Origin of the sequence: Granulicella cerasi (assembly GCF_025685575.1) — a bacterium.
Lineage (GTDB): Bacteria > Acidobacteriota > Terriglobia > Terriglobales > Acidobacteriaceae > Granulicella > Granulicella cerasi.
The window spans coordinates 459,369-574,711 of sequence record NZ_JAGSYD010000002.1 but is presented as its reverse complement, the minus strand read 5'-3'; the positions used below and the strand labels follow the sequence as shown (position 1 = coordinate 574,711).

At 56.9% G+C, this 115,343-nt stretch carries 89 protein-coding genes and 6 pseudogenes (2 of these 95 cut by a window edge); 55 read left to right on the top strand and 40 right to left on the bottom strand.

Translation table 11 applies throughout. The features are described 5' to 3' along the window. Positions 1–1,432: the 5' portion of a hypothetical protein gene (locus tag OHL11_RS07915; protein ID WP_263370950.1), read on the bottom strand. It extends 122 nt beyond the left edge of the window; only the first 1,432 of its 1,554 coding nucleotides appear in the window; its start codon is at positions 1,430–1,432; its stop codon lies off the left edge, out of view. A 714-nt stretch (positions 1,433–2,146) separates the two neighbouring features. Between OHL11_RS07915 and OHL11_RS07910 the strand changes: the two are divergent. Then, positions 2,147–3,351: pseudogene (locus OHL11_RS07910) on the top strand (IS3 family transposase). A gap of 482 nt (positions 3,352–3,833) precedes the next feature. After that, positions 3,834–4,007 carry a hypothetical protein gene (locus tag OHL11_RS07905; RefSeq protein WP_263370949.1) on the top strand — a complete coding sequence of 58 codons (174 nt, stop codon included), beginning with the start codon at positions 3,834–3,836 and terminating at the stop codon, positions 4,005–4,007. Between the two features lie 153 nt (positions 4,008–4,160). Here OHL11_RS07905 and OHL11_RS07900 read toward each other — a convergent pair whose 3' ends face one another. The 4 genes from OHL11_RS07900 to OHL11_RS07880 form a co-directional block, all read right to left on the bottom strand. Then, entirely contained in the window at positions 4,161–4,739 is a 579-nt protein-coding gene (locus tag OHL11_RS07900) for a hypothetical protein (protein ID WP_263370948.1), read from the bottom strand. Positions 4,740–6,214: 1,475 nt separating this feature from the next. After that, positions 6,215–6,559: a hypothetical protein gene (locus tag OHL11_RS07895; RefSeq protein WP_263370947.1), complete on the bottom strand. Its 345-nt coding sequence runs from the start codon at positions 6,557–6,559 to the stop codon at positions 6,215–6,217. Between the two features lie 68 nt (positions 6,560–6,627). Next, positions 6,628–6,924, bottom strand: a complete 297-nt coding sequence (locus tag OHL11_RS07890) for a hypothetical protein (protein ID WP_263370946.1) — start codon at positions 6,922–6,924, stop codon at positions 6,628–6,630. 1,260 nt (positions 6,925–8,184) lie between these two features. Then, entirely contained in the window at positions 8,185–8,403 is a 219-nt protein-coding gene (locus tag OHL11_RS07880; RefSeq protein WP_390236013.1) for an SDR family NAD(P)-dependent oxidoreductase, read from the bottom strand. A gap of 805 nt (positions 8,404–9,208) precedes the next feature. Between OHL11_RS07880 and OHL11_RS17320 the strand changes: the two genes are divergently transcribed. Next, the gene (locus tag OHL11_RS17320; RefSeq protein WP_390236016.1) at positions 9,209–9,352 is read left to right on the top strand and encodes a DUF6908 domain-containing protein; all 144 of its coding nucleotides are present in this window, start codon (positions 9,209–9,211) and stop codon (positions 9,350–9,352) included. A 29-nt stretch (positions 9,353–9,381) separates the two neighbouring features. Continuing rightward, on the top strand, positions 9,382–9,630 hold the full coding sequence (locus OHL11_RS17315; RefSeq protein WP_390236019.1) for a hypothetical protein: 249 nt from the start codon (positions 9,382–9,384) through the stop codon (positions 9,628–9,630). Positions 9,631–9,749: 119 nt separating this feature from the next. Here the strand turns inward: OHL11_RS17315 and OHL11_RS07870 are convergent, their stop codons facing one another. From OHL11_RS07870 to OHL11_RS07860, 3 genes are all read right to left on the bottom strand, one after another. Then, positions 9,750–10,208, bottom strand: a complete 459-nt coding sequence (locus OHL11_RS07870; RefSeq protein WP_263370945.1) for an IS30 family transposase — start codon at positions 10,206–10,208, stop codon at positions 9,750–9,752. A gap of 714 nt (positions 10,209–10,922) precedes the next feature. After that, positions 10,923–13,115: a putative bifunctional diguanylate cyclase/phosphodiesterase gene (locus OHL11_RS07865; protein WP_263370944.1), complete on the bottom strand. Its 2,193-nt coding sequence runs from the start codon at positions 13,113–13,115 to the stop codon at positions 10,923–10,925. A 910-nt stretch (positions 13,116–14,025) separates the two neighbouring features. Next, positions 14,026–14,343 (bottom strand): hypothetical protein, encoded by a 318-nt coding sequence (locus tag OHL11_RS07860; RefSeq protein ID WP_263370943.1) that lies wholly within the window; start codon positions 14,341–14,343, stop codon positions 14,026–14,028. A 1,503-nt stretch (positions 14,344–15,846) separates the two neighbouring features. Between OHL11_RS07860 and OHL11_RS07855 the strand changes: the two genes are divergently transcribed. After that, positions 15,847–16,341 (top strand): YciE/YciF ferroxidase family protein, encoded by a 495-nt coding sequence (locus OHL11_RS07855; protein ID WP_263370942.1) that lies wholly within the window; start codon positions 15,847–15,849, stop codon positions 16,339–16,341. Between the two features lie 170 nt (positions 16,342–16,511). Beyond that, a pseudogene (locus OHL11_RS07850) lies at positions 16,512–16,868 on the top strand (low affinity iron permease family protein); the annotation flags it as partial. A 34-nt stretch (positions 16,869–16,902) separates the two neighbouring features. On the opposite strand, the pseudogene OHL11_RS07845 reads toward OHL11_RS07850, so the two are convergent. Beyond that, positions 16,903–17,498 (bottom strand): annotated as a pseudogene (locus tag OHL11_RS07845) (glycoside hydrolase family 1 protein). Positions 17,499–17,584: 86 nt separating this feature from the next. Then, positions 17,585–18,973, bottom strand: coding sequence for an Ig-like domain repeat protein (locus tag OHL11_RS07840; RefSeq protein ID WP_263371266.1), 1,389 nt, complete (start codon positions 18,971–18,973; stop codon positions 17,585–17,587). Between the two features lie 440 nt (positions 18,974–19,413). On the opposite strand from OHL11_RS07840, the pseudogene OHL11_RS17310 reads away from it, so the two are divergent. Further along, positions 19,414–19,588, top strand: a pseudogene (locus OHL11_RS17310) (DUF1738 domain-containing protein); the annotation flags it as partial. 292 nt (positions 19,589–19,880) lie between these two features. Here the strand turns inward: OHL11_RS17310 and OHL11_RS07830 are convergent. After that, on the bottom strand, positions 19,881–21,941 hold the full coding sequence (locus tag OHL11_RS07830) for a winged helix-turn-helix domain-containing protein (RefSeq protein ID WP_263370941.1): 2,061 nt from the start codon (positions 21,939–21,941) through the stop codon (positions 19,881–19,883). Between the two features lie 305 nt (positions 21,942–22,246). Here OHL11_RS07830 and OHL11_RS07825 point away from each other — a divergent pair, with 305 nt between their 5' ends. Continuing rightward, positions 22,247–25,819 carry an Ig-like domain repeat protein gene (locus OHL11_RS07825; RefSeq protein WP_263370940.1) on the top strand — a complete coding sequence of 1,191 codons (3,573 nt, stop codon included), beginning with the start codon at positions 22,247–22,249 and terminating at the stop codon, positions 25,817–25,819. Between the two features lie 119 nt (positions 25,820–25,938). After that, on the top strand, positions 25,939–29,313 hold the full coding sequence (locus tag OHL11_RS07820) for an FG-GAP-like repeat-containing protein (protein WP_263370939.1): 3,375 nt from the start codon (positions 25,939–25,941) through the stop codon (positions 29,311–29,313). Positions 29,314–29,786: 473 nt separating this feature from the next. On the opposite strand, the gene OHL11_RS07815 is transcribed toward OHL11_RS07820, so the two are convergent. From OHL11_RS07815 to OHL11_RS07800, 4 genes are all read right to left on the bottom strand, one after another. Next, entirely contained in the window at positions 29,787–29,948 is a 162-nt protein-coding gene (locus OHL11_RS07815; protein WP_263370938.1) for a hypothetical protein, read from the bottom strand. 166 nt (positions 29,949–30,114) lie between these two features. Next, positions 30,115–30,405 carry a site-specific integrase gene (locus OHL11_RS07810; RefSeq protein ID WP_263370937.1) on the bottom strand — a complete coding sequence of 97 codons (291 nt, stop codon included), beginning with the start codon at positions 30,403–30,405 and terminating at the stop codon, positions 30,115–30,117. Between the two features lie 292 nt (positions 30,406–30,697). Further along, on the bottom strand, positions 30,698–30,970 hold the full coding sequence (locus tag OHL11_RS07805) for a Rax2 family protein (protein ID WP_263370936.1): 273 nt from the start codon (positions 30,968–30,970) through the stop codon (positions 30,698–30,700). A 119-nt stretch (positions 30,971–31,089) separates the two neighbouring features. After that, the gene (locus OHL11_RS07800; RefSeq protein ID WP_263370935.1) at positions 31,090–31,308 is read right to left on the bottom strand and encodes a hypothetical protein; all 219 of its coding nucleotides are present in this window, start codon (positions 31,306–31,308) and stop codon (positions 31,090–31,092) included. A 935-nt stretch (positions 31,309–32,243) separates the two neighbouring features. Between OHL11_RS07800 and OHL11_RS07795 the strand changes: the two genes are divergently transcribed. The 8 genes from OHL11_RS07795 to OHL11_RS17290 all read left to right on the top strand — a co-directional run bounded on the left by OHL11_RS07795 (position 32,244) and on the right by OHL11_RS17290 (position 37,753). After that, positions 32,244–32,795 (top strand): tetratricopeptide repeat protein, encoded by a 552-nt coding sequence (locus tag OHL11_RS07795; RefSeq protein ID WP_263370934.1) that lies wholly within the window; start codon positions 32,244–32,246, stop codon positions 32,793–32,795. Positions 32,796–32,999: 204 nt separating this feature from the next. Continuing rightward, on the top strand, positions 33,000–33,443 hold the full coding sequence (locus OHL11_RS17305) for a PAS domain-containing protein (protein WP_390236030.1): 444 nt from the start codon (positions 33,000–33,002) through the stop codon (positions 33,441–33,443). Positions 33,444–33,465: 22 nt separating this feature from the next. Beyond that, complete coding sequence (locus OHL11_RS07785) at positions 33,466–33,783, top strand: histidine kinase dimerization/phospho-acceptor domain-containing protein (RefSeq protein ID WP_263370932.1); 318 nt, start codon at positions 33,466–33,468, stop codon at positions 33,781–33,783. Then, a complete protein-coding gene (locus tag OHL11_RS17300; protein ID WP_390236033.1) occupies positions 33,767–34,102 on the top strand; it encodes a sensor histidine kinase in 336 nt (111 codons plus the stop codon). Before OHL11_RS07785 ends, OHL11_RS17300 begins: the two co-directional genes overlap by 17 nt. 64 nt (positions 34,103–34,166) lie before the next feature. Next, entirely contained in the window at positions 34,167–34,529 is a 363-nt protein-coding gene (locus tag OHL11_RS17295) for a DUF3761 domain-containing protein (protein ID WP_390236035.1), read from the top strand. A 550-nt stretch (positions 34,530–35,079) separates the two neighbouring features. Next, positions 35,080–35,469 carry a LysM peptidoglycan-binding domain-containing protein gene (locus OHL11_RS07780; RefSeq protein WP_263370931.1) on the top strand — a complete coding sequence of 130 codons (390 nt, stop codon included), beginning with the start codon at positions 35,080–35,082 and terminating at the stop codon, positions 35,467–35,469. 228 nt (positions 35,470–35,697) lie between these two features. Further along, entirely contained in the window at positions 35,698–36,339 is a 642-nt protein-coding gene (locus tag OHL11_RS07775) for a hypothetical protein (RefSeq protein WP_263370930.1), read from the top strand. A 922-nt stretch (positions 36,340–37,261) separates the two neighbouring features. Continuing rightward, positions 37,262–37,753, top strand: coding sequence for a serine hydrolase (locus OHL11_RS17290; protein ID WP_396269478.1), 492 nt, complete (start codon positions 37,262–37,264; stop codon positions 37,751–37,753). Positions 37,754–38,003: 250 nt separating this feature from the next. Here the strand turns inward: OHL11_RS17290 and OHL11_RS07770 are convergent, their stop codons facing one another. After that, positions 38,004–38,543 (bottom strand): site-specific integrase, encoded by a 540-nt coding sequence (locus OHL11_RS07770; protein WP_263370929.1) that lies wholly within the window; start codon positions 38,541–38,543, stop codon positions 38,004–38,006. 386 nt (positions 38,544–38,929) lie between these two features. Continuing rightward, positions 38,930–39,835 (bottom strand): LysR family transcriptional regulator, encoded by a 906-nt coding sequence (locus OHL11_RS07765; RefSeq protein WP_263370928.1) that lies wholly within the window; start codon positions 39,833–39,835, stop codon positions 38,930–38,932. 163 nt (positions 39,836–39,998) lie between these two features. Here OHL11_RS07765 and OHL11_RS07760 point away from each other — a divergent pair, with 163 nt between their 5' ends. Beyond that, complete coding sequence (locus OHL11_RS07760) at positions 39,999–41,018, top strand: DUF1852 domain-containing protein (protein WP_263370927.1); 1,020 nt, start codon at positions 39,999–40,001, stop codon at positions 41,016–41,018. Between the two features lie 2 nt (positions 41,019–41,020). After that, complete coding sequence (locus OHL11_RS07755; RefSeq protein ID WP_263370926.1) at positions 41,021–42,049, top strand: methionine synthase; 1,029 nt, start codon at positions 41,021–41,023, stop codon at positions 42,047–42,049. 361 nt (positions 42,050–42,410) lie between these two features. Here OHL11_RS07755 and OHL11_RS07750 read toward each other — a convergent pair whose 3' ends face one another. Then, a complete protein-coding gene (locus tag OHL11_RS07750) occupies positions 42,411–42,983 on the bottom strand; it encodes a TonB-dependent receptor (RefSeq protein WP_263370925.1) in 573 nt (190 codons plus the stop codon). Between the two features lie 434 nt (positions 42,984–43,417). On the opposite strand from OHL11_RS07750, the gene OHL11_RS07745 reads away from it, so the two are divergent. Then, positions 43,418–43,849 (top strand): hypothetical protein, encoded by a 432-nt coding sequence (locus OHL11_RS07745; RefSeq protein ID WP_263370924.1) that lies wholly within the window; start codon positions 43,418–43,420, stop codon positions 43,847–43,849. On the opposite strand, the gene OHL11_RS07740 is transcribed toward OHL11_RS07745, so the two are convergent. Beyond that, positions 43,821–44,105 carry a hypothetical protein gene (locus tag OHL11_RS07740; protein WP_263370923.1) on the bottom strand — a complete coding sequence of 95 codons (285 nt, stop codon included), beginning with the start codon at positions 44,103–44,105 and terminating at the stop codon, positions 43,821–43,823. The genes OHL11_RS07745 and OHL11_RS07740 overlap by 29 nt on opposite strands. Continuing rightward, positions 44,102–44,293, bottom strand: a pseudogene (locus OHL11_RS07735) (TonB-dependent receptor plug domain-containing protein); the annotation flags it as partial. The pseudogene OHL11_RS07735 and the gene OHL11_RS07740, both read right to left, overlap by 4 nt. A 765-nt stretch (positions 44,294–45,058) precedes the next feature. On the opposite strand from OHL11_RS07735, the gene OHL11_RS07730 reads away from it, so the two are divergent. Both OHL11_RS07730 and OHL11_RS07725 read left to right on the top strand, forming a co-directional pair. Then, positions 45,059–45,349, top strand: coding sequence for a hypothetical protein (locus tag OHL11_RS07730; RefSeq protein ID WP_263370922.1), 291 nt, complete (start codon positions 45,059–45,061; stop codon positions 45,347–45,349). A gap of 285 nt (positions 45,350–45,634) precedes the next feature. Next, positions 45,635–46,093, top strand: coding sequence for a hypothetical protein (locus OHL11_RS07725; protein ID WP_263370921.1), 459 nt, complete (start codon positions 45,635–45,637; stop codon positions 46,091–46,093). Between the two features lie 633 nt (positions 46,094–46,726). Here OHL11_RS07725 and OHL11_RS07720 read toward each other — a convergent pair. Beyond that, positions 46,727–47,017: a KH domain-containing protein gene (locus tag OHL11_RS07720; RefSeq protein ID WP_263370920.1), complete on the bottom strand. Its 291-nt coding sequence runs from the start codon at positions 47,015–47,017 to the stop codon at positions 46,727–46,729. Further along, positions 47,014–47,541, bottom strand: a pseudogene (locus OHL11_RS07715) (HD-GYP domain-containing protein); the annotation flags it as partial. The gene OHL11_RS07720 and the pseudogene OHL11_RS07715, both read right to left, overlap by 4 nt. 614 nt (positions 47,542–48,155) lie before the next feature. Here OHL11_RS07715 and OHL11_RS07710 point away from each other — a divergent pair. From OHL11_RS07710 to OHL11_RS07695, 4 genes are all read left to right on the top strand, one after another. Continuing rightward, the gene (locus OHL11_RS07710) at positions 48,156–48,890 is read left to right on the top strand and encodes a YoaK family protein (RefSeq protein ID WP_263370919.1); all 735 of its coding nucleotides are present in this window, start codon (positions 48,156–48,158) and stop codon (positions 48,888–48,890) included. A gap of 361 nt (positions 48,891–49,251) precedes the next feature. Beyond that, positions 49,252–49,635, top strand: coding sequence for a sensor histidine kinase (locus OHL11_RS07705; protein WP_263370918.1), 384 nt, complete (start codon positions 49,252–49,254; stop codon positions 49,633–49,635). Continuing rightward, on the top strand, positions 49,632–49,913 hold the full coding sequence (locus OHL11_RS07700) for a sensor histidine kinase (protein WP_263370917.1): 282 nt from the start codon (positions 49,632–49,634) through the stop codon (positions 49,911–49,913). Before OHL11_RS07705 ends, OHL11_RS07700 begins: the two co-directional genes overlap by 4 nt. Positions 49,914–50,036: 123 nt before the next feature. Then, complete coding sequence (locus OHL11_RS07695) at positions 50,037–50,303, top strand: GlsB/YeaQ/YmgE family stress response membrane protein (protein ID WP_263370916.1); 267 nt, start codon at positions 50,037–50,039, stop codon at positions 50,301–50,303. A gap of 93 nt (positions 50,304–50,396) precedes the next feature. Here the strand turns inward: OHL11_RS07695 and OHL11_RS07690 are convergent, their stop codons facing one another. From OHL11_RS07690 to OHL11_RS17425, 10 genes are all read right to left on the bottom strand, one after another. Next, positions 50,397–51,701 carry an Nramp family divalent metal transporter gene (locus OHL11_RS07690; RefSeq protein ID WP_263370915.1) on the bottom strand — a complete coding sequence of 435 codons (1,305 nt, stop codon included), beginning with the start codon at positions 51,699–51,701 and terminating at the stop codon, positions 50,397–50,399. A gap of 124 nt (positions 51,702–51,825) precedes the next feature. Beyond that, positions 51,826–52,191 carry an ATP-binding protein gene (locus tag OHL11_RS07685; protein ID WP_263370914.1) on the bottom strand — a complete coding sequence of 122 codons (366 nt, stop codon included), beginning with the start codon at positions 52,189–52,191 and terminating at the stop codon, positions 51,826–51,828. A gap of 100 nt (positions 52,192–52,291) precedes the next feature. After that, entirely contained in the window at positions 52,292–52,834 is a 543-nt protein-coding gene (locus OHL11_RS07680) for a PAS domain-containing protein (RefSeq protein ID WP_263370913.1), read from the bottom strand. A gap of 536 nt (positions 52,835–53,370) precedes the next feature. After that, the gene (locus OHL11_RS17285) at positions 53,371–53,571 is read right to left on the bottom strand and encodes an acyl-CoA dehydrogenase family protein (protein ID WP_390236058.1); all 201 of its coding nucleotides are present in this window, start codon (positions 53,569–53,571) and stop codon (positions 53,371–53,373) included. Positions 53,572–54,320: 749 nt separating this feature from the next. Then, positions 54,321–54,545, bottom strand: coding sequence for an acyl-CoA dehydrogenase family protein (locus tag OHL11_RS07675; RefSeq protein ID WP_263370912.1), 225 nt, complete (start codon positions 54,543–54,545; stop codon positions 54,321–54,323). A gap of 93 nt (positions 54,546–54,638) precedes the next feature. After that, on the bottom strand, positions 54,639–55,058 hold the full coding sequence (locus OHL11_RS07670; protein WP_263370911.1) for a DUF3147 family protein: 420 nt from the start codon (positions 55,056–55,058) through the stop codon (positions 54,639–54,641). Then, on the bottom strand, positions 55,055–55,402 hold the full coding sequence (locus OHL11_RS07665; protein WP_263370910.1) for a DUF3147 family protein: 348 nt from the start codon (positions 55,400–55,402) through the stop codon (positions 55,055–55,057). The genes OHL11_RS07670 and OHL11_RS07665 overlap by 4 nt, the downstream gene beginning before the upstream one ends. A 9-nt stretch (positions 55,403–55,411) precedes the next feature. After that, positions 55,412–55,945 (bottom strand): inorganic diphosphatase, encoded by a 534-nt coding sequence (locus OHL11_RS07660; protein ID WP_263370909.1) that lies wholly within the window; start codon positions 55,943–55,945, stop codon positions 55,412–55,414. A gap of 394 nt (positions 55,946–56,339) precedes the next feature. Further along, a complete protein-coding gene (locus OHL11_RS07655; protein ID WP_263370908.1) occupies positions 56,340–56,765 on the bottom strand; it encodes a response regulator in 426 nt (141 codons plus the stop codon). Positions 56,766–57,375: 610 nt separating this feature from the next. Then, positions 57,376–57,660 carry an alpha/beta fold hydrolase gene (locus OHL11_RS17425; protein WP_263370907.1) on the bottom strand — a complete coding sequence of 95 codons (285 nt, stop codon included), beginning with the start codon at positions 57,658–57,660 and terminating at the stop codon, positions 57,376–57,378. Positions 57,661–58,620: 960 nt separating this feature from the next. Between OHL11_RS17425 and OHL11_RS07645 the strand changes: the two genes are divergently transcribed. The 4 genes from OHL11_RS07645 (at position 58,621) to OHL11_RS17275 (ending at position 63,175) form a co-directional block, all read left to right on the top strand. Continuing rightward, a complete protein-coding gene (locus tag OHL11_RS07645; RefSeq protein ID WP_263370906.1) occupies positions 58,621–59,529 on the top strand; it encodes an ArdC family protein in 909 nt (302 codons plus the stop codon). Then, a complete protein-coding gene (locus tag OHL11_RS07640; RefSeq protein ID WP_263370905.1) occupies positions 59,529–59,945 on the top strand; it encodes a DUF6908 domain-containing protein in 417 nt (138 codons plus the stop codon). The genes OHL11_RS07645 and OHL11_RS07640 overlap by 1 nt, the downstream gene beginning before the upstream one ends. Positions 59,946–60,027: 82 nt before the next feature. Further along, positions 60,028–61,713 carry a ParB/RepB/Spo0J family partition protein gene (locus OHL11_RS07635; RefSeq protein ID WP_263370904.1) on the top strand — a complete coding sequence of 562 codons (1,686 nt, stop codon included), beginning with the start codon at positions 60,028–60,030 and terminating at the stop codon, positions 61,711–61,713. Positions 61,714–62,374: 661 nt separating this feature from the next. Next, positions 62,375–63,175, top strand: coding sequence for a lamin tail domain-containing protein (locus OHL11_RS17275; RefSeq protein WP_396269468.1), 801 nt, complete (start codon positions 62,375–62,377; stop codon positions 63,173–63,175). Here OHL11_RS17275 and OHL11_RS07630 read toward each other — a convergent pair. Then, positions 63,167–64,371 (bottom strand): IS3 family transposase gene (locus OHL11_RS07630; RefSeq protein WP_263370903.1). Its coding sequence is split into 2 segments (ribosomal slippage): positions 63,167–64,104 and positions 64,104–64,371, totalling 1,206 coding nucleotides; the frame shifts between segments, so codons are not numbered across the junction. The two genes, OHL11_RS17275 and OHL11_RS07630, sit on opposite strands and share 9 nt — an antisense overlap. 1,457 nt (positions 64,372–65,828) lie before the next feature. On the opposite strand from OHL11_RS07630, the gene OHL11_RS07625 reads away from it, so the two are divergent. The 4 genes from OHL11_RS07625 to OHL11_RS07610 all read left to right on the top strand — a co-directional run bounded on the left by OHL11_RS07625 (position 65,829) and on the right by OHL11_RS07610 (position 75,008). After that, positions 65,829–68,939 carry a PSD1 and planctomycete cytochrome C domain-containing protein gene (locus tag OHL11_RS07625; protein WP_263370902.1) on the top strand — a complete coding sequence of 1,037 codons (3,111 nt, stop codon included), beginning with the start codon at positions 65,829–65,831 and terminating at the stop codon, positions 68,937–68,939. Between the two features lie 14 nt (positions 68,940–68,953). Continuing rightward, positions 68,954–70,333, top strand: coding sequence for a DUF1501 domain-containing protein (locus tag OHL11_RS07620; RefSeq protein ID WP_263370901.1), 1,380 nt, complete (start codon positions 68,954–68,956; stop codon positions 70,331–70,333). A gap of 201 nt (positions 70,334–70,534) precedes the next feature. Continuing rightward, positions 70,535–73,885 (top strand): TonB-dependent receptor, encoded by a 3,351-nt coding sequence (locus OHL11_RS07615; protein ID WP_263370900.1) that lies wholly within the window; start codon positions 70,535–70,537, stop codon positions 73,883–73,885. Between the two features lie 370 nt (positions 73,886–74,255). After that, positions 74,256–75,008, top strand: a complete 753-nt coding sequence (locus OHL11_RS07610; protein ID WP_263370899.1) for a sulfatase/phosphatase domain-containing protein — start codon at positions 74,256–74,258, stop codon at positions 75,006–75,008. Between the two features lie 783 nt (positions 75,009–75,791). Here OHL11_RS07610 and OHL11_RS07605 read toward each other — a convergent pair. Then, positions 75,792–77,198: a hypothetical protein gene (locus tag OHL11_RS07605; protein WP_263370898.1), complete on the bottom strand. Its 1,407-nt coding sequence runs from the start codon at positions 77,196–77,198 to the stop codon at positions 75,792–75,794. A 387-nt stretch (positions 77,199–77,585) separates the two neighbouring features. Between OHL11_RS07605 and OHL11_RS07600 the strand changes: the two genes are divergently transcribed. The 6 genes from OHL11_RS07600 to OHL11_RS07575 all read left to right on the top strand — a co-directional run bounded on the left by OHL11_RS07600 (position 77,586) and on the right by OHL11_RS07575 (position 89,161). Beyond that, positions 77,586–80,999, top strand: coding sequence for a carboxypeptidase regulatory-like domain-containing protein (locus tag OHL11_RS07600; protein ID WP_263370897.1), 3,414 nt, complete (start codon positions 77,586–77,588; stop codon positions 80,997–80,999). A 174-nt stretch (positions 81,000–81,173) separates the two neighbouring features. Further along, on the top strand, positions 81,174–82,433 hold the full coding sequence (locus OHL11_RS07595) for a glycoside hydrolase family 27 protein (RefSeq protein WP_263370896.1): 1,260 nt from the start codon (positions 81,174–81,176) through the stop codon (positions 82,431–82,433). 28 nt (positions 82,434–82,461) lie between these two features. Beyond that, positions 82,462–83,880 carry a glycoside hydrolase family 28 protein gene (locus OHL11_RS07590; protein ID WP_263370895.1) on the top strand — a complete coding sequence of 473 codons (1,419 nt, stop codon included), beginning with the start codon at positions 82,462–82,464 and terminating at the stop codon, positions 83,878–83,880. Positions 83,881–83,988: 108 nt separating this feature from the next. Beyond that, on the top strand, positions 83,989–85,098 hold the full coding sequence (locus OHL11_RS07585) for a glycoside hydrolase family 27 protein (protein WP_317890634.1): 1,110 nt from the start codon (positions 83,989–83,991) through the stop codon (positions 85,096–85,098). Between the two features lie 131 nt (positions 85,099–85,229). Continuing rightward, positions 85,230–87,455, top strand: a complete 2,226-nt coding sequence (locus OHL11_RS07580; RefSeq protein ID WP_263370893.1) for a GH92 family glycosyl hydrolase — start codon at positions 85,230–85,232, stop codon at positions 87,453–87,455. Positions 87,456–87,487: 32 nt separating this feature from the next. Further along, entirely contained in the window at positions 87,488–89,161 is a 1,674-nt protein-coding gene (locus OHL11_RS07575; protein ID WP_263370892.1) for a family 43 glycosylhydrolase, read from the top strand. A 178-nt stretch (positions 89,162–89,339) separates the two neighbouring features. On the opposite strand, the gene OHL11_RS07570 is transcribed toward OHL11_RS07575, so the two are convergent. Further along, positions 89,340–90,443 (bottom strand): SMP-30/gluconolactonase/LRE family protein, encoded by a 1,104-nt coding sequence (locus tag OHL11_RS07570; RefSeq protein WP_263370891.1) that lies wholly within the window; start codon positions 90,441–90,443, stop codon positions 89,340–89,342. A 177-nt stretch (positions 90,444–90,620) separates the two neighbouring features. On the opposite strand from OHL11_RS07570, the gene OHL11_RS07565 reads away from it, so the two are divergent. Then, positions 90,621–91,268, top strand: coding sequence for a GntR family transcriptional regulator (locus OHL11_RS07565; protein WP_263370890.1), 648 nt, complete (start codon positions 90,621–90,623; stop codon positions 91,266–91,268). Between the two features lie 39 nt (positions 91,269–91,307). Here OHL11_RS07565 and OHL11_RS07560 read toward each other — a convergent pair whose 3' ends face one another. Further along, positions 91,308–92,513, bottom strand: coding sequence for a Gfo/Idh/MocA family protein (locus tag OHL11_RS07560; RefSeq protein ID WP_263370889.1), 1,206 nt, complete (start codon positions 92,511–92,513; stop codon positions 91,308–91,310). Between the two features lie 145 nt (positions 92,514–92,658). Here OHL11_RS07560 and OHL11_RS07555 point away from each other — a divergent pair, with 145 nt between their 5' ends. The 6 genes from OHL11_RS07555 (at position 92,659) to OHL11_RS07530 (ending at position 98,496) form a co-directional block, all read left to right on the top strand. Next, a complete protein-coding gene (locus OHL11_RS07555) occupies positions 92,659–94,476 on the top strand; it encodes a glycoside hydrolase family 15 protein (protein WP_263370888.1) in 1,818 nt (605 codons plus the stop codon). Further along, positions 94,473–95,882 carry an amidohydrolase family protein gene (locus OHL11_RS07550; protein ID WP_263370887.1) on the top strand — a complete coding sequence of 470 codons (1,410 nt, stop codon included), beginning with the start codon at positions 94,473–94,475 and terminating at the stop codon, positions 95,880–95,882. Before OHL11_RS07555 ends, OHL11_RS07550 begins: the two co-directional genes overlap by 4 nt. Next, positions 95,879–96,331, top strand: coding sequence for a DMT family transporter (locus OHL11_RS07545; protein WP_263370886.1), 453 nt, complete (start codon positions 95,879–95,881; stop codon positions 96,329–96,331). The genes OHL11_RS07550 and OHL11_RS07545 overlap by 4 nt, the downstream gene beginning before the upstream one ends. A gap of 265 nt (positions 96,332–96,596) precedes the next feature. Then, positions 96,597–97,424, top strand: a complete 828-nt coding sequence (locus tag OHL11_RS07540) for an AraC family transcriptional regulator (protein ID WP_263370885.1) — start codon at positions 96,597–96,599, stop codon at positions 97,422–97,424. Between the two features lie 147 nt (positions 97,425–97,571). Beyond that, a complete protein-coding gene (locus tag OHL11_RS07535; RefSeq protein ID WP_263370884.1) occupies positions 97,572–98,003 on the top strand; it encodes an SgcJ/EcaC family oxidoreductase in 432 nt (143 codons plus the stop codon). A 124-nt stretch (positions 98,004–98,127) separates the two neighbouring features. Further along, positions 98,128–98,496 (top strand): nuclear transport factor 2 family protein, encoded by a 369-nt coding sequence (locus OHL11_RS07530; RefSeq protein WP_263370883.1) that lies wholly within the window; start codon positions 98,128–98,130, stop codon positions 98,494–98,496. Between the two features lie 101 nt (positions 98,497–98,597). On the opposite strand, the gene OHL11_RS07525 is transcribed toward OHL11_RS07530, so the two are convergent. Then, complete coding sequence (locus tag OHL11_RS07525) at positions 98,598–99,518, bottom strand: NADP-dependent oxidoreductase (protein ID WP_263370882.1); 921 nt, start codon at positions 99,516–99,518, stop codon at positions 98,598–98,600. 104 nt (positions 99,519–99,622) lie between these two features. Here OHL11_RS07525 and OHL11_RS07520 point away from each other — a divergent pair, with 104 nt between their 5' ends. The 4 genes from OHL11_RS07520 to OHL11_RS07505 all read left to right on the top strand — a co-directional run bounded on the left by OHL11_RS07520 (position 99,623) and on the right by OHL11_RS07505 (position 102,706). Next, on the top strand, positions 99,623–100,252 hold the full coding sequence (locus OHL11_RS07520) for a TetR/AcrR family transcriptional regulator (protein WP_263370881.1): 630 nt from the start codon (positions 99,623–99,625) through the stop codon (positions 100,250–100,252). A 403-nt stretch (positions 100,253–100,655) separates the two neighbouring features. Then, a complete protein-coding gene (locus tag OHL11_RS07515; protein WP_263370880.1) occupies positions 100,656–101,183 on the top strand; it encodes an RNA polymerase sigma factor in 528 nt (175 codons plus the stop codon). Further along, positions 101,170–101,835 carry a hypothetical protein gene (locus OHL11_RS07510; protein WP_263370879.1) on the top strand — a complete coding sequence of 222 codons (666 nt, stop codon included), beginning with the start codon at positions 101,170–101,172 and terminating at the stop codon, positions 101,833–101,835. The genes OHL11_RS07515 and OHL11_RS07510 overlap by 14 nt, the downstream gene beginning before the upstream one ends. Before the next feature lie 262 nt (positions 101,836–102,097). After that, positions 102,098–102,706 carry a TetR/AcrR family transcriptional regulator gene (locus OHL11_RS07505; protein WP_263370878.1) on the top strand — a complete coding sequence of 203 codons (609 nt, stop codon included), beginning with the start codon at positions 102,098–102,100 and terminating at the stop codon, positions 102,704–102,706. Between the two features lie 62 nt (positions 102,707–102,768). Here the strand turns inward: OHL11_RS07505 and OHL11_RS07500 are convergent, their stop codons facing one another. Beyond that, positions 102,769–103,539 carry an oxidoreductase gene (locus OHL11_RS07500; RefSeq protein WP_263370877.1) on the bottom strand — a complete coding sequence of 257 codons (771 nt, stop codon included), beginning with the start codon at positions 103,537–103,539 and terminating at the stop codon, positions 102,769–102,771. A 268-nt stretch (positions 103,540–103,807) separates the two neighbouring features. On the opposite strand from OHL11_RS07500, the gene OHL11_RS07495 reads away from it, so the two are divergent. Continuing rightward, entirely contained in the window at positions 103,808–104,677 is an 870-nt protein-coding gene (locus OHL11_RS07495) for an NmrA family NAD(P)-binding protein (protein ID WP_263370876.1), read from the top strand. Between the two features lie 178 nt (positions 104,678–104,855). Here OHL11_RS07495 and OHL11_RS07490 read toward each other — a convergent pair whose 3' ends face one another. Beyond that, a complete protein-coding gene (locus tag OHL11_RS07490) occupies positions 104,856–107,855 on the bottom strand; it encodes a diguanylate cyclase (protein WP_396269581.1) in 3,000 nt (999 codons plus the stop codon). A gap of 683 nt (positions 107,856–108,538) precedes the next feature. Between OHL11_RS07490 and OHL11_RS07480 the strand changes: the two genes are divergently transcribed. From OHL11_RS07480 to OHL11_RS07470, 3 genes are all read left to right on the top strand, one after another. Next, a complete protein-coding gene (locus OHL11_RS07480; RefSeq protein WP_263370875.1) occupies positions 108,539–109,249 on the top strand; it encodes a PGN_0703 family putative restriction endonuclease in 711 nt (236 codons plus the stop codon). A gap of 121 nt (positions 109,250–109,370) precedes the next feature. After that, the gene (locus OHL11_RS07475) at positions 109,371–110,378 is read left to right on the top strand and encodes a formylglycine-generating enzyme family protein (protein WP_263370874.1); all 1,008 of its coding nucleotides are present in this window, start codon (positions 109,371–109,373) and stop codon (positions 110,376–110,378) included. A gap of 173 nt (positions 110,379–110,551) precedes the next feature. Then, on the top strand, positions 110,552–113,875 hold the full coding sequence (locus tag OHL11_RS07470) for an Ig-like domain-containing protein (RefSeq protein ID WP_263370873.1): 3,324 nt from the start codon (positions 110,552–110,554) through the stop codon (positions 113,873–113,875). A 36-nt stretch (positions 113,876–113,911) separates the two neighbouring features. Here OHL11_RS07470 and OHL11_RS07465 read toward each other — a convergent pair whose 3' ends face one another. Then, positions 113,912–115,343, bottom strand: partial view of an ABC transporter substrate-binding protein gene (locus OHL11_RS07465; protein ID WP_263370872.1) — the 3' portion only. Its footprint extends 110 nt past the window's final position; only the last 1,432 of its 1,542 coding nucleotides appear in the window; the start codon falls outside the window, past its right edge; the stop codon is at positions 113,912–113,914.

The following is a 115,343-nucleotide window of genomic DNA, read 5'->3' as shown; positions in this document are numbered from 1 at the left end:
GTAGGTTGCCGCAAATCAGCCCCTTGCTCTGTTCGAGTACGTAGGTTTGCTCAGCGGAAGCGCGATACTTGGAATCCAAGAGCTGAATGACATTGGTCGGAGTGGGCTCTAAGGCTAACCACGATCCTGGTCGAATCGGGTTGGGGAGAGTGTCAGCGGCGTGAAGATGGCTCACGCGCATGACATCTTTTTGGAGCTCGCTTGGACGAGGGAATTTCAAGGCGAACAGTGATCCATACTCAAGCATCTCTCGCTGGCGTTCATGCCAAACCTCGGCAGGCTCCGGCATCTGAGCCCGCGTTCGGGATGCAGGCATTTCTGCGGCTGTTGATGCCGCTAGTAATTGCTCCAGAGATAGGCGGCCAGCATCGCGGAGGCCAGAAGCCCCGAGACGCAACAAGTCACTGAATCGAGCTAAGCTTTCGAGCGAGAGCTGGATGAGCCCATCCACATGAGGCTGTGAATCGGTCGGACGTCGATATCGTCGGCGGCTTCGATCACTTAGCGATCCTCGTAGCTGCTGGGCCAGCGCTTCTTGGATTCGTTTTTCCGTCTTACGATCACGCACGAACCTTCGATGTTTCGTTGACAGTAAACTCCAACGGGTCGCATGTTCCCACGGCAGAATCAGATCTGCTGTTCCTTGATAGGTCCATAGGCCACGAGGCGAATCCGTCTTTTGCGTCGGGAGTGCGACCGCGTAACTGCGAACGCGGCCAGCGATGCGAACTCCGCTTGGGTAGGAGAATATTTCCGGCCCACGATAGGGATGGTTGTCTCCTAGGAGCTGAAGACGTCCATGCGTTGCGACACATCGGCTAAAGCGGTAACCGTTAGCGAACTGGAGCAGATAGATGGCTCGAGGATTTGGCCGCAGTCGCTCTTGCTCGGTCGTCGGCTCCACGAGAGCGGTCGAGCCAGGAGGAAGGCTCGAGCCTAAACTGTCTTCTCTCCCCACACGCACGTAGAACGCTCCAACGTGGCGCCAGCCAGATCGATCTAGTGATCGAATCGGAATGTTGCGTTGCCAACGCAATACAAGCTTGTCGAGCATTGCATTCTTCTCGAATGCCTCAGCCGATGCAAGCACTAGCGGCAGTTCGACAGGTTGATCACGTTGGAACACGTAGGACTCGATCACGTGGGTCCTATCACCATTGATGGCGTCATCCACGTCGCGCAAGGAGTCAAGATCATAGCCGAATAGACGATAGACGCCGTCCTTCGTGAGAGGCATAATGGATCCCAGTTCATCCATCATCTGAACCATTGCGCGTCCATCGGTTCGGCGAAGATTACTAATGAGATCTTTGAGCTTCTGTTCGTTCCGCATCCACTGCTCGCTGGCACTCGATAGACGCTGTTCGCGTACAAACGAACGTACCTGTTCGATCCGCGCGATGATTTCCTCGGTTGTTGTCTGTGTGTACACAGAAAGAGATTCTCCTTGTGATCGCAACACGGAGGTACACCATTGGACATCGAGTGAACAGGGCGCAGGTCACGGATACCTGTTTTATATCGCGAGGCTATCAGAGCCGAGCATTGTTACGAAGATCGACGATTTGCTGAAACGATGCAACACGCTAAAACAACACCGGCCTCGTGCCCTGCGTCGGGGATATCACAAGTTCGCCTCTTTGCATCAGTCTCACACTCAGCGGGCTGCAATGGACGTTCGCGTTAGGTGTTGTGACCGCAATCTCGCTAACGTCTTATCGTGCACAGAGATTCCGAATTGTCGCTGAATCGAACAACCTGATTTCTCCATAGGCTTTCGCGCTGTACAGCGCCACGTCGGCGTGTCGCAGGATTTCATCGACACTGTCCTCCCCTTCTCTTACGAGTCGGCTGGTCATCAGGAACGGTCGCTGACGGGAAGAGCGTTTATCAGGACTGTAGGTCTGGGAGTGGCACAATGGTCGTTATGTCACCCGCTCATCTGCACCAAACCGTTTGGGGAGTGGTCGCTGCGCTAGCTCTGACAGCTCTTCTTTTTCATTGTAGACAGGCTATGCAAATTCTTAGGGCGGGACGAACCGTCAGAAGGTTCTGGTTCCCCGTTTACCTTTGCATCGCATTCGTGGTCTGCCCGGCGAAATTTGTACCAGGGTGAGTGATAGAGACTGGTTACAAGGAGCTGGACATGCCGAGGGGCAAGAAGCATAGTGCGGAGCAGGTGGTGAACCTTCTTCGGCAGATTGAGGTGGCTGTCGCGAACCGGAAGACGACGGTTCAGGCATGCAAAGAGGCGTCGATCACGGAGCAGACGTACTACCGTTGGCGCGAGGAGTACCGTGGGTTGCAGGTGGACCAGGCGAAGCGGCTGAAGGAGCTTGAGTCAGAGAACGCGAAGGAGAAGCGTCTGGTGGCGAATCTGAGCCTCGACAATCTTGTGTTGAAGGACTTCGCCTCGGAAAACTTCTAAGCCCGGCGCGTCGGCGTCAAGCCGTGGATCATGCACAGCAGATGCATGGTCTGGACGAACGGCGAGCGTGCCGGTTGGCGAAGCAGCCACGCGGCACGCAGCGCTATCGGCCGACGCAACGGGCGGAGGAAGACGAACTGACGCTTGCGATCGTCACACTGGCCGGCCAGTATGGCCGGTATGGGTATCGACGTATCACGGCGTTGCTGGTGCGAGCGGGCTGGAAGGTTGGCAAGGACCGCGTGGAGCGCATCTGGCGACGCGAGGGCCTGAAGGTTTCGCAGAAGCAGAAGTCGCGTGGCAGGTTGTGGCTCAACGATGGCTCGTGCAGGCGGCTTCGGCCGACGCATGCCAACCATGTATGGAGTTACGACTTCGTCAGCGTGCGCACGCATGACGGCCGCATGGCGCGTGCGTTGAACCTGATCGACGAGCACACGCGCGAGGCGCTGCTGGTGCGTGTGGAACGCAGGTAGTCGTGCGCGTTGGTCATCGCTGCGCTGGCCGATGTGATGGTCATGAAGGGAGTTCCCGAGCATCTACATTCAGACAATGGCCCTGAGTTCGTCGCGCACGACCTGCGCAAGTGGCTACGAGATTCAGGTGCGAAGACAGCCTACATCGAACCCGGTTCCCCATGGGAGAACGGCTACTGCGAGAGCTTCAACTCGAAGATGCGGGGTGAGTTCCTCAACGGGGAGATCTTCTACTCGATCAAGGAACTGCGCGTGCTTGCCGAACGCTGGCGCGAGCACTACAACACCGTCAGACCGCACTCCTCGCTGGGCTACAGACCGCCAGCGCCAGAGGCATGGCTGACTGAAAACGCTCGGCGGTTGGGGGAGCCGTTCGCTTCGCTCACGCCTCCCCCACTCGCCATATCCTGCATCGATCCGAACCCGGAGATCGGTGCGCTACACTAACAGTCCAACTGGTACAACACATCGGTCAGGCCACTAAGAGAGTTCTTCGCAATTCAGTCGGGAGTATTCCCGCATGTTCTCGATGTCCTTGCTGGAAGGCGGCTGAGTGCGACCTTGTCTTATCTGGGCTGACTTCCAATATCGGCACGATGCTGACGATAACCTTCTCACGCCGAAACAGGCGGGAGAGCCCACTTCCTATGCTCATGTGACCTCGCGCAGGCATACGGAAAACGCAGCGCGGCTGACGCTAGTCGCGCGCTGCGTATAACTTGCCTCCATTTTCTCATATTAGTCGCCCGTCGATCGGTACGGCAACAATAGGAACCTTTCTCCAGGAGGCCCCGTAGCCGTATCGACACCGAGCCCACCACGTGCCGCGTCCACGAGCGTAAGAGCGGCGTTCCCGCTCCGATTCCCAGCGAAGCATCTCGCTGATCGGTACACTGCGACGCTGCACAAGCACCAGCACCGTCGAAGACGTGGAGCTGCTGCTGCAGTGCAAGCGCGCAACCGTCTACAAGCAAATTAAGCAGGGAAAGATTCCGATCGTTGAGTCGGACTTTGACCTGCTCCGGATCGATCCCAAGGCATGGGTGCTGAAGCTCGAAGCGCCGAACAAGCACAATCCGCTCATCGTGAAGAAGGCCGCTTAGTGTCACTCTCGCCGCGCTTGAACAGGAGTGAAGAAGCAAACCGAGTCACCTCACGCGCAGCGGGAGAGTCATCGGCCGAGACGCATGAAAGCTTCACCGATCAATCTTCGAGTGCCGTGTCTCCGGAAAAAAAGCGATGACTTAGCGTCATCTTCAATCATGAACTGTTGGCACATCGGGAATCCTGCTGATCTCAGTCTGAAGCAAAGTCTCGAAATCTGGATCGAGACGCCATTGCTTCAATGTGTAGAGAATCAAGAGCGAGTCCGCTGGCCGGTCGCCGATCCATCGGAAGTCACCACTGACATGGAAGTCGCCCCGAACGGAGTGCTTCGTCGAGGGAGCTTCTACGAAGTAGTAGAGCATTGCACAGCGCCTCGTGGAGCGAGGATCAAGATAGGCGTGAAAACGGCACTCGACGCCGTCAACCGAAGCTTTTGCGCTAATGAATGGGCGACACCAGCGATGCAACACTGGTTCGGACAGTGTCTCAACGACCCAGTCATCTGGAAATTGTTTCTGGTGTCCGAAATCGATGACCTTCGCGCGCCCACCTCCCGGATCGTCGTTGACGTGTCGACGGTAGTCATACGCCGACATCGTCAGTTGCTTGCCCAGCTCACGTCCACTTCCAACCTTCCAACCGAACCGCTTACCTTCGCCCGTCGGTCGCGACAGTGCAACGTAGATGAACGCCAGGAATATGATCGTGTAGAGACCAAGCTCGATCATCGTTTAACGCTCGCCCCCCAGCAGACAAACATCATTATCGCCGCAATGGTCGCACCGCCGATCGCGATTGCGTAAGCGCCGATCGTTCGGCGGCGTATATGTAGTCGCAACTCCGGTTTCTCGGCTCAACGCAGTCCATCGTTTCCACCGCACGTCTGCGAGACCGATGTCCCGCGGCGAATTGCGGTTTTCCTGAAGAGGTATGCGCCTATCTTAGCCGCGCTGAGTGTTGTTCGCGCCGCTCCGTCGTCGATTAGCGACCGGCTTTGTGAACTAAATGCTGGGCGCTGGGGCGTGTTGCCAAACTACGCAGCTCCGCGACCGCATAGGACTCCTATCCGCCGCATCGATGCCACAGACCATGCAGTGAGCACTCCCTCCAGCGAGAAGTGCGGGATTGACATATCGCGTCAGCCACTCAGGCAGAAATCCGACAATCGATCATTGATATCAACCAGGATGAGCGCACTTGCGGCCTCCTGCAGCCTTACACTGCGGACATGTTTCTTCGCGGCTTGATGGAACTCAGGAAACATGATCACGTCGCCGTCGAAGCGAATGATCCAGCGCGGTTGAAAGCGTGGATCGCGACGCTCGAGGCAGAGCTGAAGAAGCCTGCGCAGATGGACAACAAACGAGGAGATCGCGAAGATTCAAGAGAAGCTCCAGGAACTGTTGAATGAGGCGACGGCTGCAGCCGGTCGCAAAGCAGAGAGGTTGGTGAAGCTGGACCGTGCGGCCGAGCTCGTCAGTGAATTGGCGAAGCTACTGGGCGCGCCGATCGACTTGCCGTCACCCCGTCCTCCCATTGCCGCCGTGCAGCCTCCCTTACTCTCGCATGTGAAGCGGGAATCGCCCGCCGTGTCTGTTTGTATGCGTGTACTCACTGGCAACGCGCTGAAGGTCGCAGCCATTTGCCGCGGCCTACGGACTGAAAGGGAAGGGCATAGAGAAGAAAATGCTCACGGACCTCTCTGGCCCCTCGATGGGCGGATCCTTTGCTGCAAGCTTGGAGCAGGTCCAATCGATCATCTGTTTAGTTAAGGCGTCACTCTTGTTCCGAGATTTGATCGCCGCAATAGCGTCGCAGAGCGCATGACATGCCCCTGCTGGTTCTGTGCCATCAACCGATAGACGCTGACCTGCATCCAACCGCTCAAGCTAGCAGTTGAACGTGCAGGGGGCGCGGTGCGGATCATCATCCAGTTTCAATTTGAAGACGAAACCACAGCGGCGGCAACAACAGGTGTACAGGGAGATGTGACGGATTTCCTCCTGCCGTGCAGCGGAGACATAGTTCGTCATTGCTATGAGGACGGAAGACCCTTCGTTGGCCAGGTCATCGCGCGGACGTTGAGCTACGATGTTCCGAGTGGTATTGGTGTGCCAGGTTTGATTATGGTCACTGCTCTGCTTCGGAAGATCGAGCTGTCTAGGCTAGTCGATCCTCCGCAACCCGACACTCTCCCAGTTTTTTAGCTTTCGCCGTCTTGTCCGAGTCTGCGCAGAATCGGACAAGACGTGGCTTCCGACATCCGGCGATGCGGCTCATCCCCGTACGCAAGCACCTCGAACTCGTGGATCTGCACGCCGTATGGATGCTTGAGAACCTCGAACACGAAGCATTTGTAGAGTCCGGGCAATAGAGTTGTGGTGGTAGAAGCGGAGTAACAGATGCCGTACTCGCTCGGCACTCGATGAAACGGACCTTGAGGGAGTCGGTCGAGACAGCTTTCAATCAATTTCAGATCCAGCTCGTTCCATCCAACTCTACGAACCAAGCGAATCTCGGGAAGGTACACCGGGAATTCGAGTGCCATTCCCTCAAGATACACCGACGCCGTGGGTCGAATCTGTCGGCTGACAGAGGCAGCCCGTGCTCAAGCGATCAGCTTGTCCGGCGCAGTTCCAGCCGGACTGTGATGCGGCTGCCTAGTATGTCCACGACTCGATCCATTACCTGGTGGGTTGGTGCCCCTCCAATCGCGTCAGAATACCATTCGTCTACAAACGGAATGGCACCATATCGTGCGGCCGGGATCAAAAGCTCCTGCGTCGGGTCGCCATCGGTGAAGATGAGAGTCAGCAGGATGTCGTTCGGTTCAGATGAAACGTTGGTTTGCGCTTGCATTCGTGCCCCTGCGTTGAACTCATCACACGCGTTGATTTCTCGGCTATTCTTCATTGCTGTGAGAGGAGAGTAAGGCCGTAGACCCTCCATCAGTTTACTGATTTTTTTTGCCAGCTCAAAGCGCGTATCTTTCCACGATTCACTTTCATCGCTTGAACTTAAGCGCCGCTACCTGAGTGATGTCTATATATGTAGCATCGTCACTCCCGTGTCGGCGATACTTCGAAGCGCTTGCTCGATGCCTTGCCGGTCTTCTTTGCAGGGAATCGCGCGGCGCTTCTCTATAAACTCGAGCGCGTCATCTGCGGGTGCAAAGCGCAGTTTGGCAGGGACGCGGTCTGGCAGCATGATGGATGCGGCTCATTCGCCCTCTGGCCGCTTCTTATAGCGCATATCGCAGGCGTGCCGGCCGCGCATGACCTTACTGCGGCGCATCCCCGACGCTTTCAGCTTGACGTAGTCCTCGCCGCTGATTGGACGCTAATCTCGCCTTCGTCCGCTTCGAGATTCAGAGGTAGTTGAAATGCATATCCTCCTCGCCTGTGTTTCTTTTGGTGTCGTATGCCTTGCGGGAATATTCCGTTAGTGGCGTACTATCTATATGAGCCTTCCAACGGTCAACGAGCTGGGCTTCGGGGTAGTGGATCACATACCCCATGCGTATCGTGCCCATCTGACCCTGAAGCATGTTCATCAAGTCTGAGCTCTCGAAGCTTAGCTGCTGGCCAGATTGGCTATGTACTGAGCGGTCTTTTCACGGGGGCAGATCCCTAGCCACGAACTCGGGCCCGTTGTCTGATCGAAGATGTTCCGGTACTCTCTCCAGCGCCATGACATCGGGCACAACTCCGATCACAACCGCAGAAGACCAGAGCGTTCCGTACGGATCAGCAGCACTCGCGCGTAGACTCGTCGATCAGGTTCAGGATGCGCGCACTGCGCCCATCGTGCGTGCGTGCGTGCGCTCACGAAGTCGTAGCTCGAGAGAATCGCTTGTAGGGCATCTTGACACGATGAATCCCGCGACTTCTCCGAGGATAATCTTTTCAAAACCTACGCCTGAAATCACCAGTCCACATCTGGTTCTGCAAATCCAAGCTGACTTCCCGCTATAAAACAACTCGATCCGGCCTTCATGTAGCTTCTCCCAGGCCGCAGCGCCGTGAGGACGCTACATTATTAGGCCGCCGTTCACCTCGATGCGCTGCCCATTGACCCAGCCGTTCTCGTCAGACAGCAACGCAGCGATTGCGGGTCCATTGTCGTCTGGCCCAGCCACACAACCGAGAGCCGTATGATTAGCGACTAGCTTGTTCACTCGGGATTGTTGCGCACGATGCCCCCGCTGATGTCCGTTGCAACCACACCCGGCGCGATGACATTGACCGTAATGCGGCGCTGGCCAAGCTCCGTCGCCACGTGTTGTGAAAGCACGTCAATGGCTCCCCTCATCGAGGCATATGCTGCTCCACCACGACTCGAAAGGCGAGTGCGGGTGGTCGAAATATTGACAATCCGGCCGCCATCTTTCATTAGAGGCAGCAGCGTTTGCGTCAGGAACAGGACGCCCTTGGAATGACGTTGTGGATGCTATCCATCTCTTCTTCGGTGACACTCCCCAGGGGGCATGTTGCGATGATTGTTCCCCGCGTTGTTCACCAGGGAGTCAAAGCGCTTCGCCCTATTTCGGCAAGCACCTCGCGCACACTTTGAGCGAAGGTCTCGAACCTGCCGACTTCCCCTGTGTCGAGAGGCAGAGCAGAAGCCTGAACGCCAAATGACTTCGTTTCATCGACGACAGCATCAGATTCCTCGCGACGACTGTGATACGTAAAGATCACGTTCACTCCGCGACGGACTAGACTTTCAACGGTGCTGCGACCGATGCCGTTGAGACAGTCGCGACAGAAGTGGGCTACGAAAGTGCCCTACAGTTCAGCCGCGAGTTGCGCGGATGTTTGGCCGCCCGCCACGCCGTGACGTGCGTGCGTTGGCTGAATTTGTGAGCGGATCCTTCTAACAGCGACGGGCAAGTCCCGATGAACGCTGTTCTTGCCATCTGTTTCCGGGTGATGTATGAACAAACAGCACGTCCACTCGCCTTTTTGACAAACGCTAAAGCGTGGAGTTCCCCATTGAGCTCTGTTAGGCAAGCGGAAATCGGATTCCGTCAAGGAAGCGTTTGTTGTCGGCAACGATGTCGCGCTGGTGACAGGCTCCGCGTCTTCCGATTACATCCAGCTTGACCACGGCAACGGATCCTTGCTGCCTTGTAGCCGTCCGTAGCGAATCAGGAAGACGCTCCAGCCACAGAAGCAGAGCTTGCGTGGGTGGCGGCATGAAGACCGTTCTGGAGCTTATCAGGAAGGCCGGGGGATGGCATCCCGGCCTGTACTTTAAGATAACGAACGAATCGTACATGGCCCTTGTCATCGAGCCCCCGACGAGTCCGGCCCTTGCGGACCTCCGACCGTCTCTGTAGCCCACTACGGTGAACAGAATAGCGACTTGATGCGTGACCCAAAGACGTGTTTCGAGCCTGGCTTTGCGGGAGGCGCACACCTGAATCCGTTCTACTGGAGAAATGACCTTGTAGGGGGCAAACAATGGGCCGTTTTATTCAGAAGGGCACTTACTGCTTCCACCCTCAACTGCGCGAACAGCACGAGAGCCTTGCTAGGCTTTGGGACACGACCATGCCGCGTAGAGGTTCGTGGAGGCTTTCACGGACAAGCGCATTCGGGGTTAGCTCTCACTTAGGGGCGGCAAACCTGCCGTCCACTTTCACGCTGCAAAAACGCGCGGGGAAAGAACCCTTGCAGGTCTCTCCCCCCTCATCAGCTGGACTCCGCCCATATAGGTGGTCAGTGCAACAGGACTTAGAAGGAGAGATTGGAAAAGACTTCCAGCGGTGTTCTGAAGGCTAGCACGGCACGTGGCCGGTTGTTCAGAAGCTCTTCCACTCTGAGCACTTCGTCATCGGAGATTGTGGTGAAGTCTGTGGACTTTGGGGAGTAGTCGCGGACAAGTCGGTTGGTGTGCTCGTTGAGCGCGCGCTCCCAAGCGTGATACGGCTTGGCGAAGAATGTCTCTGCGTGCAGAGCAGTACCGAAGGCTTTGTGCCGCGCGAACTCAGCTCCGTTGTCCCTGGTCAGAGTAAGAACTTCGTCGATGACTTTGGAGAGGCGTGCTTCGATGACGTTTGCCACAACATCGGATTTTGCCTCCTGAACAAGAGCGAGACGAACGAACTTCGATCCGCGTTCCACCATGCTGACCAACGCCCCTTTGTGCTGGTTGCCCATGATGGTGTCGAGTTCCCAGTCGCCGACACGCAACTTTCTTCCACGATGACGGGCCGCTGGTCGATGTCCACGCGCCCGCAAATAGGCCCCTTTCTATTGCTTCTATTACGTATAAAGTCGAGCCTTGCGCCGAAGCGACGATAGCGGCCGCCGCCGCGACTGGCACAAGCGCTGTCTGCAATGTTTGAGCCATCCACCTATCTGTTTCCGGACTCCAGCCCAGGCGCAGCTTCTCTTCTACGAAGGCGACCACGGCGGGTGTCAGCTTCGCCGCCCGCCGCCGCCGTTGCCTTTCTCGTTGACGCCTCTCCGCGCAGTCCTGCGCCAGATGGTAGTAATACTTTCCGTCCACTTTGTTCCGCCGCTCCCGCCCAGCAGTGGAGCGATGAACCTTCAGCTCGCGGGCGATCTCCGCGTCGGAAATGCCCGTTTCGTGAGAACTTGAATCTGTATCCGATCGTCGATATCCAAGTGTTGATATGCTGTTAAATGTACCTCCAGTGGCTTAAGCCACTGGAGGTACATTTAACCCCAATTCCTTAGCTTCTTCCCACCTTGTTGCAATATCAACTTGAACAGGCGACACAAATCGTCTGCACACCTTCTACACAGCCAAGAATAGTCGATTCAAGTCACCAATCCAGTGGGTACGAGTGAAATACGTTCAGGAGTTCAAGAAGAGCACACGTCACCGTACGCAGGACGTGAGACGTCTTGAGCATTCCCCAGTTCTTCAGATCCCTTTTGCTAGTCAGAAAAAACCGGCCAAACCTGAGGGGCAAAACTAGAGATTGCTCGCTTCGTGATGAAGTGCTCTTCGAACTCTGAGGCGGCGAGAGGTTTACCAAAGAAAAAGCCTTGTACCTCTTCACAGCCTTTCTTGCGTAACCGAGCACACTGTTCTTCGGTCTCTACGCCCTCTGCAATCACCGCCAGACCAAAGCTGCGCCCTAGATGCAGAATTGCGCGTACGATCGCGGCGTCTTCGGCAGAGGTACAGATTCCCTGGATAAAACTACGGTCAATTTTGAGACGTGTGAGTGGGTAGCGCTTTAGCATACTAAGGGAAGCGTATCCGGTGCCATAGTCATCGAAGGTGATACCTACCCCCTCTTTGTGAAGTTCGCGCAGCGGAGCTAACATCACATCGTCGTGGCGGAGGATGATGTTCTCGGTGATCTCCAGTTCTAATGCGGTGGGAGCAAGTCCCTCCTTCGCTAGAACAGCACGAACCTTCTCTGCAAGGTCTCCCGTTCGAAATTGAGCACCAAAAAGATTGACGCCTATTCGAAAATCAGGAGCAGCATTCTTACGCCACAGCGCTGTCTGCGCACACGCCTCTTGCAGTATCCAATCGCCTACTTGGGCAGCGAGCAAGCCAGATTCCAGCGCAGGCATAAACGCTCCCGGCAGAAGCAATCCCTGCTCAGGATGCCTCCATCGCAGCAATGCTTCCGCTCCAACAAGCGCACCATCGGCTAAACGTATCTGAGGCTGATAAAAGACCTCAAACTCTTCCTTGTCTAAAGCTCTCCGCAACTCTGCTTCATACGCCCGACGATTCAGGGCTGCTTGCCGCAGCGATGGAGTGTAAATACGGCGGCAATGCTTTCCTTCGGATTTTGCAAGATAGAGAGCGAGGTCGGCATTGGAGAGCAGTTCGTGAACGCTGGCGCTGTTCAGCGGCCACGAGGCAACGCCGGCGCTGGCACCGACATGAACTTGTTCTCCCTCAAGAAAAAATGGTTCTGTGAGTGCAAGAATTGCTGCGTCTGCCACAGCAGAGGCGGCCCCTTCAACTTCCGGAAGAAGCAGAGCGAACTCGTCTCCTCCCATACGGGCCACCGTGTCGATTGGGCGAACACAAGTGAGTAGACGTTGTGCAACTTGCCGAAGCAACTCATCCCCGGCGGAGTGTCCCAGCGTATCGTTCACATGCTTGAAGCCGTCAAGGTCAAGAGCAATGACTGACACTGGCGTCGAAGCCGCTGCCGCCTGCACCATGCGGTTCCTAAAAACCATGCGGTTTGGGAGGTTGGTGAGGGAATCCAAATGAGCTAGACGAAAGAGTCGGTCTTCGTTGGAGCGTCGTTCCGTGATATCACGGACAATCGCCCCATAGCTGATCATCTCGCCGTCACGCCATGTCGAGAGAGAGAGTTCCGTAAGAAACTCAGACCCATCCTGACGGCGAGCTTTCAGTTCCACAGTCTTACCGATCCAATCAAGCGGTGTTTCGTTCTCGTTTTCTTTGACGCAGTCTTCGGCGCGACGATGCCGCAAGGGATACGGCAATATGGTTTCTATCTGCCGTCCATTCATCTCTTCTGCCGTGTAGCCGAAGAGACGGATCGCGGCATGGTTCCAGAATGAGATGGCTCCTTTTTCGTCAGTGCAAATGATCCCGTCGGGTGAGGTGGCGGCAATCTGTTCAAAGCGCAGTTGGCTTGCGCGTCGAGCTACGTTGAGGCGGCGAAGCTCCATTCTGTCGAGCACTAAGGCCGCAAGATCTTTGAGATTGCGCTGATCGCTTTCACTGAAACTATTATGTGGTTTGGTATCGATGATGCACAGCGATCCGAGCCCGAAGCCCAATGGCGAAACCAGCGGAGCACCGGCATAGAAACGAATCTTCGGTTCATCCGTGACGAGGGGATTGTCGAAAAAACGCGGATCCAGCGCAGCATCCAGAACGATCAGAACATCACTTTGCTCGAGCGCATGCGCGCAGAAGGATACGCTGCGATCGGTTTCGCACGCATTGAGGCCCACCTTGGCGGGAAAAATCTGGCGTTCGCGCTCCACCAGCGAGATAAGGACCGTCGGCACCTCGAAGAGATTCGCCACCAGATCGACGATTCTGTTGAGTTCGACTCCCATGCTGTCAGCGGTGACATCGTACTCGCCGAGAGCTGCCAGTCGGTTATCTTCTTCGGGCAAAAGAGGAGGAAGCCGCATAATGGAGCGAAGTATAGGCCGCTGCTCCCTAGGACTTCAATACTCCTTAGGAGGCACAGGCACTCAAGGATTCCTTACTGTCAATTGAATCGGACGTTTTGTGCGTATGGCTGCCAAACACAAGCTAACGAATCTGACGGAGGATACCCCCTCGGAAGACATGCGATCTCCCGTTCAAGACCAGACATGCAGTCAAGAGAACCGGACTATCTCGGGAACATAACGCCTAAGGCGCCAGAAGCGTTATCGTTTGCGTTTGATTGGTGGAAGGTTGATCGCTCATTCGTTAGAGACATGGCGCGCTCCTGTAAACGGGCGATTCTGGCTAGACCGACTACAGCCTTAGCGCACACATTGGACCTACGAGCAGTTGCGAGAAGTTTCAGAATAGAGGGCGTTTGGATCTGCTAAAGCGGATGAGATGTAACACAAGATAGGTAAATCTGTTTTCTAAACCATTACCTGCTGCGGAGATGGAGATGCATCTTGTGTAATTCTTCTAAAGAACGCACATTCTGAAGAGAGGACGAACTATACCCCGGACCTAATGGCGCCGATGATCGCCATACCTGCAACCCGGTTGTCCGATGATTTCGCTTGCCGACACTCTCGATCCTAGTTTCGCGCGGCATCAATTCAGGAAGGTATGGGCGCACCAGAGGAATTACCAGGTCAGTTCCGTGCCGGATTCATGCCCTTTCTCGGAGGAACGGAGCTGGGGCTTCGGCGAGGGAGGCGTGGTGATAGTAAACTTACGAACACTCTTGCAGAATACGAGAAATAAACTCCGGGCTGGGCGATCACCGCGTAGAATCGGTCAAGGCGGCGTGATCCCGGCGCTGCGCATAGAGTGCACTGCAGAAAGAGGGTATGGTTTGGACTTTGGGGCTTTTCACAGCGCACAGGATTGCAGAGCTGGGTGGGGAAAAAGGCTCAGCGCTACGATCACGGGAATCAAAGACGCGATCCGATGGAAGCTCGCCTCAGGGCTACGCAACTGAACGGAAAGTTGCATCTTGAGAGGAATCCTCAGAACGAATACTCGTGTGACAATCAAGGTGTCAATGCTGACGGAAATCAGCTTGGTTTCTTCCCGATTGGCTAGTCCGTCGTGTTGCCGAATCGACAGAGGATGGAGGAAAGGTATGTGGTTTTGTCCAGCCACGCTTCGGTCTGGTGTTTCCATCATCGCCGGGGTTGCATTCGCCATGAAAAACTCTTTCTGTGCAGGCGCTCGCGACAGACTAGAGGTTCGCAGCGATGTCGACGATTGGTTCTGGGCCAAACTGAGCGTTAAAAAAGGCGTCGAGTGTCAAGGCCTCCTCGGATTGCTCGAACCCGGCGATTCGCTCGAGATGCAGGTAGCAGGTGGAAGGGTGAGGCTCCTTTCGCGAGGCGTCGAGATTGCGACTCTCTGCAAGAGCCAGAGCAAGCTTATGAGGGCGGGGTTTGATGACGGCCGAACCTACGATGCAAGAATATTCGAAGTACGGGAACGCTCATGGTGGTGCGGAAGTGAGCCCGTCGTCGCGATTTTGCTAGCTGAAAGCTAACAGACGACGACTCATCAGGCGAAAGGTGAATCACAAGGCCTATGGAGCGCTTTTGTACCCCGACGCTGGAGGCCCGCCCTGCTCCAGCCCACGGCGTCACGGAGCTGAGGAACAGTCACCATGGCCGACGGAGAGGCACTGGTAGAGTGGCTCCGGGACTCGCTCACTTCTTTATCGTCCATTGGTGCGACTATCGCAGGGTTCATAGCGACGGAAGAAGTGATAATAGCGCTTCACGCGGACGGCGCCATGAATCACAGGTGATAATGCTCGATGAGCAAGAGTTCCACATCCACGAACCGTGCCCTCTGCAGTCTCACCGTTTAAGGGACAAATTGGAGGTACGAGCTTCTACATACGTCGTGGCCAGCAGCTACTTCTTCACGACTCTGATTATTGGAAGACCTATGCCATCTCACGATACTACTATGTCCCTCCAGTCTCCTTCGATTGCGTGAGTGTGCGGGTAAAGGGGGCTTCAGCAAGGCCGAGTAAGTTCTGGTGCTGGATTTACAAGCCTGGGCCCTGCCGATGCTGGAGCGTGGCTTCTCGATCGTCGACTTCGGCGCTCGTCGGGTAGGGAATCTCAAGAACGCTGAGCTACCAGTTGCGAAATGATGTCTGCGTACCTGGATTCATTATGGTCACCGCCTACTGCGTAGGGTTGAAGAGGCCTAGTTGAACGATTTTCCGCAGGTTTGAAATCTCTGCCTACATTTTGGCGGGCGGACGAGTTTTGACAGGCACATTGCCGACACATTGAAGTAATTCTTGAGATGGCAGGATGCCCTGCGTCGCAGCTTATGACGGCTGGTACGATCGATGCGCCTACATCGTTTCAAACGGACTATCTGCTCTCCGCTGTGCTGATGCCCCGTATGAGCGTAGATCGCGATGATGAGCAAGATGTTCCCGGCCGCGCGGGACTGTGGTCCTCGGTCTAGGCTCGAATCTAGACATCCTGGACGGATATCGGCAAGGCTTCGTATTTCAGTTGGTTGCCGGGCCGATTCACACGCTTGATCCTGAGAGAGGACCAGCCCGTTACTCCGCCAGCCCATCGCAAGACGGATCACCATGGTTATCGCGATATTGGACAACTTACCTCAACCCTTTGACATCTGAATGGGTGTTAAAAAATTATTTGAAAAAGGTGAGCCATGAGCATTGAAACCATGCAGGAGCTTCTGATTGATGAATTGAAAGACCTATATTCGGCAGAGAAGCAGATCGTTCGAGTGCTACCAAAGCTCGCCAAAGCAGCATCTACGCCAGAACTGCAGGAAACGATCCTGAATCATCTGGAAGAGACCAAGGGACAAGTCGCTCGGCTCGAACAGATTGGCGAGCTCCTAGGCAAGAAGATGACTGGCAAGACTTGCGTCGGAATGAAAGGTGTCTTGGAGGAAGGCTCGGAGGTCCTTGAAGATACCGAAAAGGGTCTGGTTCGTGATGCCGCACTGATCTCGGCATCCCAACGCGTCGAACACTATGAAATGGCCGGGTACGGATCTGCCCGTGAGTTCGCCAAGATCCTTGGACTCGGTGACGTCGCATCCCTTCTCGATGCAACGCTTGCTGAGGAGAAGAATGCGGATAAAAAGCTGAGCATCGTTTCTAAGCAAGTAAACGCTGCAGCAAAACGAGCTAGCTAGCAAACATCTGTATTAACCGTTGCGGGAGCCTGCGGGCTCCCGTTTTTGCGCAATCGAAAGGTCGAACTGCGTGCCGAATAAGCCAACCGAGAAACCGCAAAAAGATCCAGTCGCACGCGTAGCAACAGAGATACAGGGTTAGTCCAGAGGGGGATGCTTTCGGTAAATTTGCGTCCTCAGCTTCAGGGTGGCTTGGATCGAAGTGGGCATTTGTGGGAGCGATGCTTGTCATTGTGATGTGGGCTGCCACTGGGTTGCTCTTCCGCTACTCCGACACTTGGCAACTGGTGATTAATACCGGCACGACGATCGTGACCTTCCTGATGGTGTTTCTCATTCAGAACACACACAACCGAGACGCACGAGCGATCAACCTCAAGCTGAATGAGCTTATCTATTCCACCGAGGCGGCTGGGGATCAGATGATGGACATCGAGTCATTGAGCGACGAGGAATTGGATGTGATGCACAAGCGTTATGAACGTATTCGCGCCGAATGCATCGCCCGTGAAGGTCGCTCCAAGTGATGAATCCAGAACAATACGGCTCGACTCGAACGAGTCACAGCATCCATGCGCCACGCCGGACAGCTTTGAACGCGATGGCCCACGGCATATTGAACGGTGCCCAAACGGTGATGCGGTCACCCAGGTGCTTCGCCAGGATGCCGGCATAGTCCGCGAAGTAGCCAGCCAGCTCACGATTCGGCCAGCCGCCACGGTCTTCCAACGCCTGCGGAAGATCCCAGTGGTACATCGTGCACCACGGGCGGATCCCGGCTTCAGAAGCGTATCCACAAAACGACTGTAGTGGTCGATCCCGCGCATGTTCGGAGCGCCTATCCCCGTGGGCTGGATGCGAGGCCAGGATATGGAGAAGCGGTAGCTCTTGATGTTCAGGCTCTTCGCCAGAGCGATATCCTGCGCGTAGCGGTGGTCTTGGTCGCAAGCAACATCACCCGTCACGCCGCCTCGAACCTTCCCAGGAATATGCGTGAACCGATCCCATATCGATTCGCCCTTGCCATCTTCGTTCCACGCGCCTTCGTTCTGGTAGGAGGCAGTGGCAACACCCCAGAGAAACCCGTCGGGAAATCGGGCAGCGTTGATCCTCGCATCAGATATAGCGCCGGGAACGGAGAGAGCGGACGTTTGCATGGCCGCATAAGTCCGCTCTGACGAAAGGGCAACACCAGCACCCGCAAGAACGGGTGCCGTGCCCCTTCAAGTGCTTGCTACAAGGCTTACTTGAGCGGAAGGTAGATGCTGAAAGAAGCTGCATAGCCCGCGCTTGCGGATCCACTCAAACTCAAGAGAGTTGTCCCGCCCTCAGAGGTATAAATCGAGTCACCCGCGTTCGTCACCGAGTTCTTGCCTTCGCTTGAATATGGCGAAACAGTAGTATCGAGGGTATCTACGAATGTCTGATCGAAAAAGAGCTGCGCCGTATTCGTGCTTCCGTCCGATGAGGAATCATAGGTTGAACGGAAGCGGATGTGAATGTGTGTAGTGCGACCTGTGTACCAGCCAGGCAAGACGCTGTTGAAAGTCACCTTCCCCGTGGAATCGGTCAATTGGTACCCCCGAAGCCAACTCTGGCTCGTGTAGTCGGCGCCATTGCCATTTGTCGAGCTCTTGATACCCGAATAGACGCCTGCTGCGTTGCAATGCCAGATGTCAATCTGTACATTCTGCATGGCAGCGCAGCTGTTCTTAGCGTCGTACACGTAAAGCGTAAGCGCGAGCGGAACACCCGACTGCGTGTTCGTTCCTGCGATGTCGGAGGTTATCGTGGAACGGTTATAGCCAGACGCACTGTCCGTCACCCAGTACGGTCCTTCGGTCACGGCGGGGATGGTGGTGGTGCTGCAAGAAGACGTTGTGGTCGTCGTGACGGCGATTGACACAGCGCTGGAGGTGCTTCCCGCGTACGTGGTATCGCCGGCGTAAACCGCCGTAATTGACTCTGTACCTGCTGAGCTGAAGCTGGTTGTGATCGTCGCATTACCGGAACTGAGCGTTCCCGTACCGATGGAAGTCGTGCCGTTGTAGAAAGTGACCGTGCCCGTCGCTGCGGTGGAAGTGACTCGCGCTGTCAAGGTAACCGAGGTACCAACTGTCGTTTGAGTCGTTGAGGTGCTGAGAGCGATGATCGTTGCTATTGTTCCTACTGTGGCTGCGATAATAGTCAAAGTTACGGCTGACGACGTGCTGGTTGAATAGTTGCTGTCGCCTGTGTATACGGCTGTCAACGAAACCGTCTGCGCACTGCTGAAGCTGGTTGTGAGCGCGGCGACGCCCGACGAGATCGTCACGCTGCCCAGTGACGTAGAGCCGTTATAGAAGGTGACGGAGCCCGTTGCAGCGGATGGAGCGACCATCGCAGTCAGCGTGACGGAGGTGCCAATAGTTACGGACGTGGATGAAACACCGAGTGATGTCGCCGTGGAAGTCTTGGTTGCGCCGCTTGCAGTCGTATTCGTCCCGTCGCCGCATCCGGCCACTGTTATCAGCGCTCCAGCGCCAAAAATGCGAAGTGCTGCGCGTCGATCCAGCGGTGGGCACCAATCCTTCTCGTCAGGCTTTCTATCCTTCCTATCTGGTATCAACTTCAGCAATATTTCAGGCCGCATGAGGTTCCTCCAACGGGGCGTTTGTCTGTCTGTAAATGACACAGACGCGGATTCGCCCGTGGCGGACTACATAACCATTTTCTGTGGCACCAGATGGGTCAAACGGGCTCAGCGAGGGGAGTTTCGTAACAGTCTCGTTCCTCCCATAAGGGCCGCCCTGTAAATCCTGTTCGCTAACCCGCACGTATGCGGAAACCAGATTTTTCCTAAGGGTCTTCCGTCGCGCGCTCCAAGGCCATTCGCCCTGCGGGTTTTGGCTCCCCACGCTACGCGCGATCCCCCCAAGAGTTTCGCTGGAAGACCTTTCCGTTTGGTATCCCGCCCTCTCCAGGAGAGGCGTTCGGCATGTACATGCCGTGTTTCAACGCGGAAGTGCAACAGCCAAACCCCAGGAGCAAACACCCTGAATACCGTAGACCCCATCAACAAGATCACGGCGACCCGGCGAGAACGTGGAGCTTCTGGCCGCGTTTCTCAAGGACAAGCATCCAGCTTGTCTATAACCCCCACATTGCGCCAGCCATGGCCATCCTGCCCGGGCAGTCGAAGGCTGAAGAGTTTTCGACGCGGGCACACGAAACTGCCCACGAACTCCTGCATAAGGCGGAACGCCGTTACTTGTCCCGTTTCATCAAGGAATGCTGCAACGCGGTATCTAGAGGGCTTTTAATTTCTCGGCTCCATCTTGGGCAGCGGAGCTATGCGATCTGCGCGCTGCCTATGGCGAGATCCATGTAGCCAGCAATCGGATGATAACGGGCCGGTTCCGATCGAGAATCCCTCGTGGCAGTATCTCGCCCCATATATGGCGGTCTTCCTTAGATTTGCAGGCAGTGCGTCGGGCGGTACCTGAGCTCATTTAGAACTTGGTCGAGAAGATTTGCAGCGAACATCCAACCGCATGTCCCTAGCGCTCCGTTTGGGCATTGACAGCAACGACGGGCAATCCAACGTGTTGTAATAGGCCAACAAAGCGAGGGTCGGAATGCAATGGGGTAAACGCCGGATCGACTGCCATTGTGATGGAGGCAGGGTCGTGCCGGCCCACCATGGAGGAGAGTACATCCATGGCTCGATCGGGTTCTTGAGCGTACATATCCCACTCTGCCTGTTCCATTGTCTTATCGTGATAGTTGTGACCCGATTTGGTGTTCAAGCCTGCGAGGCGCACTTTCGAGTAGGCCGTGGAACCACTCTTCGCAAATGCCTGCTGCCCGGCCTTTTCTAAGGCGATGCGATCAGGGTCGTTGGCAAGATGCGCCATCCTTTGCCATTCCGCGATGGCTTCCGAATAGCGTTTTGCATACCACAAAGCCCATGCCTGTTGGTCCGCTGCAATAGGCCATTGCGGGGTCAGCTCCACCATTTTTCGCGCTGCCGTGAGCATCAACGCATTCTTCCCGGCATTGGCCGCGACAAAGGCGGCTGCCTGATATACGGGTGGCCAGAATGGGTCGTCGCGTTCCGCGAGCTTGATTTGTTGCAAGCTTTCGCTGGCTTTGCCCTCAATCGAAAGCAGCGTCGCCAGCCAGATGTGATACCCCGCTTCACCGGAATCGAGGTCTACCGCAAGCCGCAATTCACGCTCTGCGGTGACGCTGTCCCAGTCTTGCGATTGCGAAACGCAGCCGAGGATCGCATGCGCTTGCGCTGAGCTTTGGTCGAGGCTGAGAGCTTTATTCGCCAGATGCTTCGCCATATCAAAACCGTTGGGTATCTCTCCTCGGTCCGCGAAGATCAGGTAGACGTTTGCCATACCGGCGAAGGAGCCGGCAAACTTCGGGTCGAGTTCGGCGGCGCGCTGAAAGAGTGCCATGGCGCGGTTCAGCGAATTGTCCGTGCGCGCCTGTAGATAATGCCGCCCATCCAGATATGCTTCGTACGCTTCAGGGTTAGCGGTACGCCGTTGAACCCGCAGAAGGGCCCCCGGTTTTCCCCCGAGTGTTGTGTACACCGCATATTGAACTCGGTCACGAAGCGTATGAAGCTGCCGTATATCGCCGGCGAAGCTCAGGGCGGCAATGTGGCTATTGTCATTCGCGCGGACGACCTCCACGTGAAGAAGGCACTCCTGCCCATGCACTTCCAGCCTTCCCAGAAGGATCGCGTCCAGGTCCGCGGTGGAAGCGAGAGCCATCATGCTGGCATTGTCTCGCGGGGCGCTGGTGAAGCTGTGCGCAGCGCGTACCTCGAGTCCGGGAACTTGACCAAGGGAATCGGAAAGGTCATAGCGCAGGTTCTCTGCCACAGCCTTGGCGTCATCATTGTTGGTTTCGAACGGCACCATGGCAACACGGACCGGGTTCGTGACGCTCGCGGTCACCTCGTGATACCAGCGATGCCGCACATAGAATGCTGTTGTCAGCACAAGAATGCAGAGGATCGTTCCCAGCGAAGTATACTTCCAATAGTTTGACGGTATGTTCCTGGTCTGGACGAGCGAAGGCGGCTTATCGTCGCCGCGTTCGGGACGGGCCTGGTCTGGCACGGTCTCACCCAAGACACCTGCCGGGCCTACCGAAGACGCCGGAGTGGCGATGCCTGACAGGTCGGCCTTAGCGGGCTCCGAAGCTACCTGGAAGGTCAGAGTCGTCACTGCCACAGCCGGTTCCGTGCGTACCTCGGCACAAAATCGGTACCCATGTCTTGGAACGGTTTCGATGAATCTACTGGAACGTGAGTCGTCTCCCAGAGCCTTGCGGATTTGGGAAATAGCTTTATTGATGGCGTGCTCGTAGTCGAAAAATGCGACATCAGACCATAGCTGCTGCCGAAGCTGCTCACGCGTGACGAGGCGTCCCGGTGGAGTGAGCAAGATGGCCAGGACACGAGCACTCTGCTCTTGCAGCGGGAATTTGTTGCCTTTACGCCTGAACTCCAGAGACTCGAGATCCAGCGAGTAAATAGAGAAGGTGACGATTCGGCTCGTTTTCTTGACGTCGAGGGACCCCTCGCTCCAGTCCTCCATGAAAGTGATCCGATTTTAGCATGAGGGACCCGAAACAGGACCGAAGCAAACCCCGAATGAAGACTCTTCGCTTAAAGGAGGAAGGCGTCTAATTTATTCATTTATATAGAGTTGATAGGGGATGTCGATCTTGTCGAGAAAGGATGTCGAGGGCATTGATCGGACGGCGTCCTTGTCACAAGCTTGCAAAAGTCGAGCCCCTAACATACTTGGATTGCAGAGCTCTGGTTCTGCGGATACAAGACCATAAAGTTTCCCGGCATGTCCTCGGGAGACGGGGAAGGCCTTACCACCAGGAGATGACGATGGCAATGGCTTCAAAATTCCTCATCCGGTTCGCGCAAACAGCGTTGCTGGTCAACCTAGTCGCCCCGGCATTTGCACAGGCAACTGCCCGTGCCGTACCGCAGATCACCCACGCAGTCGATGAACTGCAACGGGTCACGATCGCTGGCGGGCTTAACCCGCAAGTGGCTAACGCGGCGGATCAGGGAGCAATCGACGAAGCGACTCCCCTGAACAACGTCATCCTGATGCTAAAGCGGACGGACGCACAGGAAAAAGCGTTGCAGGCTTTCATGGCCGCTCAGCAGGATCCGGCCTCTCCCGAATTTCACCATTGGTTGACCCCCGAAGAGTTCGGCAAGCAATTTGGCGTCGCCGATCAGGATGTGGCCGCGATCACTTCCTGGCTCACGAATCATGGCCTCACGGTCAATTCGGTGGCGAACAGCCGCCTTTCGATCACATTTTCGGGCACCGCGGGTCAGCTTAAGAATACGTTCGGCGCTGAGATGCATCGCTATCTCGCTTCAGACGGCGTTGCCCATCGCGCGGTCAACAATGAACTCTCCGTCCCCGCCGCGCTGCAGCCGGTCATTTCGGGAATTGCCAGCCTGAGCGACTTCCGGTCGAAGGCGATGCATAGGACTGTGGGCGTCGTTACCCGGAATCGTTCTACGGGGATCACCAGGTTCACCTCGCCAGCGTCTGCATTGCGCGATGTACAGGACGGAACGAAAGCGGTCACACCTCAGCTCACGAGCTCCGGCAACCCGGAGTATCTCGTAGCGCCTGCTGATTTCGCGACGATGTACAACCTTAAGCCCCTCTGGGATGCAGGGATAGACGGGACAGGCCAGACGATAGCAATCGTCGCCAAGAGCGATGTGCTTACCTCGGACGTCGATAATTTCCGGTCCATCTTCGGGCTTCCGGCCACCAAGCTCAACCATATCTATGCGGATGGCCAGAACCCCGGACTTGCCAGCTCGGAAGTAGAAGCCGTTCTCGATGTCGAGTGGTCCGGCGCCGTGGCGAAGAATGCAACGATCGACCTGGTGGTGGCGAATGATACCGTAACCACCGATGGCATCGTGCTTTCTTCGGAGTACATCATCGACCACAACCTTGCCCCCATCCTCAGCATGAGCTGGGGCCAATGCGAGCTGGGCTTGGGGACTTCTGGAAATCAATACGTAAGCGCGCTGTGGCAGCAGGCCGCGGCTCAGGGCATCAGCGTAATCGTGGCCGCCGGTGACGCCGGTTCGGATGTTTGCGACCAGGGCGCCACCTATTCCCACTACGGCCTTTCCGTAAATGGATTTGCCTCGACTCCTTATGACGTAGCCATCGGCGGCACCGATCTCAACGTTAGTTACACCAACCCGACACAGTACTGGAATAGCACGAATGACTCGGCGACATTCGCGTCCGCGAAGTCCTATATCCCCGAGGTGCCGTGGAACGATAGCTGCGCCAATCCGCTTGTTCTCGCCACGCTCCAGACATTAGGCTCCACGGATACCACCACGGCAGCTGTTTGCAACGACTCGAAGTACTACAGCAGCTTCCACGCTGTGGAGGGCGGCAGCGGCGGAGCAAGCAACTGTGCCGTGGGCACGTATGTTTCCTCTTCGAACTTCAGCTGCACCTCGGGTGTTCCCAAGCCCGCATGGCAGAAGGGCGTCCCCGGAATCCCGAGCGACAACGTTCGCGACATTCCTGACGTGTCTTTGTTCGCCGGTGCCGGATTATGGGAAAGCGCGTATGCCATCTGCGAATCGGATGAATCGCCTGACGGTACGTGCGACTTCACCAATCCAACCGATGTCGCGTATCTCGCCGCTGGCGGTACTTCTTTTGGCACTCCGGCCTTTGCAGGCATTATGGCGCTGATCAACCAGAAGCAGAATTCCACTCAGGGCAATCCGAATTCAGTCCTGTATCAGCTTGCGGCCACACAGTACAACAACCCGGCGACAGCCTCCTCGTGCACCGCTGAAAATGCGGCAACGGGAAACTCCTGCATCTTCTATGACACGACGAAAGCCAATAACGCTGTCCCTTGCTACAAGGGATCGAAGGACTGCGTCACCGTCGGCAGCAATAGCTATGGAATCCTTTCCGGCTGGGACGCAGGTGCTGGCTATGATCTCGCAACCGGCCTTGGCAGTCTCAATATCGCGAACCTCGTCAACAACTGGTCGTCTGTAACGACAGGAACCATCGCGACAACCACTGTCATCGCATTGTCCCAAACGACGATCGATTACGGATCGGCTGTTAGCGGAACCATCACGGTGACCGGAGCGTCCGGAACTCCCACAGGAGATAGTTCTGTGCTCACCGATGGATATGCGAGCGGACCGTACACTCTTGCTGCCGGTACTGCCTCCTTCTCTGCTGACGAACTGACCGCCGGGACACACTCCGTCACGGCCCGTTATGCAGGTGACGGAACATACATCGCGAGCGTTTCCGCTCCCGTCTCCATTGTCGTCAACCAGGCACCTACGACCCTCGCCATGGCGCTGAGCCGTACTTCGGCAACCAGCGGCGATTACGTCACGGTATCCTCCACCATCGGTACAAGCGTCACAAGCACATCGCCTACCGGTACCGTAACGTTCACGGATACGACCACCGGCGCAGTTCTTGGCACGGCCACCGCACAGCCATCCTTTGACGCCGCCGGACATACGACAGCGGTAGCCGGGTACACGTTCGGCTCAAGTCTGCTCAAGGATGGAGTGAACTCCATTACGGCAAGCTACACGGGCGATACCAACTATGTCGGGTCGACGTCCGCAGCGGTCAATATTACCTTTGTTGCCGCCTTCACTCTCACGACAGCACAATCGCAGTTGATCGTGCCGACGAGCAGCTCGGCTTCCATCCTCCTGAATCTCACTCCTTCAGGCTCCGCACTGACATCGCCGGTTCAATTCTCCTGTGCATCTACTCTGCCGTCGTTCCTGTCCTGCAGCTTCAGCCCTGCAGTTCTGCCGATTGGCACCGGTGCAACGACAACCACGCTTACGCTCTATGCCGCGCCCACACAGGCTTCCACCGGCATTCACAGAAATTTCGGATCGACTGGATCGGGGATTGCTCTGGCAGGGTTAGCGCTTTGCCTCGGCCTGGGATTCAGGAAGCGCTCAAAGACAATTTCGGTTTTCGCCGGAATGGCTATGACGTTGAGCTTCCTTACTTTTTCCGGATGCGCGGGTAAATCATCTCCCACAGCTTCTTCGATAACGCTCACAGCAAGCTCCCCGACCGTTGCGTACGGCTCAGCGGAGACGTTTACCGCAACCGTTTCCAACGCGAATGCTACAGGGCAGATCGCGTTCGTCGATGGAACCAAAGAGCTGGCGACGCAGTCGCTGAGCGGAGGCTTAGCCACCTATACCACCTCCAAGCTGGGGATTGGCGTGCACAACGTAACAGCCGTGTATTCAGGAGACAGCAAGTACGCGACCGCTACGTCAGCCGCTGCTTCGGCGGCCGTCACCTACAGCATGACTTTGCCCGTCCTGGCCACGGACAACAACGGAAACAGCATCACGTTGAACATTCCGGTGGTGGTGAAATGAGCGCCACTCCTGGTTTGCAGCCGATGCGTGCAGGGAGGGTAACGCCATGCGGATTACCCTCCGGTGCCCCTGATTGCTTTACGACAACCAATACTGCTTCTTTTACTCGAAGGAGTCCCATGTTCAAGACGAGCCTTAGATACGCGCTGCGGACGCTGTTGACAACTACTGTGATGGGAGGGACGTTGCTTGCGCAGCAGACCACTCCCGTAAGCCCCTTCTCCGGTCGCCCCACTCCATGGTCACAGTTCGATCGGGAAACACCGTCTTCCACGACTCCGGCCAATGAGTCTCCTGTTGGCATATACCCCATGGCGCCCACGCCGAAGAGCTCGACAGCCTATACCTTTCCCGGCTTTCTCGCGCCTTTGCGTACTTCCGTCGGAAGCGGCGACGGCTCCGGCACGTATAGCGGTGGCATGGCCGCTGATTTTGACGGAAAGAATGGCATAGACGTCGCAACGGTTCAGGGAGATGGTGTGCTTACCGTCCTGCTGAACGACGGCAAAGGAAACTTCACGGAGCTTCCTCTCAATACTTCCGCTTCGGGTGCCAATATCGTTCAGGCGTTCGCGCGGGACCTCAATGGCGATGGCCTTCCTGACATCGTTGCAACAAGCAACACGCTGCCCGGCTACTTTGTCTGGATGAATCAGGGGAATGGTGTCTTCGGTGCGGTCACGAAGGTGAAGATCACCCCTCCGACGGGTATCACCGGAACCGCCATTATGGGCGCGATGGCGATGGGCGACGTCAATGGTGATGGCAAGATCGACATCGTTCTTCCGCTCAGCTACATTTCAGGAAGTGGGCAGGTTGGATATACCTCGACCGTGGTGCTGTATTCCTTTTTAGGCAACGGCGATGGCACATTCAGCGCCACTCCGAAGGCGACGTTGTATACGCTCTCTGGCTACTACATCTTCCAGGGCGGCCGCTCCATTGCCCTCGCGGACCTTAGCAAGCATGGTGCACTGGATGCGGTGCTGGAAATCCAGCAGCCACCACCGGGCACAACGAGCTATTTTTTCGATATAGCGACTGTGAAGGGGAATAACGATGGCACGTTCGGCCCTCTTTCCATTGTCGCCAAAAGTGTTTCCTCTACGCAATATGGAAAAGGCAGTCTGGTTGTCCAGGACTTCAACAACGACGGTAGTCCAGACGCTCTCTTTGCTGACGGCAATAATGCCATCGACATTTGCTATGGCGTGGGCGACGGTACTTTGCAGAATCCTGTTACCGCCGTTGCAGACGTAGGTGTGGTCACAAGTCTCACGGTGGGCGACTTCAACAAGGATGGCGTGACGGACATTGTGACGTTCCGTGGCGGTATCGCCCAGCTCTATCTCGGCACGGGCAGCGGCAGCTTCCAGCAAACACCCACATCGCAGTACAGCGGGGGATTAGGGGGCAATCAGATTGAAGATGCCGTCGACTTCAATGACGACGGAATTCCTGATTTCTTCTGGGTAGAACCCTTCTTCAACTCGGTGAACGTATTCCTCGGCCGTGGTGATGGTACATTCCGTGGCGCTCCGGCAATCGCACCGGCCAACACAAGTACAAGCAAGCCTAACAACACCCAGTCCGCTGTGGGCTTCCAGGTGATCTCTGTCGGCGATTATGACGGGGACGGAGCCACAGACATCTTCGCTCAGGAGTCTGGGTACGTTGATATTGGTCTCAGCGATCATAAGGGTGGTTTTCTCTTCACCCGTAGTCTCGATACGCAGAACCTTACGAGTGTCGATTTTGTCGAACCGATTCGAGTCGATCTGAACAATGACGGCAAGGACGACCTCATCATGGCGACCTATACCGGTGTCAGGGTTTTTCTCTCGAAGGGAGACGGAACCCTAAGCACGCCGATCAACACGACAATTCCCACCAGCCTGGGCTGCGCACTTAGTCTGGGAAGTGCTGGCGACATTAACGGAGACGGCTTTCCCGACCTCGTGATCGCCTATGGTGGCGACGCTGCGTGCTATGCAACTGGAACCTCTCCTTCCGGTTTCGCCGTGCTGCTGGGTGATGGAAAGGGAGGGTTTACGTCCTCGCTCTTCACTCCGTTCGGCACCACTCTCTATGAAGCGAAGCTCGCCGACATAAACAATGACGGTAAGCTCGACCTCGTTCTGGATGACATCGGCAGCGGTAAAAACGCGGTCACCGTCATTCCAGGCAATGGCGATGGAACCTTCAACACTGCTGCTGCACATGTTGCATGGAGCGGCGCCTATCGGGTTCCCGACATACAGATAGCGGACACCAACGGTGATGGCAACCTCGACCTGATGATGTCCTATATTGGACAGTCTTCTACCAGTACATCCATTCCGCCGGGTATCCTGAATGTGATCGGACATGGTGACTTCACGTTCGTCGCTCCCGTCTACGTGATGAAAGGAAATACCGGCCTGCTGGCCGTTACCGAAGATCTGAATGGAGACGGCTTGCCGGACTACATCATCTCGTTGAGTGTGCAGGACACCCTGACCTCAGGCACGGTTGTTCTGATCAATGCGGGCAACGGGGCGTTCAATGCTCCCATCATGTACGTGCAACCTTCCGATGTCCTCTCGAATCGCGACAAACTCATCTTCGCTGGAGACTTCAACGGTGACGGTGCTGGCGACGTGATTCTGGGTGGCGGACAGGGTTATGTTCCAAGCGTGCTTTTCCTGAACAACGCTGGATTGAGCCTTACGCTGGGGGCGACCGCCACGACAGTCTTGCAAGGCAATCCCGTCAACCTGTTTGTCGAGCCCAATCTATTGAGCACCGGAAACCTGACGGGAGATGTCACCTTTCTCTCGAATGGAACTCCGATCGGAACAGGTTCATGGAGCTCGAATGTGGCTACTCTCAGCACGTCCGATTTACCTGTCGGGGCAAACAAGATCACTGCAACCTATGCCGGGGATGCCACACACGCTTCTGCAAGTGCAGCTCCTCTCACCATCAACATCACAGCTCCTGCCCCGGCGTTCACTCTGACAGGAACTCCTCAGACGGTAAATATCGCGCAGGGAAGTTCTGCGCCGATTAGCCTTTCGCTACAGGCCAATGCCGGATTCTCCGGTTCGGTCACCTTCGCATGCAGCAACCTGCCTGTCGGTGCTTCGTGCAGCTTCAGTACGGATACGGTAACGCTTGCTGCCGCTGGTACTGCTTCTGCCACAGCGACCATCGGCACGACAGGTTCCGCTTCTCTGGAGAATCTTGGCCCGTTAGGGCAGCGCCCAGGCATTGTCCTCGCTGGACTGCTCGCTCTGATGTTGCCGCTGGGACGTCGGCGGAGGAAGTTTTCCATGCTTGCGATCTTGCTCCTGTCGTTGAGCACATTGGGAACGATCGCCGGCTGCTCGGATTCATCGCACTCCGGCACTCCGGCAGGAACGTTCCTAGTCACCATTACGGCGACTGGGACTTCGGGAACCACGCAAGTGGTGAACTCCGTTCTTACTTCGGTCAACGTGACTCGGAAGTAATCACCAGAAATAAGAGACCGCCATCGCAATTACGATGGCGGTCTCTTCATTTTCACTATCATTCGCTATTGAAACAGGTTGCCTTCTCTGCTTTTCCGGGATGTCCTCGTGAAGAGCAGCAAACGCTGATCCGAGCAAGGCTCTTGCATGGTATCGGAAGATCCGAACTGTTACGAGGGAAGCGTCATGACAACTTCTCAGCCCGTGGGGCTAGAAGGAGACCCCGTTCTGAAACTCATGTCGAAGATCGTTCGACGACTGATAGATGACTAGCAGTCTGTCCACCTAACCTGCGTGAAGGGAAAACCTCGGCGACGCTGAACGTGCATATGGCTCCATTCAACACCGGAACATTTATTGGGGGGGCGGGGTCGCACAGCCCGTTCGTTGCGCATGGTGCTGTCAGCGGCAGGCACGAAGGTCCGTCGTCGCTACGTATTGAGCATCGAAGAGGAAAGCCGTGAGGAACTGAATCAGGAAGACAAATAGGGCGCATGTTTAAGTTTGCTGAGCCAATCGAGACGCACAAACTGACCTGCACGAAGACAGCCGCCAGCGGCGGCACGTGCAGGTTTGCCGCCAATTACGCCCCAGTGGCGCGGCAGCAAATTCAAACCCAAATCCAAAGAGGTCATTGATGTCGAACCCTCCTTACGCTCGCCTCCGCCACGGCTCCGGCTCAAGACGGCTTCGGGAGCGATACGGTCAGCGCGGCCTGTGTCGCTGACCTCTTTTCAGTTTGTCATGCGTCTCCGCCGCCTTCGACGCTTTAGCTTTGGTGTCGTCCGAATGCGGGAGTTCCTATCCTGTCATGCCCTGTAACACGCGATCCGCGTGCTTGACCGTGTTTACATGCCCATAGTGCTGCTCGATCATCTGCACTGACGTTCCCATCTGCTCGGCAAGGAAGTACACATCAACGCCATCCTGCAATCGCAGCGTGGCATAGGTATGCCGGAAGCAGTAGGTCGATCTCGGCACGCCTTGCGTGCCTTCGCGCAGGTTTGCTTTGTCCAAGAGGTCGGCAATCAAAGAGACATAAAGACTCTTGGCAGGCTTGCCGTTCACAGTGGTAAAGACCCGATCTTCCAACTCAGTAGCTTTGGAGATCGAGCGGATACGTTGCAGATAATCGCCAACACTCTTCGGAGCAACGAGCTTTCTTGATTTCCCTTTTACCTTGTACTAACAGAACAACGATCTCGCGCCCTTCGCGGTCTTTCGCGGGCACGATGTCACGCCAGCGGAGGTTCTTCATCTCGGCTGGCCTCATGCCGGTATTGCAAGCAATCAGGATCATGTTGTACGTGACGTTGCAATACCAGGTACTCGAAGGCTTATCCGCTTCAGCAATCCATTTCCTGCCGACCGTATGGAGCTTGCGCTACTCCTCCAATGTGAATTCATCCCGCCGCATGGTCTTGAGCTTCGGACGTTCGTCGTAACGCTGGCTGGCTGGAACGTACCGCTTCTTGATCGCGAAGTTCAACACCGCCCCCAAGATTGACATCTCGAAGCGGATGGTGGGATCACTGACGAAAGGAACCGTTCGATCCTCGGACGGCTCCATCTTGATAGGTTTCAAAATACGAATACCAAGAGAATCTTGAGTCTTGGTGCGACGCTCCGCTTCCTTGTCCGCGAACTCTTGCGCCATCTCCTCGCAGACTACGCGGACGCCGTTCCGCTTCAGGCGTCCCGCGCCGTTCACTCGCAGCCACCCGGATAATCGCCCCACAACACATCCCCAATCAAATGCACCTGGGTGGAACCGACCTATCTGTCCAATGCTCCTTCGATGACGGCGTGAATCTTCTTGGGACGCGCCGCGCCGATCTCCCCACGCTGCGCTCGGGCTTCCTGCGTTAGCAGATACTCTCTGCCAACCTCGCGAAAGGGGTGGTTGAACACCGGGACATCGTGCTTCAGCCGGAACCGGATGTCCGCGTCCTGGTCGAAGACGCGTTCTCGCGCCACTTCAACGTCGGTTGTCATAAGGAAACAGTCTTGTAGCGGTCTGCCTTGGGAATCTTCATCCGGCAATACCACATGCGATGCTCCACGTCGCCACGCCGAAAGATTACCAATCCCGGCTTGAGTTCCGATTTTTCGGTGACGAATGTCATGTCCGCCTCCATGTACTAAGACTCGTTCAGTGCAGATTCTGTGCAGGTTTTTTCTGCAAGTCGTTGAATCCTCGTATATGTGTAGAACTCGTATAGAGAATATCAAAACACTAACTTGTTTGTTTATATTATTTATGGTATACGTGTCATCCTGCGAAAAGCAGCGGCAAGAACTGAGCAGACTGCGTTCGATGCTGCGTAAGCCAAACGACAACTCGATAAGCAGAGGTTGAGCGAGCGGACAGCCCGCTGTTCCATGGAGAGCCAATCGGGATATCATTTTTTCCGCACTGGATTCATCACTGCGACATAAACAAGCCAGGACAGGAGTAACCAGGACAGGAGTAAGTAGACGCACGAATTTCGCCTCCGCGCATGGAGCACTCGGAAGCGCAGAAGGGGCTCGGGTCGTCGCCCAAAAGATTCTTGTGCACGTCAGTTTGGGGAGTCACCGGTCGCCTCATCGCATTGACGGAGCAGGCAAGGCCCTGGCGTTTCGATTCCTTGTCGCACTAAACAAGTCGCAAGGCGACTGTTCGGCCTCGGGATGTCTTTTCCGGCTCCACGGGGCTGTCAGGGGAGAGATGCGAGTGTGAAGATTGCAGAACCGTAACCGTCCTCTCCGACTTAGAGTAGCTCTCTTGGGTGGACGGGCTTCGGAAGGAGTGCGAGAGCCGCGAGTGCGCGCCTTCTTCAGCAAATCTGCCTTCATGGCCTGTCAGCACATCCGATGCTGCATAGTCCATAGTTCTTTGCTATGCGCCTAAAATCAATGTGCTCAGAAGGAGCGGAAAGAGGGACTCGATGAGATCTAAAGCGCCTCTTGTATTTTCGCAAAAGGAAAGTCCAGCAACTGGTTCCAAGGTGAGGGCTGCCGAAAGAGAAATTGCCAAGATGATGTCGCGTTACGAGCTGGCGCTCAACCTTCTTCGGAAAGGAAAACCTACGAAAGCTCATGAGGCCTTTGCGGAACTGTTGCCGGATGCGCCCTTTCATCTTGCTGACCGGATACGTACCTATATGGTCGTTTGTCTAAGGGAATCTCCTCCAAGCCGTTCGGTGTTCCAAGACTGCAACGAGCAATTCGACTACGCCATTCTCCTTCTGAACGCACAGCGCTACCGCGAGGCGCGCGCAGAGTTGGAGGACATCATTCGCCAAGAGGGGAGAAGCGCCCAGGCATTGTATGGCCTATCGCTGTTAAGCGCCTTCACAGGTGATACAGTCAAATGCTTGGTTCGATTGGAAGAAGCCATCGGCATCGACCAAGCCTACAAACTTAAAGCCCTCTACGATCTTGCCTTCGAAGAATTAGCCGGAAATCCAAAGTTTCGGGAACTGGTCGCACCCAAATAGTCGCCGGAGGTTCGATACGTCGACCAATCGAGCTTATGTGGTGGGTCTCTCCTGGCAAATGATTCACTGAAGTCTCAGCAACCCACTACAGCTGTCCACCATCAGATTGCGTGAAAGACAGTTCACTCAAGATCTGCGACAGCTGCGACCCGAGATCTGTATGGGTGATCCAGAAGAATCTACCCTCATGGATGGTCGCCGAAGATGGAAGCACCACGATCCGAAGAGACGTCGCCTGGGCAGCGAAGTCCAAGTTCGATCGACGCTCGCCTCCAGCTAGCCGCAATCGTGGATTCCTCTGACGATGCGATTGTAAGCAAAGATCTGGATGGCTTCGTTATGAGTTGGAATGCTGCCGCCACGCGGATATTTGGCCACACCGCGGAGGAAATGGTCGGGAGATCGATCCTCACTCTGATACCGGCCGAACTGCGTGATGAAGAGTGTGAGATTCTTCGCAAGCTTCGTGCCGGAGGCCGCATCGAACATTTCGAAACTCGGCGTCAGCGCAAAGACGGTCAGATCATCCATGTCTCTCTCACTATTTCGCCGATCCGAGACGCTTCCGGTCAGATTGTTGGCATCTCCAAAATTGCCCGCGACATCACGGCTCGAAGGCACTTCGGAGGCCGCACTGATCGAGTCTGAGAGACTTGCCGCCATCGGGCGCATGTCCGCGACCATCGCTCATGAGGTCAACAACCCGCTGGAGGCCATTTTGAATCTTGGCTTCCTCTTGTCCGAGCATCCGACCCTGGACGATGAAGCTCGAAACTACACGCGACTGCTGATTGATGAAGTGATGCGCGTTAGCGAAATTACGAAGCAGACACTTTCCTACTACCGGGATACAAGTCACGAAGAAAGAGTTGATCTCGGCGAGGCGCTCGATGGTGTGTTGCGTTTGCATCGTCCCTTGATTCGACAACGCGCCGTTGAAGTGACCACAGAATATTGGGGTTCCGCCTCGTTTGGGCGCGAGCGGTGAACTACGGCAAGTCTTCACCAACCTCGTCATCAATGCTCTTGACGCGGTTCCAAGAGGCGGGAGATTGATCATTCGTTCTATGGTGGTCAACAAGGGCCAAGTGGTCTCGATTTGTGTCGCGGACAACGGAAGCGGCGTGCCGACATCCTTGCGAAGACGGATCTTCGAACCGTTCTTTTCAACTAAGGAAGCGAAGGGCCCTGGCTTGGGCCTGTGGGTTTGCAAGAATCTCGTTGAAAAATACGGCGGCTCGATCAGGTTGAGGAGCTCTGGACAAGGCACCGTCTTCCGCGTCTGCTTGCCTATGAAGTCCGACTGAGCCCCTTTCTTGCTTGTGATTCAACCAATCTCGCATCACAACGACTGACATACAGGAGAACACTATGAATTTCGGTCGCTTGATCATTCTTGCTATAGCCGTTCTGACCGGCTGTGGAGTGGCAAAGGCACAGAGTCCAGCAGGCGCAACAGGACAATGCAAGGATGGCACCTACTCGACTGCAACCTCCAAGAATGGTGCGTGCTCGGGACATAAAGGCGTGCAGACGTGGTATGCCGCCAGCAACCCGCCCGCAACTCCTCGCTCGGATACCAACTCGTCTGCTAAATCATCCTCGCCTCACTCCAATGCAGGCCACATCCGGTGGCGGTCCTGGTCAAGTCTGGGTGAACACCGCGACCAAGGTTTATCACTGCAGCGGAGACCGCTATTACGGGAAGACGAAGTACGGCGCCTACATGAGTGAGCCTGACGCTATCGCTAAGGGCGCCCGGCCTGATGCGGGGAAGCCTTGCAAGAAGTAGATTGTTCCGCAGACTCCTTGCAAATCGGCATCTCACCCGCTGAGGTTACTCGTGAGCTTTCTTAACTCAATCGAAAATACGGCGGTGGCGCAGTGGCAAGGCGACCCGGGGCCGAGGGCTGGCGTCTCGGGTGCCGTTCTGCAGGCACTCGAGGAAACACCCGGGCGGCCTGTCGGGCGTGATGGGTGCGTTCCGCAATAACGGAATGACGGATCATATCCAAAACTGGTCCAGTGGACAGCAGCCGACCGAAACACCAGAACAGATTCAGCAAGGTTTAGGCGGGATGGGTTTCATCGGAAAATGTGGCTGCCAAAGCCGGGATGTCGCCTGAAATCGCTAAGGCAGCGTTGGCCACAGTTCTCCCGATGTTCATCGCCCACTTCATGAACGGGGGCAACAGGCCCCATCTCAAGCCGGGTATCGCGGTATGGTATCCCAGATCTTGGGCAAAATCTTGTAGTTCAACCTGCGATCACAAAGGAGCTTCACATGGCGGATTTCCAAGCACTGCAGCAGAAGTATGCACCAGTCGTTGACACAGTCAAGAAGTTCGAACGCTACGGCGCCAAGTTCATTGGTGCTGACCTCGTGGGAGAACAATATCATCTCGTCGCGCAGGTTCCGTCCCAAGTGGTCCTAAACCGCGTGTGGGACGCGATCAAGCAGGTCGATCCGAAGTACGCTGATCTCAAGCATGAGATCATGAACACGGGCGGACAGGACGGGTCATACACCATAGAGGCCGGGGATAATCTGAGTGAGGTAAGCAAACTGTTTTACGGTGATCCTAATAAGTATGAAGCTATCGCGAAGGCCAACAATCGTGCTGACCCAAACAAGATCCATCCTGGAGAGACGCTGAAGATTCCTGTCCTATAGCGATCACCGCAATGGCGGTTTTTCGAATACTGACTACTTGGAGACTGGCCATGTACCTTAGCCGAATTCTTGCCAACTCGCGCAATGCCATCCTGCTGCTTTGTGACGATGGCTTGCGTCTGCTCAGCGCAACAACCTCAAGTGATGCTTGTGCGACATCCTCAGGGAGCGAGTCATGCTTTTACCGTTGTCCGGTCGGAATCCGGCGCAGTGTTGGGATATGGCGAGTTGTTGCAGACTATCCGTGGGCATCGCATCACCTCTCGGCTTACCTATCACTTCAAGGATGGCTCGGTCGACGATGAGACGACGGTCTTCACCCAAGGGACAGTCTTTCATCTGCTCAGCGATCACCATACCCAACAAGGTCCTTTCTTCTCAAAGCCCACTCATTTCTCCTTGGATGAAGCCGGAAACCTATCGGTCAGGACCCTAGAAAAGGACGGGAAGAAGAAAGTGGAGACAAGCCACTTGGATCTTCCTCAAGACACTTGCAACGGGTTCACGGGAACCGTGCTTCTGAACGTCGCACCTAGCATGGCTCCCTTCAAACTCGGTTTCGTCGCTTCCAGCGGCAAAGGCCGACTCATCAATCTTTCCGTCGACATCGTAGGCCAACAACCCTTCTCTCCCATCCTGGGTGTCCATCGCAGAGCAACAGTCTTCCGCCTTCATCCTGAGTTAGGTGGAATCGCGGGCGTCGTTGCGCCGGTTATTGGGAAGCAGCCGAAGGATATCTACGTCTGGATATTGGAAGGGGAAGTGCCCGGACTCGTACGGGAGATCGGGCCGCTCGAGCAAGATGGGCCCGTCGTCAGCATCGAGCCGGCGGGCGCCTCTTATCCGCCAGCGGAACTCGTGAAGAAGTAATGATTCAATGACACACAAGATCTTGTAAGTCGCAAGACGGGTTACTTCGACTTCCGGAACTTGTCGGGCCCACCGCCCTTTGTCTTTTCAACGCGCGCGACATTAGGCTTTGCGTTGGGGTTGAGTTCCTTCGCCTTCGCAATTGCTTCGGCTTAGGTATGGGTCAGCGGGCTGGCGCGCTCGGCACCGTCCGCAATCACGGCATAGCCTTCTTCCCACGGTTGACTTTGCAAACCTTATCCGTCATAAATCCTCCTAGCGTTCAATCGATCCGAAATGCCGCCATGTGATCAGGAACTTACAGAGTTGGTGCTCCATCTCGAGCTCGACGTTGATCCATGTGCACAGCTCTGCTGGCCGAGAAGGAAGCTAAGGGTGTTGGCTGATACGGGCGCTTCTTTGCCGTTCTGCCGCTCGTCGAGTTCGACGTTCCTGCATACTCTCGCGCGAAGATAAGCAGTAGAGAGAGCACGCTATTACGATATCCCCGCTACGACACCAATTTGTGGAGAGAGTGCGGATCAAGTGAGATCACGCCTACCCGTCACGTACGCTCATCTAAGACAGGCATAGGCTCTTGTATCCAGACCACCCTTCCTGCATGCGGTACTTCTGGGTGCATGTGTGGCCTTGAAATTGTCTGACACTTCATAATGCAGGTCGTAGGTGATGGTATAGGAGTGACGATATGCGTGTGGTTTAGTAATCATGGGGCCCATTGCTTGTGTCTACAAATCTCGAACCCTAAGTATTAGGTTTTGTTGCGCTTTAGCGCTCACACGGGAGCCGTCCGATGAACGTGTGCCAGCAGTATTGGCGTCAGCGTAGCGATCGATGAATGGTGCCGGCTTAAGTGCACGGCCGCGATTGAATTCGTTCTGAACCCCAGATCCTTCCGCATGGGCAGCTTATATGATTTGGGATGACTAACTTCCAAAGTAAGAGGGCAACTTGGGCCGTCCTTCTCGCCTTCTTCTGCTGCTTTCACTCGCTTGCATCCTGCCTATTCCGCGGAAAATCCAAATCCGTACGCTGCAGCCGTGTCCCAGCTTCTCGCGCCATGGAGCAAACGCAACGGTCCGGGAGTGCGGGTGGCCGTCCTTTTGAACAAGTCATTCATCACGCTGCTGTCGGCGAGGCGGAAATCGAACAGCAGATCCCCATCACTTTCGACTCGGTATTTCACGCGGCCTCGGTGTTGAAACAATTCACGGCCTTTGCAATCCTGTTATTCGAACAAGACGGGAAGCCTTCGATTGACAATCCACTTGCCCAGCATATTCAAGGCTGCGCCTCATGTGGCGATTACTTTGCGCCATTTCTCACGCATACGAGTGGCCTACGCCTAATCCGTATTCTGACGGCATGGCAGGTGGCAAACGGAAAATCTGCCTTACACAGACGCAGGCTGTGAACGTCCTCTCAACCAGAGAGGACTAAACTCCGCTCCAGGCTCTCGCTTCGACTAAGTCAACTCCGATTACGTCCTTCTCGCCGAGATGGTTCAGCGGCTCTCCGACAACAGTTCGATGCGTTCTGCCGGGAACGCATCTTGAGCCGCTTGGCATGATCCATACACGTATCCAGGAGGACTTGGAGACGCCGGTGCGCGGACGTGTACCCTCCTGGCGGCTCAGGTGCGCAAGGTTACGGGCGGGCTATATTTAACAATACGTATGACCGGCCTGCAGACAACCGCTGACGATCTGGCCCACTGGGCAAGGAACTTCGAAACAGCTCGGTCGGCGGGACCGCGCTGCGTGCTCACAGACGGGACTGTAGACGAGTCTACCAACTACCTTGCCGGTGATGGTGCCTCTTTCAGCGCCGGCTTCACGTACGTCCCCAAAATCGAGGACGACTGGTACGGTACGGTAACCTGCCCGAAGTTGCCGGACTTGCGAAGACCCCGTCATCATGCCCCGGATACGTGGCGACCAGCGCCGCCACATCAGGAGTGCTTCGGCGAGTTCCGGATCGAGCGGAACGGGCTTCTGCGATGCCTCGGTCTTGCACGGTAAGACGTGCTGACCGGCGTTGGAGCGGGTCACCGGGATTTCGAGATTCTCGGAATCCACATCGGACCACTTCAACGTCAGCAGCACACTGACACATAGCCCGGTGAGAATGTCCACAAGGACGGAAGTCTTGCCCGGCTCCTTGAGGAGTTCGAGCAGCGAGTTGATCTGCTGGATATTCAGCACAGTCGGTACCTTCTGTCGCTTGGTGCTCTGAAGCACCATCGAGATCTGGTTCGCACACTTCGCATCCACACGAAATGCAAGAGGCGATTCTCAGCGGTTCAGGCTTTGCTCTGATGCGCGAAGGAAACATCGCTCATAGATGGATCGACGACGCGGCCAATCGTCGGCGTGGAATGGACATTCGACACCTCTTTCGTATACCGCGCGTCAAGTTCCAAAATCCTTCCGCTTCTCGCAATGAGTTTGCGCAAGCAATGCTCCCGAAGCGTCGTCAAGATTGCGGGGCGGAAGGGGCACTGGGAGCAAGCAGACGGTACGCAAGTCTTTCCTTTGCATCGAAACGGACCTTATCACCCTTCAGGCGCTACATAGCGGCGGCATAGGGATCAATTCCGGGCGGAAGGCAACGGGCTTCGCGCTAATTCAATGAATGCGCGCACATAATCTATGGAGAAGTCAGCCTCACGAGCTCCCAGGAAAATTTGTTTGGGGATGCCGTTGGGGCCAAGTCGTACAGGCACGACATCCAGCTTGGCGGTGTACTCCTGGACCAGCCAACGTGGCAGAGCGGCAACGCCGCGACCGCTTTCGACCATCTGCAGCAGGATATCGGTGGTTTCAATAGTTTTGTGACGCTTGGGTGTGACACCAGCTGGCAACATGAACAGGCTGAAAATATCCAACCGTTCGATCTCCACGGGATAGCTGATCAGCGCTTCTTGGGTCAGTTGCTGCGGCTCTACATACTCTTGTTTGGCCAAAGGATGATCCTTGGCTACGACCAGCACTTGTTCATAGTCGAAAACTGGCTCGAACATCAGCCCCGGTTTGAATAATGGATCGGGCGTGACCAGCATGTCGATCTCGTAGCCGAAGAGAGCGCCGATCCCGCCAAACTGAAATTTCTGCCTGACGTCTACGTCCACGTCGGGCCATGCCTCCAGATAAGGTGACACCACTTTGAGTAGCCATTGGTAGCAGGGATGGCATTCCATGCCGATGCGCAGTGCACCACGCTCACCCTGCGCGAATTGGCCCAGACGTTCCTCAGCAAGATCCAATTGTGGTAGCACTCGGTTTGCCACAGCAAGCAGATACTGGCCAGCCTGCGTAAGGCGCAGACTTCTTCCTTCACGCACCCACACGTCCGTGCCAATCTGCTGTTCCAGCTTCTTCATGCTGTGACTCAGAGCCGATTGGGTCAGGTTCAGCACGATCGCCGCAGCGGTCAACGATCCCTGTTTTTCAACTTCCTGGACGATACATAGGTGGATGCGTTCAAGCATTTTCATGATTTTAGCTCATGGATTAATGAGATAAGACCATTTTACTTCATGGGTCGTCCTCCGTAGGATCGGAATCCAGATGCTCGCTTCAACGTGTCGAGGTCGTATCTCCGTTGAGATAGGAATTGAAAGCCAGACGAAAATTCAGGCTTTGTAGCAAAAAAGATTGGTGCTGATCACGATGAATAAAGATTTTGCATTCCACATAAAGAGCCTTCGTTTCGATGAAGACTATCGCCCAGCAGAGAGTACCCGCATCACCACCAATTTCGCCAACTTGGCCCGCGGTGAACGTCGCCTCGAGAATCTGCGCAACACATTGCAGATGATCGACAAACGCTTCAATGAGCTAGCGCATTGGGATAACCCGGCGGGAGATCGTTACTTGGTTGAGCTTGAAATCATTTCCGTGGAGTTGGACATTGCTGCCAAGGGTAGTGAGGATGCCTTCCCGTTGATTGAAATACTGCACACAACCATCGTGGATAAGAAAAACAACGAGCGGATCGAGGGCATTACCGGGAATAATTTTTCTTCCTACGTGCGCGATTACGACTTCAGCGTGCTCTTGCCTGAACACAACAAAGAAAAGCCTGCATTTAGCACTCCTAATGATTTCGGCGATTTGCACGGGAAGCTGTTTACACACTTTGTACGGTCTAGTGCTTACAAAGAGCGCTTCAAGAAGCCGCCTGTGATTTGCATCAGCGCATCAAGTAGTAAGACCTACAGCCGAACTGGGAATTTCCATCCCATCCTGGGCGTTGAGTATCGGCAAAGCGAGCTCTCTTCAACGGACCAGTATTTCGGAAAGATGGGCTTGCAGGTTCGGTTCTTCATGCCGCAGAACAGTGCAGCGCCGCTCGCCTTTTATTTCTTTGGCGACCTTCTTAGTGACTACACCAATCTTGAGTTGATAAGCCTCATCAGCACGATGGAAACCTTTCAGAGAATATATCGTCCCGAGATCTATAACGCCAACGCTGCGGCAGGAGCGTTCTATCAGCCCAGCCTGAAGCATCAAGACTACTCCGTGACTAAGATTGTTTATGACCGAGAAGAGCGCAGCCAACTCGCTGTTAAGCAAGGCAAGTTTACTGAAGAACACTTGATCAAGCCCTATAAGGCTGTTCTGGATCAATGGGCGAAGAGTTCCGCCGCCACTGAAATAGCTTGGAAGAGAGATTGACCATGAAGAAGCTACTGCCTACTTCAACTGCTGGGAGCTTGCCTAAGCCTTCTTGGCTCGCTCATCCTGAAAAACTCTGGTCACCTTGGAAATTGCAAGATGAGGAGCTTTTAGAGGCCAAACAGGATGCCCTGCGCCTGACGCTCCAAGAGCAGCAGGTTGCCGGTATTGATATCGTCAGCGACGGCGAGCAGGCTCGCCAGCATTTCGTCACTACTTTTATCGAGCATCTCGACGGAGTGGACTTTGAGAAGCGCGAGACGGTCAGAATACGAGATCGCTACGACGCGAGCGTACCAACCGTTGTCGGTGGAGTTAGCCGCCAGAAGCCTGTGTTTGTCGAGGACGCCAAATTTCTCAGGCAGCAAACCAAGCAGCCTATCAAATGGGCTCTCCCTGGACCGATGACGATGATCGATACACTCTACGATGCACACTATAAGAGCCGCGAAAAACTCGCGCGCGAGTTCGCGAAGATTCTCAATCAAGAAGCGAAGGAGTTGGAGGCTGCTGGCGTCGATATTATTCAGTTCGATGAGCCTGCATTCAACGTGTTCTTCGATGAAGTGACTGATTGGGGAGTTGAGACGTTGGAGCAAGCAATTGATGGGCTGAAGCGCGAGACGGCCGTGCATATCTGCTACGGCTACGGCATCAAGGCCAACACGGATTGGAAGCAGACCCTAGGGGCTGAATGGCGCCAATATGAGCGGACCTTCCCGAAATTGCAGAAGTCAAACATCGACATCGTCTCGCTGGAGTGTCAGAACTCGCGCGTTCCTATGGATCTGATCGAACTTATTCGCGGTAAGAAGGTGATGGTCGGCGCGATTGATGTAGCGAGCGAAGTCATCGAGACGCCTGAGGACGTTGCCAAGGTGCTGCGAAACGCTCTGCGATTTGTTGATGCCGATAAGCTCGTCGCCGCCACAAACTGTGGCATGGCGCCTTTGCCTCGATCGGTGGCGAGGGGCAAGCTGAAGGCGCTCAGCCTCGGCGCTGAAATCGTTCGAGGCGAATTATCCACGTAGCCCTGCAGTCTTACTAGTGGCGGCTCCCCACCTTGCTGTGCGATTCACAATGTTGCGGCTTGTTCGTGCTTAGCCGCTTTACTCACAGAAATCATGTCCGGTGAAATCGAAAGATCAAGTACGAAGGCTTGAACGTGGATTTGAAGATTCACCTTGGAACGCTGATGGCTCATTCGGTGGCGACCTTGCATGTTCAAGAAATTTCTCAGTATCTTCTCCTGTACCGCTTTCTCTTGAGCTAAGTAAATGGTGCTTCTCCAGCCCTCCGCAAGCCGAGAATGCTCAACTACCGAGCGCGGAGGGTGCTAGTACACCCATCACTAGAATGTCCGCCTTAACGAGAACCTCACCTGGAATGGTTCTACGAGATGGAAGACATCCGTGAACGCAGAGGCTGCGTTGGGTCGATGCGCGATTGATATGCGTAATCAATGTCGTGATCGTGACGGTTGAGCAGGTTGAGGAACTCAGCCGAGGCGTGCCAGCTTCGCAGGAAGGTGTAACCCAATTCGCCGTTGACCATTTCGGTAGATTGCGACCGAAAGCGTCGCTCTGAAGTGAGATCACGAGGGCCGAAGAAGCGAAGCCGAAGCGTTGAAGAGAATTCCTTGAGGTCTTGCAGCGTCACGCCGGAAGCGATCACGAGGCCCACTGTCTCTGGCACGCGCCTAACACCTGCGCTGTCAGGGGCTGCATCGTCCGCATCGTTCGCAGTGAAGAGCGCCTTCGAATTGGCGAGGTCGAAGTCGATGGACCAGTGCGGGATGGGTGTGTCATAGTTGGCCCACTCCACCGCGTAGGGTTCGCTAGGTTGTTGTGATGCGGTCGTGCCTCCGGTGTCGCCGGACTGCTGCAGTTCCGAGGCGGTATGCAGATACCAGACGAAAAGCGTTGACTGCAGATGCCGCACGACCGAAGAACGAACGCCAAACACGCCACCTTTGGTGGGATCAACGCAGGGATCGGCGTGGCGGGCGTGTTCGGGGCGGGGTTGTCGGCGGAGACAGGTTCGATCTTCAAGGTCGTGCCGCGGCCGTAGTTGCTATGGAAGCCGAAGCCTGCCTGCGTATAGAACTCGGTCTTCTCCCACGGCCCGAAGATCGGGCTGGCTTTTGGACTTGGTAAAGCTTTGATTGCTGCTCCAGAATTGGCTGCGGTGACGGGGCTGGTTACGTCGAAGTGTTGCAGATCGTCGCGCAACGCGATGACGGAGCGTACCTTCGCGGACCAGTCGATGCGGTTCTCGGCGTAGTTGCCGATCTGCGTGTCGGTGAAGCGATCTGCCTGCGTCGTGGCTGTAAGCGTGTTTCCGGAGTTTGAGTCGGTTTTCGTTACGCGCTTCCGGCTCTGGGATTGGTAGAGTCCGTTGTGAATCCAATCGTTCCGCACCTGCAGGCCGAACGTGTTGGTGACTTGATGTCCAACCAGTCGTTGTTGATGGTGGGGGGCGTCGATGCCTGCAGCCCAGCGCCTGTCCTGCTGTTCAAATTGATCGCCGCGCGTGAGGTCAGTGAGGTAATACGTGAATTCCGAGAAGAGGTCGGGATCGTGGTAGAAGCCGTACGCGGTGATTTTCGTACGCGAGTGCTCACCCTGTCGATGCCATTCACCCTGCAGGCTGTAGCGTTGCGAATGCCCGCCGTCTGTAGGGTTGAGTGTGCCGTAGATGCCGACGAGAGAGAGGGCGCTCTCGGCGATTTGATCGCTGGAGTGCCATTGACCATGATAAGCGCGCACCGTAACGCTGAAGCCGCTACTGGACGTGTCCTTGCTATAAGTCATCAGGCCATTGAACTGTAGTAGTTGTCAGGATGTACCCATGGACCGTTGTCGTGATAGGCTCGCCGCCGACGAGCAGGCTGTCTCCGCCGAGAGGGTGCGATGCGCCGAAGACGAGACGACAGTAGCCGTAGGTGCCGCCTTCGACTTGAAGAAAACTCTGCGGCAAGGTCCTGAAGAACTCCGGATGGGCTGAGCCAGCGGAGCCGTAGTTACCGACATCAGCGTAGTACGGTCCTTTCTCAAAGCGCACACTCTCGACGAGTTCAGGGATCACGGTTTCATGTCTGAGTAGCCCTCGCCATGAGCGTGTGACGGAAGGTTCAGCGGCATATCGTCGAGGAAGATGGCGAAGTCCGTGCCGTGATCAAGATTGAAGCCGCGCAGGAAGTACTGGTGGTGGGCTTTGCCGCCGCCAGCGTACTGCGTGATGATCACACCCGGAACCGCTTCTAGCACCTGAGCGGAGGATGGGGCGGTTCTGAAGCTCGCTTGCGCCTACGACTCCTGGGTGGCAGAGTCGGCGATGCCGCTCAGGTCTTCGCTGCGCCCCTGCACTTCAATAGCCGAAGAACTCGTCTCCGTTGCGCTGAGTTCGATTGTGATCTGTTGCATTTGAAAGCCTGGTGCGGAGACGGAGAGAAGATACTGCGCTGGTGGAGTTGCAGCGAGAACTCTCCGCGGACGATCTGACGATGCGTGCGCCGCCCTGGGTGCCGTGCGTGACGCGCAAGATGGCTCCATCGATCATGGCTCCTGAGCCATCTAGGACCAGCCCAGAGAAGCGCTGTGATTGCGAGGACATCGCGCTACGCTCTTGAGCGCTGGAGTGCGGAGCTGCTAAGGGAAGCAATGGGTAGCGGCGAGAAGAAGCGCATGAGAGAAGCTACTCAGCGAGCGAGAGCGTTTGGAGTCGGAGGGCAATGGTGTTCCTGTCCTTGGTTTGCGCGATGCCTATGCTCGCGCTTTCTTCATTATGCTCGCGGGCTGAATTCCAGAAGAGAAGTGTTCGGGGCGATAAACCCGATGAGAGTTGCGGCATAGTAAAGAGAGGTGTCTTAATGAGCCTGCTGCGCAAACTCATTTGCGATCTCGTTGCTGACCATCTCTGATCTGCAGTTCGCACAGTCTCTCTTTGCGCTTACGCCGAAGAGTGAGTCAAACCTGCCTGCGTGCTGCCGTCGCAATGGCAAACACCATTGCATGATGAGCATGGAGGAGCGGGCAAAGATGGTGAGCAGCAAGCCGCAGTTTGAGGCGCCGCTCTATAAGTGTCCGTATAGCTCTGCGGCGAGGACGGCAACGATGCATACTATGCCCGTGGTGCTGCCCACAGGTCATGCGGCGAAGATGATCTTCGCTGGTTTGCTGAGCCATCCCACAGGGGTGCGCAGACCGAGTCGACGTTCCGCATCGCGCGCGATCGTGCGCGTGGCAAACGCGGCCCTCCTTCCTCCATTCTTTAGCCCTACCATCATCTCGCTGCGAGCGGAGCACTCTGTGCTCGGCAAGGCTGCTTGATGTCACGCCATGGCCGCGCGCGATGAAGCATCGCGCCATCCCGACGGGGATGAGACCGAAGAAGGAAATGATGAAACGCGTAAGGAATAGTATTTCCCTGATAGCGAAACGCTATGGATTGAGGAAGTCTGCGCTTGCGAGGGCCGCTATGTTTGTAGCGTTGCCGATGATGGCACAGGAATCGGCCTCCGTGTCGGGCACGGTGTTTGATGCGACAGGGGCCACGATTTCTGGGGCAACTGTGACGATCAATGGGTGGGCACAGGGTATCGCACGACGTTGAAGATGGATCCCGCTGGGCACTTTATGGAACGCCATTCGCAAGGTACTGAGATGGAACAAAACCAGCGTGCGCTCATAGAGCGCTATGCTGACCGGCTGGCAGAGCTTGCCTATAAAGGTCCAGCGATGCCAGCAGAGCGTCATGCTGCGCAGCTTGAACCCACTGTCGAAGAGAGGCGGCATTGGGTGCCGTTGGTTCAGTCCATTGGACTAGAACACGCAGAAGCATTTACATGGCAGAAGGAACACGCCGAGATTCAAAGTTACCGGAACGACGAGAACCGAGGCTGGCTGCACATCGATACCCAGGGCCAATTCTTTGATCGGAACGCGCAACCCATCGCTGCGCAGGCAGCACCCGAACCGTTGGGACTTTCGGCAGCGATAACACGTGGCAACGAGCAAGCCGCGGATATGAATAAGGATTCAGCGACCAATAGCGCGTACGGCCTGTCCGTCTAGAAAGATGCGACGTTTGAATCAACATCCTTCCCATTCGCGAAGTCTTTTCGTAGACACTTCACCAGAGCATTGCTTCCAGATTGTTGGTAGTTCAGTCTGCAGTTGCAATCAACTCTCATGAGCGTCGGGCCGCGATGCCGATGATTCCTTTCGCGCAACAGGCCCGAGGGAGATCTGCAGGATTCCTGTTCGCTTGAGACGGACTTCAAAGACAAAAAAGACGGGCATGATTTCGTTGTGCAGAGTATCGCCAGGACCGCCCCTTAGATCATTCCAATAGAACTGCTCGCCTTCTGGTAGGCACGGAAGAACAGTCGGGTAGGTCGCAATCGCTCGGGCCGCTATATTTTTCGTGGAAATGAGCAAGCGTCAGAGATGCCAAATCCGTTTCGAGTGCCATCCGAGCAATGTCTGATGCGACGTGGGGGCTCGCCAAGATGAATTCGAGCAAAGTTAGTTGCTGACATGACAATTCAGTGATACTCGCGAGAGTGGCTTCCACCTCAAAATCGCCGTAGAACCGTAAATGATGGGTGCCGTTGAAAGACGGGAATATGATGCCATCGCGATCAGTCCTGCGGGCACTTTGTCGAATTGGATGCTGCGTCGTTCTTACGCGTCCGCCTGAGAGGTCTACGCCTCATCTTCTTGTTCTTCGAGGTTGAGTGCGTAGCGGTGGTGCAATTTCATGCGGGCGGCCGACAAAATCGTTCTTAGTGAGCGGGCCGTACGTCCTTGCTTGCCGATCAGCTTCCCGGTGTCCCCTCGTGCGACATGGACGTTCAATGTTGTCACGCCGTCATTGCCGTCCAAACAATCTACTCGGACGGCGGCTTCGTCATCAACTAGGTGCCGCACGATCAGATAGACAAGCTGCCGCATTGGTTGTTCTTCGTTAGTAACGGACTGGGAAAGTACCATCATGACTTTTCTCTCCTGAAGCGGCCTCTTATCGAACTGGACCGCTCTTGCGGAACGTGGATCGCTCTCATCATTGTGGCGAAACCGCCCAATAGGTCAAGACCGAGCCGCGTCCGTTTCATCGCCATCTGCGCCAATGCCTCATCCCATTCCATGCTGTGGGTGTATGGGCGTGGCTCCGTCATCGCCGCAAATACGTCACACAGGGTCACAATCCGTACAGCCGTTGAAATATCAGGAGCGCTGAGCTTTCGGGGGGACCCGCTGCCGTCGAGACGCTCATGGTGGTCGCGGGTGGCGCTTAGAAGCAATTCGTCTGTTTCGCCCGCTTCGAGGAGCATCTCGTAGCCGAGATCAGTATGTTTCCTAACCATTTCCATCTCCTCTACGGTGAGCGGCGAGGGCTTCTGGAGGATCGTGGACGGGATTTTGATCTTTCCGATGTCATGCAGCAAACCGGCCCGGATCAGAAGGGTTTGCTCAACTGCTGAAAGTTGAAGAAAGAAAGAAAAACTTGCGCACAGCTCCGAGACCCGAAGCGGTGCAAATGGAGAATTGCATCATGCTCTCGCGCGGCATTCATCCAATGTGCCGTGCGGCGGATTTCGTGTTCAGAATCAAGAGGGGCCAAGCTTGGCTCCTCGACAAGGGGGCATGAGCAAAGCGCTTGCGGTACGCCCCCCGCAAACATGCCCTGTCAATCCTTATCGGGGAGTTCGAAAGCCATTACCACACGGCTCCCGTGACCTTTAGCTTTAGGGGCCTGGACATACGTCACAGGCTCCCCGACGCAAAAGGCGGAGGGAGACTTCTAGACACGCTTTGCGGCGGGCCATTGTGGTAAGGGGTTTCGACACCCGAGGACGGTGCTTGCCCGTCGCATAGATAGCGGTAAACGCGACGGCCTTCACATCGACCAAGTCGTTTGCCATAGAAACTCAAATCCTCTGGACGTGCGTCTGCAAGGCTTTCAAAGCACTCTGCAGTCTTGACATGGCGCACTCGCGCTGTCCGACCATAGCTCCTTCAACTTGTCTTCGAATCTGCCCGGATCAGGTTTCATTCCGCCACTTTCAAGCGCCATGCCTCAACTGCAAGACGGCCGTCAGCGTTGCCAAAGAAGGTTCTGAGATCATAAGGAATGCCTCACCATTATCTGCGGCGACTCACGTCGATACAACGCACCGAGTCTGGGAATCGCCACCTTGCCCGATATCTTGCGTTCATCGCGGGAGCTGTGAATGCGGGGGGCTTTCTGGCAGTCCATCAATACACATCCCACATGTCAGGAATCGTGTCCTCGGTTGCTGATAATGTCGCAATCGGGAGCATCAGCCTCGCCGCAAACGGATGTGTGGCTGTGGCCTCGTTTTTGACCGGCGCCTTTTGCACGACCTTGTTCATCCGATGGGGTAAACGAAAGCATCTTCACAGTCAATATGCGTTGCCTCTGCTTGTTGAGGCGGTCCTCTTGCTCATCTTCGGAATCACAGGCAAAGCCTTCAGCGGAGAACGGTTCTTGCGTGCGGTCGCTTTACTTTGCTTCACAATGGGGCTTCAGAACGCCATGATTACCAAGCTGTCGAATGCCGTCATCCGGACAACCCATTTGACAGGCATGATTACGGATATCGGAATCTCCCTTGGAAGACTCGTCCTGGCGACACCTGACAACCTTGTCTCCACGTCTCAGGAATTCTCGCAGCTCCGTCTTCTCACGTCGCTGATATTCGCATTCTTCATCGGCGGGGTAACCGGAGCCAATGGATTCACCCGTGTCGGCTTTCTCTTCACGATTCCGCTCTCGATGATGTTGCTGGCAATGGCGATGCTGCCCATCTTCGATGACCTCAAGACACTGGATGCGCATGTCTGATGGTCGTCAAGGTAGCTCATAAGAGTTTGCACGGCACAACGCATCCACGGCGTCCAGAAACTCCGCTGGAAATGTTCCGAGTTCCATTCGGTAGACGGGGATATGCAGCCCTACGGCAGCAAACGTTCTTGACAACTGATGTGTTCACAATCCGGGACAGTGTGGCAGATGATTACGGTTTGGAAAGACCCGATTTGAGGGAAGACCACGTCCAGTTCCTCGCTCGTTGTCAGACTCGTGACAATGTAGCCGACGCTCTCCAGCAAGGATTAGAGGGTTTGCAATAGACTCTCATCGTGCCCATACACCAGCAAAAAACCTCGGACAACGCGTTCCGGCCGCTGCGCGACAGTCGCCTTACATGGGTACGGGCATAAAATGGAAGTGCGGCACCGTACCGGGAACCCAAGGCGATTGTATCGGTTCGATCGTCGATCCGGAAGTGCTCGAATATTTGCAAACCGCAGAGACTGAGCTGGGACGCATGGCGCATATCGCCAAACAGACGCTTGGCTACTATAGAGAACATGCCTCAGCGGCTGCCACTTCACTCAGCCAGATTGCAGCGGACGCAGTTCGTATCTATGAGCCCCGGTGCCTCCAAAGCGGAATCGCGATCAAGACCACCTTCGAATCGACGCGTGAGATAGTGGTTCGCCGTGGTGAAATGATGCAGGTGGTCTCGAACCTCATTGCGAATGCTGTGTATGCCCTGTCCTCCGGGGGACGATCTCCATTTCGGTGAAAGACGCTCCCGAGGAGGAAGGCGTCATCCTTTCCGTCGTAGATGACGGGATTGGTATACCTGCGGAACTCTTGCCGCGTATCTTCGAGGCTTTCTATACGACACGAAACACCATCGGAACGGGGATCGGATTGTTCGTCGCGAAGCAGTTTGTGGAGGGCTATGGCGGGACCATGACGATCGAGAGCAGCACTCTTTCCGGAGCCAGCGGAACCGCCGCAACGATCTTTATTCCCTACATCACGCGATACGTGAACGAACAATCCTCCACAGATTAACGAACTCCCCAGACATACGACATTCACTCCACAGGTCATCTCACTAGTCAGATCTCATTGGCACGCCAGAATGGTAGGCTTAGTGCGTGCCCACCATCAGGTGCGCCACTTCAGGAGGAATGTATGGGACATGGAATCATTGCCTGGATCATCATCGGTGTTGTGGCCGGATGGCTTACGGGAAAGATCATGAAGGGATCAGGCTTCGGGTTCTTTGTCGACATGATCGTCGGCCTTTGCGGTGCCTTGATCGGGGGCTTCCTCTTCAGTCATCTTGGAGCAGGCGGCGTCAATGAGCATGGCCTCATTATCAGCATCGTCATTGCTACCATCGGAGCCGTCATCCTCACATGGCTTTTCCGGCTCGTCACGGGCAATCGCACCACGTAATCTGACCCGCCGACTCGATTCGTTCGATCAGAGTCTTTGTCATGCCAATGGGCATACACGCTTTGACCAACGTTTGGGCTGAGATTCAGCCAATCAGATCGAAGATACGATAAGGCCTATGGCGGCGGCGCTCATAACCGCGGCACACGTCCAGCCGAGCCACCGCATGCCGGCGGAGTTGATTCGGTTACCCATCACCTTCTTGTCGCTGGTGAGAAGGACGACCATGACTACTAATGGCGGCGCTAGAAGACCGTTGAGAATGGCCGACCAGAACAACATCTTGACCGCGTTTAGATGAGCGAAGTCCAGCGCCAAACCAACTGCAATGGAGAGGGCAATCACTCCATAGAATCTGCGAGCGACTTGGGGTTTCATGTTCAAGGACGCCGCTCTCCATCGCGCGCTCTCGGCGACCGCGTAGGCACACGACCCAGCAAGAACAGGAACCGCCAGCATTCCCGTTCCGATCATGCCCATAGTGAAGAGCCAGTAAGCTCCTTGCCCAGCCAGCGGGCGTAAGGCCTCTGCCGCCTCCTTCGCTGTCTCGATACCTTTATGGCCGTGCGCATTCAATGTCGCAGCGGTCGTCAGGATCAGAAAATACATGACAACATTAGAGAGCAACATGCCAGTGACGACATCCCGCGTGGCCGACTTCAGTTCGGCATTGGTGGAACCTTTTCGTTGAGCGACAGTCGTCTTGCCGTGGTCCCGGTCCTCCTCGACCTCCTGAGCAGCCTGCCAGAAGAACAGGTAAGGCGAGATTGTGGTGCCGAGGATAGCCACCAACACTGCGATATAGTTCTTGCTCCATTCGAAATGCGGCAAGAATGTGTAGCGGCGAACGGCCAACCAGTCGGGATGGGCAAGAAACGCCGTTACCACATAGGCAAACAGAACCAATGTCAGGCATTTGAAGATTCTGGCCATCAGGCGGTAGGACGTCCAGAAAAGAAGTACGACGATGAGCATCGCAAAGAACGGCGTCCAATAAAAAGATCGAATCCCCGTCATCATCTGCATGGCATCCGCCATGCCGCCGAGATCGGCGCCGATGTTGAAGATGTTCGCGGTAATCACCGACGAACACGCCAGCCACAGAACCCACCGCGGATACCGCGTACGAATGACACTCGCCAGACCGCAACCGGTCACCATGCCAAGCTTTGCGCACATGAGTTGTACGGCAGCCATCAAGGGAAATGAGAGTAGTGCAGTCCAAAGTGTCGCGTATCCGAACGAAGCGCCCGCCACAGAATAGGTCGAGATGCCGGAAGGATCATCGTCGGCAGCTCCGGTGATGATGCCTGGACCAAGCTCTTTCAGAAAGCGCTGGAGGCCGTTCGAAGGTACATCCTCTGCCGGAACATCGGGGGAAACGCTCTGATTCTTCACGCCCTATGGTACGGGAAAGCTTCCTTCCCGCGCACAAATTCCGAGCGTCTGTTCCCAACAACTGAGTCTTGAGAGGACAGTCCGGGGCACCTGATATCCCTGAGTCGATTCATGGCATCAGGAACTAGTGAGAGTGAGAATCGCTGAACTCGACTAGGAAGATGGCACCGAGTGAGGAATTCTTTATGGTGATGGTGCCCCCGTATTTCTCAACAATCTCTTTCGTCACCCGAAGTCCCAAGCCCGTCCCCACGTCCTGCTTCGTCGTAAACAATGGGGTGAAGATTTTGTCTTTGAGATCTTCGGGGACACCCCTCCCATCATCTTCTATGGCTAACCGGAAGTGGCCTTCCCCCTGGGACGCTGAGACTGCGATCTCGCCACCGACAGAGCACGCATCAATCGCATTCGACAGCAGGTTCGAAATCACCTGCTGGAAATCACCCTTCGCCATACGGAGCTTGATTTCGCAATGAATCTTCGTCGCCAATTCAATGGACTTCGAGGCTAGGCGAGTGGCGTAGATGCGAAGAATATGTTCGATCGCTTCTGCGACATCGAAACACTGGTTCGGATCACGGTTCTGGCTTCTAATAGAAGACAGGCGTTTGCTTCACCAAGTGAGAAACGCGCTCGAGTTCGAGGTTTGCCAACTTCAAATATTCACGCGCTGCTTCGCTGAGCTGTTCAGCTCCAAGAAGAAAGAGGAGATTCGTGATCGCCTCGAGTGGATTGTTGATCTCATGGGAGACGGTCGCCGCCAAACGACCCGCGGCCGCCAAGGCTTCCGCTTTGCGGAGAGCGTCTTCCGTGCGCAGCCGCTCGGTCATATCGCGAATCGTTAGAGTGAAGGCGATTCGGTGGCCCGTGTCATCGTAAATCGGGTTCACGGTAACGTCCACGGTTCGAGCTTGGTGCGGAAGATTCAAAGTCAGAGTGACGGGAGATTTTGTCTCTCCTTCTCTCAAGAGTTCCCGAACGCTCTGTGCCCAGAGGCTGCTGATAGGTTGATTGAGTGCTCGATCTGGCGGGATGCCGAACAATTCTTGCGCCGCAGGATTGTAGCTGGCAATGCGGTCTTCGCTGTCAAGCGAAACCACTGCGTCCCCAGCATGTTCGAGGATGCTCGCCAAAAACCGGTCCGATATGATCAGTCGTCGCAATTGGAGCGGATCGACAGAACCCGGCGACGCCGTCAGGCGTGCATTGAACCGGTCTAAGGTCGTCCTAGTGGTTCGCCGCTGCTCTCCGCTCCGGTAGGCTGTCTCCATCGTATGACCGAAGGCAGCGCCTTCCGGGTCTACACAACGCCAGTGCATGCCGATCCGAGGAAGTGGACCGAGTTCGGATTGAAGCTTATCCTCATCGGCCGTGAAACAAAGAAAGAGGATTTGCGTTGGCGGAGAGGCCGTATGGAGCGCTCTTGCCGAGTCGGCAACATGCGGAAAGTAGGGGAAAGAAACGCAAGACTGAAACCCTCCTCGCTGGAGGAAACGATACTCGCCAGTCGGAAAGCCCCACACAAACACGAACCTCCGCGCCGACGCGTCGAGCAAATTCGTTCAATCTAGGCTGAAAGGAGTTCGAGCAAGTCCCAGGTTCGAGCGACAGAATCGAGCCTTTTCTCCTGGCGAAGCGCTCGGTGACGGGATGGGAACAATTTGACCCATTAGAGAAGTGGCAGTCCAAGCAGCGCCTTTCCTGCCCAAAGCTTGAGCAAATTCGTTGTGGGTGCCATCACGTGACTCGCTCTTGCATCACGCAGCAGGCGCGCCAGTTTGCCGTTTTCACGGTAACCCCGGCCCCCGCAGAGACTTATCGCCTCATTCGCAACGGAAACGGCTGCGTCACCAGCTACGGCCTTGCTCATCAGAATTGGCACAGGGCCGCCGGGATCGCCTGGTCACCCAGCCGCGCCGCCCGATACACCAGTTGTCTTGCCTGCTCAACCTTGCCCACATCTCATCAGTTTGATGGCGAATGACGGGAGCGTCGCTGAGGCTTTCCCCAAGGGAATCGTAGGAACGCGTTTTCACGTGGACAACAGCGATATCGAATGCGGCCTCTGCGATTCCCAGTAGGTTGCGCCATCGCCGTAAGAAAATATGGGGCCACCACCTGAAACACGTACCTGATTTGAGCGCCGGTGTCGCCGAGCATTGCGAGGCGCCCACATGCACACCGTCAAACCAAATCGGCCGGGAGGCGTTGCCACGCATTCCAAAGCCTTCCCACTGGCCAAGCACCTCGATTCCGGCCGCATCGCTGTCGGCGACGACGCAGCTGAATTCGCCACTCGCTAGCTCTGAGTCGCCTCAATACAGGAAATCACATAGGAGTCGGCCATGTCCGGCGTTTGTGACAAATTGCTTCGTCCCAAATAGCTTGTAGCCCCGCTCGGCGATCCTGAATTCCATCTGAGGAAGATAAGAATGACGCCGCTGCCCGTCTCGGAAAGGGCAAGTGTCGTTATATGCTGGCCTGCGGCTATGGGAACCAGGTAACGATCCACTTGCTCTTTCGTAGCCTTGGCAGCGATTACCGCTGTGCCCACGCAATGCATTCCGAAGCACATTGAGGACGAGGAGCACCCTTGCGCTGAAACTTCGGTTGCCGCGATTAGGCCCTGTAGCCCTTGTCCCAGTCCCCAAGTCGTTCCGAAACGTGTAAACCCAGCAGGCCCGCTGCCGCCAACGCCTGCATCGTGTGCTCCGGCCAGATACCAAGCCGGTCTACTTCTTCTGCCCGTGGTTCCGCTACTTCGATGGTGATCTCTTTGACCTTTTCTCGGATATGACGGAGGGCCGCGGCGGGAAATTCATCTGTTCCGGAACTGAAAAGCATGGTTTGGGCTTCACTGTCTTGTGAAGCTTGATTCTAGCTAAATATGCAGTTCGCATCGTTTACGATCACCTGTTCGACGGTGACGTACTCGTTTCAGCCTTTTCGGAAAGCCCACAGAAGATAGGAAACCACCGTCCAGCTTGCGAACGCGAGCATGACAGTGGCTAGCGCATTGTGCTGGGGAATGAATTGCCAGAGAACGAGCCCGAAAGCGGCCAGCCCAAAACAACCGAGCGAAGCGCCTGAAGCGTCGATGCTCGCAGCGATGCGGCCTCTCTGGGTTCCATCTGCGCCAATCTCCTGCTTCCGTCGCTTCTCGTTGTTCTCGATCATCGTCGCGCTCGCCGGGAAGATGGCTGGAAAGGCAAGAAATAGGCCTCCCAGAACCGGACCATACCGCCGTGCGATGATTCCGGCGAGCGCAGTACAAACTCCACCGAAGAAGAAGCGCGCGACGTATTCATGGAAACGAGTTTCCTTGAGCGAGGAAAAGCTAAATCCAATCTTTCTCATCGGGTAGCACCGAGGGCGTACCAGAGTCCGAGAAAAACAACGAACCAGAACGGCATCATGCTCACCGCGGCACTGAGAGCAGACGGGCGATAGCGCCGCAGCAACCAGCTCACGCCCAGCGCGTAGACGAGGAACCCCGCTGCACCGCCAAGCATGGAGCGAGCTTCCATGGCGGCGTAGATCTTTCCGTCATGGTGAATGGTTAAGGCGAGCGTTGCGAGCGCCACCGAGGGGGCAGCACCCAGAAGGCCAGCAAAGCTCTTTGGTCGGAGGATGTCGGCGAGAGTGGAGAAACAGCTTACGAGCAATCCTCCGACGAGGAATCGAATCAGGATGTCAGACATGCGTCGGCCCTACTTCGCGTTCTTCTCCGCTTTCTTGATCAGCGCAGTCGCAGCCTCCGCGTCCTTGCAGCCAAGCAACTTGTACTTCTTTCCTTCGAGGTTGTGGTAGTTGACGAAGAAGACCTCGAGTTCCTTAATCCATTTCGGCGGCAAATCTCTAAGCCTCCGGATGTTCGCATACATATGGTTTGCATCGGCAACCGCGACAAGGCGATCGTTCCTGATCTTCTTCTTCCCATCAAGTTGTTCTCCCTCGATGACCCCCACAAGCCGAGATGGAACCAGGCAGCCCGGGAACGCGGGCTCATCCATCAGAAGCAGCACGTCGATGGAATCGCCATCGGGGGCGAGTGTCTGCGGAAGAAATCCGAAGTCATACGGGAAGCTCATCCCAGCAGGCATAACTTTCTTCAGCGCGAAGATTCCCTGGTCCGGATCGAACGCGAACTTGTTGCGGCTTCCGGCTGGGGTTTCGATAACGACCTGCAGGAGGTCATCTCTCGTGATTGGCTTGAGCTTCGTAGGTGACGCGAGAGATTTCATGGAGACTCCAACCCGCAGTTGAATTGTTAACGGGGTTACAGATTGCTTTGATTGCGGGCACTGAAGTTGGGTTGGCGTTGTTTTGTGACGTGACCCGCCCGTCGCCTCGTTCTGGGAGGGGAAGAATTCATTCTGGCTAGATAGATCGCAGCGATTAGGACTGATTTGCGGTGGGAATGGGCCAGCGGCAAAGGTCTACAGCATTGGAACAGCCAGAGGAGGCTTCCTCACATCTGTTGCTATACCCGGGCGATTCCTACGGGTACACGACGCCTGAGTGGCACATGAATAGACGGCTCCTCCTAGAGCCGAGCGTATGTGCGAACCAAACAGTTTGCTGAGGTAACACCCTCAGATGCAGCTTCGCCTTCAGCGACGTATCGGAGGTCAACGTTCAGTTCTGCTTTGGAGCTTCATTCAGCGTCATCCAATAAGCGCCGATCTGCCGCGCTGCTTCGGCAAAACTTGTGTAGTCCACCGGCTTTCGAATGTAACTGTTCACACCCAAACGATAGCTGCCTACAACATCCGATTCTTCATCCGAGGAAGTCAGCACCACCACCGGAAGCGTGGCTGTTGCCTCTGTTGACCGAATACGCCTTAACACCTCCAGGCCATCGATCTTTGGAAGCTTCAAGTCCAGAAGCACCACTTGGGGGCGGACCGAATCGTTCCCACAGAGCGCTTCCATGGCTTCTTCGCCATCGCGGGCCACTCGGATCTCCTCTGCCAGCTGCGATTTCTTCAGAGCACGAATCGCAAGCAGTTCATGATCAGGATCATCTTCGACCAGTAGAAGTGTCTTGACAGGACTCGACATGAATCTCTCCTCCGAAAGTGGCTTCTGGGTCATTGTAGTCGGCTCATGAGGACACGCAACACTCAGGTTGGTTCGGCAAGCGAATTCGTTGATTCAAAACCCATGACGCAATAGTGCGGCATCGGTCTCAAGTCGGCAATTCGCGTTCGCCCGCTAACGACTCGACCCTTGGATAAACGCCAGCAAATCTGCGTTGATCGTTTCGGCCTCAGTGGTGGGCATCCCATGGGGAAATCGTCGTAGGTAATCAGCTTGCCGTTGCGAAGCAGTTCCGCCGAACGTGGTCCCGAAGCATCATAGGGCACGATCTGGTCAGCCTTGCTGTGCATGACAAGCACCGGAATCGTAATCTGCCTCAGATCTTCCGTAAAGTCAGTTTGGGAGAAAGGCCACGATCCCGTCGTAATGGGCCTTGGCGCTGCCCATCATCCCTTGGCGCCACCAGTTGAGGATGACTGGCTCCGACGACCTGGTGAGCAGCTTGTTGAACCCGTAGAACGGTCCGGCGGGAACATCATGATAGAACTGCGCACGATTCGCTGCGAGTTTCGCCTGGAAGTCATCGAAGACGGTCTTCGGAGTCCCTCGGTATTTGATTCTGTCTTCACCATTAAAGGCGGAACGGCACTGATAAGCGCGGCCTTGGAAACCCGGTCTTCTCCATGTCGCGCAATGTAGCGAACGACCTCGCCTCGCCCGTCGAGTGTCCAACGTGGATGGCTCCCTGGACGCCCAACTCGTTCACGACTGCCGCCACATCGTCGGCATAGTGGTCGATGTCGTGTCCATCCCAGACCTGGGCGGAACGTCCATGGCCGCGGCGATCATGCGCGATGACACGGAAACCCTGTCCCATGAAAAAGAGCATCTGGGCGTCCCAATCATCCGAACTCATTTGCGATTTCCTCCTGCGAAGATTCTGTAAGTTCTCTCGTCAACTACGAACCAACTGGAAGTCTGCCTGCTTTCGCCGCAGGGTGATCTTTCAACCACTATCCGCTCCATTACAGAGCGGCGTTCGCTTTCTCCAGCATCCTTTACCCGCTGCTCCATCAGCGTGCCTTGCGGCGACACCTGCCTCCGAAGAGGCGGAGGATCGGGCTTACCTTGTTCCGTTTGAGTGACACGAATGACATCTGCCCCCGCCTTTACACCGGCAGCCTTTATGTCCGTGTGCCTCCATACCTTCCGGTGGATGCATCCGGCTGCGTGCCTTTTGGCTAGAGCCTGACAGCGTGTTTGGCTCTTTGGAGGTACGGCGCCTACGGCGATTCACATTGCCTAGCGCTCCCACCACCTTGACGCTGGCAGTGGTAGAGAACACCTCACTGCATTCTCCTTGTCAGAACGACAGAGGCACAATGTCTCGACAGCTTTCGACCCAGCCGTTACCAGCTACGCCGATATCGATAGGCTACTGCGGACGGAACCGCAAGTTCAGCTCACTCCTTTCTGTTGAACAATCACTCAAACAGCTTCAAGTCGCACAGGTGTCTCCTCCCTGGCTACGATCGCTTCACGCTCTTTGCCACCCTCCTCAGCGGGATGTTCCTTCCCGCAACGCCCTCCCTAGTTCCTGTGCGCTCGAGCGCACAGATGCGGAAACCAAACCTCCCTAAGGGGCGCTGCCCCAATCGCGCGGCGCAAGGGGTTTCCCGCAGTCTTCCGCGCTTCGCTTGTGCAGACCTCCGCTGCGCTTCGCCCTTTCCGTTTCAGCTGCGCTTGCTCTCCAAGGGTGGGAGATACCCCTCCCCTTGCGCCTTGCTACCCCCGCCTTCGCCAGGTGGCGTTCGGCATGTACATGCCGCGTTTCAACGCGGAAGTGCAAAAGCCAAGGCCGACAAGGAGAGACATCATGAACAGCACCACCATCGCAGCCGCCCTTAACGACAGCAAGAAGCCCCTCACGAAACAGGAACTCATCGCCGCCAACATCAAGCTCCTCATCGAGCAGCTGGAGGCAGGGAAGTCCGACGCCCTCACCAATTACCTCACCGCTATGAGTCGTTTTCATCGCTACAGCTTTGGCAACGTCTTGGAGATCGCGCGGCAGATGCCCACAGCCACGCGTGTAGCTGGCTTCTGGACGTGGAAGAACCTCGGACGTTCCGTCAACGCTGGAGCCAAGGGCATTCGCATTCTCGCTCCCATCGTCGGCCTCCGCCGTAAGAAGGACACCGATGCGACCACTGATGCCAGCAAGCAGAACGAACGCGCTTTGCTTGGTTTCCGCAATACCTATGTCTTCGATATCTCGCAGACCAACGGTGTGGACTTGCCGAGCCTGAATGAAGTGTCTGGCGACCCCGGCGAAAACATCGAACTTCTGGCCGCTTTCGTGAAGGGCAAGGGCATTCAGCTTATCTACAACGAAAAGATCGCACCCGCACTCGGTATGAGCTACGGCGGTCGTATCGCCATCCTCCCCGGTCAATCGAAGGCCGAAGAGTTCGCGACGCTCGTGCATGAGACGGCGCACGAACTTCTCCACAAAGCGGAACGCCGCACCTCCACCACCAAGACCACTCGCGAACTCGAAGCCGAGGCCGTGGCCTTCGTGGTCGGGAAAGCTGTCGGCTTGGTGAATGGCAACGCCTCCTCAGATTACATCCAGCTTTACCAGGGCAATGCTTCACTGCTGGCCGAGAGCTTGGAAGTGATTCAGCAGACCTCGGCGGTCATCCTCGCTGCGTTGGAGACTCCCAACGGCGACCCGCAAGAAGAACAGCAACCGGCTGACTCCGAACTCGAGGAGGCGGCCTAATGCGAATCCTTCTCGACATCCTCGAAGCTGTAGGAGGCTGGAACCACGGCCTCCATATCCAAATCGACAATCAGCCCTATCTTCCCTTGGTGATCGAGGCGATGGATGAGTGCGGCCCTTGTGGCCTTCCCGCCGTCTCCGTGACCCACTACGGCAAACAGAACGGCGATGCCATGCGCGACCCCGAGATGTGTTTTGAACTCGGCTTCGCTGGTGGCGCTCATCTCAACCCCTTCTATTGGCGCAACGACTACATCGGCATAGAGCAATGGAGCCGCTTCATTCGTGACGGCAACTACTGCTATCACGCGCAGCTTCACGAACAACACGAGGCCTTCGCCAAGCTGTGGGACAAGAACCTGCGCCAGCAACGCTTCTTCGAGGCTTTCCAGCAGCAGCAAGCCAAGATCGCCTAAACCTTCCTCCATCCACTGGAGCGAAGACAAGGCAGCGTGTTCGCTTCACCACGTCCATCGTCATCAGCCCAAGGAGGGCATCATGCAAGACAGCAGCCCGTTCCAATTCATCGCCATCGATCACATCGACGAGTCCACCACCAACCCGCGCCAGACCTTCGACGCAACCAAGCTCGACGAGCTTGCTACGTCGATCATCATGAATGGCGTGATTCAACCCATCGTCGTTCGCCCTCACGCCAATCGGTTTGAAGTGGTCGCCGGTGCGCGTCGCTTCCGCGCTTCCGTGATCGCCGAACAGTTCTCCATCCCGGCGCGTGTTGTCGAACTCAACGACGCGCAAGCCGTCGAATGGCAGTTAGTCGAGAACTCGCAGCGCGAAGATGTTCATCCTTATGAAGAAGCGCAGGGCTTCCAGCGTCTTCTCGATATGCCCGGCTATGATGTGGCCGCGATTGCCTTGAAGTCCGGCAAGAGTGCGAGCCACATCTATGCGCGGTTATCTCTACTGCAACTCATCCCCGAAGTGGCGAAGGCGTTTGTGGAGGAGCGCATCACCGCCAGCCATGCGAACCTCATCGCTCGCTTGCAGCAGGAGCATCAAGCGGATGCGTTCGCTAACTGCTGGCGCAAGGACTGGAAGGACGAAGAAGCCCATCTGCTTCCTGCCAAGCACCTCAGCGCATGGATTCAGAGCAATCTCTATCTCGACCTAGAGGCGGCTCCGTTCGACAAGGACGATCCCACCCTCAACCCCTCTGCGGGTTCGTGCTTCGCTTGCCCTCGTCGCAGCGGTTACAACACCAGCCTCTTTGCCGACGTGCAGGGCGATCAGTGTCTCGATGCCGCTTGCTTCCAAGGCAAGATCACCGCACACCTCGACCGCGAATTGGCTGCGCGGCCTGAGCTGGTGCAGATCGAAACCGCATGGCGCAACCCCAAAGACCAGCGCCCCGGCGCTCTCAATCGCAACGATTATCGCGAGCTGCCCGACGCCGATAACCCCGACGCCGAGCCGCCCTGCGCTCACGCGAAACCCGCTCTGATCGTCTTCGGGAAGGGAATCGGGCGTACCGTCATGGTCTGCCTAGAACCTGAGTGCTCCGTTCACAGCAACCAGCCGGAGTACGACGACGAAGAGGAGATCGCCGCCGCGCCTGCTATGCCACCCGCACCCGAGGAGGAAACGGAAGAGGAGGCTGCGCAACGCATCGTGGAACATGAGCAGCGTGTTGCTGAGTACGAAGCCGAGGAGACGCGTAAACGCGAAGAGCGCAAAGCCGCTGTGGAGCGGTTGGAGCAAGAAAGGGAAGCCGAACGCGTCCAACGCGAGAGGCATCTCAAGGCCCGGGCGGCCACCTTCGAGCGCATCCTTGCCAATGCTCCCGAGGCATTCAATGCGGCACAGCTGCGAACCATCCTCAGCCTCTTGATCCATCTCGATCCTTACGACTACTTGGACAAGGTCATGGCCTTCTACACCAAGGAAGACGAGAACACAGAGCAGTCCGTCGAGCAGATCGTCTCGTCGGTTCTCGGGGCAACTCCAGACGAGAAGCTCACCAGCTTCGCTCTGCGTCTTCTACTCTCCGACCATGTGGCCATCCCGCAGGAAGATCAACCTGACTTGTTGGCCGAAGCAGAACAAATCTTCGCGCCCGAGCAGCTCAAGACCGCCAAGCCTAAGAAAGCGCCCACTACCAAGCCTGCCCTGATCAAGGCTGCCGCAAAAGGCAAGAAGCCCTCCATCCCTAAAAAGGCCGCATAGCCTCGAGACAGAGTGGCCTCGGATCCTCCGAGGCCACTGCGTTCGTGTGGGAAATTGCGCTGGGAGACACCTCTTCGGTTTCTCCCAGACCCTTTTCCAGTTGGCCCGGCCCCCGCTCGCCGGCTGCGCGGTAGATGTCGTGTCCTTGGAAGATTGACCTCTATTTTCGCGGGAAGTGCAGGTGAGCGCGCTGCAGGCGATCAACTCTTGGTTTATCCACGACGGACGGTGAGACCCAAACAATCAGTCGGTAGCCCACGAAGATTGGATCAGATCAATCCCTGAAGGGTCTTGACGCGATATTTGTATGGGAGCTGGGCAGTCAACAAGAGATTATTCTTGGCTATCTAAAGATAGCCAAGAATAATCTCTTCGTATGTAACCTTTTCCCGAATCGGTGTTACTCTCTAGAAACTTTATCAAAAACAATTAGGTTCGGATCTTCGCTGAGTATGCCGACCACAGATGGATCATGGGTTTCCGTGTGCGCAAGTGATGTTCTCTTTTCAGGAGATGACATGCGTACACTACCGTGCTTGGCCACGGAACGGCTTTCGTTGGTCCTAAAGTGGTCTACAACAAAAGTAATCAAGTGCCTATCGCTTGGCTTCCTCCTGCTTATTATTTTTAGTAGATCTGCACTGGCCAGTCCACCAGCGTTGTGATCGATCAGGTGTACGGTGCTGGCGGCAGTTCAGCTCAATCTGGAACCGCGCTCTATCGGACGGATTACGTGGAGCTGTTCAATCTGGGCACCACCGACGCGAGCATCGGCGGTTGGTCCGTCCAGTACGCGGCGACAACCGGAACGGTTGCGTCAAATCCCACAGTCATTCCTGCTGGGACAATGCTTCCTGCCGGTAAGCGCTATCTCATCGCGAGCAGCACGGATGGGACCGTCGGAGCTGTGCTTCCCGTTACGCCAGACCTAACCGGAACGCTGAACATGAGCTCCACTGCCGGTAGGGTATATTTGCTCAGCAATTCCACGAAAGTGACCTCGACGTGCCCAACCACGAGCGATGGCATCGTCGATAAGGTGTCGTACGGCACTGGCAGTGGATGCTCCGAGGGCGCTTCACCAGCGCCCACACCGTCAACAGCGCAGATCGTGATCCGTAGTGCATCCTGCACGGATACTGATCAGAATGGTTCCGATTTCAGTGTTGCGAGCGCGCCGGCACCCCGAAATCTGAATTCAGCGGCAACTCCGTGCGGCGGCGGCGGGGGAGGAAGTGCTTCTCCCATTTCGCTATCGAACGCGAACGCAAGTCCCTCGGCGTTGACTCCCGGCTCCACGACGCTCCTATATGTCACGGCGACTCCGGGAACCTACGCCATCGCAGGAGTCACCGTAGATCTGAGTGCCTTGGGAGGATCGTCTAGCCAGGCTCTTTTCGACGACGCAACGCATGGAGACTGGTCTGACCGATATTTTGTACCAGTTGGATTGTTAGTGTAGCGCAGTGATCTCCGAGTTCGGATCGATGCAGGATGCGGCAGGTGGAGGAGGCGTGAGCGAAGCGAACGGCTCCTCCGCCTGCCGAGAGGCTGATGCCAGCCAAGCCTCTGGCGCTGGCGGTCTGTAGCCCAGCGAGGAGTGTGGTCTGGCGGTGTTGTAGTGCTTGCGCCCGCGTTCGGCAAGTACGCGCAGTTCCTTGATCGAGTAGAAGATCTCTCCGTTCAGGAACTCATCACGCATCTTCGAGTTGAAGCTCTCGCAGTAGCCGTTCTCCCACGGTGAGCCGGGCTCGATGTAGGCTGTCTTTGCTCCCGTGTCCGCGAGCCATCTGCGAAGATCGTGCGCGACGAACTCAGGGCCATTGTCGGAACGCAGATGCTCAGGCACGCCCTTCATGACCATCACATCGGCCAGCGCGGCGATGACCAGCGCGGACGACCATCTGCGTTCCACGCGCACCAGCAGCGCCTCGCGCGTGTGCTCGTCGATCAGATTCAACGCCCGCGCCATGCGGCCGTCATGCGTGCGCACGCTCACGAAGTCATAGCTCCACACATGGTTGGCATGCGTGGGCCGCAGCCTCACACACGAGCCGTCGTTGAACCACAGACGACCACGCGGCTTCTGCTTCTGCGGCACCTTCAGACCTTCACGTCGCCAGATACGCTCGACACGATCCTTGCCGACCTTCCAGCCCGCTCGCACCAGCAGCGCCGTGATCCGTCGATAGCCATACCGGCCATACTGGCCCGCCAGGGTGATGATCGCCTGCGTCAGCTTGTCTTCATTCGCCCGTTGCGTCGGCCGATAACGCTGCCTGCCGCGTGGCTGCTTCGCCAGACGGCACGCTCGTCGCTCAGTTAGGCCATGCCGCTGTTGCGCATGCTCCGCAGCCTGACGCCGACGCTCCGGGCTTAGAAGTTTCCCGAGGCGAAGTCCTTCAACACAAGACTATCCAGGCTCAGGTTCGCCACCAACCGCTTCAGCTTCGCGTTCTCCACCTCAAGCTCCTTCAGACGCTTGGCCTGGTCCACCTGCAGCCCCCCGTACTCCTTGCGCCAACGGTAGTACGTCTGCTCCGTAATCGACGCGTCCTTGCACGCCTGAACCGTCGTCTTCCCGTTCGCAACCGCCACTTCAATCTGACGCAGCAGGTTCACTACCTGCTCCGCACTATGCTTCTTGCCCCTCGGCATATCAAGCTCCTTGTACTCAGTCTCTATCACTCAGACTGGTACAAAAAACGCCGGGCAGACCAGTGCAGAGAAGCTCCTCTTGTGGGAGCTGTGAACTCGAATATTCATAAGGTAATCCGTATGGGGTTACCTGTGAGTATATCTGCATTTCGGCGAAATATATCGATTAATAAGTATGGTCACAATCATTCCATGCCCTTCCAATTTGGTCGTGAGTAGACGTAAGCATCCCGACGCCGTCCGAAAGCAAGATCTACCATTTCGAACGAATCAATACAGATCATCGATTTGCGTTGGAGCCGGGCGAGAAGAAGGTCGAGATTCATCCGCTGCGAGTTCTCGACGCCACGTCCGACGGACTGAATTTCGCGATTGAGGTCTGCGCATGAAGGAGCTGAGCCCGCAGCGTAGTTGGCTGCCTAGAGGATTAACGCCACGGATCGACCCATTCCAGTCATGTTGGGCCAGCTTTTCCCGGCTCAATCCCATCAATTCCCACAACGATTCATCGAGAGCAGGCCAGTTCGGCTGCCATCCGTTGTGCGGCCAGCAAATCGAGGTGAGCGGAGGCATACGATGCAACTCGCACGGCATTTGGAAGAGCCCAGTCCCCACTTAACTCCGTATGGGTACTGAATCCGCAGGCGAATTCTGTCTCGAAGTTTAGCCAGAGCGGAGGACCTCTGAGCGGCGGCCTTTCTGGTACCGCAGTGGCAGTGAATGGACCGCCCGCGGGCTTTTTTGAGGGTGGGCTTTCTGTGCCTAACTCTTTGGCTATTGATGCTCACGACAACTCGTGGATTGCGAATTGCGGTGATGGGTGCCCTTCGCCGGCGGGAGCTGGGAATATCACAGAGCTGGATCCCACCGGCAATGCAGTCTCCCCGGCCGCTGGCTTCTCCCCTGGGGGGCTGACTTACAGCACCGGCATCGCTCTCGACAGTACAGCTCGTGTCTGGGTCGCCAATGGCTTCAGCAATTCGCTCGACACCTTGGATGCCAGCGGTCAGTTGCAGACCGGGCCTGCTGGATCCACCACCTCAGCATTGTGGTCGCGGTCTCCGGTGCTATGTGTCGTGGTTGCAAACGGTACCGTCACTGCAGTCGTCCTGTTCGCAACCCGCTGTGGAGGCAGCGTTCGTAATTCGAATACGGCCTCTCTTCTCTTCGGGCGGGAGTGCTTTTTATCGCCTAAGATGTATTGCTGATTCTCGTATTTATTGCTTGACACGCCGTTCGAATTCAATTCTTATCGACTGAATGCATCAGAGCTTACCTAATTCGCGTACCCAACGCATGGTCGCCCTGGCCGTTACGCTCTGTTGTGGTTGTTGCTCGTTTTCATAACGCCCTCCCTTCTTACATAAGTGACGTTTTGAACACAGGTGTGAGCCTGCGTTTTGCTGCACGCTCTTTCGAGCCGTGGCGCAGACATGACACCGGCGACAGGCATCTTCATGACATTTTCTCTGGTACGTGGCGGACGAAATCGTCTGCTACCAGACGCAGTGGTGCGCTCACTGCTCTTGATGTTGGTCTTCGCGCTTTCTTTCGCTGTGCGCGCTCAGGCCCCTGCGGCCACGAAGTCGCCGCAAGGGCCGGAGCTCTTTCAACAGAAGGTTCAACCGGTGTTGCAGGAGCACTGCTACGATTGCCACTCTGCGGCGACTCGCTCCGCAGGTGGACTTCGTGTGGATGACCGTGCTGCGTTACTTGCTGGTGGCAAGAGCGGCGCTGCGATTGTGCCTGGGAAGCCAGACGAGAGTCTTCTGCTGCAGCGCTTGCTCACAACGGACACGAAGCTCCGCATGCCGAAAGGCGAAGATGATCCGCTGCCGGAGTACAGCATCGCCGCGCTACGCGAGTGGGTGCTGCAAGGCGCGCCGTGGAGTGAGGCGAAGAGCGCGTCCGTAGTGGCTGCGCCTCTCTCGGACGCCTCTGCGAAGACGGTTGCATATCCTCGTCCTGCAACGCCGGAACAGCTTGCGTACTTCGAGAAGAAGGTACGGCCGATTCTTGTGAACCGTTGCTACAACTGCCACTCGGATGCGTTCAAGGAAGCTGGCGGTCTGCGCGTGGACGTGGGTATCAGCATCTTCGCGGGTGGCAATGATGGCCCGGTGATCGTTCCTGGACATCCCGAGAAGAGCCTCCTTATTGATCGCTTGAAGACTGCGAACCTTGCGCAGCGCATGCCGCAGGAGAGCGCAGAAGCTTTGCCTGCGGAAGAGATCGCGACGCTTGAGCAGTGGGTGCGCGATGGTGCGGCATGGCCGGATGAAACAGAGAAGCTCCCTCCGACACCGGCAAAGCTTGCAGCGCTGTATCCGAAGTTGCGCGCGCAGCATTGGTCGTGGCAGCCGCTCACTACGCCGACGTTACCGGAGATTGCGAACAACAAGTGGTCACAGCAGCCCATCGATCGCTTCATCCTTTCAACGTTGGATGAGAAGCATCTCGCACCAGTGGATGACGCTGATCCTGCTACATTGCTGCGTCGCGTGAGCTATGACCTCACGGGCTTGCCGCCTACGCCGGCACAGGTGAAGGCGTTTGAAAAGCACCACACGCGGAAGGACTACGAAGTGCTCGTCGATCGCTTGCTCGCGTCGCCGCAGTATGGTGAGCGCTGGGGGCGTCACTGGCTCGACGTTGCGCGCTATGGCGAATCATCTGGACCGTCACGCAACATGCCGTATCCGAACGCGTGGCGGTATCGCGATTATGTCATTGCCGCGTTCAATCAGGATGAGCCGTACGATCGCTTCCTTACCGAGCAGATCGCGGGCGATCTGATGCCTGCATCTACACCTGCAGACCACGATCGTCTGCTGATTGCCACGGGCTATCTCGCGCTCGGGCCCAAGGACGTGAACCAGCGCTTCAAGGCGCGCTACAAAATGGACAACGTCGACGATGAGATCGACACCGTTACTCGTTCGACGATGGCGATGACAGTCTCCTGCGCTCGTTGCCACGATCATAAGTTCGACCCGATCCCGACGAAGGACTACTACGCGCTCGCAGGCATCTTCACGAGCACGGATGACTACACCGGCCTTTCGAGCCGCATGGGTGGAGCGAACCTCGACTACTACGATCCGAAGCACCTCGGTCTGATGAGCAATGCAGACGCGTTCCCGCATGCTTCGGAGGAGCACATCAAACAGGTGCAAACCGAGCTACGCGAGACCCGCGCGAAGTTGCAGGCGCAGAACAAGGCGCGACAGGAAGCGCTGAAGCTCAACCCGAGCTTGCCTCCGTTGAGTAAGGATGAGCAGGAGGCTCGCACGGCGATGCAGCGTCGTGCTCAGAGCCTGCGCGAGGAAGTTGCACTCAGCAACGATCCTGGCGAGCATGGCTTTGGCATTCATAGCATGCACGAAGGCACTGTGGCCGATACGACCGTTCGTGTTCGTGGCGTTGAGGAGAAGCATGGGCCGACCGTGCCGCGTGGCTTCCTCTCGCTTGTGCAGATGAAGAACGTGCCTGCAATTCCGGCAAACCATAGTGGCCGCCTTGAGCTTGCTGCCTGGATCACGTCGAAGGAAAACCCGCTCACGGCGCGCGTTTATGTGAATCGTGTGTGGGGCAATCTTTTCGGCGAGGGACTTGTGAGCACGCCAGATAACTTCGGCGTAACGGGTGGCATGCCTTCGCATCCGGAGCTGTTGGATTATCTTGCTCACGACTTTGTTGTGAATGGATGGTCCACGAAGAAGCTTGTGCGGGAGATTGTGTTGAGTCGCACGTATCGACTCGGTTCCAATGCTCCGAAGGAGTACGTGGCGGCCGATCCCTCGAACCGTTATCTGTGGCGCCATGCACCACGGCGTCTGGAGACAGAAGAGATTCGCGATAGCATTTTGCTTTCGTCCGGTGATCTTGATCTGACGCACCCACAAGGCTCGCCCGCGATGAACCTTCGCATGATCGAGATACGTGATGATGGCCCGGTGGTTCGGTCCGTGCTTCATGCTGCAGATCAGAGTCGCTACCGCAGCATCTATCTGCCATTGCTTCGTGATGAAACGCCACGACCGCTCGAGGCCTTTGACCCTGTCTCGCAAACACTCGTTTCGGGTAAGCGAGAAGATACAACGGTTCCGGGCCAAGCGCTCTTCATGCTGAACTCACCCTTCGTTCGCGAGCAGTCTTTGGGACTGGCACGAGAATTGATTGCGCGGAAGGGAACGAGTGACGCTGTTCGCATTCGAGAAGCGTACGAGCGTGTTGTATCTCGCGATCCCAAGCCGGAAGAGCAGCAACGAGTGCAGGCGTTCCTGCTTCGCTACGCAAGCGCATGGACGCAGTCGCAAAGCGTTCCGAAGGCAGCCACACCTGCTGCGGCGACACCACCCCTGCCACTGCTCAAGACCGCTAGCTTGGAATCGAAGAAGGCGCAGGAGATCTTCCGCGAAGATCGTCTGGGCGATCAGGAGCCGCTCGAGGCAGGGGCCTATGACGTTGCCCCTGTAAGTGTTAACCCAAACTCTGCGCAAGAAGCCGCTTGGGCTGCTTTCGTGCAATCGCTGTATGGCTCCGCTGCATTTCAATTCGTTCGATAGAAGAGGGAAGATCAATGGCTGCAACTACACCGTTTGTGACATCGCGCCGGAATGTTTTGAAGATGGCAGGCGCAGGTTTTGGACATCTCGCTCTCGCTGGTTTGATGGGTTCGCTCGCGAGTAAAGCCGCGCATGCAGAGGTGAACGCGTTGAACCCTCTCGCGCCCAAGAAGCCACCGTTGCCGGTGAAGGCAAAGCGCATCATCTTCCTCTTCATGGAAGGCGCGATGTCGAGTGTCGACACCTTCGAGTACAAGCCGCAGTTGGAAAAGCTGAATGGTAAAGCGGGCCCCGGCGGTGGCACAATCACTGCGTCGCGATTCAGTTTCCAGCAGTACGGACAGTCTGGCGCGTACTTCTCTGAACTGTTGCCACACATCGCCACGCATGCGGATGAGTTCTGCTTCCTGCGCGGCTTGTATACCGACACGCCTGCGCACCCGCAGGCCGTGGTGCAGCTGCATACGGGCAGCTCGAACGCGTCGCTGACCCGACCAAGCATGGGCGCGTGGCTGCTGTACGGGCTTGGCTCAGAGAACCAAAACCTGCCGGGCTACATCACGATCAATCCGCCGGTGGCCTTCGGTGGCGCGTCGAACTACGGCAGCGCGTTTCTGCCTGCGTACTATCAAGGGTCGCCGATCACCGATAGCGGCGTCATGCCAAACATCGCTTCAGTAACACCGCGTGATTTGGAGCGTCAGCAGATCGATCTGATTCAAGATATCAATCACGAGGAGCAGGCGAAGCCGGGTGCACCGGAAGCGATCGAAGGTGTGATCAAGTCTTACGAGCTTGGCTTTCGTATGCAGGACACAGTTCCTAGCTTGCTTGACATCTCGAAGGAGCCGCGGCATGTGCTCGACGCGTACGGAGCAAAGCCGGGACTGGAAGGCTCGTTCGGCCGACAGTGCTTGATGGCTCGCCGATTGAGCGAAGCGGGGGTGCGCTTCGTTGAGATTCGGCAACCGGGATGGGACCATCACACCAATCTGCATAACGGTCTCATCGAGCAGAGCCGTCGCATCGATCAGCCGATCGCTGCTCTGCTCACGGACTTGAAGCAACGCGGCCTATTGGATGACACGCTTGTGTTGTTTGGCTCTGAGTTCGGACGTTTGCCGACCTCGCAGGGCAATGATGGGCGCGATCACAACATCACCGGGTATGCGATGGCGATGGCTGGTGCTGGTGTGAAGAAGGGCTTCAGTTACGGTGGCACGGATGAGCTCGGCATGGCTGCGGTCGAAGGCCGCATGCACATCAACGATCTACACGCGACGATCCTCGCCCTGATGGGCATTGATCACGAGCAGCTGACATATCGCTACGAAGGTCGTGACTTCCGTTTGACGAATGTCGCAGGTGTCGTGCAACAACAGATCTTCGCTTAGAGAAATGGTACGAAGGAGAACAGCTCTATGAACGCTCTGTCATGTTATCGCGCAGGATGTTGGAACGAATCCGAAACTGCATCATCGTGGAAAGACCGGCAAGGTCCTTCCGAGGGACCTTAGCTGCAACTGCAGTGAAGGTGTGCCCGCCCACGAAGATTGCTTCGTGGGTTTTTCTTTGTAAGGATTTCGAGGCTCGCAATGAAATTGAATGTTCTTTCGCCGCGCCGCTTGTGGCCTTATCTGGCTCTGTTGGTCGCTGCTCTTTTCACATCGTTTAGCAGTGGTATCGCCTTCGCACAAAACACGGCCTCGCTGACCGGCACCGTGCAGGACGGCAGTAAGTCGCAGATCGTGAAAGCGGATGTCTCCGTGACTCGCACCGAAACGGGCGAGTCGCAGCATACCACCTCAGATAGCTCAGGCTACTACCAGTTCCCGGTACTGATCCCCGGGCACTATGACGTGAAGGTGACGAAGGACGGCTTCGCCACGCAGGTGAAGCAGGGCATCGAGCTGTTCACTGGACGTGCTACGGGTATGAACTTCGCGTTGAGTGTGGGTTCGGTCGAAGAGCATGTGGAAGTGCAGGCCGATGCTGCGCAACTGCAGACGACTAGTTCTGCGGTCAGCAGCGTCATCGAAAACAAGACCATTACGAACTTCCCACTGATTGATCGTCGCGCAACGCAGTTGCAACGCTTGAGCGGCTTCGTCGTTGGCGGCGGCACGGGCAGCAGTTCTTACTTTGCGATCGCCGGTGGCCGCGGCAACAATGCAAACTACACCGTAGACGGCGGCACGACGCAGAACCTGCTGCAAGGCGTGCCCACGCAGATGTTTGACCTTCCCGTCGATGCATTGCAGGAGTTCACACTGAGCGTGAGCAACTACACGGCCGACCTCGGACGTACCGGCGGCGGTGTCATTCAGATGACGACCAAATCAGGCACGAATGACTTTCATGGCAGTGCGTATATCTATTACCGCAATCAGGATCTGCAAGCGCGTCCTGAGTTCTCACTGACGATTCCGCCGCTCGCCTACAAGCTCTATGGGGCCAGCATTGGCGGACCGGTGAAGCGCGGCAAGACGTACTTCTTCTTCACCTTTGAAGGCCTCGCGCGAACCCAAACCGCAGTAGCAACGCTGTCCGTGCCCACAGCGGCGGAACGAACTGGCGATTTCTCCGCGATCTCCACGCCGATCATCGATCCCTACACAAACAAACAAGCAGTAGGCGACGACGGTACGCTGAATAAAATTCCGAGCGCTGAGTTGGATCCCTACGGTGTGAAGCTCGCCTCGTACTATCCATTGCCGAACATCACAGGAGCGGCGATTAACACCACGAACTTCTCTGCGAGCGCACCCACCAAGACGTTGGTGAGCACCTACGTTGCGCGCATCGATCACCAGTTCTCCGATCGAGACAGTCTCTACTTCCGTCTATTGGCTCAGCCCGATCACTCTGATACCGCCGACATTTATCCCGTGCGTGGAACGGATAGCTACGGTTCGCTCTCGCACAACTACTACTACAACGCATCCGCGACATGGAACCATTCCTTCACGCCGCGTCTCCTCAACGAAGCTCGCTTCACGTTTACCAATCGCCAGTCGCTAGTGGTGACACATGGTGTGAACTCCGATGCGACAAGAGATCTTGCGCTGCCTGGAACGAACCCCTCGTTCTTCCCGGGCGTCACGGTCAATGGACTCTCCGGCATCGGCAACACATCGCAGCAGCAACGTTTACAGACGCCGATTTTGAGCAATGAGTACACGGACAATCTCTCGTTGCAACGCGGCAACCATCAGTTGAAGTTCGGCGCGGATTATCGCTACGCTGCGGATGGTGATCTGTACTCACCATCTGGCGGCGGCTTCTTTACCTTTACGAATTCAGGTGTCAGCAGCAACGTGGCAGCTGGCAGCCTTGCGAATCTCTTGTGGGGTCGCGTGAATGCAGCTTCGCGACTGGAGACGGAGTATCTCTACTCTGCGGCGTGGAGCGTCGGGCTCTATGCGCAAGATAACTGGCATGTGAACAACAAGCTCACGTTGAACTACGGTTTGCGTTGGGATGTTGATTCGCCTCGCTATCTTGAAAACAATCGCCAGAACTCGATGAACCTGACGGCGATCAATCCTGTGTCGGGCACGCCGGGCGTCATTACGTTCGCAGGCATTGGTGGTCAGAGTCGATATGCAAACGACTTCGACAACGCCTTGTTTGGACCTCGCTTCGGCTTTGTATATGTGCCCAAGGAGCACAACGTCATTCGTGGTGGCGGAGCGATTCTTTACCCAGGTGAATACGATCAGGCGACGCCGATCGTACTGAGCACAGGATTCTCCAACTCCATCACGCTGAACTCGCCGAACTCCGTCGCAGGTACGCCCGCATTCCTGTTGAAGAACAATGGATCGCAGGGGACAGGGCAAGCGTCGTATCCGACGCAGTCGCAATTGACGCCCGGCTTTGGTGCGGTGGCTGTGGGGCAGACTCCTTACGTGGCACCGCAGTTCATCGCGCCGCATCGCCTTACCGGCTATCTGTACCAGTTGAACCTCGATTGGCAGCATGAGTTTGCGGGTAGCTTGCTGCTCGACATCGGCTATCTCGGTACGTTGGCGCATCACCTGGCGTCGCCGTTTGCGGAAAGCATCAATCAGATCACGCCGTCGAATCTCGCACTCATTGCAGCGAATCCTTCCGCGTACACAAGCACGCAAACGCTACGTCCTTTACCGCAGTTCAGCAACGTGCAGAATCTCTATCCGGATGATGGTCAGTCGCGATACCACGGAGGCAACGCCGGCCTGCAGAAACGCTTCAGCCACGGCTATCAGTATCAGGTCAACTACACGTACTCGAAGTTTGTCGACAACACGGCTTCGCGCAGTGAGTTGGCGGGGTATCCCGGGACGTCGACCTATACGAACTACTACGATCAGCGCAATCGCTATGGGTACTCGGGCAATGACGTTCGTCAGCGCCTGATCGCGAACGGTGTGCTCGAGTTGCCATTTGGGCGGGGCAAGTTGGTCGACGTGAACTCGCGTTGGATGGACGAGGTTGTCGGTGGTTGGTCTGTCAGCGGCTTGCTGGAGATTCACTCCGGTACGGCATTGAGCGTTATCGATGCAACGAACAACACGGGAAGCTACTCCGATGGAGTTCGACCAAATCTGACCGGTAACCCCAACTCGTTGTCGAGCGATCGTTCTCGCGAGGCGAAGATTACGCAGTGGTTCAACACTGCGGCTTTCACGCAGAACCCTAACTACACCTTCGGCAACTCGCCCAGAACGTTTGGTCGTGGCCCTGCGTTGATCACCTCAGACCTGACGCTGCGTAAGGCGTTCGCTGTCCATCGCGAGCAGCGTCTTGAGCTTCGTCTCGAAGCGTTCAACGCTTTCAACCACGCGAACCTGGGTAATCCGAACACGTCCTTCGGTAACGCGAACTTCGGCAAGATCAGCACGCTCCAGTCCGGCACCACTTCATCACGCACGCTCCAGCTGGCCGCGCATTACACCTTCTGAGCGCGCGCTGGCGAGAGCGCCCAACAGCACAAAAGCCTTCCAACGAAGTTCTTTACAAGGAGAGTATTCATGAATCGCAAGAAGCTTCGCCACGGCGCAATACACGCTGCAGGCGCAAGTCGCATCGACTCCGTGACCTTATGGCGGCGATGTCGACCGCATGCTGGTGGACTCCAAAGAGTGGTGGCCCGATCCTGTAAAGGCACCGGATGGATCGCCAGAGGAAGCTTGCGTCATCCCTCCGAATGCAAAATTGCCTGAGCGCAACGTTGACATCGAGGCGTGGGACAAGTTGGCTCCGGAGAAGCGCGAGCTCTATGCGCGATTGATGTGCTGATTGGCGACAACGGCGCCAGCATGGAAGGCACGCTTGAGTGAGGGCAGCATCGACCGCGGGCTTGCAGGCGAGGTGAAGACTCGTGAGGAGCGCTCGAGCTATAACCTCAGCAAGATCGATGAGATCGGTACACCTGAGGCTGTAGCGGGCAACTATCCGCTAGGCTGGGCGCAGGTCGCGAACACGCCGTTCCGTTACTGGAAGCAGGATGCGAATAGCGAAGGCGGCACGCACAATCCGCTGATCATCTCCTGCCCGAAGGGAATCAAGGACAAGGGCGCCATTCGCACGCAGTATAGTCACGTGATCGATGTGCTGCCGACGACGCTCGACCTCGTTGGTATCAAGGCACCGCAGCAGCTGCGTGGGATCGACCAGATTCCTGTGGAAGGTACGTCGCTCGCGTACTCCATTGACGATGCGAAGGCCCGAACGCGACACGAGGTGCAGTACTACTACATCTTCGGCGCGCGTTCGATCTACGACCACGGATGGAAGGCGGAGCTTGCGTATCCAAATAGCTTCCCCGCGGGGAACGAAAAGGCTCATCCGTTTGATGAGAGCGCGTGGGGACTCTACAACCTGAACGACGATCCGACGGAGCGGAGCAATCTCGCCAAGCAGAATCCGCAGAAGCTCGCGGAGCTCAAGGCTGAGTTTGAAGAGCAAGCGAAGTCACATCATCTCGCCCCGTACATCACGTGGGACGAAGTGAGGGATCGTCGTATTGATCACGCGCAGGGCCAACCGGCCTTCGCACCCGGCGGAGCTACGCCGAAGAACTAAGTGTGTGGGCAAACACTCAGGGGATGGCTTAGACAACGAGCCATCCCCATTTTTAGTGACAATCGAGCGTGCCGACGACGGTTTCGAGTAGCCGAGCGACTCGAGTAACGCTGCTCCGGTGGAGTTAAACAATGCTTGTGATCAGTGCTCTGGGTACCCGTCGGGAACCCGAAAGTTGATTTTCTGCTGCGCGAAGGATGCGTTCCGACGGCTTCCTGCGCTATTGTTTTGTTGCAGTTGATATTTACGCGGCTTCTTTCACGACGGTAACGCTCGACAACCTCCAGAGCACACCCAAGAAATGCAACCCGAAGGTCAATCTTTGAGGGAACCCAGCCAATGAGCGCGCCAAATGCGGAACGCCGTGGCGGCACCGGTGTTTCGCCGTCTACAGTTTTTCACTTATTTTTTTTGTAGCGGGTACCGGTGCGGGTATTCGCTGTGGATTTCCTTGTAAGTCATTTGAGATCAACGCGGGTTGATCCCTGGGGGGCAACCAACTACGCACTTTGGCGGACTTCGCCGAACCTCTTGGAACTAGCGTAGGTTGCGATAAATGAACCACTTAGCGGTAAAGATGGTTCGAAAAGGTTCGATAGAGTCCGGCGAGAGCCGGACTTTTTTATGGGTACGGATACGGGTATCGTAAGTTGCTGCCTCGCCCACGCTGGATAGACACCGTTTCGCTGAGCCTCGAAAGCGGTTACTCCCGCCACGATGTGGCCATGCCCAACTCAAACATTCTGACAGGCGTTTAGATCGGGTTTGCTACGTCAGTGCTCATCACAGAGAGCCAGCTCTGTATGAGACGATCTCGGAACTCAATGCTGTTCCGTTGACGCTGGATACCCTCAAGAGCAGCTGGAAGTACGGAAAGGACTTCTGATTCAAGAGCGTCTTGATCTTCTGGAGGTTCTCTTCACTGGTGAGAAAGTCCCCCCCGGCCTCCGTCGCCTGAGAGTCGCTGCCGGCGATGATCAAGGTATTCCCGGTCTTTGTCGGGTTGGGGACGAAGACGATGATGCAGTAGGCGGCTGGCGTGCCCTTGGACGAATAGAGAGGGTACTCGGCTCGCTCGTTGCCGACCGGCTTGTCGATCGTGACCGCTGACGGAGACGAGTCCGTGGACTCCTTGAAGTGGTAGGCCATACGGTCTTCGTAAAGCTCGACCCAGGGGTTGGAACGGCTGCTGCCAACAAAGATCGTGTTGTTCCAGCGCAGCCGGTGCCCAGCATATTCACGCGCAAAGACGAGACGAGTGCCGAAGTCTCCGGTTTCGAGTTCGGTGATGCGGCGGGCGACGCGAAAATCGGCCAGGCTGCCGGAGCTGTGATCGAAGATCGCTGCCAGATCCTTCATCTGCTGCTGTCGGGCGTCGCTTGAGAGGGCTTCCGGCGACTGAGCGGTGCGGTAACTGAAGTTCAGGTACTCGGCGAGCGATAGCTTGCGATGCAAGATGCTCTGAGCGAGGACGAAGGAACTGTCCGCGATCACAATGTCGGGAGCCAGCTTCTTCCCGAAGAAATTACCCCAAAAGTCCCTCATCGCTGGTTGGCTCTGCCATTTATGGATGCCCGACTCTTCCTGATGGAGCTGGCGGCTGGCGACGATTACCCAGACTGTCAGTCCAAGGATCAGCACGAGAAGGGCAAGGACGACAGGGGTGCGAAACGCTTCATGCCATGCGGCTTCTGCGGGCACCTTGTCGAGGGAGAGCTCAGGGACGAGCGCTTCTATTGTCCGCTCTTCCTCCACAGTCGGTACTGGCTCTTGGAAGGCGGGCTCGGCTGGGGGCACTGCCCGGAGCCGAAAGACCGGGAGGTAGCTTCCGCGCGGAATCTCGAAAATCAGGGGCTCGTTCTGACCTTCTGTCTCGAAGTAGACGCCGATCCTCTTGCGCAATTCCATCGCGTTGACGCGGACAATATTGTCCTGAGAGGTGTCGTAGGATGGGGACCGCTCGAACACAGCGACCCCAATCTGCTGCTCGGGAAGCTCTTTCGCACCGTGCAGTACGACCTGATTGCCGACATAGACCAAGAACTCTCTCAGGCGGGTGGATCGCCGAAAGGGTTGGCTGTCGATGACGCGCTGCAGGAGACGGTCCCACTCCGCACGTGACGGCAGAAGGGTCGTTTCGGGCGCGTTGAATACGGGACTCTCCATAAACGGGTCGGGCAGCAAAAGCATAGCACCTTCTCCCAGGCTGATGAAACCCGTCTTTCACTGTAAGAACTTGCTCCTAACTGGAGCAAAGGCAAGGGAATTCGGATCTGGGAACGAGAAGATCATCTGACGGGCATGCCGCATGGCATTGAACCTTCTGGTGGGCAGTTCCGCCATGCTGCGGCGATGAAAATCGAGTGGATCTGCGGGTGCAAGACGCAATCGAACCCTTCACGGCCGGTGAGGCCGGCGACCTCACCGTAAATTCACTTGCCACTTGTATTTCGCAAAACGGAGTCTTCGTGGGCTGAGAAAAGTCTGGTCGTCGCCTCAGCCAACTACGGGCGGCGTACAGGGACGGGGATCCCGGCTCACGACATCTCTCCAGGAAGCAAAGTTCGGAGGCAGTTTATGAATATGAATCGAAGAGCTCTAATCCAGTACGCTCCACTCTCCTATGTGAGGAAAGGGGCCATCCTGGCAGGCGCACTCGCGCTTTCATCCCTTACCGTATTCGCACAGTCGGTATCGTCGGCCACAATGCATGGGACGATCGCGGACAGCACGGGTGCGGTTATCAGCGGTGCCACCATCGTGGCGACCCAGACCGAGTCCGGTGCAACCGTCACGGCCGTGAGTGGCGATAACGGCAGTTATACCCTTCCGAATCTTCCGGTCGGTCCCTACACGGTGAAGGTGACCGCAGCGGGTTTCCAGGCTTTCAGCCGAACGGGCATCGTTTTGCAAGTGTCGAACGATGCTGAAGTGGACATTCCGCTCGCGGTGGGTTCGGCCGAGACCACGGTCACGGTCAACGCCGCTGCTGCGCAGGTTCAGACGGACGATACAGCGATCGCTACGACCGTGGACCAGAGCCGCGTCGTCGACCTACCCCTCAACGGGCGTAACGCGGCGAACCTGGTTCTGCTGTCGGGCGCCTCGGCTCCGACCGTCAACGGCAACATGACGAGCACGAAAAGCTACGGCAGCACCGGCACCAGCGCTATCGGCGGTGCACTCAACATTGCCGTAGCCGGTGGTCAGGGCAACCAGATCAACTACCTGCTCGACGGCGGCGACCACAATGACTCGTTCTCGAACGTAAACATGCCGTTTCCGTTCCCGGACGTTCTGCAGGAGTTCAGCGTGCAGACGACTGGTCTAGCTGCGCAGTACGGTGTTCATCCGAGCGCAACGGTCAGCATTGTCACCAAGTCGGGTAGCAACCAGTTCCACGGCGGCGTCTTCGAGTTCCTCCGGAACAGCTACGCCAACGCCAACAACCGCATCAACGGCTACACCGACCTGAAGCGCAACCAGTTCGGCGGCTACCTGGGCGGCCCGATCATCCGCAACAAACTTTTCTTCTTAGGCGGCTATCAGCACACGGCGCTTCGCATTGCACCGGCGACGACGTCTTCCTTCGTTCCTACGGCGGCGATGCTCTCCGGGAACTTCACCCCGTACCTCCAGTACCAGCAGAGTCTCAGCGCCAGTCATGCGTGCCCAACGCTCCTGGCTTCAGCCGGCTTCACCTATGACCCTGTTGCATGCACAGCGACGATCAATCCGTCCTTGTTCAGCCCCGCAGCCGTCAAGCTGATGAAGTACCTGCCCACCGGACAGACGCAGAATCCTGCAGGCCTTGTTTCCTATTCGGTCCCGGCTCCGCAGGATGAAAATCAGTGGATCGGTCGTCTGGACTATACCGTGAGCCAGCGTCACTCGGTGTTCGCTCGTTATTTCATGACGAACTTCTACCAAAAGGCGATCTTCAACGGAAACCTGCTCAACGCGGTGAACTCCGGCCTCAAGGACCGCGGTAAGTACCTCACGCTCGGCGACACGTTTGTCGTAACACCGCACATCACGAACTCGTTTCGCGGAACCGTCACGCGTCTTGCGATCGCCCGCGGTGCACCGGGAGATCTGATTTCGCCAGCCTCCCTTGGCTCGAACGTGTACTCCTCTGTGCCGAACTATATCTACCTGAACGTCAGTGGCGCCTTCACGGCTTCCTGCGGTAGCTGCGCCCCTACGCACTTCGTGACCAATCACTATCAGGTCGCGGATGACGTCTCGATCCAGCACGGGAACCACTTCATCCAACTAGGCTTCGACTACATTCATGAGCAGCTGAACCTCGCTGGTCTAAACACCGAGAACGGTCAGTTCACGTTCAACGGCTCATACTCTGGCTTTGGGCTTGGAGATCTTCTCCTGGGTGCGCCGAACACCTTCTCTCAAGGCTTCGGCCCCGGAGCGGCCGCTCATCTTCGTTACAACTACTTCGGTTACTACGTTCAGGACACGTGGCACGCCTCAAAGAGGTTGACCCTCAACGCTGGCCTGCGCTGGGAGCCGTGGTTCCCGGAGTACGAGAAGAACAACATCGGCGGAGAGTTCAGTGCGGATGCATTCGCTGCGAACCGGGTCTCGACGGTCTATCCGAACGCCCCTGCCGGCATCGTCTTCTACGGCGATCAGGGTGTGAAGCCGGGGTTTGTGAACTCGCGCTACACGAACTTCTCGCCGCGTGCAGGCTTCGCTTACGACCCGCTCGGGAACGGAAGGTCCAGCATCCGTGGCTCTTATACGCTCACGTTCGAAGCTCCGGAGCTGTACTACGACTCGGGCTTCCCCAACAATTCACCGAACACGTCTGCGCAGGCCTTCACCGTGGACAACTCAACGAATCGCACCGACGCGGTGAAGTCCTTCGACGATCCGTGGAAGAAAATTCCTGGCGGGAACCCATTCCCATCGCAGTATCCGGCACCCAGCACAGCCGCATTTGCTGCGGCCAATGTCACCACAGGTTATTACCCCAGCAATCTCCGCCGGACGTATATGCACCAGTACAACCTGAGCTATCAGAATCAAATCTCGACGAATCTGCTTGCTTCGGTGACATACATAGGCACAAGCACTGTGCACCTGTGGGGCTTTCAGCCGTACAACTACGCCACCCCAGCTAATACGCCATCTGGCGCGGCGGCTACCACCAACAACACGTCGCAGCGGTACATTTTGTATCGCGCTGCCATTGCCAGCGGAACGACAGCTGGAACGCGTTATGGCGCCTTCAGCGGAACCTCCGACTACGGCATGGCAAACTTCAACGGCATCATCGCGACGATCAATCGCCGCTTTGCCAACAACTTCTCGGTGCTTGCGAACTACACATGGTCGCACTGCCTCGCGAACATGAATTACACGGGCGATAACACGCCTCCCGCTCAAGATCCGGGCAATCACGCAGCCGAGTACGGTAGCTGCAACTTCGACACGACGCATAACCTGACGATCTCGGGTGTGGCCTCTACGCCGAAGCTCCATGAAAGGCTTCTGAACGCCGCGCTTGGTGCATGGCAGATCAGCCCGCTCGTCACCTACCGCACGGGTATGCCCTATACCGTTACGGATGGCACGGATCGCTCTCTGACTGGTATTGGCCAGGATCGTCCGAACATCGTTGCTGGACAGAGCTTGTACTCAAAGAATCTGTTCCCGGCCGCCGGTGTGAAGCCGCTCTGGATCAACACTTCCGCATACGCGCTCCAAACCCTCGGCACCTTCGGTAATGAACGTCCGATGCAGGCTCGCGGCCCGGGCTTCGCCAATGTAGATATGGCAATCAGCAAGCGCTTCGATCTGCCAGAGCACGCGCAGCTGGAGATTCGTGGTGAGGCCTTCAACGTGCTGAACCATCCGAACTACGCCAACCCCAACACATCGATCGCTTCGGCCTCGACGTTCGGTCGCATCACCGCTACCGCAAACGACGCTCGTCTGTTGCAGATCGCAGCCAAGATCACGTTCTAACGATTTGCCTTGATCCCGACGTGCAAGACACTTGCACGTCGGGCGCTTTTCCAGTTTCAAGCCACACCAAGGGAGATTTCATTGCGTCACTGGTCTGCTCTTCTGCTTGCACTTTTCTTGTTTTGCACTTCATCATCGGCACAAGCTCCATCGTCCTTCGCGGACCGTCCCCCGATGGGATGGAACAGCTGGGACGCTTACGGCCTCACCATCACAGAATCTCAGTTTCGCGACAACGTCGAGATTCTCGCGAAGACGCTTAAGCCATTCGGCTGGGATTACGCCGTCATCGATGAGGGGTGGTTCCTGCAGAACCCTCACGAACTCAAAAGCGGTAACGTGATTTATGCACTGGATGCCAACGGTCGTTATGTGCCGGTGCCCGAGCGCTTTCCCTCCGCTACGGTTAACGGCCGCAATGAGGGCTTTCGAGCCATTGGCGATTACGTCCATGCAAAAGGGCTGAAGTTCGGTATCCATATCGTGCGCGGGATCCCTCGTGAAGCTGTGCGCCGGGATTCTCCTGTTGCTCACAGCCGCTTCCGGGCGAAGGAGGTCGCGGATATTACGGACCCGTGCCCCTGGGATCCCACGAATTGGGGCGTTCGCGATACCCCTGCAGGCCAGGCCTGGTATGACTCGCTCATGAGCCAGTACGCAGGCTGGGGCGTCGATTTCATCAAGGTGGACTGCATCTCAGACCATCCGTATAAGCCCGGCGAGATCCAGATGATTCACAAAGCGATCGCGAAGACACATCGTCAGATGCTGCTGAGCCTCTCACCCGGGCCAACGTCGCCGAGCATCGCAAAGGAACTTCTGCCATACGCGCAGATGTGGCGCATCTCTGACGACGTGTGGGATTTCTGGAAGAACACTCGTCACGCGCCGCGAAGCGTGCACGACCAGTTTGAACTGGCTGCAGCGTGGGCTCCGTATGCGCGTCCTGGCTCATGGCCTGACGCTGACATGCTTCCGCTCGGCTATCTTGGGCCCGAACCAGGGGACGGTGTAGCGCGTCAGACGCGACTCACGCCAGCCGAGCAGCGGACCATGATGACTCTGTGGTCCATCATGCGCTCACCGTTGATCGTCGGGGCTAACCTCACCAAACTCGATGACTGGACGACCGCTCTCCTGACCAATCGAGATGTGATCGAGATCAACCAGTACGCGCATGATCAGCGTCAAGTCGCGCGTGAAGGAAATACCGTTGTCTGGACGGCCGAGGGGCGGAATGGGAAGCGCTATCTCGCCCTGTTCAACCTAAACGATGGCGACAAAAGAATCACGCGTACCTACGCTTTCTATAACCTTCCTTCGGGGGCTTATCGCAGCCGAGAACTGTGGACCAACCAGAAGGGCGAGCCCTCGGACGGGATTGATGTGACTCTGCCGGCCCACAGCTGCATGCTTCTCGAGCTGACAAGATAGTTCGCCCCGCCGAAAGATCAGGAGGTATATGTCCACACGCAGATCGTTCCTTTTTAGCTCACTCTCCATCGGGGGCTTGTACTGTGTTCGTTCCTTCGCTCAAGCGTTGCCCACGCGCGAGATCAACGTCATTTCGATGGGGGCCGTTGGCGATGGAGTGACGTTGGATACAGCTGCGCTCCAGCGTGCCATTGATACGGCCGCAGCTGCAGGTGGGGGCCGAGTGCTTGTGCCGGGCGGCAAGCGCTTCCTGATCGGCGGCATCATGCTCAAGAGCAACGTGGAACTGCACCTCGCAGACGATGCCGTGCTGCTGGCAAGCCCAGATCAGGCGCATTACACCTTCGCGGACAATCGCGGGATCATCAACGCCAACGGCGCGAACAATGTTCGCATCACGGGCACCGGGCATCTGGACGGTCAGGGCATGAAATTCATGGGCGATTATTCTCCGGTGCACGAGCGCTGGGAGCCTCTGTCGTTCCGGCCGCGTATGTTTCACCTGAAGCGGTGTACCGGCCTGGAGATCAGCGGCATCTCGTACGGGCATTCGCCTGAGTGGGGGCTGCATACTCTTGGCTGTGAGCATGTGCTGGTGGACGGCGTAAAGGTCCGGAACTATCTCGATGTTCCGAACTGCGATGCCATGGATCCGGATCGCTGCCGGGATATGGAGATCAAGAATTGCGACATCGTCTGCGCGGACGATGGCATCGTCATCAAGACCGGCGAGCAGAAGGACGGCGAAGACTTCGGTATATCGCACAACATCACCGTGCGCGACTGCGCTGTCACCTGCAGAGACAGCGGAATCAAGATCGGAACAGAGACCTTCGGCGATATCTCGAAGATACTCTTCGAGCGCTGCCGCATTGTGTCAGGCGGTCGTGGCCCCACCATCACACACCGGCAGCCCGGCAATATCAGCGACGTCGAGTTCCGAGACATCGATTTCCTCGCGCAGCATCACGCGGCGCGCTGGTGGGGATGGGGGGAGGCGGCGTCGGTGACGGTATGGCCGCGGACACCTACCGGCAAGACCGGCACGCTTAGCGATATTCGCTTCAAGAATGTGCGCGGCGTGGCGGAGAACAGCTTCCGCATCGACGCACATCCGGACCAGCCTGTGAGGAACGTCTTGCTGGAAGACTGCTCCGTGAAGATCGACCGCTGGACACAGTACCCAGGCGGCAAATTCGACAATCGGCCAACGCGCGTGGACGACCCGATGAACGAGCCCAGCGGCCTGGAAAAACACGACACGCCCGCATATTTCCTGCGTAACGTGCAGGGGGCCGTTCTTCGAAACTGCGCCGCGTCGTGGGGACTTCACCAGGCTCCTTACTTCAGCTACGCACTGGAAGCGCAGCACGTCTCCGGGCTGAAGCTCGAAAACTTCAAAGGCAAGTCAGCACGCCCAGGCATGCCCGCAACGTCGATTCATTGAAGGGAACTCATGCGTTCAGCACGTCTACTATTCTTCGGTCTTATCAGCGTTGGATTGTCCGCCATGGCACAAGGCAAGCCGCCAGTTGCTTTGGCCACGACACCTCCAATGGGTTGGAACTCATGGAACTGGTTCAAAGAGAACGTCACAGACAAAGACGTGCGCCAGGCTGCGGACCTGCTCGTGTCTTCGGGCATGCGCGATGCCGGGTATGTATACGTCAACATCGACGACGGCTGGCAAGGACAGCGCGATAAGGACGGCGTTCTTCACAGCAACGAGAAATTCCCTGACATGAAGGCGCTTGCGGACTACGTCCACGGCAAAGGTCTGAAGCTGGGCATCTACAGCTCGCCGGGACCGAAGACGTGCGCTCGATTCGAAGGCAGCATGGGCCACGAGGAGCAGGATGCACAGCTCTACGCTTCGTGGGGCGTTGACTATCTGAAGTACGACCTCTGCAGCTTTCACAACGGCGTTATGCGGAAAGCCTATCCCGGTGACGGTGCGGAGGGAATGGTCGCGCAGTACAAGATGATGCGCGAGGCCTTCGAGAAAATGCATCAGGCTTTGTTGAAAACCAAGCGTCCCATCATCTATAGCCTTTGCCAGTACGGCTTCGACTCAGTATGGCAGTGGGGGCCTGAGGTGGGAGCAAACCTCTGGCGCACGACCGGCGACATCACGCCGACTTTCGACCGCCTCTCGCTGATCGGTCGGGAGCAGGCAGGCCTCGCCCGTTACTCCGGGCCGGGGCACTGGAACGACCCTGACATGCTGGAGGTCGGCAATGGAAAGCTGACTCTTGATGAAAACCGCACCCACATGGGGATGTGGGCGATGCTTGCTGCTCCGTTGCTTGCAGGCAATAATCTGTCGCAGCTCACGCCTGAGATCAAGGCCATCCTGACGAACGCCGACATCATCGCCATCGACCAGGACCGGCTTGGCAAGCAGGCGGACCGCATCTATGCGGAAGGCCCGATCGAAATCTGGGCTCGGCCTCTCGCAGATGGCAGCCGGGTGCTGGCAATTTTCAACTTCGGCGAGCAGCGCTCGTATCTGCGCGGCATTTCGCTGCACCTCCAGCAGTCTGGGGCGGACAACGGCTGGCACGCCCGCGATGTATGGGACGGGAAAGACCTGGGTAGCATCTCGGACACCACTCACTTCACCGTCCCCCGGCACGGTTCCATCCTTCTGCGCTTGTCCAAATAAGGCGGCGATGATCATCACCACGGCCGATGCGGGACGGCCGTGGTTCCACCTGCGAGGTCTTTTCGATGTTGGTCCGTCCCTCTTTCGCTTTGGCATTGCTCCTCTGGGCGCCTTTCTTGTTCGCGCAGCAGATGCCTGTCGATCATGTTCATCCTCTGGTGGGTACAGCGAATGAAGGTCAGACCTATCCGGCCACTGGCGTTCCGTTCGCGATGACGCACTGGACTCCGCAAACGCGCGCTGGAGAAACCAAGTGCGTCGCTCCGTACTATTTCGTAGACGACAGAATCCAAGGCTTTCGCGGATCGCATTTTTTGAGCGGCAGTTGCGTCCCTGACTACGGCAGCGTGACACTCATGGCCTCGTTGGGCTCTCTCCAGACAGCAGCGGTCGCTCGCGCATCGCGCTTCGAGCGTCAGACGGAACATGCAACGCCCTACAGCTACAGGGTTCACCTCACCGACGCGGGCCTGGTGGCAGAACTCACCGGCACAGCTCGCGCGGGGATGATGCGGTACAAATTCGATCACGCGGGCGATGGCTCTGTTGTGATCGAGAACAACGCTCGGGGCGGGGACGGTTGGGTTCGCATCGAAGGCCAGCAAGTGACCGGCGAAGTCCCAGTACGCCGGGAGTATGCGGGCAGTGGCAAGCTTGCGGGCTTCAGCAGCTACTTCGTCATCGAGTTTGATCATCGCTTTACAGGGCAGGGGACCTGGGCAGGCGACACGACGCAGGAGGGCGCCAGCCTTCAACAAGGTGATGGCCTGCCGCTGGGTGTCGTCTCTGTGGCTGGGGTCAGAACAACTACGGGCGGAGCGTCCAAGGCCGCCGCCACTCTGCCGACTGCCAGCACGAGGCCGGGCTTTGGCGTCTACGTACGTTTTGCGAACGTGAAGCCGGGGGAGACGGTGATAGCGCGGATCGGCACGTCATTCGTCAGCGTGGACGAGGCTCGTAAGAATCTTCAGGCAGAGATCCCCGACTGGGATTTTGACAAAACAGCGGCGAAGGCAGAAGCCGCGTGGAACCAAAGCCTCTCCAGCATTGAAGTCCGCGATGACATCCCCGCCAGGGATGTTTTCTACACGGCGATGTATCACGCCCTGCTGCATCCTCGAACATTCAGCGATGTGGACGGCAGTTATCCGCGCTTTGCTGCGCATGGTGCTGTGGAGCAGGCAAGGGGCTTCGCTTATTACGACGATTTCTCCATGTGGGATACGTTTCGCGCTCAGCATCCCATGCTGACGATCATCGATCCAAGTCGTGATGTGGACATGATTCGCTCGCTGATCCTGAAGGGACAGCAAGGGGGCTTCCTGCCGATCTTTCCGGCCTGGAATAGCTACACCTCGGAGATGGTTGGCGACCATTCCTCCGTGACGATCATCGACGCCTATCGCAAGGGTCTGCGAGGCTTCGATATCCAGGCGGCCTATCGATTGATGGTGAAGAACGCGACCGTGATTCCAGATCAAGCCGATGCTTCTGACGGTATGGGTCGCCGCGGCCTTGGCTCGTATCTCAGGCTCGGGTACATCCCGGTGGAAGATCACATGCTGGAGGCGTTCCACAAAGACGAGCAGGTTTCACGCACACTGGAGTATGCCTACGATGACGCGATGATCGGTGAGCTTGCCGCGGACCTGGGAAAGACAGAAGACGCTGCTGCGTTTCGGAAACGTGGAGCGAATTGGCAGAACGTCATCGATCCGCAAACCGGGTTCGCGCGTGGCAAGCACGAGGATAGAAGCTGGATCACCCCGTTCGACGCAGGCAAGAAGCAGACCTGGATCACGGAGGGCCTTCCGTGGCAGTACACCTTCTTCGTGCCACAGGATGTTCCGGGACTCATGAGGCGGGAAGGTGGCCCACATGCGTTCTGCCAGAAGCTCGACGGACTCTTTGCTGGCGGCTTCTACGACCATGGCAATGAACCGAGCCACCACATCGCTTATTTGTATGATGCCTGCGGAGAGCCCACAAAGACGCAGCAGCATGTGCGGTTGCTTATGGAAAGCGAGTACAAAGACGCACCCTCCGGACTGGCAGGAAACGACGATGCGGGACAGATGAGCGCGTGGTACGTTCTTGGTGCCTTGGGCTTCTACCAGGTCACCCCTGGAGTACCTGAGTACTGGCTGGGCTCCCCCAGGTTCGATGACGTGGTGCTGCATCTTCCGGACGGCAAGCAGATGCACATCGTGGCTAAAGGCTCGGGCGCAGGAGCGGTCTATGTAGAAAACATCTTCCTCAACGGGAAGAAGATTGAAGGCTACAAGCTCAGTCATCGGGATCTCGTCGCGGGAGGCGAGTTGCGTTTCGTGATGAGAAGAACCCCGCTCGCTCATTGAGCTTTTCAGTCACCGCATAAGGAGTTGCGCTCGTGAAGATCTCATCCTGCCTGTCCACCGCGTTCCAGGCGTCCCTCGTGTTTGTTGCAGCCTTATGCGTAAAGCCAGCTTACGCGCAGGCTCCCAGAGTTCAAGTGCTCGGCCCGCATCTCGTGGCTCTGCGCTTCTCACCTGAGTATCCGTACGCGAGACATAGCCAAAATCCGTTGCCGGGTGAAGGCCTCGTTCTGCCTGCGCCGGAGTCAAGCTTCATCAAAGGGCAAGCGGGCCAAGGATCAGAGAACAAAGCCAATTCGGCGGAATACCGGATTCCCGTGCCGGACTTCGCCGGAGATGCCGGCATCACCGGCGTGTCCTTGCTTGCGGATCTCGAACTGACCAAGGGAGCGAGCCTCCCTAGCATCAATGATGCTCAGTCCACAGAGCGACCCACCGCTGATTCAGCAGTCATTTCCAGGTTTGCTCGATCGAGCAGCACTCTCGGTCACATGCGCGAATTTGATGCCGGCGTGTTCGGCGAGAAGATGAATCCCGCTGAAATTACGATCGCGTTTTCTGTCAACGCTGGCGGCAGGGTTTGGCTGCATGGATCGCACGGCCCCCTCGGGCAAGACCCCATCCTGCTCCTCCGAACCAGAGCGAAGCTCGGGAAGCCTGTTGGGTGGCGGTCTGCAGAGCAATCGGGCTTGCTGCTTCCAAAGATCTCTCCACTCTTTGATCAGTTTCTTCGCGACACTTCCATCGTCCTTGCGCCTGACGGCATGTATTACATGACTGGGACGACTGGCGGCCCGGAGGCAATGGTCGTGACGTCAGACCTTAGTGTGTGGAAGTCGCCTGACCTTTCTCATTGGTCTCCGGTTCGCGACGTGCCCCGGCAGTCTACGGTCGTCTGGAACATCGATCGGGATGGCACGTGGATGAAGCCGATCACGTTGCGAGACGGTGAGCCTTTTCGCCCTCTATGGGCGCCCGAAATCCACTACATAAACGGCACGTTCTGGATTCCTTTTTCCGTGCCGCGGCATGGCGTCACTCTGCTGCGAAGCAAGACTGGCAAAGCAGAGGGTCCGTATGAAATCGCAATCAAGCCGGACAAACCCGTCTCGGATGGCATTGATGCATCGCTCTTTCAGGACGATGACGGCGAGGTCTACTTCCTATACGGTGGCGGGTGGATCGCGAAGATGAAGCCTGACATGAGCGGGATTGCCGAGCCGTTCCGCCACATCAGCAGCGCAAGTGGCAGGGACGTGGGATTTGAAGGTGTTTCTTTGTTCAAGCGGGATGGCGTCTATATCTTGTGCGCCGCCGACTTTGTTCAGGGCGACTACAGCACGTACATCTCTACGTCGAAATCGCTGAGCGGTCCGTGGAGCGAACGGTACCTGGCCGTGCCGCATGCTGGCCATGCAAACTTCTTTGAAGACAAACAGCACCGTATATGGTCAACCTACTTCGGGAACGATCGGCACGCGCCGTTCAGCGCACGGCCAGGCATCCTACCGCTCGTGCAGGATGCGAGAGGTAGGTGGCATCCCGACCTCAGCTACAAGGGGCCTGAACCCGACCGCCCTGATAAGCAGGGCATCACAGTGCAGGTCGTCGGTGCGATCGGGCCGTCCGACGGTAAGCCTCAACAAGTTGGCGTCATGCCCGTAAATGACTCGGCTCGACGGCTTCCGTTGGAAGGGCTGTCGAAGTGAGTCGTCGCGCGGATCACTTTGAAGAACGCGAAGGTTCTGCTGCTGCGTCGTACAACTCTTCTAGACAGGAATCTCTCTAGTCGATGCATGTTGTGGATTCGTGGCGTTTGAAGCCGCAACGCTGAAGGCCGCTCTGGAGTAGCAAATTGAAGCCCGGCATTCGTCACTGTCGATTCGGTCAAGGCTTCAACGGATTCAGTGCTGTCGTGTAGGTCTTTGGCAGTGTGAATTTTAGAATTCGGAACGGTGGCTGCGTGTCGTTTCGTCCGTGGTTGTTTGCGGGGCTGGTGTTCGCTTGTGACTGGGCCTCGTACACGGCTCCGTCTGGTCCCACCGCCATGGCATCCGGCCAAAGCATCATAGGTGACTTGATGAGAACCTCGACCTGGCCGCTGGGCTGTCGACGCGCGAGTGCGTGGTCGAGCAAATCTCCTACCAGCGTGCTTCCATCGCCCAACATGAGGATGCCTCCGGCTGGCATGAGAGGTCCGCAGTTCTCGACATGAGCTTCCAACGTTTTCTCGTCCAATTGTTCATTCAAGAGGTCAGCAATACGGACACGCCACAACGGACCACCAAACGGCACGCCGAAATACAACCACTGCTTGTCGGGGCTCACCTCGATATCGTCGGCATGAACGTAGACGGGTTTGCCCGATGGGTCGATGATCGGATGTCCATCAGCAACGAGTGCGGGCTTCGCTTGCGCCTTCGTCTTGAACGACGAAGAAAGAAGCCGTCTCACCCTCCCTGTCGGCAAATCGATCACGATGATCGCGCCCGTGCCGGACTCGGTCAGGAAGGCATGCTCACCAACAACGCGTACGTCGTTGAGACCGCTCTTGGCAGGTGCCTCTGACGCAGACAGCCGATACACGCGCTCAATAACATTGGTTCTGATATCGATCTTGACGAGCTTGGTCTCACCGGCTTTCCCGGTGTCCTGGTCGACGACCCACAGCGTTTCGGGATGACCCGGTTCAACGCGGACCGCGTTCACGCTGCTGAAGTGGTTCGCCGTATCACCCGAGACTGAGTTCCAAGGTCCACCCGGATATGGCTGGACTTTATCCTCTCTCACCACACCGAGCGAGAAGCTCCCGGGCTGCGACCACCGCGGGAGAGACACGAACATGCGCCCATCGGCCGCAACGGCAACGCCGTTCATCTGAAAGGGCGATGCCACAGCCGTTTGCACGTTGACTTGATCCTGTCCGAGTGCCGAGGTGCAGGATGCCGCCATGAAAAGTGAAGTGATCAAGAGCTTCGAGGTCTTATGCATGGGTACTCCAAACGTGTGCTTGAGGGATGGGATGCAGAGTGATGATGGCGAACGGAGGTGCCGATGTGTTCGGTGCCTCCAGGTGACTTAGCAGCTACTGCACTCTGCTTGTTGTCATTCCGTCTTCGTCGTGGATTGGAAGACGCGCAGTGGAAGCCTTTCGCGGATAATGGAGCGGTGAAGACTCCGACCAAACCCAAGACCCGCGAATCGATGGCGGATCTGGTGACCCAATACCTTCACGAGCAGATCGTGAGTGGTGTGCTCGCGCCGGGCGACCGCATCACGGAGTTGCACATCGCGCGAGAGTTCCAAACCAGCCAGGGTCCTGTGCGCGAGGCCATCCGGCGACTCGAAGGAATGGGGTTGCTCTCTACCGAGCGTTTCAAGCGCAGCACGGTCAAGGTCATTACCGATTCGGAGATCCAAGAGGCGTATGCTGTGCGTGCTGTCCTCGAACAACTTGCGGCTGAAGAATGTGCGAAGTCGCCCAATCTGGCTGTAGAGGAACTGCGCGATCTGGCTGAACAGGCAAGACGCTGGGCCGCCAAAGGTGATCGCTCCCGCTATGTTCGAGCGAACGCTGCGTTCCATCGTCGCATCGTCGAACAGTCGGGAAACAAAACGTTGCTGCAGGCCTGGGACGTTTTGAACCTGGAACTCCGCAGTGGCGCAAGAATCAAGGGAGCCCCGGAAGAAGACTTGATGCGAAATCAGGAGATGCATTGGGAAATACTCGACGCTATCGAAGGTAAGCTTGCGGCGAAGGCGGGCAGGCTTCTTCGCCGTCATGTGTTGCAGTTCATCCGTAAGCGGTCCTCCTAGCCGAACCGCTTACCCGCTGCCGTAACCCATGCCTTCAGGTCAGTCTTCTGCTGGTTGTGGACCTCGCGTCACATCGAGTCCTTCGCGTGGCTGCAACTTGATGGTCCGTCCAGCCTTGGCCGACTCATAGATTGTCTCCATGAGCTTCTGGTCTTGAAGACCTTCGGGGCCTCCCGTGTGCGGTTGACGATTGCTCGCTACACAATCCGCCATATGATCCATCTCGGTCGCGAACTGGCTCTTTTCCTCCAGCTTGCGCATCGCGATGTCTTCCGCCTTATCTGACACCTTGCGGCAGATCTTCATCTGCTGACCAGCGTAGGAAAAGGCGGGATCAAGCTCTGCCCAGCCATTCTCAAAGTCCAGACGTATGCGGCGACTGTTGTGCGCGTTATACGAAGAAATCCCCTGGGCCGTGATCCCACTCGGAAAGCGTAGCTGGAAGGCGCATACCTCCTCCACCTCCTGAAAGCGTGGATCGCCGGGGCTGCTGTACACCGAACCCTGCACCTCGATGGGCTCTTCCCCGGTGAGGAATCGCGCCGCATTCAGACAGTAGAGACCAATATCGGGGAGGGCACCGCCACCTGCAAGTGCACGCTTCATGCGCCACTGCTGTGGCCTACCCTCGGTTTGCGAGTTCTGCGCTGTAATGGTGCGCAGGCGCCCCAACTCGCCGGAGCGGGCCAGACGGAGCAATTCGCGATTATAGGGTTCGTATTGCATGCGGTAGGCCACCATGAGAAGACGGCCGGCCTGCTCACAAGCCGCAATCATCTCTTCACACTCCTTCGCAGAGACGGCCATGGGCTTTTCCGTTAGAACATGCTTTCCCGCCTTCGCGGCCCTCCGGGTGAAATCCAGATGCATCGAGTTGGGCAGGACGATGTACACGACCTGCACGTCAGGGTTCCTGACTATCTCCTCAAAGTTGTCATAGTTGTAGCGCGCCGACTCGGGAACGCCATAGTGATCAGCTACCGACTTGAGCTTGGACGGTGTTCCGCTCACGAGCGCGGCGAGCCGGGCCTTCTTGCAACGGCTGAAGGCTGGCAGTATCTCCTCCAAGGCCAACCGGCCCAGCCCCACTACCGCAAAGCCGATGCGACCGTCCGGGGCTGCCGGGAGTTGGATCTTCGCCTTCTCCAACTCGCTCGAGGCGTAGTCAAGAGGCAACGTGACGCTCGACTCCCGCGCTGCGGGCTGCTGTGCCATCGACAGCGTGGATGAAGCTGCAACCGCCATAAGACCGCCTCCGACCTGGTGGAGCAGCGACCGTCGAGTGATGTTCGATTCTGTCCTCATGAGCCAATGCCCTCCGTCTGCTGAAAGTATAGATAATCCATACTTGCGAAGAGTTGCATCCAAGGGAGAGGGAGTTGCTGAATCAATGTCACTGGACCTGAACGAGTACGCGATTATTGGCGACATGCGTACTTGCGCGCTTGTCAGCCGACACGCCTCGATTGACTGGCTATGCATGCCGCGTTTCGACTCTCCGGCGATATTGCTCAAGCTACTGGATGATGATCGAGGCGGGTCGTGTGAAGTAGATCCAGGCGAAATCCTGACGAGCACACGACGTTACGTCGAGGGTACGAACATCCTCGAAACCACGTTAGAGACCACGTCGGGTGTACTGCGCATCACGGACTTCTTCGATGTACAACGTCACAGTGGCGGAGAGCTGGACTCGCGGAGTGAGCATCGCTGCATGCGCCTGCTGGAATGCACTGAAGGCGATCTCGATGTCACCATCCGGTTCAGGCCGACGTTCGGGTTTGCGACATGCTCACATTCTGTAAGAGCGGAGAGCGAAGGTTTTATTTACAGCGCGGAAGACGCCGATGGAACTGTTCTGCTGGGTGTGCAGTGGAGTGAAGGCGTGCGCTTTGTTCGTCACGATTCGTGGCACGTGCCGTTGCGTGCCGGAGAGCGCTGCTGGTTTATGATTCAGCACCGCGATACTGCCGAGCCGTTACCGCAGCTACGGGATCAGGACGTTGACGAAATGTTGCGAAGGACAGAAGCCTACTGGCTGGAGTGGTCTTCGCGCTGTACGTACAAGGGGCGATGGGAAGGTGCAATCCTGCGCAGCATACTGTGCCTGAAGTTGCTGACCTATGCACCTACGGGAGCGATTGCGGCCGCCGCTACCTGCGGTCTTCCGGAAGTGATTGGCGGCGAGAGAAACTGGGACTATCGCTTCTGCTGGTTGCGTGATGCCAGCTTCACCGTGTCATCTTTTCTGAACTGCGGGTACCGGCATGAGGCGCGGCGCTTCCTGGATTTCATCGCACAGCGCGATCCATCCTGTGGGAAGAACCTTCAGGTGCTCTACCCGCTGTGTGAAGGGTCTGCCGGCGAACGCATCCTTCGACACCTCAAAGGGTGGAAGCGTTCCACTCCTGTACGTATCGGGAACGCTGCGTCCGACCAGGTTCAACTCGACATCTACGGGGAATACATGAGTGCCCTGGCTATGTATCTGGAAGACGCGCCGGCGTCCGAGGTCGAAGAGATGCGCGAGCGTGTCGAACAGACCGTGCGCAACGTGCTGTCCTTCATCGAAGGACATTGGCAGTCGCCGGATCAGGGTTTATGGGAACTGCAGGTACCACCGCAACAGCATCTCCACTCGAAAGGCATGTGCTTCGTGGCGATTGGCCGCGGGCTCAAGTTGGCTGCTCAACTGGGGATGAGCCTCGACGTGCAGCATTGGCGTCACCTGCAGAATCGTATCCGCCAGGACTATCTCCGTGGTGCCTGGAGCAATGACGCCCAGGCACTCATGCAGACCTACGATCATGTTCGCCTCGATGCGTCAGCCATGAGGCTGGTGTTGTACGAGGCATTGGACTGCAGGGAAGAGCAGACGAAAGCGACTGTTGCCGCCATCCAGGAGGCGCTATGCGAAGGAGACCTCGTCTACCGGTACAAAGGCGACGATGGACTTCCCGGGCAGGAAGGCTGCTTCACTGTCTGCTCATTCTGGCTGGCAAGCATGCACGCGTATCAAGGCAATGGGGACCAGGCAATTGCGCTGTTTGAACGTATGCTCGGCCGCGCAAATGACGTGGGTCTGTTCTCGGAGGAGATGCTGCCGGAGACGTTCGAACAGATCGGTAATTTCCCGCAGGCGTTTACGCATATGGGTGTGATCAACAATGGACAGCGGATCCTCCGTCTCCTTGGAGAGCAACCATGAACCGGAGAGACTTCCTCACCTCCGGTCTGGCTGCTGCTTTTGCATCGGGGGCGTGCCTGCCGATGACAGCAGAAGCAAGCTACCCCGAGTCCATGCTGATCCGCGGAGCCTGCATCGTGAGCCTCGATGCGCAACTCGGGATGCTCGACCGTGGCGACATACTTATCGAGCGGGGCGTGATCCGCGACGTTGGGCGGTCGCTTCGCGCGGAGACGCAGGTCGTGCTGGATGGAAACGGCCTCATCGCTTTGCCTGGATTCGTGGACACGCATTGGCACATGTGGAACACGCTGGCCCGGGCATGGGCTCCGACGTCGGGTGGGACAGGATTTTTCCCTGCGATGAAGCAGATGTCAGCTCTGCTGTCGCCCGAGGACACGGCCGTCAGTGTGGAGCTGGCGCTGGCCGAAGCAGCAGCCTGTGGCATCACCATGGTGCACAACTTTGCCCATAACGTCCGCTCCTCAGACCATGCCGATGCGGAGATCGAGACGATGCTGAGGAGTGGATTGCGTGGCAGGTTCTCCTACGGCTATCCGCAAGATGCAACTTCAACGCAGAAGATGGATTTTGCGGACATAACTCGAGTCAAGAAGCGCTTCTTCGCTGATGATGGCCACCTTGAACTGGGTATAGCCACTCGCGGCCCGGAGCGCACGCCTCCTGCGGTATGGAAAGAAGAATGGAGCTTCGCACGGCCGCTCGAATTGCCCGTAACCACGCATGTCGATGTCTCGCGCGAGACTGCGCCGAAAGAGTCTGTCCGTCAGCTCGCCGAGGCAGGTGTACTGGATAACCGCACCATGCTTGTACACCTCACGCAGGCTTCGGGTATGGAAATGGCAAGAGCCGCGCGGGCCGGCGCCCCCGTTGCCGTCACACCATGGACGGAGATGCGCGTCGGCTACGGATTGACACCGTGGAAGCAATTGCGAGAAGCAGGTCTCTCGCCATCGTTCGGGGTCGATACCGTGGTCCTCTCAGGCACGGCGGACTTCTTCTCGATCATGCGTCTTGTGCTGGCGGCGGAGGCAGGGAGAGAGCTGGATCAGTTTGCGGTCAGCCCAGCAGAGGTTCTTCACGCGGCGACACTCGGAGGAGCGCAGGCCATGGGAGCGGGAGCACTCACGGGTTCGCTCACTCCGGGCAAAGCCGCAGACATTCTTCTTCTCGATGGCTCCGCACTCGCACTCACGCCCAGGACAGATCCTGTGGCCCTCCTGGCAGAAAGTGCGCAGAGTGCCACGATTCGCCATGTTTTAAGCAACGGTCGCTTCATCAAGCGCGATGGCGTCGTGCAAGGGATCGACCTCCCGGCATTGCGACGCAGAGCGTCACGGAGTTGGAGCCGCATCCATGAGCAGCTGGCGAAAGCAAACTCACAACAGAAGGTAGACCGTTCATGATCTGGATTTATGTTTTCCTCGGGCTGGCGGGCGTGCTGAATACGGTGCAGTCTGGCAGCAATTCGACTCTGCAAAAGGTGAGCCACCACCCGATTCTCCCGGCGTTCGTTTCGTTCGCCGTGGGGCTGCTGTGCCTGGGAATCGCGTGGCTGGGTTACGCCGCTTACACGCGATCCCCTATGCCGTCAGCTTCTGATTTGGCTCGTGCGCCATGGTGGGCGTGGATTGGCGGTCTCTTAGGCTGCGTCTATGTGCTGGCGATGGTAAACGTCTCGTCCAAGGTTGGTGCTGCCGTCTTCACGGGAATAACGGTCACGGTTGGGATTGTGACTTCAGTCGTGATGGACCACTTCGGTCTTCTCGGCTTCGAACAGCATAAGGCTTCCCCTTGGCGTCTCTTGGGGGTTGTACTCATGCTCGGAGGTATTGCTCTCGTGAGCCGGTTCTAGCGAACGCCCTCGGCGGCTGCGGCGGCCACCGTTTGTCTGCCTGACTGCACCTCGTTCAAACTCCCACGCCTCAGATCTTCGCGTTCGTTCATTCTCGTCCAAGCGATCTCCGGAAGTGACACATCTCAGGAGGCAACATGACATCTCTAACGACGTTTGCCCTTGAGCAGGTTTGGCTAGGAGGTTGGGCAGCTGGTGTTGGAGGCAAATGGCGCGCCGCGACGAATTTCGAAGCATTGGCTCACTTTGGCCGTAGCATCGTTTCATGAGCTGTTCGGCGGCGCGACCGATGACGGTACGGCGATGGCTACCGTGCGCCGAGTTGCGGCCATTTGTCGAAGCCTACAGCATTCGTGAAGCGGGTTTCGGAAGGATGCAGGCGCATGTGCCGCTGCCCGCCCGCCGTGACTGCTTCTTGGAGTTTTATCTGCAGGATCGCTACCGCGTTTTGGTGGTAGCGACAGGCGAAGAGCACTGGGCTCCGCGTTGCGTCCTGGTGGGGCCGAGCACGCGGCGGACGGCGGACTTGAGGCTCTCCGGCTCGCTGCGCGTTTTTTCTGTTCGTTTTTCGCCGGTCGGCTTTCGCGCGTTGTTTGGAATTCCTGCACGGCTGCTGTGCGATCAGGCACTCGAAGCGGAACATGTCTTGGGGCATGGGATTGCAGAGGTGCACGAGCAGCTTGCGCTGGCGGAGCCGACGCATTGGGAATCAATCGCAGAACAGTATCTGCTGAAGCGCGCGCGCGCCCTAAAAATGACTGACGAACTCCGCATCGCCACACAGGCAGCAGCGACGATCCAGCGGTCGCAAGGGATGGTGAAGGTGGCGGTTGCCGCCGCTGCGTCATCCGTCAGCATGCGGCATCTGGAACGGGTCTTTCAGGAGCAGGTAGGCGTCTCGCCGAAGGTCTTTGCGAGACTTCTTCGTCTGAATCATGTGCTGGAGGTGGCCGGACCAACCAGCAACTGGGCCGACGTTGCCAGTCTGTGCGGCTACTTCGATCAATCCCACATGGTCAGAGATTTTCGGGCGATGACGGGAGCGACGCCCATGGAGTTTACCGCGCTGCGGGCTGCGCCCCCGCAGGGCTGACGCGCGTGTCGCATTTCTCCTATACCGAGCGGGACTGTCTGCGTAGTTTCGGCCTATGAAGCCTTCTGCGCTGCTGTTCTTGCTCCATACTGCTTGAACCCGGTGGTAAGAGGGCATGCCTGAGTTACGAATCAAGAGAGGTTGAGGATGTTTTCCGAGGAAGAGAAGAGCGCAATTGCCCGGGTCGTCCAGGAATTCGAAGACGCGTGGGCGAGGCGTGACATGACAGCATTTCGGGCGTTGCTTACCGAAGACTGCGATTGGGTCAACATCGTTGGCATGCACTGGCACGGTAGCGATGAGGTGACGGAGATGCACCGCGTGCTACTGCATGGACGCTATAAGGGCGTGAACGTGCAAACGGTGTCCCACGAGGTAAGCGAGATCGCGCCGGGCGTGGCGCTGGTCGTGCAGAAGTCGCAACTGGATGATTTCACGACGCCCGACGGCCAAGTCGTCAGGGCCTTGCAGACCATGGGAATCATGGTCATTGTGAAACGCGATGGCAAGTGGCTGATTCGCGCTTCAGAGAATTCGTCTATTGATCCGCGTGCATCGATGAAGCCCACGGCGAAATAAGTTAGCGTTCCAAAACTAGCGAGGAGGTCCTATGTTGTTCTCACGTTCTCTGTTGTTCTTTTCGTTCCTATTGTCTGTGACTGCACTGCATGCGCAGGACGGTGAAGCGAAGCGGAAACTGGCAATGGCTGGTCAGGCACTGGGGCGAGCACTGGCGACGCATGATGTTGCAGCGCTGCAGAAGGTTTGGTCGCCGAAGATGATCGTCAACGGCCCCAATAACACGGTGCTGACGCGCGCAGAGATCTTTCAGGCGATGAAGAATGGGCAACTCGACTACGAAGCCGACTACAGGTCGACGATGGAAAAGGTCGAGTTCTTCGGTGACGTAGCCGTCACCATGGGCGAGGACACGTACACACCCGCGTCTGGTCCTGAAAAAGGCAGGCTGCTGCACCGCCGATCGACCAATGTGTGGCAATACACCGATGGTGAATGGATGATGATCGCGCGGCAGGCCACCATCTATGATCCCGCTGTAAAGCACTACTGAGCTCACAGCGGGCGGGGCCCTTCGGCGGGTCGCCGCTGGGCCTCCGATCGATGAAGAGTCTTATACGTCAAGCTGCAAAGGCCACACTCTCCCGCTTTGCTTTAGGGAAGAAGCAAGATCTTGCCGTGGGCCTTCTTGTTCATGCTGATCTCCGCTGCCTCACGCCAATTTTCCAGGGCAAAGGTTTGTGATATCGGAATCGAGTAGCGTCCTTCCGCCGCGAGTTGCGCATAGTGACCGAGCACGTCATAGCGTAGACTGCCGCCCTCACGCCACGCCGTGCGCACGCCAAGGTTTTCCTCATCCCGATCGGCAAAGCTGTAGACGCGCTTCGGGTCGCCATCCACAATCTTCACCAGATCAGGCAGGGTTCCTTTTACCTGTGCGGTATGGACCGCGAAGTCAGGCGCTCCACCAACAAGTTCACGAACTCGCTCCACCATGCCGTCGCCATAGGGCGTCACCAGGGCTCCAAGCTCCCGCAGCCGTCCCGCGAACGTCTCACCCGCAGACGCGACCACACGCGCTCCCCGCAGCAGTGCCATTTGCACGGTCGCAAAGCCCGTCATCGTTCCGCCGCCGTTGATCATCACCGTCTGTCCGGCGCTCAGCGGCAGCAGGTCCAGAGTGCGCGCCGCCGTCTCGGTCGCCATCGGCAACGCGGCGGCCTCGGTCATGTCCAGACCTTCAGGGACAGGCAGAAAGACTTTCAGAACCGCGTACTCCGCTGCTCCGCCTGTGGTGTACGCCATATAGTCGGGAACGCCGAAGACACGGTCACCCACCTTGACGTCCCTGACACCCTCACCAAGAGCGTCCACGACTCCAGAGACATCGAAGCCGATGCCCTTTGGGGGCGGTCCCGGCAGAAAGCCTTCGCACACCACCCAATCCGCCGGGTTCAGCGCACAGGCATGAACACGTACGCGAATTTGACCTGCACCCGGTTCGGGCACCGCTACATCTTCCAACTGCAGCACGTCGAGTGGTTTGCCGTACGTTTTGAGAAAAAGTGCTTTCATGGTCAGGCTCCTTGTCCTATTCTGAATCTGTCAGTCACAGACACTAAAACGTCATTCACTGACAAATAACACGTAACGTCAGTCGCTGACAAGAAGGTGTGGCCATGCCAAGAAACGGAGATCAGGTACGCAAGCGCCTTCAGTGGGCAGCGCTGGAGCTTTTCCGCGCGCGCGGATACGAGGAGACGACTGCCGCCGAGATCGCCGCCGAGGCGGGCGTTACCGAGCGGACCTTCTTTCGTCATTTTGCGGATAAGCGCGACGTGCTCTTCGATGGAGAAGCCGCTTTTAGTGAAGCTCTGACGAAAGCAATCCGCAACGCTCCCAAAGCGCTCAACCCCTGGGATACTCTTCTCTACGCCTTCAGCTCCGTGAAGGAAATGTTCATCGAGAACCGTCCCTTCACAGAACCACGTCAACAGGTCATCGCTGCTGTTCCCGCTTTGCAGGAACGTGCCATGGCGAAGACTCGATCTCTGATCACCGCAGTGGCGTCGGCGCTATCCGAGCGAGGCATCGCAGGGCCAGAGGCGAACCTCATCGCCTGGATGGGCATGGCCGCATCCAGTTACGGTGTGGCTGCGTGGTTCAAAGATAGTTCAGTGGAACTGGGCGAGCACATGGTCGAGGCGTTTCAGCAGGCAGGCCGATTATCACAATCCAATCTCACGACGAAGCTGCCCCCCATTCGAAAGAGAGCAGGCAAGCTTCGAGACGGATCCCATCCGGTCTGAACGATGAGCGAATGTGCGGACAGTATCCCGTGCTGTGCAGCTTGATACATAGTAGGCACGGCGGGCCGCAAACCAAGTTGTCGAAGCCATGTTCCATCCATATAGCCCATCCGATCGATCAGAGGCTCCCCCGACGGCTTAATAAAGGACCCGACGAGGGCCGCAATCTCATAAAGAGCAGATTGGTCGGATGAGTTCGCATGACACCCGAGAACGCCGTCCTAGTTCGGGACGCTCGCTGTGATGGCTGTCATGATCTGAGGCGGAATAGACTCCATCTCCGGCCTCGATTGCCTTCTCGCGCCAGTAAACCTTTCCGTTGTCCGGTCTACTAACTTCCAAGTCCTGTGATGTTTTTGGTTTCCATGCGAATAACTATTCAGAAGCTAGGAGAATGTTCTGAATGCAGGCTGCCGACACAGAACGACGATTTCACGATCAGGTAGGAAGCCATCGCGGCATCCTCTTCAAGGTCTGTAATCTCTACGGCACATCCCACGAGGACCGCGAAGACCTGGCGCAGGAGATTTTGATCCAACTCTGGCGCTCTTTTGGCGCGTTCGATGGCCGCTGCGCCTTCTCTACGTGGATGTACAGGGTTGCGCTTAACACAGCGATCTCCTGGCTGCGCCATGACACGTTTCGCCGCCAGCATATCGAACCCGCGGAAGAACACTTGCTGATCGCTCTGCCTGCCCGAGAGGCTGATTCTGACAAACTCCGTCTGCTATATGACCTCATCGAAGACTTAGACCCCATGCAGAAGGCGATGGTCATGCTCTATCTGGACGGCAATAGCCATCAGGAAATTGGCGAAGTTCTGGGCACCACGGCTTCGAACGTGTCGACCAGAATGAATCGCATAAAGAACGAATGGAAACAGAAAATAGGCCATCGCCCTAGCCAGGAGAAGAATCATGACAACCTTTGAAGAGTTGGAAGCAGCCTGGAAAGAACAGAGCACAAGGCTCGACCGAATCGATCTTACGCTCGCGAACCAGGTCCACCGCCAGAACGCCGCGCGAATCAAAGCGCCCTTGCGCGGTCTCATCGTTTCGCTGTGGCTCGAAATCGTTCTCACTGCCGTCGGCATGTTGCTGATGGGTGGCTTTCTCGCCGACCACATCAGGCAGTTCCGCTTTGTATGGCCCGCAGCCCTTATGGATGTGTGGTTGGCGGGGGCTCTGATCATCGCCATCCGTCAGTTGATTGCAGCCCGCGGGATTGAGTTCGACGAACCGGTCGCAGGCGTTCAACAGCACTTGGCGCGATTGCGGATCTTGAGACTTCGGTACTTCCGCTGGCTCTTCTTTTCAGGCCAGATCGTCTGGTGGGTGCCGTTCCTCATCATCTCTCTCCGCATGGTTTTCGGCATCGACGCGCATCGCTTCCTCGCGCCCACCTTTATCGCCATCAATGCGATCGTCGGACTCGCCGTGGTCCCGATCTTGGCGATCGGGCTCAGGAGCATCCGCTCCGCTGCCGGCCAATCGTGGTACCAGCGGCTTGCCGACGTCATCGCCGGAAGAAGCCTCGCGGAAGCACGACAGCAAGCTGACATACTCTCGGAGTTCCTCCGCTAAACCGACCATCCACTGTGCAGGAATAAACGCCCCCTTCAGGGCGAGGGAGAATTCACGTCTTGATGGCGGCTGCCTTGTAGGCTTCTTCTTGAGTCATTTGCTTTCTTTCAGAGCCAGGCGGGTTTGTGCTGATTTGCTTCCCCCGATGCAAATTCCGACGAGAAAAAATGCTTCTGAACCGTAAGATCCAGAGGAGCGGGTCTGCCGACGCGGCTTAGAACTTTCGATCTTTTTGGTACAGATGTGTATCAAATAGGCAGGTATGTCGAAGACGATAGAAAACTCGAAGATGGGGCGCCCGAGAGGTTTCGACACAACCGCAGCGCTTGATGCGGCTATGCGTGTCTTTTGGGAGAAGGGTTACGAAGGTGCAACCCTCAGAAATCTCGAGAGCGCAATGCGCATCAATCGCTCAAGCATGTGGACAGCGTTCGGCACGAAGGAAGATCTGTTCAAGCTGGCCTTCGAACGCTACATCAATGACTACCAGGGATATATACGAGAAGCGCTTGAGAAGCCGACGATTCGAGAAGTGGTCGAGTCAGCGCTTCGTGGAACGGTCGATTTCCTCTCGACGCCGGGTAACCCAAAAGGCTGTCTTTCTGTTCATGGAGCCTTGGCTGTTGGTGATGAATCGGATTCTGTGAAGCAGTGGCTAATCGAAGGACGCAGAGCCGGCGAGATAAGAGCACGAAAGCGCTTCGAGGACGCGAAGAAGACGGGCGACCTTTCCAAAGGAATTGATCCCGCTGCTGCGGCCCGATACGTGGCTACGATTATTCAAGGACTCGGAGTGCAGGCCGCTAGCGGTGCGACGAAGGCCGAACTGACAAAGACCGTTGACATGGCTCTTCGAAATCTAGAGCTGTAGTCCGCTCCATGAATGGAAGCGGCTCGCGCTGCGGCGCGAGCCCTTTTTTGTGGTCGTTGCCTTTAGAACTGGAAACCACCGTTGACGTGGAAATTGATACCGGTGATCCAAGCAGCGCGAGGCGAAAGCAGGAACACCGAAGCCTCCGCGATGTCAGAGGGAAGTCCGAGCCGACCAAGCGGCACCATCGAAACTGCGGCCTCTGGCGGAGCTCCCATTGCCTGCATGAGTTCGTTGCGGATGATGTCGCCTCCGGGAGTCTCCACTCCGCCGGGTGTGACGATGTTCACGCGGATCTTGTGGGGAGCGCCCAGCTCCTTCGCGAGAGCCTTCGTGTAGTAGTTCATCGCGGCCTTGCTTGCACCGTAATGAACCAGAGGTCCGTTGCCAGGAAGGTCGCTGCCCGAAGAGATGTTCAGAATCGAACCGTCCTTCGAATCCTTCAGGCTCGGGAGAGCCGCGTTGGTCACGCGCACGACCGAGAGAAGGTTCGATGCGATTGTCTTCTGCCAAAGTTCGTCAGAGATCGCCTCGGAGTTGGGGAGGACCAGCTTCGCTTCAGCCGCGTTATTGACAAGGATGTCGAGGCCGCCGAGAGCCTTGACGGCCTCATCGACAAGCTTCTTGCAACCTTCCGGGGTCAGGATGTCGCCTTGAACGAAGATGGCGTCCTTCGGGGTTTGCTCATGACGGTTGCGCGCGACAACAGCGACCTTCGCGCCTCCATCGATAAGACGCTGTGCGATAGCGGCACCAATACCGCGGGAGCCTCCGGTTACAAGAGCGCGGCGACCCGCGAACTCCTTGGATAGGTCAAGAACTGAGTTCGACATACTTCCTTTTCTCCTTAGTGTCGGCTGGAACAGATCAGAAATGCATCAATTCTGAATCCATCGGTACAGATGTAGAGGCGGTGCTGGAAGATTCGAAACTTCTACCGGACAACAACGCTTCGCATCTCTTTTAGCTTTCTTGTTTGGAGAGAGACTCGCTTTGGCTCCGACATCATTCGGAAGTTTTGAATCTGGAGTGGCTTCTCGTACATCTGAACCGTAAGATACGAATATTCATGACTTCTTCAGATTGAAAGGGACTCTAACCGTGGGAAAAATACTGGTGACCGGCGCAAGCGGAGACATTGGACGGAAGACGCTTCTACATTTGCTGAAGCTCAGGCCGGCGAATGAACTGATCGGATTGGTGCGCGATCCGGCGAAGGCGGAAGACCTCACGGCCAAAGGGATCGAATTGCGACAAGGCGACTACCTCGACACCGTTTCTCTTGCTGAGGCGTTCAAGGGTGTCGACAAGCTCATGCTCACGGCCACGCACGCATTCACAGAACGCAATAAAGCCCACGGCAATGTGATTGACGAAGCCGAAAAGGCTGGCGTGAAGCACATTGTGTTTATGCCGATCTACCGCAAGAAGAATTCCACGGTCACGATGAAAGAGATCACCGCTGAGGACATCTTCACGGAAGAAAAGCTGAAGGCATCTGGTATCAACTACACCTTGGCTTACCACCCGCCATTCCTTGAAGCTTTGTTCTTTTACCTCGGACCGAAAGCTCAGGAGACGGGTGTTCATGTTCCTGCGGGAGACCACAAGTTTGCAGCAGCAACTCGTGATGACTTGGCAGCGGCACACGCAGCCATCCTGACGGGTGAGGGGCACGAGAACAAGAGCTACGTGCTGACCGGCGCTCCGGCCATTTCCTTTTCAGATGTAGCCGACATTCTCTCCAAGCTCGAAGGCAAGAAAGTCCCGTACAGCAAGATCACCCCCGAGGAATACCTGCAACTGGTCGGGAAGGGCGTCCCGGATTTCATCGCTCAGTTCGTTCTTGAGTGGGTCGTCAATATGGGTGCGGGTGAGTGGGAGGAGCAGACCAAGGACCTGGAGACGCTCATTGGCCGCAAGGCGACAACTCCTACCGAGTTCTTCCGCCACAACTACCTCACCAAGTAATCCGAACGATCAAGCCGCGAGGGAACCTCCATGAAGATTGGCTTCATGGGCGCAGGCAAAGTCCCCAGACGATTGCAAAGCGTGAACTCCCTCGGCCATCGGTTGTTGAGGCAGGAACACCGCAACAGAGTTCGCGATAGGTGTCGTGACGCAATCTCGCTGAGGTTTGATTCATGCTCTAAGCTTCCGCATTGTCGCTGAATCGAACAACCTGATTTCTCCCATAGGCTTTCGCGTTGTACAGCGCTACGTCTGCGCGGCGCAGGATTTCATCGACACTGTCCGCTCCGTTTCTTGATGAGACACCCACGCTAGCGGTGATCGAGAATCGCAATTCTCCCACGACGACCTCGGTAGCTGCGATCTGTTGTCTCAAGCGCTCTCCAACAGCTTCCGCGTTGACGTCGTCGCTCTCCGGAAGCAAGACTGCGAACTCTTCGCCGCCGTACCGTGCGAGCACATCGGTCGAACGTAGTTCGCGATTGAGAGAAGCTATCGTGTGCAGCAGAGCGGCATCGCCCGCTGCATGCCCGTAGAGATCGTTGATACGTTTGAAGTTGTCCAGATCAATAAGCAGCAGGCTGAAGGATCGACCTGAACGAACGCAGCGTTCGAATTCGGAGTTTGCCGCTTCAAGAAAATGCCGTCGATTGAACGCTCCGGTGAGTTCGTCACGCTTGGCAAGGACCTCAAGACGCTTGTTCGCTTCGAGAAGATCCGCGTGTTTGTTCGCTAATTCACCGGTTCGCTCCTTGACGAGTTGCTCAAGCGCGAAACGTCGGCGCTCGATGACTTGCAACCGTAGCCAAAAAGCCAGGAAGATCACGGCCACCATAGCGGCGAGCATGAGTACTTTGAACCACTTCGTCTCTGTAAACAGAGGTCGTATGTGGATCATGATGGCTGTGCTGGAGACGGCTTCACGGTCTGACTCACGCCACGCGCGGACGAGAAGACGATACCGTCCCGGCGGGAGATTCGTGTAGGTGACGATGTGCGATCCTTCATCTCCTCCCATCCAGTCTGCATCGAAACCTTCGAGCTTGTAGGAGTAATGCATCTCCCGCGCGGTCGCAACGTTCAGGGTCGCGAAGACCGCACGGAAGCTGCGTTCTCGACTCGTCATTTCGATGCGGGGTGTCACGCCCAGAGACTGCACGCCCCAGGCTTGAGCGACCGCCGATTCTTTGCGACCCGTGATGGCGAGTTCAGACAGGAAGAGATTGCCCACGGTTGGATTCTTGGGGATCCGATCCGTTCGTACGATCGCGAGTCCCTGATCTCCAGGGAAGACAAGCGTTCCATCATCAAATGCTGCAGAGCCGAAAAGATTCTGGGAGCTGATGCGGAATCCGTCAGCTTCCGTGAAGGTTTTGACGGTCCGCGTTCTGGGATCGACAACGGCGAGGCCTTTCGGCGTATTGCTCCATATCCGGTGGTCGCGGCCGACCATGACCGTCAGAACGGTATTGGATGGAAAGCCGGAGGTCGTATCCATGTCGCGAAACACCGGCATTTGCCGCGTGGCGCCATCGGCAAAGACTGTCCTGGTTCCGCTCTGGTAGAGCAGTCCTTTGTCGATGGATCCTACCCAAAGCATCCCTGCGTCGAGGGCTATCGGCTGCACATTATTGGAAGGCAGCTCGAACCCGAGCGGCGCGTTTTTTCGAAGATGGAGAAAGCTCTCCAAACCTTTCGGCATCTCGTCGAGGCCCAACCTCGTTGTGACCCAGAGCGTGCCATCGGGCGTTTGCAGCAGATCGCGCACGTAGTTATCGGCGAGGCTCCGGGGATCGTCGTCATGATGGCTGAAGAGAAGCGTCGAGTGGTCGTTTCGATCGTAGCGGACCAAACCGTTATACGTTCCGACCCATACAAACTGCTTGGAAACCCAAAGTGCGTTGATCACTTGTCCATCGAGACCAGCACCATGCACTGGCCGATACGAGTAGGTCTTGGAGTCGACGACGAAGAGCCCGACACCTCCTACGAAGATCTCTCGCTCGTCGCCCTTCACTGCGAGCACTTCTCGTTGCAGGGTTTCCTTCTGCGATACTCCTGGGGCTGCATGCACGCTGTGCATCTGTCCGTTGCCATCGATCACCGAGACTTTGCCTTGATCGAATCCCACCCAAAGGCATTCGTTCTGCAAGGTGACACTGCGGACCTCATTCCCGGAGAGCCCATCGCGACGCAAGGGAGAGGTATGCAGGGTCAGCAGTCCGTCGGCGAGGGGACCGAGGCGCGATAGCCCATGATCGGTGCCGATCCAAACGTTCTTGGAAGAGTCTTTGAAAAGTCCACGCACGAAGTTGTTGCTCAGCGGTGCAGGCGATGTGAGGTCGCGCTTGTACTGGCGAGCGTATGAGGAGTGCGCATCGTAGGCGATGACGCCGCTTCCGTAGGTCGCGATCCAGAATCTCTGCGGGCTGACCTCAACGACGCCTCGGACGGTGGCCGTACCTATCAGCGCATTCAACTCATTGTTGGAGATCACGCCTTCAGCGTTCTTCTGCGCTGGATCGTAAATACGAATGCCGGCGCGATCGGTTCCGATCCAGAGCTGTCCTCGGGCATCCTCGAAGACGGTCCACACGGGAGGAGCAGGCGCGCCTGGAAAGAGAAGCTCATTCTCTGCTTCAAACTGCGAAGCGCCGCGACGAAGCACATCCGCGCCATGGTCTCCGCCGACCCAAAGGTCTCCATTTCGCGAGCGAAGGATCGCGAAGACACTTTTCTGATGGAGTCCTGAGTGATCGTCCTTCACCGCGATGCCGTAAATCTGGTACGTGCCGGTTTTCGGCATGAAGTGAGTCAAACCCACTTCAGAACCGAACCACAGGCTGCCGTCGGTGTCTTCTGTCATGGCGAAGACGTGGCACTTGGCGATTCTGCCTGGCTGGTTCGGCAACGGGCGAAAGCCATCGATCCTGGGGTCATAGCTCACGATGCCGGCATTCCCGGTCGCAACCCACAGGCCGCCATCAGAGCGCGCGAGCACGCCACGAACGTTATTGTCCGGGATCGAGTCGGCGTAGACGCTATCGTGCGTGTAGGTTCGGATTGTGTATCCGTCGAACCGGGCCAGTCCGCCGAAGGTGGCTATCCATATTGCGCCACGCTTGTCTTGCGCGAAACCATAGACGGAGTCATGTGGGAGCCCATCCTTCAGGCCCATGGTTGAGAAATTAGGATCCGCGAGCCGTGCCAGCGTGTCCCCGGAGATAGGGGGAGTTGCCTGTGCGCGAGCCACCAGCGAGTACATGCTGAAGCAGAGGCAAGAGAAGGTACATAGGAAGAAGATGGCGACGCGATGCATCAGGGATTTCACCTCTGCGTTCCTGAGCTCGATCATGCCAGTTCCTAATGACCCGACTTTCGTAGCCGCACATCGACGCAGGAGATCCTGACGTGCCCGGTCGGTTGCGTACTACTCATGCATTTGGATTCTTCAAGAATAGGTCCATCTGAAGGGCATGGCAAGACGTCGTTCGTCGGCCTGCGAACCGGAGACACAAAAGGCTGATGACATATGCACTTAAGTTTGCATGGCCGCAAAGAGTTTTGGGCTCCTTCACCCGCCGGAAAGAGGAGCTCTCGGCGTTGCTGCAGCCTTCGTCGCTTGCGCGGATGAGTCTTTTGGAGCGGGGATGATGGTAGCCCCCTTAGAACGTCACCGCTCATCCTCATAGTGTTTATTCGCTTTTATTTCGCTATGATCGTGAGATGCGGATGGGGAATCGTAGCGAGGAAGATGTACCAGTCGGCGGAGGCATCCGAGCCGAACTGAGCTACCGCGCCCTAAGTTTCGCTGCGGAGCGTCGCCTTCTACATGCTTGCACAGACGGCAATACTCCCAGCGTGATCTTCGGGCTGGACGAGGATGGCAGGCACGGTAATTTCCATCACGAATCCTACGCGCAGATCCGTGCTTCAACCGATTGGAAGCGTCGCCTCGAAAAATCTCATACGGCGTACAAGCGCTCACGCGCCCGCGCTGACTGGCCATGGAGAGAGTTGGACTGCGCCAATAGCTCAGATGCCCTCTTGATGAACATATTCTGTCATCCTGGAACGATCGTTGAACCGCAGGTGCAGGCGATGCTCGGACTGGAATCGCCCGTAACCCCGGTGTTTGGATTCAAGCCGCGTACACCTCTCCGTGGCGGGAAGAGTGACAACACCGAGATCGATATGAAGCTGGATCATTTGTTGGTCGAGGCGAAGCTCACGGAGTCCGACTTTCAATCCGCGAAGACAAGCTTGGTTCATCGCTATCGCGACATCGAGATCGTCTTCGACGTAGCCGATTTGCCGGTTATAGCGGGCCGCTACAGCGGCTACCAACTCATCCGCAGCACTCTCGCCGCCTATGCCGCACATGCTTCCTTCTGCGTGCTTTGTGATGCTCGTCGCGCCGACCTTATCGAGAAGTGGTATCGCGTGATGCGCGCCGTACATCTTCCTAACTTCCGTCATCGTCTCCAGCTTCTTACGTGGCAGGAACTCGCTGCAGCGCTTCCAGCATCTCTGCAGGTGTTTCTTGCGGAGAAGTATGGAATTGCGGCTTGAAGGATCGCTGCAGATGCCAGAAGGCTGAGTGCGGAGTTTCTTGTTCTCTGGCACAGCTCTGGGCGACCTCTTTCCGCCGCCGTGTTGGAGCGCCCCACACCGAATGCAATAAGCTTGTGGTGTGTACGAGTCGACCGAAAACGAGCCATTGAAGATCGTGAAGAAGGGGTGCTGCACCCCTTCTTCCGAGCGCACAGAAGTGACTGCGGCCCCCAAGGTTCTCATAGCTGCGGAGCGGTCGCAGGAAGAGCGCCTGGCGGATATGGTGTTTCTTCCCGGTGGCACGTTTCTCATGGGTACGGACTACGCGCAAGGCTTCGCTGCCGACGGCGAAGGCCCGGTGCACGCTGTCACGCTCGACCCTTTCTATATGGACCGTCACACGGTGACGAACGCTGAGTTTGCGCGCTTCGTCGATGCGACGCAGTACAAGACAGAAGCGGAGCACTTCGGTTGGTCCTTTGTGTTTTGGTCCCATGTGCCCAAGCGCCGCTTCACGGAGCTTGTGAGGGACACGGTCGCCAGCGCGCCCTGGTGGTGCGTTGTTCCGGAAGCTACCTGGCGCTCGCCGGAAGGGCCGGGAAGCGATATCGCATCGCGCGCCGACTATCCCGTGGTGCATGTAAGTTGGAATGACGCGCAGGCCTACTGCGCCTGGGCCGGAAAGAGTCTTCCTACGGAAGCGCAGTGGGAGTATGCAGCGCGCGGCGGCCTGGAGCAGAAGCTCTATCCCTGGGGCGATCAACTTCGTGTCAACGGCGAACATCGCTGCAACATCTGGCAGGGCGAGTTCCCGCGCGAAGATACTGCGGACGATGGTTACGCGGGCACCTGCCCGGTCGAAGCTTTCCCGCCCAATGGCTACGGCATCTATTCCATGACCGGAAACACGTGGGAGTGGTGCGCGGACTGGTTCGCGATAGACGCACATGCAACATCGGTGGAGCGCAATCCGCAGGGGCCGACCTCGGGTAGTGGACGCGTGATGAAGGGGGGCTCCTTCCTTTGCCACTACTCCTACTGCAACCGTTATCGTGTTGCAGCACGCACGCAAAACACGCCAGACAGCGCTACCGGGCACATGAGCTTTCGGTGCGTGGTCAACGGCGTTTCGCCGCAGGCCGAGTAGCGCGCTCGCAGCGTCCGTGGCTCGTGTTTGATAAAGACTTCCGTGTGATCAACCCTTCAGCATGATTCATTTCCATCGTGCAGAAGTCGCTACGTTTGATAGCACCTTTGGTGTCTCTCTGTTCCTGCGAATCGCTGGCTATAATCGCGTTCGCACCTCGGAGAATAACGGCCATGAAGCACATTGGTTTCCGCCCCGCGCAGGTTTGTGGAAGCGCTCTCGCGCGCCTCGGCCTTTTTCTTCTCCTGCTGTCGCTCGCATTCACTGGCTCCGCGCAGACCATCACGCCGCAGGAAAGCACGATCCTCGTCGCACACCCGAAGAAGATCGGCATCAATCTCGGCGGTCCGACGTACTACGGTGCCGGAGAGCTCTACAAGAACCTGATGTGGCGAAATCCGGGTTTCGAGCCGGACCTCTATCGCGACAAGTTCGTAGCGATGGCCGACGCTACCAGCACGACCTTCATCTCTCCGAATCTCTACGACCCCGTCGTAGCGAACTTCTGGGCAGGCGGCACCTTCAAGCTCTATCGCGGAGCACCGAAGGCCCTCGTATGCTCTGGCTCTATCGCGTCGAACACCATCGCTGCCAACAACGCAGGCCCTACGTACACCTTTGCCTCTGCGTGCTCTACGCCAGTCGTCAAAGGCGACGTGATCGTGTTGCGGAAGTCTATCGACTGCACTCCCGAAGAAGATTGGGAAGGAAGCCACGCAGGTTGGTGGGCGGAAATCTCCAACGGTGGCAGGATCGGCTCCGACTGCGCTACGCAGTATGAGGGACAGCAATCGATCGTGCTCGATGCAAGCCCGTCGGGTTCGACCGCAGGCGTGGTCGCACACATTGATACCGCTGCCTGGGTCACCGGCTTGCTGATCAACGGGCAATACACGATCAGCGGACACTATAAGACGATTGGCAGTGCAACGCTCACGGTCAACGTGAAGCGCAACGTCACTGGCGCTGCGGGCAACCCGCTGTCTTGCACTTCGCAGAGTTTTCCGGCTGCGCCTACGTGGGCCTCGTTCTCCTTCAACTGCACCGGTGCAGAGACCGCTCAACTCGCGCAAGGCGATATCACCGTTGAAATGCTCGCGCAGGGTGGATTTGTTGAGCTCGACGACGTGTCGTTTCAAAAGACCACGACCGATGCGACGAACACCACACCTTTCCGCGATGAAGTCGTGAATGCACTGAAGCAACATTGTGCGGGTGCCTCGCTCACGGGTGTCCCCTGCGAGCTGCGCGACTGGGCAGGGCAGAGTGCGGACGAAATCGAAAACACGATTCTTCCTCTCTTCGAGCGCCAGCCAGCAGTCAACTCCACCGGTTATGACTACGCGGGCGGGCAGGGCTATGCGAGCGAGAAGGTTGGCTTCACCGAGTTCCTGCAGCTTTGCGAGGCCATCGGCGCTGAGCCTTACTACGCACTCCCGGAGACGACCGGCGCTGATGAAGGCGCGTGGTGGATCGACTACCTCAACGGCTCGCCCGCAACGACGATGGGCGATCTACGTCTGGCGCAGGGCCACGGCACCTCCTGGCTCAGCATCTTCCCGACGATTCACCTCGCGATGGGCAACGAGAACTGGAATGAAGGTGGCGCTGGCGAGGGCCTTGGCTATCGCGCTGACGCGCCTGATTACTACTACGACTACTCGACCGATGCGGCAGGTGTGTGGGGATCCATGCGCAGCTCCGCGTCATGGCCCAGTGGCGGCGCAGGCATCGACCTCATCCTGGGCTTTCAAGACGGCAATGTGAACTATGGCATCGTGGAAGCGATGACGCGCACCGGCGCCAACAGCGGCGAACTCGCGCCGTACACGCAAGCGTACGTGGGAGACGTCGCACCACTCTCCGCGCTTTGGAATCCTCTGATGTATGAAGTGGTCGCGAATACAACAAACTCCGCGGCCACGTTCTATCAGCAAGGCAACGCCATCAAGGCCTATGGCAAGCTCAACGTCTACGAGTTCGACAACAGCACGACGCAAGGTACGTCTGCTGTCACGCAGTCCGTGCTCGACAGCTTTACCGATGCTGCAGGCTATGGCACAGCGACAGCACTGCAAGGTTTGCAGCACCTTTCTTTCGGCATCGTCGATCAGAATTTCTTCTCGCTCAGCGAGTACTACACCAGCGGTCCGAATGGTAACGTGACGCACAACTGGGGCGCGTTCGTTGATCTGGGGGGTGCGACGAATGCGCCACGCCCGCAAGAGTTGGGAATGCAGATCGCGAACGCGGCCATCATCGGTCCGATGTATAGCTGCCCCGTGGTGAATCCCACAACCTATACTCTCGCCGCAAACCATAACGGCCTCGGCTCCTCCGGTACGCCTACGGCGAGCGGCATTCCACAGGAGTATGCGTTCTGCTTTCAGTCGGGCACACAGCGTTCCATGATCGTCATCAACGTCGACATCGCCAACGCTCACACCATCGCCTTTGCAGGCACATCGGCGCCGAGCGGTAGCGTGTCGGTCACGCGTTACGCGCCGTCGAGCATCTCCGCTCGCAACGAAGCTGCTGGCACTGCGAACACAAACCTCTATCCGCAGAGTGTCGCGCTCAGCGGGGCATACAGCGTCACGAATCCTACGAGCGACTCTTTGCCGCCTTACTCGATCACGCGCTACGACTGGACTTCGTCCACCGTTGCGGCTACGGCAACCTCAACATCCTTGACGACAACCGGCAGTACTTCGGTGGCTGGTTCGTCGGTAACGTTGACTGCAACGGTCGATGCCGCTGCAGCAACAGGTCTCGTGACCTTCAGCGATGGCGGCACAACGCTCGGTACAGCAGCGCTCGCCGCAGGCAATGCCGCCTACGCCGTGAATGCAATCACTGCAGGCACACACAGCTTCACGGCGGCATATAGCGGCAACGTAAACTACGCACCCAGCACCTCGTCCGTTGCCACGGTGACTGCCTCCACTCCTGTTACATCCACTGCACCAGCGACCTCGATCTTATCGACCAGCTTCCGCGAGCATGTTGCGCGTCACGCGATCAACGGCACAAAGCCCGCACTCGCTCCTGCAGGCGCTGTGTGGAACGATCCGAATGGCGACTGGAGTTTCCATGCGGGTAGCGGCATCGTCTCGTCGACTCCTGACCTCAGTAATCCGCTGCTCATCGACGTAAAGCGCGCCGACTTTACCGCGACTACCAGTGCCGCTACCTACGGTGCCAAGGTGCTCTACCGCTACACCGACCTCGACAACTATCTCTTCACGGTCAGCTATGCCGGAGAGATTGATCTCTACTCGCGCATAGCAGGCCTGGAGACCACACTTGCCACGATCTATCCGGCGAACACCGCCTGCGCGCTTTCAGTAACGCTCGCCGGCACAATCGGCACGCTTTCCTGCGGAGGTCAAACCGCCTCTGCGGTAATCCCATCGACGCTACCGGCGTCCACGAACATCGGCTTCATGAGTCCAGCGGCGAAGTTCGTCTTACGCTCGCTCCAGGTGACGCCGTAACCTGGCATCGGCATCAAGCGGATGTTGGAATGCAAGCTACTTCTGCTGGCGCAGCTTTGCCGATCGTAAGAAGCTGAAGCTGCCGCTCGCGTCTGGTTGCACGTCAACCACACGTTGCGAGTGCAGCACCACGTTGCTCGGATACCACAGCGGAATGGAGGGCAGATCCACCGCAAGAATCTTCTGCACCTCTACATACAACGCACGCCGCTGCGACTCATCCGTGGCTGCAGCGGCCTGTTTCAGAAGAGCATCGACGCGATCATTGCGGTAATGTCCGCGATTGCCACCCTTCGGCGGAAAGCTAGCCGAGCTATACGCATAGCGGAAGATGTCGGGATCGAGATTCGACGCGCCTGTCCAGCGCAGAATGTACATCTGAAACGCGCCGTGGGTGATGTCCGCATAGAACGTGCCAAACTCCGCCGGGCGAATCGCCATGGCAATGCCCGCTCGACGCAACTGCTGTTGCACCGCTTGCGCAAGTACGCGCGTCATCTCATCGGTAGAAGTCTTCAGGGTGAAGCGCAATCGCACGCCGTCTTTGTCCGGCTTCAGCCCAGCTTGATCGAGTAGCTCCATCGCGTGCTTCAACGAGTGTGGATACTGCTGCAGATCGCGATCGCTCGCACGTGCCCAGTGTCCCGGAGGAAGCAGCGAATCCGCCTCAATCGCTTTGCCGTGCCACAACGTGCTGATGATTGCAGGCTTATCGAGCGCATAGGCAATCGCCTGCCGCACGCGTACGTCGCTCAGTGCCGGGTCCGCAACATTGAACTGCGCATAGATCACCGTCGTGCTCGGTGTGGATGATGCTTCGATACTCGGAGTCTTCTCGAGAGCCGCGACCTCATCGAGCGTGATGGCATTCGCTTCAACGTCGGCGGAGCCACGCTTCATCTCCAGCGCCATCGTGATTGCATCGGGCACCACGTCAAAACGCAGCCGCGGTATGCTCGCTCCTTCACCCCAGTAGGCGTCATGACGCTCAAGTACCACGTCCTTGTCCTGCGTTTGCGAAGCAAAGCGGAACGGCCCGGTCCCTACGGGATGCAAGCCTTCATCGCGTCCAGCGCCATCGCGCACCACGCCGAAGAGTCCATCCGACAAATTGAACAACAGACTCGCATCCGGCGCGCTCGTATGCACGATCATCGTCAGCCGATCAGGCGTTTCGATGCTCGCTATCTTCGCGTATGCACTGGCCTTCGCGCTGACGAGCGCTCCATTCGACATCGAGCGCAGGGTCCACGCCACATCGCTCGACGTCATGATATGTCCGTCATGAAAGTGCACATTCGGCCGAAGGTGGAAGACCCAGGTGTTGGCATCCTGGCGTTCCCAGCTCTGCGCGAGCCACGGCTGCAGATGAAACTGTGCATCGCGATGCACAAGCGGCTCGTAGATCAGCGCGCCTACGCGCTCAGACTGCGCGTCTGTGCCTTGCCGCAAATCAAGATTATTCGGC

Bases quoted from the DNA above. Each gene is read 5' to 3' on its own strand.
- OHL11_RS07900 (WP_263370948.1), bottom strand. From the start codon at position 4,739: ATGATCGAGCTTGGTCTCTACACGATCATATTCCTGGCGTTCATCTAC.
- OHL11_RS07895 (WP_263370947.1), bottom strand. From the start codon at position 6,559: ATGGCACTCGAATTCCCGGTGTACCTTCCCGAGATTCGCTTGGTTCGT.
- OHL11_RS07890 (WP_263370946.1), bottom strand. From the start codon at position 6,924: ATGAAGAATAGCCGAGAAATCAACGCGTGTGATGAGTTCAACGCAGGG.
- OHL11_RS07880 (WP_390236013.1), bottom strand. From the start codon at position 8,403: ATGAAAGATGGCGGCCGGATTGTCAATATTTCGACCACCCGCACTCGC.
- OHL11_RS17320 (WP_390236016.1), top strand. From the start codon at position 9,209: ATGAAGACCGTTCTGGAGCTTATCAGGAAGGCCGGGGGATGGCATCCC.
- OHL11_RS17315 (WP_390236019.1), top strand. From the start codon at position 9,382: ATGCGTGACCCAAAGACGTGTTTCGAGCCTGGCTTTGCGGGAGGCGCA.
- OHL11_RS07860 (WP_263370943.1), bottom strand. From the start codon at position 14,343: ATGGCGAATGCAACCCCGGCGATGATGGAAACACCAGACCGAAGCGTG.
- OHL11_RS07855 (WP_263370942.1), top strand. From the start codon at position 15,847: ATGAGCATTGAAACCATGCAGGAGCTTCTGATTGATGAATTGAAAGAC.
- OHL11_RS07840 (WP_263371266.1), bottom strand. From the start codon at position 18,973: ATGCGGCCTGAAATATTGCTGAAGTTGATACCAGATAGGAAGGATAGA.
- OHL11_RS07830 (WP_263370941.1), bottom strand. From the start codon at position 21,941: ATGGAGGACTGGAGCGAGGGGTCCCTCGACGTCAAGAAAACGAGCCGA.
- OHL11_RS07825 (WP_263370940.1), top strand. From the start codon at position 22,247: ATGGCAATGGCTTCAAAATTCCTCATCCGGTTCGCGCAAACAGCGTTG.
- OHL11_RS07820 (WP_263370939.1), top strand. From the start codon at position 25,939: ATGTTCAAGACGAGCCTTAGATACGCGCTGCGGACGCTGTTGACAACT.
- OHL11_RS07815 (WP_263370938.1), bottom strand. From the start codon at position 29,948: ATGACCTCTTTGGATTTGGGTTTGAATTTGCTGCCGCGCCACTGGGGC.
- OHL11_RS07805 (WP_263370936.1), bottom strand. From the start codon at position 30,970: ATGGCGCAAGAGTTCGCGGACAAGGAAGCGGAGCGTCGCACCAAGACT.
- OHL11_RS07800 (WP_263370935.1), bottom strand. From the start codon at position 31,308: ATGACAACCGACGTTGAAGTGGCGCGAGAACGCGTCTTCGACCAGGAC.
- OHL11_RS07795 (WP_263370934.1), top strand. From the start codon at position 32,244: ATGAGATCTAAAGCGCCTCTTGTATTTTCGCAAAAGGAAAGTCCAGCA.
- OHL11_RS17305 (WP_390236030.1), top strand. From the start codon at position 33,000: ATGGAAGCACCACGATCCGAAGAGACGTCGCCTGGGCAGCGAAGTCCA.
- OHL11_RS07785 (WP_263370932.1), top strand. From the start codon at position 33,466: ATGTCCGCGACCATCGCTCATGAGGTCAACAACCCGCTGGAGGCCATT.
- OHL11_RS17295 (WP_390236035.1), top strand. From the start codon at position 34,167: ATGAATTTCGGTCGCTTGATCATTCTTGCTATAGCCGTTCTGACCGGC.
- OHL11_RS07780 (WP_263370931.1), top strand. From the start codon at position 35,080: ATGGCGGATTTCCAAGCACTGCAGCAGAAGTATGCACCAGTCGTTGAC.
- OHL11_RS17290 (WP_396269478.1), top strand. From the start codon at position 37,262: ATGACTAACTTCCAAAGTAAGAGGGCAACTTGGGCCGTCCTTCTCGCC.
- OHL11_RS07765 (WP_263370928.1), bottom strand. From the start codon at position 39,835: ATGAAAATGCTTGAACGCATCCACCTATGTATCGTCCAGGAAGTTGAA.
- OHL11_RS07755 (WP_263370926.1), top strand. From the start codon at position 41,021: ATGAAGAAGCTACTGCCTACTTCAACTGCTGGGAGCTTGCCTAAGCCT.
- OHL11_RS07730 (WP_263370922.1), top strand. From the start codon at position 45,059: ATGGTGAGCAGCAAGCCGCAGTTTGAGGCGCCGCTCTATAAGTGTCCG.
- OHL11_RS07725 (WP_263370921.1), top strand. From the start codon at position 45,635: ATGGATCCCGCTGGGCACTTTATGGAACGCCATTCGCAAGGTACTGAG.
- OHL11_RS07720 (WP_263370920.1), bottom strand. From the start codon at position 47,017: ATGATGGTACTTTCCCAGTCCGTTACTAACGAAGAACAACCAATGCGG.
- OHL11_RS07710 (WP_263370919.1), top strand. From the start codon at position 48,156: ATGCCTCACCATTATCTGCGGCGACTCACGTCGATACAACGCACCGAG.
- OHL11_RS07705 (WP_263370918.1), top strand. From the start codon at position 49,252: ATGGGTACGGGCATAAAATGGAAGTGCGGCACCGTACCGGGAACCCAA.
- OHL11_RS07695 (WP_263370916.1), top strand. From the start codon at position 50,037: ATGGGACATGGAATCATTGCCTGGATCATCATCGGTGTTGTGGCCGGA.
- OHL11_RS17285 (WP_390236058.1), bottom strand. From the start codon at position 53,571: ATGAGCAAGGCCGTAGCTGGTGACGCAGCCGTTTCCGTTGCGAATGAG.
- OHL11_RS07675 (WP_263370912.1), bottom strand. From the start codon at position 54,545: ATGCTTTTCAGTTCCGGAACAGATGAATTTCCCGCCGCGGCCCTCCGT.
- OHL11_RS07670 (WP_263370911.1), bottom strand. From the start codon at position 55,058: ATGAGAAAGATTGGATTTAGCTTTTCCTCGCTCAAGGAAACTCGTTTC.
- OHL11_RS07665 (WP_263370910.1), bottom strand. From the start codon at position 55,402: ATGTCTGACATCCTGATTCGATTCCTCGTCGGAGGATTGCTCGTAAGC.
- OHL11_RS07660 (WP_263370909.1), bottom strand. From the start codon at position 55,945: ATGAAATCTCTCGCGTCACCTACGAAGCTCAAGCCAATCACGAGAGAT.
- OHL11_RS07655 (WP_263370908.1), bottom strand. From the start codon at position 56,765: ATGTCGAGTCCTGTCAAGACACTTCTACTGGTCGAAGATGATCCTGAT.
- OHL11_RS17425 (WP_263370907.1), bottom strand. From the start codon at position 57,660: ATGAGTTCGGATGATTGGGACGCCCAGATGCTCTTTTTCATGGGACAG.
- OHL11_RS07645 (WP_263370906.1), top strand. From the start codon at position 58,621: ATGAACAGCACCACCATCGCAGCCGCCCTTAACGACAGCAAGAAGCCC.
- OHL11_RS07640 (WP_263370905.1), top strand. From the start codon at position 59,529: ATGCGAATCCTTCTCGACATCCTCGAAGCTGTAGGAGGCTGGAACCAC.
- OHL11_RS07635 (WP_263370904.1), top strand. From the start codon at position 60,028: ATGCAAGACAGCAGCCCGTTCCAATTCATCGCCATCGATCACATCGAC.
- OHL11_RS07625 (WP_263370902.1), top strand. From the start codon at position 65,829: ATGACATTTTCTCTGGTACGTGGCGGACGAAATCGTCTGCTACCAGAC.
- OHL11_RS07620 (WP_263370901.1), top strand. From the start codon at position 68,954: ATGGCTGCAACTACACCGTTTGTGACATCGCGCCGGAATGTTTTGAAG.
- OHL11_RS07615 (WP_263370900.1), top strand. From the start codon at position 70,535: ATGAAATTGAATGTTCTTTCGCCGCGCCGCTTGTGGCCTTATCTGGCT.
- OHL11_RS07605 (WP_263370898.1), bottom strand. From the start codon at position 77,198: ATGCTTTTGCTGCCCGACCCGTTTATGGAGAGTCCCGTATTCAACGCG.
- OHL11_RS07600 (WP_263370897.1), top strand. From the start codon at position 77,586: ATGAATATGAATCGAAGAGCTCTAATCCAGTACGCTCCACTCTCCTAT.
- OHL11_RS07595 (WP_263370896.1), top strand. From the start codon at position 81,174: ATGGGATGGAACAGCTGGGACGCTTACGGCCTCACCATCACAGAATCT.
- OHL11_RS07590 (WP_263370895.1), top strand. From the start codon at position 82,462: ATGTCCACACGCAGATCGTTCCTTTTTAGCTCACTCTCCATCGGGGGC.
- OHL11_RS07585 (WP_317890634.1), top strand. From the start codon at position 83,989: ATGGGTTGGAACTCATGGAACTGGTTCAAAGAGAACGTCACAGACAAA.
- OHL11_RS07580 (WP_263370893.1), top strand. From the start codon at position 85,230: ATGCCTGTCGATCATGTTCATCCTCTGGTGGGTACAGCGAATGAAGGT.
- OHL11_RS07570 (WP_263370891.1), bottom strand. From the start codon at position 90,443: ATGCATAAGACCTCGAAGCTCTTGATCACTTCACTTTTCATGGCGGCA.
- OHL11_RS07560 (WP_263370889.1), bottom strand. From the start codon at position 92,513: ATGGCGGTTGCAGCTTCATCCACGCTGTCGATGGCACAGCAGCCCGCA.
- OHL11_RS07555 (WP_263370888.1), top strand. From the start codon at position 92,659: ATGTCACTGGACCTGAACGAGTACGCGATTATTGGCGACATGCGTACT.
- OHL11_RS07550 (WP_263370887.1), top strand. From the start codon at position 94,473: ATGAACCGGAGAGACTTCCTCACCTCCGGTCTGGCTGCTGCTTTTGCA.
- OHL11_RS07545 (WP_263370886.1), top strand. From the start codon at position 95,879: ATGATCTGGATTTATGTTTTCCTCGGGCTGGCGGGCGTGCTGAATACG.
- OHL11_RS07540 (WP_263370885.1), top strand. From the start codon at position 96,597: ATGAGCTGTTCGGCGGCGCGACCGATGACGGTACGGCGATGGCTACCG.
- OHL11_RS07535 (WP_263370884.1), top strand. From the start codon at position 97,572: ATGTTTTCCGAGGAAGAGAAGAGCGCAATTGCCCGGGTCGTCCAGGAA.
- OHL11_RS07530 (WP_263370883.1), top strand. From the start codon at position 98,128: ATGGCTGGTCAGGCACTGGGGCGAGCACTGGCGACGCATGATGTTGCA.
- OHL11_RS07525 (WP_263370882.1), bottom strand. From the start codon at position 99,518: ATGAAAGCACTTTTTCTCAAAACGTACGGCAAACCACTCGACGTGCTG.
- OHL11_RS07520 (WP_263370881.1), top strand. From the start codon at position 99,623: ATGCCAAGAAACGGAGATCAGGTACGCAAGCGCCTTCAGTGGGCAGCG.
- OHL11_RS07515 (WP_263370880.1), top strand. From the start codon at position 100,656: ATGCAGGCTGCCGACACAGAACGACGATTTCACGATCAGGTAGGAAGC.
- OHL11_RS07510 (WP_263370879.1), top strand. From the start codon at position 101,170: ATGACAACCTTTGAAGAGTTGGAAGCAGCCTGGAAAGAACAGAGCACA.
- OHL11_RS07505 (WP_263370878.1), top strand. From the start codon at position 102,098: ATGTCGAAGACGATAGAAAACTCGAAGATGGGGCGCCCGAGAGGTTTC.
- OHL11_RS07500 (WP_263370877.1), bottom strand. From the start codon at position 103,539: ATGTCGAACTCAGTTCTTGACCTATCCAAGGAGTTCGCGGGTCGCCGC.
- OHL11_RS07490 (WP_396269581.1), bottom strand. From the start codon at position 107,855: ATGGGCCTGAAGGATGGGCTCCCACATGACTCCGTCTATGGTTTCGCG.
- OHL11_RS07470 (WP_263370873.1), top strand. From the start codon at position 110,552: ATGAAGCACATTGGTTTCCGCCCCGCGCAGGTTTGTGGAAGCGCTCTC.